This is a genomic window from Pseudomonas turukhanskensis (assembly GCF_027922365.1).
Taxonomy (GTDB): Bacteria; Pseudomonadota; Gammaproteobacteria; order Pseudomonadales; family Pseudomonadaceae; genus Aquipseudomonas; species Aquipseudomonas turukhanskensis.
Genome location: NZ_BSFN01000001.1, coordinates 530,200 through 644,290, shown reverse-complemented (window position 1 = coordinate 644,290; position 114,091 = coordinate 530,200). Strand labels below are relative to the sequence as shown.

The following is a 114,091-nucleotide window of genomic DNA, read 5'->3' as shown; positions in this document are numbered from 1 at the left end:
CAGCAGGCGTGCGCCGAGCAGGTCTTCGAGCAAGCGCACATGCTCGGACACAGTGGATTTGGGTAAGCCCAGGCTCTCACTGGCCTGGGTAAAACTCGCCAGCTCGGTGACGCGGGCAAAGGTTTTGTACAGGTCGAGCTTGTTCATGGCCGCACCCACTGTTCGGTTTATCCGCATGGTTTATGCAGATTCTTCGTCTTTATCGACTTATGCCCAAACCCTACAGTGGCCTCGACCTCACCGCTAGCCCCTTCTGGAGATGCATACCATGACTCGTAAAATTGCACTGATCACCGGCGCCAGCCGCGGCCTTGGCAAAAACGCAGCGCTGCACCTGGCGGCCCAGGGCGTCGACATCATCGGCACCTACCACAGCCGTCGCGACGAAGCGCAGGCACTGGTAAGCCAGATCGAAGAAGCCGGCGGCCGCGCCGTAATGCTGCAACTGGATGTGGCCGACAGCGCCAGCTTCGGTACCTTTGCCGAAAACGTGAAAAATGCGCTGACCAGCCATTTCGAGCGCGACACCTTCGATTTTCTGCTTAACAACGCCGGCATGGGCATTCATGCCAGTTTTGCCGAAACCAGCGAAGCGCAGTTCGACCAGTTGGTGAACGTTCACCTCAAAGGCCCATTTTTCCTGACGCAACGGCTGCTGCCGTTGCTGGCCGATGGCGGGCGCATTCTCAACGTCTCGTCCGGTCTGGCACGCTTTGCGCTGCCGGGTTATGCGGCGTACGCGGTGATGAAAGGCGGAATTGAAGTGCTTACCCGCTACCAGGCCAAGGAACTGGGAGCGCGTGGCATCAGCGTAAACACCATTGCTCCGGGCGCCATCGAAACCGATTTTGGCGGCGGTGCGGTACGTGACAACGCGGCGCTCAATACCATGGTGGCCAGCAACACCGCGTTGGGCCGCGTGGGGTTGCCGGACGATATCGGCGCGGCGATTGCCCTGCTGTTCAGCGAAGGCAGCCGCTGGATCAATGCCCAGCGTATTGAGGCTTCGGGCGGGATGTTTCTGTAACCAGCGCATCTGGGCGTAGGGCGAATACCCGCTCGCGGGTATCGGCCATTGCGATCTACGTTGTAAGTCCGTGGTATTAGCGGCGGATATCCCAACGGGATATTCGCCCTACGAATCGTATCCTTCGGCCAGGTGCTGATCTTTCAAACGCACGTAGTTTGCCGCGCTATAGGTAAAAAACGCCCGCTCCTTCTCGGTTAGCGGGCGTGCCTGTTTGGCCGGGCTGCCCACATACAAAAAGCCGCTTTCCAGCACCCGCCCCGGCGGCACCAGGCTGCCGGCGCCGATGATCACCTCATCCTCGATCACCGCGCCGTCCATCACCGTCGAGCCCATGCCGATAAGGATACGGTTGCCCACGGTGCAGCCATGCAGCATCACCTTGTGGCCGATGGTCACGTCATCGCCAATCAGCAACGGAAAACCATCGGGGTTAAACGGCCCGGTGTGGGTGATATGGAGCACGCTGCCGTCCTGCACGCTGGTGCGCTCGCCGATACGGATGCGGTGCATATCGCCACGGATCACCGTCAGCGGCCATACCGAGCTGTCATCGCCCAGCACCACATCGCCGATGACCACGGCGGTGGCGTCGACAAACACCTTGTTGCCGAGCGTCGGTGTGGTGCCTTGGTATTTACGAATTGCCACGATAGAAACCTCGAAAGCTGCGTTAAGGGTTGATTGTAATTAAGATGGCGCCATATCTGCTGAAGCGCATCCAATAAGCTTCAGCCCGAATTTCCCAGCCAGACAGGTGACCGTCGTGAGCGAGAACAACCCTCTACTGCAAGCCTTCGACCTCCCACCCTACTCCGCCATTCGTCCCGAACACGTTGAACCCGCCGTCGACACGCTGCTGCGTGAAGGCCGCGAAGCGCTGGCCAAGCTGTTGGCCGAGCAGCCGCAAACCCCGACCTGGGACGGCCTGGTGCTGGCGCTGGACGAACAGGGCGAACGCCTGGGGCGCGCCTGGAGCCCGGTCAGCCACCTCAATGCGGTGTGCAATAACGCCGAGCTGCGTCAGGCCTACGAGGCCTGCCTGCCCAAGCTGTCGGAATACTGGACAGAGCTGGGCCAGAATCGCGCGTTGTTCCAGGCCTATGAAGCCCTGGCCAACAGCCCGGCGGCGGCCAGCTTTGACGTGGCGCAAACCACCATCTTGCAAAACGCCCTGCGTGATTTCCGCCTCTCCGGTATCGACCTGCCGGCGGCCGAGCAGCAGCGTTATGGCGCCATCCAGATGAAACTCTCGGAGCTGGGCAGCCGCTTCTCGAACCAGTTGCTCGACGCCACCCAGGCCTGGAGCAAACACATCCTCGACGAAGACGCCCTGGACGGTTTGCCGGATTCGGCCAAGGCGCAAATGGCCCAGGCCGCGCAGGCCAAGGAACTGGACGGCTGGTTGATCAGCCTGGAATTCCCCAGCTACTACGCGGTAATGACCTACGCCAACGATCGCGCCCTGCGTGAAGAGCTGTACGCCGCGTACTGCACCCGCGCCTCGGACCAGGGCCCGAATGCCGGCAAGAACGACAACGGCCCGGTCATGGCCGAAATCCTCGACCTGCGCCAGGAGCTGGCCAAGCTGCTGGGCTTTGCCAACTACTCGGAACTGAGCCTGGCCACCAAGATGGCCGAGAACAACGAGCAGGTGCTGAGCTTCCTGCGCGACCTGGCCCAGCGCAGCAAGCCGTTTGCCGCGCAGGACCTGGCCGAACTCAAGGCCTACGCCGCCGAGCAGGGTTGCAACGACCTGCAAAGCTGGGACGTGGGCTACTACAGCGAAAAACTGCGTGAGCAGCGCTACAGCATTTCCCAGGAAACCCTGCGCGCCTACTTCCCCATCGACAAAGTACTGAGCGGCCTGTTCGACATCGTGCAGAAGCTCTACGGCATCGAAATCGCCGAACTCAAAGGCTTCGACACCTGGCACCCGGATGTACGCCTGTTCGAGATCAAGGAAAACGGCCAGCACGTGGGCCGCTTCTTTTTCGACCTCTATGCCCGCGCCAACAAGCGCGGCGGTGCCTGGATGGACGGCGCGCGTGACAAACGCCGTACCGCCGCTGGCAAGGTGGTCAGCCCGGTCGCCAACCTGGTGTGCAACTTCACTCCGGCCGTGGGCGACCAGCCAGCGCTGCTGACCCACGACGAAGTCACCACCCTGTTCCACGAATTTGGCCATGGCCTGCACCACCTGCTGACCCGCGTCGAGCACGCCGGCGCGTCGGGCATCAACGGCGTGGCCTGGGATGCGGTCGAGCTGCCAAGCCAATTTATGGAGAACTGGTGCTGGGAGCCCGAGGGCCTGGCACTGATTTCCGGGCACTACAAAACCGGCGAAGCGCTGCCGCAAGACCTGCTGGAAAAAATGCTCGCGGCGAAAAACTTCCAGTCCGGCCTGATGATGGCGCGGCAAGTCGAATTCTCCCTGTTCGACTTCGAACTGCACGCCACCCATGGCGACGGCCGTTCGGTGCTTGACGTGCTCGAAGGCATACGCGCCGAGGTGTCGGTCATGCGCCCACCGGCGTACAACCGCTTCCCCAACAGCTTTGCGCATATCTTTGCCGGCGGTTACGCGGCCGGTTACTACAGCTACAAGTGGGCCGAGGTGCTCTCGGCCGATGCCTTCTCCAAGTTCGAGGAAGACGGCGTGCTCAATGCCGAAACCGGCCGCGCATTCCGCGAAGCCATTCTGGCCCGGGGCGGCTCGCAGGCGCCGATGGTGCTGTTCGTCGACTTCCGCGGCCGTGAGCCAAGCATCGATGCACTGCTGCGTCACCTCGGCCTGAGTGCGGAGGCGGCGTAATGGCAATCGGCAAAAAACGCTTTATCGCCGGGGCCGTTTGCCCGGCCTGCAGCGAGAGCGACAAGATCCAGATGTGGGACGTGGACGGCACGCCGCACCGCGAATGCGTGGCCTGCGGCTACGCTGATACCTTGAATGAACAAGGCCAGTCGGTGCCCAGAGAGTTGGGCACGCGGGTCAACAAGATCGCGGTAAAACCGGCGGACCCCAAGGTTCAGGGCGTGCAGTTCTTCCCTAATCCGAAACTTAAAAAGCCAGCGGAATAACCTATGTGGCACGTGGTGTGCGGCGACAATGCGGTTGAAGGCGTCACCCAGGTGGTGGGTGAGGAGCTGTCGTTGCAGGTGCTACGCGATGACCTGGCCGTGGGGCCGCTGGTGGATGTCGATAGACCACCCTGCACCGCGCGCGCGGCGTTCTGGCAGGCGGTTTGGCCAACGGCCGTCCAACCGGCTCCCGATTTTTCTACCCTTGGCGATGACGTGACCTGGCTGCAAAGCCTGGCCACGCACACCGAACCGGTCACGCTGTGGCACGGCGACAGCTGCTCCGAACAGCTGATGCTGTGCCGCGTCGCCGCCGCGCTGCAACACAGTCACCTGCCGTTTTTCGAAGTGCCCTGCGGCACCGGCGACAGCCGCGTAGCGTGGCGCCGCGCAGTGGCCATGCATGCGCCGGATGAACTGCTGAAATTGTACGAACCCAGGCTGGTAAGCCCCGCCCGGCGCCAGCGCCTGGCCGCGCAATGGAAACAGGCGGTAGCACAAAACGCGGTGGTGAGGCGCTGGGTCAACGACGCCTTTCATGGCGAAGACTACCGCGTGATAGACAGCGCTCTGCTCGCCGCCTGCAGCGACCAATGGCAACCACTGGCGCGGGCGATGGCCGAGGTGATGGGGCGTAGCGATGGGTTTTTCGCGACGGACTTTTTTCTGTTCTGGCGGGCAAGGGAATTGGCGAAGGCGGGAAGACTGGAGCTCTCGGCGGATGCCGACGTGCATACCTATTCCGAGCTTGATGTGCGCAAACAATCCTGAACCCACCGTCGTCCCAGCGCAGGCTGGGACCCAGAATTCTGGGAGAGACATACATCTGCACAAGGCACGACATTCTGGATCCCAGCCTTCGCTGGGATGACGGTGTCAGGGCCAGGCTGATCGATCTAAACCCGCCGAAAAAACTCCCCCGGTGTGCACTCGAACTGCTGGCGAAACGCTGCAATAAACGCCGACGTCGAGTCATAGCCACAACCCAACGCCACATCGGTCACCCGCGCGCCCTGCTCCAGCGGCGATAACGCCCCCAGCAGCCGCAAACGCTGGCGCCAGGCACGAAACGTCAGCCCGGTATCACGCAAAAACAACCGGCTCAGGGTTTTCTCCGACGCCCCCAACTGCCCGCTCCACTCGCTCAGGCTGCGACCGTCTTCGGGGTGCGCTTGCAGCCGGCGGCACAGCTGCTGCAAACGCGGATCGGTGGGCAGTGGCAGCGACAGGTGCACTTCCTCGGCACTGCGCAGTTGGTCCAGCATCACCTGCACCAGGCGCCCGTCTGCACCGGCTTCGTCGTACTCCACCGGCAACGCCGAAAAACGGCTGATCAATTCGCGCGTCAGCGGGCTCACGTTGAGCACCCGGCAATGCCCCGGTGCCCAGTCGGTCGCGGCGCAATCCAGATACAGGCCGCGCAACTCGGTGTGCGGCGAGCTGATCACTTCATGCTCCAACCCGGCCGGAATCCAGATGGCCCGCTGTGGCGGCGCGACAAAGCTGCCGGCATCGGTGTGCACATGCAGCACGCCCTGAATAGCGTAGGAAAGCTGCACCCACGGGTGACTGTGGCGCGGCGTGCCCACTTGCATCGGCAGGGACTCGGCCCGCGCAAATACAGGGCGCGGCAAGGTCTGCATGTCGGGAACGCGGCGCTTACCAAGGGGCGGGGAAGAAATCTGTCCGTTTGCCGGCATATTCTGACTTTCTGGCGTTAGTCGGTAAGTACGTGCCACGGTAAAGTCCCGGCCTACTCTTGGCAACCTGCTACCCGGTACCTCACCCATGGCCCGCTCGAAGCTCCTTCCCGACAACTTCACCCTCACCCTGATCGCCGTCGTCGCCACCGCCAGCCTGTTGCCGTGCAGCGGCACGGCCGCGGTGGCCTTTGGCTGGATCACCAATATCGCCATCGCCCTGCTGTTTTTCCTGCACGGCGCCAAGCTTTCGCGGGAGGCGATCATTGCCGGGGCCGGGCACTGGCGCCTGCACCTCTTGGTGTTCAGCTGCACCTTTATTCTCTTTCCGCTGCTGGGCCTGGCACTCAAGCCGCTGCTCTCGCCGGTGGTCGGTAAAGAGCTGTATATGGGCATGCTCTACCTCTGTGCCTTGCCGGCTACGGTGCAGTCGGCGATTGCCTTTACCTCGCTGGCACGCGGCAATATTCCGGCCGCCATTTGCAGCGCAGCGGCCTCCAGCCTGTTTGGGATTTTTCTGACGCCGCTGTTGGTGGCGCTGCTGCTCAATGTGCACGGCGAAGGCGGCTCCACGGTCGATGCCATCGTGAAAATAAGCGTGCAATTGCTGCTGCCGTTTATTGCCGGGCAAATCGCGCGGCGCTGGATTGGCACCTGGGTGGCCGCCAATAAAAACTGGCTGCGCTATGTCGATCAGGGCTCGATTCTGCTGGTGGTCTACACCGCCTTTAGCGAAGCGGTCATCGAAGGGCTGTGGCACCAGGTGCCGTTGCCCAAGCTGCTGGGCCTGGTGCTGGCGTGCTGCGTGTTGCTGGCCCTGGCGCTGACCATCGTGCATTTGCTGGGCAAATGGCTGGGCTTCAACATGGAAGACCGCATCACCATTTTGTTCTGCGGCTCGAAAAAGAGCCTGGCCACCGGCGTGCCCATGGCGCAGGTGCTATTTGCCGGCGGCTCCATCGGCCTGTTGATTCTGCCGCTGATGCTGTTTCACCAGATTCAACTGATGGTCTGTGCGGTGCTGGCCCAGCGTTTTTCCGAGCGCACTGAAACCGAAGAAGTAGGCGCTGCCGAGCGCCGCTGAGCGGAAAATTCATAGCCGCGACTGGCGTGCCTCACACAAACAACTTACTGTATATATATCCAGTTATTTGTTTGCAGGTGCGCCATGTCGCAGTTTCTTCCGCCCCGCGGCCGTGGTACGGCCAGCAACCCGCACAACCGTTTCGCCGCCACCCGCTCGGAGCGCGAAGACGACGGCTGGTATCAGGAAGAAACCCCGCTGACCTTCAGCACCGAGGTGCGCGAAGAGTTCGCCAAGAGCGTGATCACCCGCAACAACTCGCCGGATGTTGGCTTCGACCGCTCGGTAAACCCCTACCGCGGTTGCGAGCACGGCTGCATCTACTGCTTCGCTCGCCCCAGCCACGCGTACTGGGATTTGTCCCCGGGTATTGATTTCGAAACCAAGCTGATCGCCAAGACCAACCTGGCCAGCCGCCTGGAAGAACAACTGCAAAAACCCGGCTATGTGCCGGCGCCGATTGCCCTGGGCATCAACACCGATGCCTACCAGCCCATCGAGCGTGAGCAGCAACTGACCCGGCGCAGCCTGGAAATTTTGCTGCGCTACCGCCACCCGGTGCACATCATCACCAAGAGCTCGCTGATTCTGCGCGACCTCGATCTGCTCAGTGAGCTGGCCAGCCGCAACCTGGTGAGCGTGGCCTTCAGCATGACCACCCTGGACGACGAGCTAAAACGCATCATGGAACCGCGCGCCGCCTCACCCAAGGCGCGGTTGCGGGCGATGAAGGAACTGCACGAGGCCGGGGTGCCGGTGAGCGCCTTGGTGGCGCCGGTAATTCCGATGATCAACGACATGGAGCTGGAGCAGATTCTCGCCGCCGCCAAAGACGCCGGCGCGCGCTCGGTGGGCTATATCCTGTTGCGCCTGCCACTGGAAATCGCCGAGCTGTTCGAGGAGTGGCTGACCAGCCATTTCCCCGACCGCGCCGCTCACGTGATGAGCCTGATTCGCCAGTCACGCGGCGGCAAGAACTACGACAGCCGCTTCGGCGTGCGCATGAAAGGCGAAGGCATTTTTGCCGAGCTGCTCAACCAGCGGTTCAAGCTGGCGATCAAACGCCTGGACCTGAACCGGCGTGGCGATTTCGAGCTGGATTGCAGCCAGTTTTGCCCGCCGGGGGCGCAGATGAATTTGCTTTAAGACTTTCAGCGGTAAACCAGCTAAAAGATCCGAAAAAAAATCCGAAATTAGTCTCTTAAAAATCGCTGTGCTACGCTGCACAAGCCGCTAAAATCCTGACAAACGGATAAAATATTTTTTGAAAAAATATCCGAATATATATCCGATAAAGGCCAAAAAATAGAGACCGATGATGCCGCAGGAATTTATCTCCGGGATTGAATGGCTTAACCCGGTTATGCCCTCACCAAACTTCCCCCAACGTATGTTGGATGCGGCCGAGCATCTGCCTATTCAAGCAGGTCGGCTAAGCGGATTGCTGCCCAAGCAAACCTCCCTGCGGCTGGCGGGGCTTATGCGCATTACCAGCAGTTACTACAGCAACCTGATCGAAGGCCAGTACACCGAACCTGCACAACTTTCACCGCGGGCGCCTCGACGCGACGTTAAAGAGCTGAACGAATTGGCCATGAGCCATATCGGCGCTCAAGAGGCGCTGGAGCGCCTCTCCCGGCAAGCCGGTGCTGCACTGGAGTGGCGGGACTTTTTCGACCCCGCGTTGCTTGGCCGCGTACACCGACGGTTATTTGAAGCGGGCAATGAGCAAGACCTGACACTGGCCGACGGTTCGCGATTGATTCCCGGACAACTGCGCGATGAGGCGCAGCGCAACGTTTTTGTCGGCAACCATGCCGCGCCCGCCTGGGACTCGGTAATGCCGATGCTTCGTCGGCTACAGGATGTTTATGGCCGCTTGGCAGATCCACGCCTGAAACTGCTGGGCAGCTTGGCTTACCACCATCGCCTGGCGTTTGTGCATCCGTTCGCCGACGGGAATGGCCGATTGGTGCGCATGGTGACGCACCTGCAACTGCACAAGCTTGGGCTGGTCACCCCGCTCTGGTCGCTGTCGCGTGGGCTGGCGCGCCATCAGGCCGAATACTACGCACGGCTGCGCGCCGCTGACCAACCCCGGCGGGGCGATCTTGATGGACGAGGGCTGCTCTCCCAATCGGCGCTTATCGAGTTTGTCGAATTTATGCTGCAGATCTGTATCGATCAGATGGCCTACGTCGAAAAGCAGATGGGCCTAGGTGCGCTGCGGACTCGCCTGGAGCGCGTTGTCGGCTTGGAGCCGACATTTGTTCAAGCGGGTATCAAGCCGGAGATGGCAAGGGCGCTGCATATTTTGCTGACCCAGGGCGAAGTCACTCGCGCCGACTTCAAGGTGTACACCGGGCTTATCGACAAAACGGCCGGTGAGCAACTCAAGAAGCTTGTGACGTTGGGAGTGGTGGAGGCCCCTTCAGCGAAGTCGAGGCAGATTTACCCGGGCCTTCCCGTATGGTTTGCCCAAATAATCTTCCCTGACCTGCACCGACGTTTTTCCGGGTAAGTATTCGAGTCGCTGGGCACGACCCACACCCCGGCGTTATGGTTAGCCGCTCCGCCTCACCTGATCTGGTAGCGCAGCATGGCCCGAACATCGCGAATTACCGACCCGTCCTACGAGTTGATGGATGACCACGAAGGCCATTCACTGATCTATCGCCAGCATGGTTTCCCCAGCCCCCTGGTGCGCTGGCATTTCCACAAGGAATACGAGCTGCACCTGATCGTGGCCAGTTCCGGCAAGGTGTTTATCGGCGACTACATCGGCAACTTCGCCCCCGACACGCTGTTTCTCACCGGCCCCAACCTGCCGCACAACTGGATCAGCCAGGTGGCCGCCGATGAGGTGTACCCCCAGCGCGACATGCTGGTGAATTTCACTGACGAAGTGCTCGACAGCGGCAGCGCGGTCTTCTCCGAATTGCAGGGCCTGGCGCCGTTGTTGGCGCGCGCGCAGTACGGCATCGAGTTCCGCTGTCCGCGGCTGATCAGCGAGGCGCGCACGCTGATGCAACGCATCGCCGACTCCACAGGCATCGCCCGTCTGGGCCATTTCCTGATCCTGATGGAGCTGCTGGCCGCCACCGAGGATTACCAGTTGCTTTCCGGCGTGCGCGCGGCCCAGCTGGCCGATGAGAGCAATGTGGAGCGCATCAACCGCGCGGTGGATTACATTTTTCAGCATTACGTTCAAGACCTGACGCAGGAGCAGGTGGCCGAACACCTGGGCATGACCCCCACTTATTTTTCCCGCTTTTTCAAACAGGCCACCGGTCGCGGTTTTGTCGAGTTCGTCAATCGCCTGAGGGTGAGCAAGTCTTGCGAATTGCTGAGCACCAGCGACAAGCCGGTGACCGATGTCTGTTTCGAGTCGGGCTTTAGCAACGTGTCGAACTTCAACCGCCGCTTCCAACAGCTAAAAGGTATGACGCCGTCCGGTTACCGCCGCCTGGTAACGCAACGGATGACCGAGCAAAACCAGTACTGATTCACACCTGAACAATCCTTTGGCGCAGCGCGAGCCACCAGGCTGAAGGGCTTGCGCTCGTTTTTGCGTGGCAAATCACCTGCATGCGCAGTGCAAAAAAGTATTGATTGCGGTGCAGGCAAGGCGTTGTTCACCGTGGCCTGCAAGCGTGTAATCGAGCCCGGTCAAACAAAAACAATAACGTCTTGCGCTGCCGACCCGGCCGCCAAGAGGAGTTCAACACCATGAACCACACGCTCAAGGCACTGGTTGCCGCTCTCTGCTTGTCTTCATCCGCCGCTACCCTGGCGGCCGAAACCCTGACCATCGCCACGGTCAACAACAGCGACATGATCCGCATGCAAAAGCTCTCGAAGACCTTCGAAGAGCAGCATCCCGATATCAAACTCAAATGGGTGGTGCTGGAAGAAAACGTCCTGCGCCAACGCCTGACCACCGACATCGCCACCCAGGGTGGCCAGTTCGACGTGCTGACTATCGGCATGTACGAAGCCTCGCTGTGGGGCGCCAAGGGTTGGCTGGAGCCAATGACCAACCTGCCGGCCACCTACGATCTGGACGACGTGTTCCCCTCGGTACGCGAAGGCCTGTCCGCCAAGGGCACGTTGTACGCCCTGCCCTTCTATGCCGAATCCTCGATCACCTATTACCGCACCGACCTGTTCAAAGACGCCGGCCTGGAAATGCCTGAGCACCCGACCTGGGAACAGATCGCCGGTTTCGCCGCCAAACTCAACAAACCCGAGCAGGGCCAGTACGGCATCTGCCTGCGCGGCAAGGCCGGCTGGGGCGAGAACATGGCGCTGGTGACCACCGTCGGCAACGCCTTTGGCGCGCGCTGGTTCGATGAAAAATGGCAGCCGGAATTCACCGGCAGCGAGTGGAAAAACGCGCTGACGTTCTACGTCGACACCATGAATAAATACGGCCCGCCCGGCGCCTCCAGCAATGGTTTCAACGAAAACCTGGCGCTGTTCAACAGCGGCAAATGCGGCATGTGGGTCGATGCCAGCGTCGCCGGCTCGTTCGTCACCGACAAATCCCAGAGCAAGGTCGCCGACAGCGTTGGCTTTACCTATGCACCCAAGCAAGTGACTGACAAAGGCGCCTCCTGGCTCTACTCCTGGGCGCTGGCCATCCCCACCAGCTCCAAAGCCAAGGACGCCGCGAAAACCTTCAGCGCCTGGGCCACCTCGAAAGAGTACGGTGCCCTGGTCGCCGAGAAAGACGGCGTTGCCAACGTGCCGCCAGGCACTCGCGCCTCGACCTACAACCAGGCGTATATGAGCGCGGCGCCGTTCGCCAAGGTGACCCTGGAATCGCTGAAAGCGGCCGACCCGACTCACCCCGGCGTGCGTCCCGTGCCTTATGTGGGCATCCAGTTGGTGACCATTCCCGAGTTTCAGGGCATTGGCACCCAGGTGGGCAAGCTCTTCGCCGCCGCCCTGACCGGGCAGATGACCGTGGACCAAGCCCTGACCGCAGCGCAAGCCAGCACCGTGCGTGAAATGAAGCGTGGCGGCTATCCCAAGTAAATTTCTCCCGTAGAGCCCCGCCGGCATGTGCTCCCCCACCTGCCGGCGTTCTACCCACGCGTTGGAGTCGCCATGAATTCCTCGGCCCTCGACACCGTCGCCGGCACACCTGCCGCGGCCCCCCGAGCAAAACCCCGCACGCTGAAACCCGGCTGGTTTCTGGTCAGCCCTTCGGTCGCCCTGCTGCTGTTGTGGATGATCGTGCCGCTGGGCATGACCGTGTATTTCTCGCTGATCCGCTACAACCTGCTGTCGCCCGGCGAGAACGAATTCGTCGGCCTTGAGAACTTTGAATTCTTCGTCACCGACCCAGGCTTTATGCCCGGCGCACTGCATACCCTGACCCTGGTGGGCAGTGTGCTGGCCATCAGCGTGATCTTCGGCGTGCTGATCAGCGCCTTGCTGGAGGCCTGCGAATTCTGGGGCCGCGGCATTGTGCGGGTGCTGCTGATCTCGCCGTTTTTCATCATGCCCACGGTCAGCGCGCTGCTGTGGAAGAACCTGATTTTCCACCCGGTGTCGGGGATTCTCGCCGCCATCTGGCGCTTCTTTGGCGCCCAGCCGGTGGACTGGCTGGCCCACCACCCGCTTATGTCGATCATCTTTATCGTGTCGTGGCAGTGGCTACCGTTCGCCATCCTGATTCTGATGACCGCCATGCAGTCGCTGGACCAGGACCAGAAGGAAGCCGCGCGCCTGGACGGTGCCGGCCCCATCGCGATTTTCTGGCACCTGACCCTGCCGCACCTGGCCCGGCCGATTGCCGTGGTGGTGATGATCGAGACCATCTTTCTGCTGTCGGTGTTCGCCGAAATCTTTACCACCACCAGCGGTGGCCCCGGCTATGAGTCCACGAACCTCGCCTACCTGATCTACAACCAGGCGCTGCTGCAATTTGACGTCGGCATGGCCTCGGCCGGCGGCTTGATCGCGGTGCTGATCGCCAATATCGCCGCCATCATCCTGGTGCGGATGATCGGCAAAAACCTCACCGACCAACAATAAAAGGAGCCTGACGATGCTGACCTTGAAGCAATCCCGGCGCCTGCAGAGCGTGGTGGTTGGCACTTTGTCCTGGGCCGTGGCGCTGCTGATTTTCTTCCCGATCTTCTGGATGATCCTCACCAGCTTCAAGACCGAGATGGACGCAATCGCCACGCCACCGCAGCTGTTCTTTGCGCCGACGCTGGAGAACTACCTGCACATCAACGAGCGCAGTGACTACTTCAGCTTTGCCTGGAACTCGGTGCTGATTTCCTTCTCCGCCACTGTGCTGAGCATGCTCATCGCCGTGCCTGCGGCCTACTCCATGGCCTTCCACGAAAGCCGCCACACCAAGCGCACGCTGCTGTGGATGCTGTCGACCAAAATGCTGCCGCCGGTGGGCGTGCTGATGCCTATTTACCTGCTGTGCAAAAGCATGGGCCTGCTCGATTCGCGCATCGCGCTGATCGTGATCTACACCCTGATCAACCTGCCGATCGTGGTGTGGATGGTCTACACGTACTTCAAGGACATTCCGGTGGATATCCTCGAAGCCGCACGCCTGGATGGCGCCACCACCTTTCAGGAAATCGGCCGCGTGCTGCTGCCGATTGCCCGTGGTGGCCTGGCCTCGACCATGTTGCTGTCGCTGATCCTGTGCTGGAACGAGGCGTTCTGGTCACTCAACCTGACCTCCTCGGCCGCCGCCCCGCTCACGGCGCTGGTGGCCTCTTACTCCAGCCCCGAAGGGCTGTTCTGGGCCAAGTTGTCCGCCGTCTCCACCCTCGCCTGCGCCCCCATTCTGATTTTCGGCTGGATCAGCCAGAAACAGCTGGTGCGTGGCCTGTCTTTTGGTGCCGTGAAATGACCGGCCTGGTTTCCAAGGAGAGCTTTTATGGCTGATCTCAGCATTCGCAATTTGCAGAAAGGCTTCGATGGCCACGCCATCATCCAGGGCATTGACCTGGATGTGCGCGACCGTGAATTCGTGGTGTTCGTCGGCCCGTCGGGGTGCGGCAAATCTACCTTGCTGCGCCTGATCGCAGGCCTGGAAGAAGTCACCAGCGGCACCATCTCGCTGGACGGCAAGGACATCACCGACCTCGCCCCGGCCAAGCGCGACCTGGCCATGGTGTTCCAGACCTACGCCCTGTACCCGCACATGACCGTGCGCAAAAACCTGTCGTTTGCCCTGGACCTGGCGCGCGTGGACAAGGCAACGGTCAAGGCCAAGGTCGATAACGCCGCGCGCATTCTCGAGCTTGAGCGCCTATTGGAGCGCAAGCCCAAGCAACTATCCGGCGGCCAGCGCCAGCGCGTGGCGATTGGCCGGGCGATTGTGCGTAACCCGAAAATCTTTCTCTTCGACGAGCCGCTGTCCAACCTCGACGCTGCCCTGCGCGTGCAAACCCGGCTGGAACTGGCGCGCCTGCACAAAGAGTTGAAGGCCACCATGATCTACGTGACCCACGACCAGGTGGAAGCCATGACCCTGGCTGACAAGGTGGTGGTGCTCAATGGCGGGCGCGTGGAGCAGGTCGGCTCGCCGCTGGACTTGTACAACCACCCGGCCAACCTGTTTGTCGCCGGTTTTCTCGGCACCCCGAAGATGGGCTTTTTGCGCGGCACCGTAGGCGCGGTCGATGGCAGTAGCTGTGAAGTGCAGCTTGAGGCCGGCGCCAAGCTAACGCTACCCCGGCAGGCCTGCGGCCAGAAGGCCGGCGCGAGCGTCACCCTCGGTGTGCGCCCGGAGCATTTCAATATTGTGCCGGCAGGCGAAGGCCAATTGCAGGTGGTGGCCGATGTGAGCGAACGCCTGGGCAGCGACACCTATTGCCATGTGCGCACGGCCAACGGCGAGCAACTGACCATTCGCGTGCGCGGCGACTTCGGCCCCGCCTATGGCCAGCCGCTGGAGCTGGCCTTCGACACCGCCCATTGCCACCTCTTCGATGCCGCAGGCGTTGCCATTGATAAACGCAGCGCTGCCGAGCAGGCCGCGTAAGGATTTTCTATGAAGCTCAACCGCTCCAACCTGTCCCGTCTGGTTCCCTACATCGCGCTGCCCGCCTATGACCTCGGCGCGCGCGCGCAAGGTATTGCCCATATCGGCGTCGGCGGCTTTCACCGCGCCCACCAGGCCATCTACACCGAGGCGTTGCAGAACCAGGGCAAGAACCTGGACTGGGGCATCTGCGGTGTGGGCCTGCGCAGCGAAGACCGCGCCATGCGCGATGCGCTGGCGAGCCAGGACTACCTCTATACCCAAGTGGAACTGGGCGATTCGCCGAACCTGGAAGTGCGCGTGGTCGGCGTGATTGGCGCCATGCTGCTGGCCGAAGACTCGGCCCAGGCGCTGATCGACAAACTCGCCGAGCCGGCCATCCGCATCGTGTCGCTGACCATCACCGAAGGCGGCTACTGCATCGATGACGCCAGCGGCGAATTTCTTGCCGACTTGCCGGCCATCCAGCACGACCTGGCCAACCCTGATTCGCCGAAAACGGTATTCGGCTTTCTCTGTGCCGCCCTGGCCAAACGCCGCGCCGCTGGCACGGCGGCGTTTACCTTGATGTCTTGCGATAACCTGCCGCACAACGGCGCGGTCACCCGCAAGGCGTTGCTCAGTTATGCACGCCTGGCCGATGCCGACCTGGCGCAGTGGATTGAAGCCCATGTGAGCTTCCCCAATGCCATGGTCGACCGTATCACGCCCATGACCAGCGACGCCCACCGCCAGCAACTGGCGCGCGAGCACGGCATCGACGACGCCTGGCCGGTGGTGTGTGAGCCGTTTCTGCAATGGGTGCTGGAGGACAAATTCGTCAACGGTCGGCCGGCCTGGGAAGAGGTCGGCGTGCAATTCACCGACGACGTGTCGCCCTACGAAGAAATGAAGATCAAGCTGCTCAACGGCAGCCATCTGGCCCTGACTTACCTGGGCTTTCTCAAGGGCTACCGGTTCGTGCATGAGACCATGAACGACGAGCTGTTCCGCCGTTACGTGCGCCGCTTTATGGACCTGGACGTGACCCCGCAATTGGCGCCTGTACCGGGCATCGAGCTGACCGAGTACAAAGACACCCTGATCGAGCGTTTCTCCAACCAGGCCATCGCCGATCAGTTGGAGCGGGTGTGTTCGGACGGAACTTCGAAGTTTCCCAAATTCATAGTACCGACGCTCAACCGCTTGATCACCGATGGTGCCGAACTGGATCGCGCGGCGCTGGTGGTGGCGGCCTGGGCGCTGTACCTGGACGGCGTGGACGAACAAGGCACCGCCTACCGCATTCCCGACCCGCGTGCGGAATGGGCGCAGGGGCTGGTGGCCGACAAGGCCAGCCTGACGGCGCGGCTGCTGGGCGCCGAGCTGGTGTTTGGCCCCGCCATTCCAGCCTCCACGGCCTTTGTCGCGGCCTTTGAGCGCCAATTGCACAACCTGCGCACCCTCGGCGTCAGCGGCACCTTGCAGCAGTTGCTCGATGGCGCGCGCCCCGACCCACTGCAACACCACCGCTGAGGGTTGGCCATGGCGCTGTACCTCGGGATCGACTGCGGCACCCAGGGCACCAAGGCCCTGGTGCTCGACGCAGCCAGCGGCCAGGTGCTGGGCGCCGGTGGCGCGCCCCATCGGCTGATCAGCGGGCCCAATGGCCACCGCGAACAACAACCGGCCGATTGGCTAAGCGCGTTCGAGCAGGCCACCCGCCAGGCGCTGGACGACGCGGGCATCAGCGGCCAGGCCATTGCCGGTATTGGCGTCTCCGGCCAACAACACGGTCTGGTCCTGCTCGATGCCCAAGGCCAGGTGCTGCGCCCGGCCAAGCTCTGGTGCGACACCGAATCGGCGGCCGAGAACGAGCGCCTGCTCGATTACCTGGGCGGCGAACAAGGCTCGCTGGCGCGTCTGGGCGTTGCCATTGCACCGGGCTATACGGTATCCAAATTGCTGTGGACCAAAGAACAGCACCCGGCTATCTACGCGCGCATCGCCCATATTCTGCTGCCACACGACTACCTGAATTTCTGGCTCACCGGGCGCTACTGCAGCGAGTACGGCGACGCATCGGGCACGGGGTACTTCAATGTGCGCACGCGCGAGTGGGACCATGACCTATTACGGCATATCGACCCGAGCGGGCGTCTCAATGAGGCGCTGCCGACCCTGATCGAGGCCAACCAAAACGTGGGCACCTTGCGGCCGGAGGTGGCGCAGCGCCTGGGTCTGAACCCGCAAGCGCAGGTGTCCAGTGGCGGCGGCGACAACATGATGGGCGCCATCGGCACCGGCAATATCAGCCCGGGCGCCATCACCATGAGCCTGGGCACCTCCGGCACCTTGTATGCGTTTGCCGACCAGGCGCAGGTCAGCCCCCATGCTGCCGTGGCCACGTTCTGTTCCTCGTCCGGCGGCTGGCTGCCGCTGATTTGCACCATGAACCTGACCAACGCCACCGGCGCCATTCAGCACTTGCTGGAGCTGGACCTGGCCAGTTTCGGCACGCTGGTAACGCAAGCGCCGATTGGTGCCGAGGGCGTGCTGATGCTGCCGTTCCTCAATGGCGAGCGGGTGCCGGCGTTGCCCCATGCCAGCGCCAGCCTGTCGGGCCTGACCACCGATAACCTGACCCGCGCCAACCTGTGCCGTGCGGTGCTGGAGGGCGTGTGCTTCGGCTTGCGCTACGGCCTCGACCTGCTGCGTGACAGCGGCATACAAAGCCGCGAAATCCGCCTGATCGGCGGTGCCGCGAAAAGCTCGGTGTGGCGACAGATCGTCGCCGATATCATGGCCACCCCGCTGGTGTGCCCACAGCACACCGAGGCGGCGGCGCTGGGCGGTGCGATTCAGGCGGCCTGGAGTGCCGGTGAAGACAGCCTGGAACAGCTCTGCCAGCGTTGCGTCAGCCTGGATGGGCGTACCCGCACCGAGCCCGATGCCGCGAACAGTTCTGCCTATGAGGCGGTCTACCAGCGTTACCGGCAGCAGGTCATGCAGCTGCAATAACCCTTTCCCCGTTTGGAGTTCGACATGTATCTGGTTTGCGGCGAAGCGTTGTTCGATTTTTTTACCCAGGCAGCGGGCGGGCGCACCAGCGAGCTTGAGTACAAGGCTATTGCCGGCGGCTCGCCCTTCAATGTGGCGGTGGGCCTGCGCCGCCTGGGCGTGGCCTCAGCGTTGTTTGGCGGGCTGTCCACAGACTTCCTCGGTGAGCGCCTGCGGCGGGTGCTGGTCGAGGAAGGCGTAAGTGAGCAGTTTCTGGTGGCGTTCGATGCGCCATCGACCATGGCCATGGTGGCGCTGGATGCCAACGGCCATCCGCGTTACTCCTTCCGTGGCGAAGGCTGCGCCGACCGCGCGCTGCGCGCTGAACACCTGCCGGCGCTGGGCGCCGATATACGCGGGCTGCACGTCGGTTCGTTCTCGCTGGTGGTGCAGCCCATTGGCGACACCCTGCTGGAACTGGTACGCCGCGAGGCAGGCAAACGCCTGATCAGCCTGGACCCCAATGTGCGCCTTAACCCGCAGCCCGATGTCGAGCTATGGCGAGCGCGGGTGGAAGCCTTGGCGCAGTTGGCCGACCTGATCAAGGTGAGCGATGAAGACCTCGACCTGCTTTATCCCGATGAGACCCCGGAAAGCGTGGCCCAGCGCTGGCTGGAAAGTGGCCGCTGCCAACTGCTGCTGATCACCCGTGGTGGCTCGGGCGCAACCGCATTCAGCCGTCAGCATGGAACCCTTTGCGTGCCGGCGCGTAGCGTGCAGGTAAAAGACACCGTCGGTGCCGGTGACACCTTTCAGGCCGCCCTGCTGGCCTGGCTGACCCGCGCCGAGCTGGACAGCCCCGAAGGCGTGGCCAGCCTCAACCGCGAGCAGATCGAAGCCCTGCTCCACTACGCAGTCGCGGCGGCAGCCCTTACCTGCTCCCGCACCGGGCCCGACCTACCCTTCCACCACGAGCTAACCCACTAAAACGCCGCTGGCAAGAATCACCGTCGTCCCCGCGCAGGCGGGGACCCAGGCGCGGTGATCCTAAAGCGAGAGGTGCACGGCGTAGGGCGAATATCGGCACAGCCGATATCCGCCGTTGCGGCGACAAACCCGCTGCCAATCAGGTGAAATTGAACCGCACCAGATGGAAGAACACCGGCGCGGCAAAACACACCGAGTCCAACCGGTCGAGCATGCCGCCATGCCCTTCGATCATATGCCCCCAGTCCTTCACCCCACGGTCGCGTTTGATCGCGGACATCACCAGCCCGCCAATAAAGCCCATCAGGCAGATGACAAAGGCAAAGCCCAGGGCCTGCAGAAAGCTGAAGGGGGTCATCCAGAACAGCGCGCCGCCGAGCAGGGTGGCCGAGGCCACGCCGCCAATCAGGCCTTCCAGGGTCTTGGACGGCGACAGATTGGGCGCCACTTTGGTCTTGCCGAACAGCTTGCCCCAGATGTACTGCAATACGTCAGAGGACTGCACCACCAGCACCAGGAAGGCGATCAGCAGCAAATTGCGGCCTTCATAGCCGGCAATATTCAGGGTCAGCAGCGCCGGTACATGGGAGATGCTGAACACGCAGATCATCAACCCCCATTGCACCTTGGCCGTGCGTTCGAGAAAGCGCGTGGTGTCACCGCCAATCGAGGCCAGGAACGGCATCAGCAGGAACACGTACACCGGGATAAAGATGCTGAACAGCCCGTACCACTCGATATAGACCAGGAAGTACTGGAACGGCAGCACGCAGTAGAACGCGGCCACCAGCGCCGGGTAGTCGCCCATGCGCGTCTGCGTCAGGGTGATGAATTCGCGCAGGGCAAAAAACGACAGCAGATAGAACAGCACCAGCACGCCGGTTTTGCCGAAAAAGAACGCGACGCCAAGAATCGCCACCATCACCCACCAGGCGTTAATCCTGGCGTTGAGGTTTTCGATGACCGGGGTGGCGCCTTTCTTCCATTTCAGGATCTGCCCCACCAAGGACGCCAGGGCCAGAAACAGGCCGACGGCGATAAATACATTCAGGGTTTGCTGATCCATCTCAGGCCTCCTCAGGCGTCAGGGCCAGCAATGCCTCGCGGCTGCGGGAGAGAAAGTCCGCCTTGGCTTCGCCCTCCAGCAACTTCAGGGGCGTGCCGAAGGTCAGGGTGCACAGCAAGGGCAACGGCAGCGTGCGGCCCTTGGGCATCACGCGCTTGAGGTTGTCGATCCACACCGGCACCAGCTCCACATCCGGGCATCGGGTGGCCAGGTGAAACAGGCCGCTCTTGAAGGGCAGCAGGCCGTCTTCAAGGTTGCGGGTGCCCTCGGGAAACAGAATCAACGACTCGCCGCCCTCCAGCACCGCGCCCATCTGCTCGATGGGGTTAGGGTCTTCGGCGGTGGGCGAACGGGCGATCAGCACGCCACGAAAGACCTTGTTGATCAGAAAGCTACGCACCCCACCCTTGCCCCAGTAGTCGGCCCCGGCCACCGGGCGGGTGCTGCCGCGCATATGGCTGGGCAGCGACGACCACAGCAACACGAAGTCGCCATGACTGTTGTGATTGGCAAAGTAGACCCGCGGTTTCGGGTCCGGCGCGCAGCCCACCCACAGCGCCCGGGCGCCGGTGACGGCGGCCGCGAAGCCAATGATCAGGCGGGCAACAAAGGCGCCGCGCCAGCTGTAATCCGATACACGTGACATAGGCCGTCCTCTAGGCAAACGCGCCAGCCGCTACAGCGGCCACCGCCAACAGCAGTTGTGCAGCGAGCGCCAGGCCCTGCTTGCGCAGCAGGCCCAGGGCGCCCTTGCAGCGCAGGGTCCAGTCGCGCCCGACATTGGCGGCCGGCATCAGGCCCAGCCCAAGCAGGCCGTCATCCAGTTGCACGGTGGCCGCGGTCAGGTCATCGGCCTCGGCCAAGCGGGCAAACAGCGCCGCATCGAAGGCCACGCGCATGGCCCAGTATTTTTCCAGGGCGCCGGCCAGCAGCACGAGCACCAGCAATAAAGCGACCAGCATCAGCTGGTACTGAATCGCCAGCAGCAAGGCGCTGGCCAGTGCCACCACACTCAGCCCTGTGGATAACTGATCCAGACGCTGCCCCTGCTCTAGCAAACGGGCGCAGCTGAGCAAACGCAGATCGCTCATGTGCCCACCGCCATGGCGGCCAGGTTGCGCCGGTGCTCTTCACGCAGTACCACGCCGGGTCGCACCTGACGCAGCATCGCTTCGGCCGCCTGCGGGTCGGCTGCACGGCCTGTATTGAGCAACCAGGCGGCTACCGCTGCGGCGCTGCGCGAGTAACCGAGGGCGCAGCACACCAGCACCGGCCCCTGCTGACGGGCTTGTTCAATAGCCTCGGCTGCCGCTTGCAGCAGCTCGGGGCTGGGCGGCAACAGGTCGAGGGTGGGCAGGCTTTGGTAAGCGCGGCCTGCGCGGGTGCAAGGCAATTCGGCGCACAGGTCGACAATTGCCCGAATCGGCGTGCCATCCAGCTCGCCTTTGTTCGGAATCCTCCCCAGCCACACGTCATCCATTACCAGCACTGGCGCTGGCTGGCGCGCGGTCCATAACCGCGAGTTAACCCAAGCGCCGACGAGGTACGGCCCGAACAGAAAATTCGATGCCCAACTGAGCGCGCCGTCAGCGTGTTTCTGGAAACCGGCGGCGCCCACCAGCAGGTAATTCAATGCCACCAACACCAGCGCCGTGGCCGGCCAGGTCAGCCACCAACCGAGGCCACCCACGCTGACGCCCAATGCGCCGAGAGCCAGACCGCCAAGCCCGTAGTAGAACGCCAGGCGCCGCCCTTTGGCCTGCGCTTGCCAGCGCAACTGCGTCAGCGGGCTGGGGCGGTCCAATGGCCACAGCCAGATGCACAACCACCCCACCAGAATGCCGGTGGGCAAGTCGATGAAGTGGTGCTGGTAGGTGGTGAGCACCGACAGACCGATCAACCCGAACCAGATATGCAGCAACCACCGCCACAACCCCTTGGGCGTATGGGCGGCGTAGCGCACCCACAGCACAATCAGCAGCACGATATGCAGCGACGGGGCCTGATTGAAGGGTTTGTCAAAACCCATCAACACCTCGAACATCCAAGCGAAAAAACCGGTCATTTCCGGGCGGGCGAAGGTGTAAGTGAGCGGGAACAACAGAAACCCGGCGATCGCCAAAACCTGCGCACTGAGCAAGCGGCGGGCATGGATATCCAGCTCGTGCCGGCTGCTGCACAGCAGCAACGACAGGCCGTAGAGCAGGTCGATGGACCAGTAGGGCACGATGGTCCAGGCCCAGAATGGCGTGTGTTGTTCCCAGGCGAAAACCAGGGTGCCAACGTCCGCGCGCTGGCTGGTAAACCAGTTGGCGAAGCTGTAGGTGGCAAAGAATAGCGGCGCCAGAACCAGCAGCCACACCAGCGCCCGCGGAAAGCGCTGGCGCACGCTCAATTGCGGATGAACTGGCGCCAGGGTGACGGCCTCGCTCATGCCTCGATCCGCTGCGCCAGACTGACGCTGAAAATGCCCCATTGGTCGATGCGCATGGTCACCTTGCGGAACCCTGCCGCTTCTACCAACTGGTCCATTTCCGCCTGGGTGCGACGGCGCATCACCCAAGCCTGACCACCACGGTGGCTGGTGAGGGCGCGGGCAATCAGTTGCAGTTGTGGGTGCCACGGCTGGCCGGTGTAGATTAGATACCCGCCCGGCTCCACGGCTTGCGCCAGACCACCGAGCGAGGCGCTGACCATATCGTTGTCGCCGAACAGCTCATACAAGCCGGAGACAATCGCCAGGGTCGGCTTAGGATCGAGGCTAGCCAGGCTCTGCGGGTCGAAGGCGTTGCCTTTGACGAAGGTGGCGACATCGCCCAGGCCCTTTTCACTGATTAGCGCCTGGCCCTGGCTGACGTTGAGGTCGCTGTAGTCGCGCAGCAGGATCGAGTCCGGACGCTCGGCAAGACCTTGCAACGCTTCGAGCACATAGCGCCCGTGGCCGGCGGCGATATCGACAATGCGCGTCGGCTTGCCCTGCGCCTGTAACGTTTGCAAGGTGGCGCGCAGCAGCTCCTCGATATGCAGCTTGCGCTGACGAATGCCGCGCCAGCCGATGGAGTTGAGGTAGTTGGTATCGATCAGTCGCCCTAGCGAGCCGGTGCCGGTCGGCGTGTTGCGGTACACGTAGTCCAGGGTGCTGCCAGAGTCGAAGCCGGTGTCGAAACCCAGCTTCACCCCGGCCGACAATTTGGCGCCCAGGCCCATCGAGGCACGGGTAGCGCGCCAGTACAGGCCGGCGGGCGACAGCGGCGGCAGGGGCGTGGCCAGGCCTTCGGCTTCGGCCTTGGTAAAGCCGATACGGTCGGCCGTGAGCAGTTCCGGCCGGCAGGGCGGCTGGCTGAACAGCAGCTCGATAAAGCCGCGCGCCTTGCCCACGGCCAGGTGGCGATCGGCCTCGCCGAGGGTGTCGTGGTAGAAGCCGGGAAGCAGATGACGCTCTTTTTGCAGCGTGCCCAGACGCTGGAAAAACAGCTCCTGGGGTTTGCGCTTGACCACGAAATCGGCGCCGGAAATCAGCAGCTGGGTCGGCACCTGAATCGCCTCGGCGTCAGCCACCACACGGTCGGCGGCCTCATACAGGCCAAGCAGCTGGTTGACCGAAATCGCCTTGGCGATCAACGGGTCGCTGGCATAGCTCTCGGCGCGCGCCTTGTCGTGGGTGAGCATGCCGGGACGTACATAGCTTTTGACGAAGAAGTTGCCTTTGAGCTTGCGCAGCAAGGTCAGGCCGGGGCGCGCCAGGGGCACGTAAAGGTTGATATCAAAAGCCGGAGAAGCCAGCACCATGCAGCGGATGCGCGGTGCATAGTCATGGGCCCAGGTGGCAGCCAATACAGCGCCAACGCTTTGCGCCACCACGGCGATGTCTTCAACCGCAATGCCGTGCTCGCGCTGGATAAAGGCGACGAAGTCCTCCACATCTCGCACGCTGGCGGCAAAGCTCGGGCTGTCGCCGCGCTCGCCCGGCGAGTGGCCATGACCACGGGCGTCCCAGGCGAAAAAGGCGAAGTCCGGCAGGTTGAGTTCATCCACCAGGTGCGCCATGCGCGCTGAATGCTCATGGCCACGGTGCAGCAGCACAATGGCTTTACGAGGGGCGTCGGCGGTGGCGTCGACGGCAGGCCAGTAGCGGTAGAAAAGGTCTACGCCGTCATGAGTTGGAAAAGTGGCGTTGTGTTGCAGGCGTTGAGTTTCCATCCGTAGAACTCCAGTAGTAAATCCAGGTTAGCTGGCAGGTTGCTCAGCCAGCCCGCGCTTGACGCGGTTATAGGTGGTGTACACCAGCAAGGCCGCCAGCACTGCCATGATGGACGTCAGCCAGGGTGCGACCGGCACACCGAGGGCCAGCAGAAAGCCCAGCAGGCCGAAGACAAAGGCGCGGTCACTCTTGCCCATCGGCCCGTCGTAACGGCGCGAGGCACCGACCATCAGGCCCAGCACGCCGGCGTATTCGCTCAGCCAGGCCAACAGCACCACGGCGCCGACGGCAGCGCCAGACACCCCGGCCAGGCAGGCAAACGGCAGGTACAGCGCAGCATCGGCAACCAGATCGGTGATTTCGTTGAGGTAGGCACCCAACCGCGATTGCTGACCAAACTCGCGCGCCAGCATGCCGTCTACCGCGTTCAGGCCCATGCGCAGCAGCATCCACAGCGGTAAGAGCGCAAACACCGCGCGGTGTTCCGCGAATATCGCCACCACCACACCGACCAGAATAGAAATGGCGCAAGCAAACAGCGTCACCTGGTTGGCGGTGACGCCGCGCGCATGCAAACGAGTGACACCGGGACGCAGCAGATTCTGAAAGCGGGGTTTAAGGTCGTAGATCGACGGCATGGGGCGCTCGCAGGGAAAGGAAGCTCGAAGGACTGTACGCAGAACAGAACGCCATTGCCGGAAATTGGTCACACGGCGCGGCTGGGTGGTGCGGTTAAGTCGATCAGTGGGTCGAAGGTGGCTGCTGGACTGCGAAGCTGGAACAATACCGACCCGGCTATAGTCATCCCGTTCCCTCGTTTCTCGCTCAGGAGTGCTTCCATGAACACGCGCGACCAACAGAACCTCGACCGCCTCGATCAAGCCCAGGGCGAAGGTGCCGATGAAGCGTTGCAGCAGATCGTTTCGGGCTTCCAGCGGTTTCGCACCGAAGTGTTCCCCGAACAGGAAGAACTGTTTCAGAAACTCGCGACGGCCCAGCGCCCACGGGCGATGTTTATCACCTGCGCCGACTCGCGCATCGTTCCGGAATTGATCACGCAAAGCTCACCAGGTGACCTGTTCGTCACCCGCAACGTGGGCAACGTGGTGCCACCGTATGGGCAGATGAACGGCGGCGTTTCCACCGCCATCGAATACGCGGTGCTGGCTCTGGGCGTGCACCACATTATCGTCTGCGGCCACTCCGATTGCGGTGCCATGCGCGCGGTAATGAACCCCGACACCCTGGAAAAAATGCCGACGGTAAAAGCCTGGCTACGCCACGCCGAGGTGGCCAAGATCATGGTGGCCGACAACTGCAGCTGCGGCACCGAGCACGAAACCCTTGGTGTGCTAACCGAAGAAAACGTAGTGGCCCAGCTCCAGCATCTGCGCACGCACCCTTCGGTCGCCTCGCGCATGGCCAGCGGGCAACTGTTCATTCACGGCTGGGTGTACAGCATCGACACCTGCGAAATTCGCGCCTACGACGCCGAGCGCGCGGAGTTTTTGCCGCTGGATGGCACCAGCCCGATTCCGATGGCGACGCCGCGGCCGCGGTATTCCCCGCAATAGTTGCTCGGCTTTCTGCGTCCCCGCCATCGCGGGGACGACGGATGCCTTGAACGAGTAAACCGTCATGCCCGCGCTGCCGTGAATTCCACATTTTGGAAATTACACCGCCCTCAAACCGCTTCCTGCAGCTGCAACTCCACCCCCAACTGCCGCGACAGACACGGCCACTGCTGCCAGGCCGCATGGGTATTGGGGCTGCTCAGGCGGCCGCGATAAGCCTGCACGGATTCCTGCTCGAAAATACTCGCCTCCAGCATGCCGTCCACGGCGTGGTGCACGGCTTCGTCCAGCTGGTTGGCAAAGGGCTCGCCTATCAACTGGTGGGCAATCAGGTTGGCCACGGTGGTATCCAGCGGAATCAACGGCTGGCCCAGGTGGGTGATGTAGCGGTCGTTCACTTCCTCGACCAGACGGTGCGCCAAGTAGGCTTCATCGAGCATACCGTCCAACCCTTCGTGACCGGCCATTAGCGCGGGCGGGTGGAGGAAAAACTCTTCGGCCACTTTCAGCACGGGCTTGATCTGCCCGTCGATACCGGCATCACGCGCCACCTGGTTGGCGGCGTCGAGGATATCCGGCACCTGGTCGATATAGGCGGCGACAAAACGCACCAGCGCGCCCTTTTCATCGTCGGCCGGCAAGCGGATGGAGCGGTGCAGATCGGCAATCTTGCCTTCGAGCTGCTGCGCCAGGTTGCCAGTGGCAGCTTCATGTTGGTGTGCGCGTTGAATCATCTCGCGCAATGCGGCGGTTTTCATGACTGCTCCCGAACAAAGGACATGGGAATGGAAAAGCCTGCTCAGCGATGAAACAGGGACGAAAGAGAGACACCTTAGCTGGCACCACGCCACTGCTCAGACCCGATCGCAATAATTACACAATCTTTACCGTTGGGGCCGTTATAACGCCAGCGTTACACCTTTGCCCAAGCCAATAGAACCGGGGGCTTTAGCACAAGGCCTGGCTGCTCGAGACGATTTTCGCTCGCACATTGCGAGGTCCAACTCGCTGTCTATACTCCGATTCGAAAGACATGACCTGATGAACCCGGACTGAGCCACGGCAAGGAATGGGTGCGGCAGCTAAGTCAGTTTTCTAGCAGACGCTCCCTTCGCCGCAGGCACAGCCGGCGGGATAACAAGAACGATAAGGGGAACCCGCAATGATGCGACATCCACGAGTTTGGATGGGCCTCCTGCTGTGGTCGGTATTCAGCCAGGCGCACGCCGCCTGGACCGTGAATATGACGCAGGGCGCAACGGCTACCAGTAATGCCGTGTTCGATCTGCACATGACCATCTTCCTGATCTGCGCCGTCATTGGCGTGCTGGTATTCGGCGCAATGTTCTGGTCGATGCTGGTCCACCGCCGCTCCACCGGCCAGGTCGCCTCGCACTTCCATGAAAGCACCACGGTGGAGATTCTCTGGACCGTGGTGCCCTTCGTGATTCTGGTGGCGATGGCGATTCCGGCGACCAAGACGCTGATCAATATCTACGACAGCAGTGAGTCGGAGCTGGATATCCAGATCACCGGCTACCAATGGAAGTGGAACTACAAATACCTCGGTCAGGAGGTGGAGTTCTTCAGCAACCTGGCCACCCCCAGCGAGCAGATCCATAACCAGGCCCCCAAGGACGAACACTACCTGCTGGAAGTCGACCAGCCGCTGGTGATTCCCGCCGGTACCAAGGTGCGCTTCCTGATTACCGCCGCCGACGTTATCCACTCCTGGTGGGTGCCGGCCTTGGCGGTAAAACGCGATGCCATTCCAGGGTTCGTTAACGAAGCCTGGACCAAGGTGGAAAAGCCCGGCATCTACCGTGGCCAGTGCGCCGAGCTGTGCGGCAAAGACCACGGCTTTATGCCGATTGTGGTCGAGGTGAAATCCAAAGAGGACTTCGCCAAGTGGCTGGATGAGCGCAAGCAGGAAGCGTTGGCGATGAAAGAGCTGACCAGCAAGGAGTGGACCCGCGAAGAACTGGTTGAGCGCGGCGACAAGATCTACCACACCACCTGCGCCGCCTGTCACCAGGCTGAAGGCCAGGGCCTGCCGCCAATGTTCCCGGCGCTCAAGGGCTCGAAGATTGCCACCGGGCCAAAAGAGGACCACCTGCACATTGTGTTCTTCGGTAAGCAGGGCACGGCGATGGCCGCGTTCGGCAAGCAACTGTCGGAGGTCGATATCGCCTCGGTGATCACCTACGAACGTAATGCATGGGGCAACAACGTCGGTGACATGGTCACCCCCAAAGACGTATTGGCCCTGAAACAGGCGCAGAAATAGGAGACCCATCATGAGTGCAGTGATTGAGCCTGGCCATGCTGGGCATACAGACCACCACCACGACCACGGGCATCACGGGCCGGCCAAGGGTCTGATGCGCTGGGTGTTGACCACCAACCACAAAGACATCGGCACCATGTACCTGTGGTTCAGCTTTGCGATGTTTCTGATTGGCGGCTCCTTCGCCATGGTGATTCGCGCCGAGCTGTTCCAGCCCGGGCTGCAAATTGTCGAGCCGGCGTTCTTCAACCAGATGACCACCATGCACGGCCTGGTGATGGTCTTCGGTGCGGTGATGCCGGCGTTTGTTGGCCTGGCCAACTGGATGATTCCGCTGATGGTCGGGGCGCCGGACATGGCCCTGCCACGGATGAACAACTTCAGCTTCTGGCTGCTGCCGGCGGCCTTCGGCCTGTTGATCAGCACCTTGTTCACCGCCGGCGGCGGGCCGAACTTTGGCTGGACGTTCTACGCGCCGCTATCTACCACTTACGCCCCGGAAAGCGTGACGTTCTTTATCTTCGCCATCCACCTGATGGGCATCAGTTCGATCATGGGCGCGATCAACGTGATCGCCACCATCCTCAACCTGCGTGCCCCCGGCATGACCTTGATGAAGATGCCGCTGTTCGTCTGGACCTGGCTGATCACCGCCTTTCTGCTGATTGCGGTGATGCCGGTACTGGCCGGCTGCGTGACCATGATGCTGATGGATATCCACTTCGGCACCAGCTTCTTCAGTGCAGCCGGCGGCGGTGACCCGGTGTTGTTCCAGCATGTGTTCTGGTTCTTCGGCCACCCCGAGGTGTACATCATGATTCTTCCGGCCTTCGGGGCGGTCAGCTCGATCATTCCTGCCTTCTCGCGCAAGCCGCTGTTTGGTTACACCTCGATGGTTTACGCCACGGCGTCCATCGCGTTTCTGTCCTTTATCGTCTGGGCTCACCACATGTTCGTGGTCGGCATACCGCTGGTGGGCGAGCTGTTCTTTATGTACGCCACCCTGCTGATCGCCGTGCCCACCGGGGTGAAGGTGTTCAACTGGGTCACCACCATGTGGCAGGGCTCGCTGACCTTCGAAACGCCGATGCTGTTTGCCGTGGCCTTCGTGATTCTGTTCACCATCGGCGGGTTCTCCGGGCTCATGCTGGCCATTGCCCCGGCGGACTTCCAGTACCACGACACCTACTTTGTGGTGGCGCACTTCCACTATGTTCTGGTGCCGGGGGCGATCTTCGGTATCTTCGCCTCGGCGTATTACTGGCTGCCTAAGTGGACCGGGCACATGTACGACGAAACCCTCGGCAAGCTGCACTTCTGGCTGTCGTTCGTGGGCATGAACATGGCCTTCTTCCCGATGCACTTTGTGGGGTTGGCCGGCATGCCGCGACGCATCCCGGACTACAACCTGCAGTTCGCCGACTTCAACATGGTGTCTTCGATTGGCGCCTTCAGCTTTGGCGCCACCCAGTTCCTGTTTCTGTTTATCGTCATCAAGTGCATCCGCGGCGGCAAACCGGCCCCGGCCAAACCGTGGGATGGCGCCGATGGCCTGGAGTGGACCATTCCGTCTCCGGCGCCTTACCACACCTTTACCACCCCACCGGAAGTGAAGTGAACACGCTATGAGTGAAGGCATCGCCACCAAAAAACTGGTTACCCGCCTGCTGCTACTGGTGGTGGTGATGTTCGCCTTCGGTTTTGCCCTGGTGCCGATCTACGACGTGATGTGCAAGGCCTTCGGCATCAATGGCAAAACGTCCGGGCAGTACCAGGGCGCTCAACAGCAGGTGGACGAAGCGCGGCAAGTGAAGGTGCAGTTCATGGCCACCAATGCGGCCGATATGGTCTGGGAGTTCCGCCCGGTATCGGCCGACCTGGTGGTGCACCCGGGGGCCGTCAACGAGATGACCTTCATTGCTCAAAACCCTACCGACAAACCCATGACGGCGCAGGCGATTCCCAGCGTGTCGCCGTCCGAGGCAGCGGCCTATTTCCACAAGACCGCCTGCTTCTGTTTCAACCAGCAAGTGCTGCAACCCGGTGAACGCGTAGAAATGAAGGTGCGCTTCATCGTCGACCGTGATCTGCCCAAGGATGTCTACCACCTGACCCTCGGTTACACGCTGTTCGACATCACCGCTCGCCATGCGCCCGTTGCGGCCCGGTAAGCGGTGTAGAACAAGGAGAACAATAAGATGGCGACGCACGACGAGGCCCTGCCAAAGAGCCCCAACTCCGACTACGAGCACTACTACGTTCCGGCCCAGAGCAAGTGGCCGATCATTGCCACCATCGGCATGCTCACCACCATGTACGGCCTGGGCACCTGGTTCAACGACCTCAAGGCCGCGCGCCCGGAATCACACGGGCCGCTGATTTTTTCCATCGGCGGGTTGCTGGTGGCGTACATGCTGTTCGGCTGGTTCAGCGCGGTGATCAAGGAGAGCCGCCAGGGCCTGTACAGCACGCAGATGGACCGCTCGTTCCGCTGGGGCATGAGCTGGTTCATCTTCTCCGAGGTGATGTTCTTTATCGCCTTCTTCGGCGCGCTGTTCTATGTGCGTGCCTGGGCCGGCCCGTGGCTGGGCGGTGAAGGCGCCAAAGGCGTGGCCCATATGCTCTGGCCTAACTTCGAGTACACCTGGCCGCTGCTGCACACCCCCGATCCCACGCTGTTTCCACCGCCAAAAGATGTGATAGACCCGTGGCACCTGCCGCTGATCAATACCATCTTGCTGGTGAGTTCCAGTGTCACCGTCACCCTCGCCCACCATGCCCTGCGCCACGGCAAACGCGGCGCACTCAAGGCCTGGCTGGGGCTGACGATTCTGCTCGGCGTGTGCTTTCTGGCCTTGCAGGTGACCGAGTACGTGGAGGCCTACCACGAGCTGGGGCTGACCCTGGGTTCGGGCATCTACGGCGCCACGTTCTTTATGCTCACCGGCTTTCACGGCGCCCACGTCACCATCGGCACGCTGATTCTGGCGGTGATGCTGCTGCGCATCATGAAAGGCCATTTCGACGAGAAACAGCACTTCGGGTTCGAGGCGGCCAGTTGGTACTGGCACTTCGTGGATGTGGTGTGGGTGGGGCTGTTTATTTTTGTGTATGTGCTGTGAACCGCTTGGTGCGCGGAGCACACCCTACGAAGGAGCGCGGTGTGCTTTTGTAGGGTGTGCTCCGCGCACCGAGCGGTACCCAGCAAAACGCATTACCACGTCGCGTGGGTGACCAACTGGCCGCTGTAGAAACCCCAGGTGACCAACGCCAAGGTCAGCGCCGCCAGCACCACACGCACGGTCAGCGCATTGACCAGCCGGGATGAGTTGCCCTGGTCCTTGACCAGAAAGAACAGGCCGCTGAACAGACTGACGATGGTGGCCAACAGCATGAACACGATTGCCGCTTTGAGCATGGTGCGAGTCTCGCCAATGGGAAGGGGAATGCAGTGGAGTATAGCCAGTCACCCAGCGCCGTTCGGGCGCAACCGTTGAGGCGCTTTCGCCCCGGCTGGTTGCCGACCCTGGTGGTGGCCGTGCTGTTGCCGGTGCTGGTGATGCTGGGGTTCTGGCAACTGGCGCGGGCCGAGGAAAAACGCCACTTGCTGGCCAGCTATGACGCTCGCCGCACTGCCGAGCCGATGCCCATCAGCCAACTGGAAAACACCGCCGACAAAGCCTACCGGCGCGTACACCTGAGCGGCCATTTCGACGCAGAGCACAGCGTGCTGCTGGATAACCGCACCCGCGATGGCCAGGCCGGCGTCGAGCTGTTGCAACCCTTCTACGACCAGGCCAGCAACCTCTGGCTGCTGGTCAACCGTGGCTGGTTGCCGTGGCCCGACCGGCGCACCGCAGCGCACTACACTACGCCGCCAACCCTGGAGAGCCTGGACGCCTGGGTGTATGTGCCGCCCGGCGCCAGCTTCCAACTGCAAGCCGATGCCCACAGCGACCAGTGGCCCCTATTGGTCAACGCCGTGCACCCGCAGGCGCTGTGGCAGCAATTGGGGCGCACAGGCCTGGCCTATGAAGTGCGCCTGGAACCCAGCCCCGCCGCCTACCAGGCTGACTGGCCGGTGGTAGCCATGGGGCCGGAGCGCCATCAGGCCTATGCCGTGCAGTGGTTCGCCCTGGCCGCGGCGCTGCTCGGTCTCTTTGTCTACTTCGGCTTTCACGCCGCACCCAAGCACGAGCCAATTCTGGGAGAACAACAATGAATCCAGCCATGCCCATGCCAAACCATCAGCTACCACCGCGCCGCCAAGGCCGCTTGCAGTTGATTCTGCTGCTCGTGCTGACCATCGGCCCGATGGTGTTGGCCACCTGTATGTACCAGTTTCGCTTCTGGGTGCCGGAAGGCCGCAATTACAGCGGCGAGTTGATCGGCAATGGCGTCAGCCGCACCGACCTCGGCATTCAGGGTGATGACGCCGCTACCTGGCAGATCGTCGTCACCGCTCCGGCCACCTGCGCTGACGACTGCCGCCAGTTGGTGTACCTGGCCCGGCAAATCCAGATCGGCCTGGGCCGTGAAGCGTCTCGCGCCACCCACGGCTTGGCCACCGCGCAACCGGTGAGCGAGGCCTACAACGCCGAACTGGCCCGCGACTACCCACGCCTGAATCGCTACGGCCTCGACACCCAGGCCTACAGCAACACTACGCCGGCCACCGGCGTGGAACCGCAGCTGTGGCTGATCGATCCGCACGGCAATCTGGTGCTGCGCTACGACGCCAAAACCAAAGGCAAGGCGATTCTCAACGACCTGCGCCTGCTACTGAAACTGTCGAACATCGGCTAAGGGGACGGACGATGGCCAAACCCGGATATCGCCTCGCGCTGCTCGCCACCCTTCTGGCAATGGTGGTGGTGTTGCTCGGTGCCTATACCCGCCTGACCCACGCCGGCCTCGGCTGCCCCGACTGGCCGGGCTGCTACGGCTTTATCAGCGTGCCGGCCAGCGAAGCCCAGCTGGCCCACGCCGAAGCCAATTTCCCCCATGCGCCGGTGGAAGCGCACAAGGGCTGGAACGAGATGATTCACCGCTATTTCGCCGGCACCCTGGGCCTGATGATCCTGGCTTTGGCGGCGGTGGCCGTGCGCAATCGCGGTACGCCCGGACAGCCGCTGAAACTGCCGCTGTTGCTGCTTGGCGTGGTGGTGGCGCAGGCCGCATTCGGGATGTGGACCGTGACCCTGAAGCTCTGGCCGCAGGTAGTGACCGCGCATTTGCTCGGTGGTTTTACCACCCTCGCCCTGCTGTTTTTGCTGACCCTGCGCTTGTCTGGCCGGTTCGCGAGCCTGCCTAGCGTACCGGTGCATTTGCGGCGTCTGGCGGCGGTGGGTTTGCTTGTGGTGATTGGACAAGTCGCCCTCGGCGGCTGGGTCAGTTCCAACTATGCGGCGGTCGCCTGCATCGACTTGCCCACCTGCCACGGCCAGTGGTGGCCGACCATGGATTTTGCCAACGGCTTTCACCTGAGCCAGCACATCGGCCCCAACTACTTAGGCGGCCAACTCGATAGCGATGCGCGCACCGCCATTCATTTCACCCATCGCCTGGGCGCCCTGCTGGTCACCCTGGTGCTGCTGGCGCTGGCCTGGCAACTGCAACGCGCCGGGCACGGCAGGTTGGCCGGTTTGCTGGTACTGGCACTGGCGGTGCAGGTCAGCCTGGGAGTGAGCAACGTGTTGCTGCACCTACCACTGGCGGTTGCGGTAGCCCATAACGCCGGTGGCGCGCTGCTGCTACTGACCACGGTTTTGTTGAATTACCGCCTGCGCATAGCCGCCAACCCGGCGCGCGCAGCGGCAAAAAATTGGGTCAGCCAGTCGGCTACCTAAACAATAAAAAGAAGGAGAGACGCCATGGCTACTCTACTCAGCGAAGGTCACAGCCAAGCGCTTTGGCGCGACTACCTGGAGCTCACCAAGCCCAAGGTAGTGGTGCTGATGCTGATCACCTCACTGGTCGGCATGTTCCTCGCCACCCGCGCCGGGGTGCCGTGGACCGTAGTGGTATTCGGCAACCTGGGCATCGCCCTGTGTGCCGGTGGCGCGGCGGCGGTGAACCATGTGGTGGACCGGCGCATCGACGCGGTGATGGCCCGCACCCATAAACGCCCGTTGGCCGAGGGGCGGGTTTCGCCGGTAGCGGCACTCACCTTCGCCATGGCCTTGTCGGTACTCGGCCTGGCGGTGTTGCTGGCCTTTACCAACGAGCTGACCGCCTGGCTGACCCTCGCCTCGCTGCTTGGCTATGCCGTGCTCTACACCGGCTTTCTCAAGCGCGCCACGCCGCAGAATATCGTTATCGGCGGCCTCGCTGGCGCCGCTCCGCCACTGCTGGGATGGGTAGCGGTCACCGGCCATATCAGCGCCGAACCGTTGCTGCTGGTACTGATCATTTTCGCCTGGACGCCGCCGCACTTCTGGGCCCTGGCCATCCACCGCAAAGCCGAATACGCCAAGGCCGATATCCCCATGCTGCCGGTCACCCATGGCGAGCATTACACCAAGGTGCATATCGTGCTCTATACCCTGGTGCTGCTGGCCGTCAGCCTGATGCCGTATGTGATTCACATGAGCGGTTTGCTCTACCTGGCCTGCGCCGTGGTGCTCGGCGCGCGCTTTTTGCAGTGGAGCTGGGTGCTGTATTTCGATAGCAAACCCCATGCGGCGATCAACACCTTCAAATACAGCATCTACTACCTGTTTTTGCTGTTTATCGCGCTGCTGGTGGATCACTACTTTCTGGTGAGCTAACGCGCGTCCGGTGAGTGCGGTCAGGCGTAAACGAAAAAACATGCTCGGCCGCATTGAGGATTTTTTCATCTGCAGCGTCTTCTAGGAGCCAGGGTTTTATCCCCTACTCACTTCGTCGAGACCTGCCATGACCGCCCAAGCCCCTGAACTCTCCCACGCCCTGCGCTCGCAGCGCCTGAATGCCCTGACCCACGAGCCCCACGCGCGCCTCGATGCCTTGGTCAAAAGCCACGACCCGTTCGGCAATCGGGAGAACTTCGCCAAGTTCGTCGCCGCCCAGTACCTGTTCCAGTACGACCTGGAAAACCTCTACACCAATGCCGAGCTGGCCGAGATCGTCGACGACTTACCGAGCCGTGCCCGTGTAGAACAGGCCCGCCTGGACCTGGCCGATCTCAACCACGCTGTACCCGAAGGCGATGAGTCGGTTCGCGGTAAGCAGCACGGCCTGGGCGCGGCGCTGGGGTGGGTATTCGTGTCCGAAGGCTCGAAGCTGGGCGCGGCGTTTCTGATCAAGCGCGCTGAAGCGCTGCAACTCAGCGACTCCTTCGGTGCCCGTCACCTCGGTGAGCCTGAAGGCGGCCGCGCGCAAGGCTGGAAGAAGTTCGTTGCCGCACTGGATGGCGTGGTACTGGACGCCGAGCAGGAACGCCAGGCCGAAGCCGCCGCCATCGCCGCCTTCAACCGTTTTGCCGACCACCTGGAACGCACTTTTGCCTGATGCCTGTGAACCGCTGCCGCCCCGCCGCCCCCTGCGCTGGCTATGGCTGGCGCTGGCTTACCTGAGCCTAGGGCTGGCGGTGCTGGGCGTGATCATCCCCGGTCTGCCGACCACCGAATTCGTGCTGCTGGCCGCCTGGGCCGCCTCGCGCAGTTCGCCGCGCTTGGCGGCCTGGCTGGAAAACCAGCGTGTTTTTGGCTCGCTGCTGCGCAACTGGCGGGACGGCGGCGTTATCACCCGGCACACCAAACTGATGGCCAGCCTGAGCATGCTGGTGGCATTGCTGATCATGGTGTTGACCGTGAACCATTTGCCGTCCGTGGCGTTTGCAGCGCTGGGCATGAGCGTCGGCGCGACGTGGATCTGGTCGCGGCCGGAGCAGAGCAAATCCTGAAACGCATGGCGGTTTCGGTCCGCCAGGCGATGGGGTACCGTTGGCCTTTCGATCTGCCGAGCTGCCCACCCTATGACCCGCAAACAGATTACCGTCGCGATTCTCGTCGCCATCGTGGCCTTGGTATTTGGCCTTACCGTCAACCGTGTGCTCAGTGGCAAAGGCCACGGCGACCCGGCGGCGATGATCGATGCCGGCATTATCCTGCTGCCACAAAGCCGAACCCTGCCGGACCTCACCCTGACCAATCAGCTCGGCCAGCCCGTGCAAGTGGACGAGTTGAAGGGCAAATGGAGCCTGCTGTTTTTTGGCTACACCTTCTGCCCGGATATCTGCCCCACTACGTTGGCACAGCTGCGTGATTTGAAAGGCAAGCTGCCCAAGGAGGCAGTGGACAACCTGCAGGTGGTGTTGGTGAGTGTGGACCCCAACCGCGATACGCCCGACCAGCTGAAAAAATACCTGGGCTACTTCGACCCGCAGTTTCAGGGGCTGACCGGTGAGCTGGGCAACATTCAGAAGCTCGCCAATGCGGTGAGCATTCCGTTTATTCCGGCGGATACCAGCAAAGAGAATTACACCGTCGACCACAGCGGCAACCTGGTGGTGATCGGGCCGGATGGCACCCAGCGCGGGTTTATTCGGGCGCCGTTGAATAACGCCAAGTTGGCGGTGCAGATTCCGGAGTTGGTGAAGCAATAATTTGGCAGTTGCGTTGGATTCGCCCTCACCCCCGGCCCCTCTCCCGCACGCGGGCGAGGGGAGACGTTTTCCCAGCAATCACCGGTCAGTCCCCTCTCCCGCTTGCGGGAGAGGGTCAGGGTGAGGGCAGCGGTCTAACCACTAACGAATCCTTACCCAGGTGCGCCCGCGCACCTCACGCCAATCACTCAGCCCACTTCCTGCCCTGCAACTCCAACAAACTCTGTGCCTGCTCCGGCCCATTACTGCCAGCCGCATACGGCCGCGGGTCTTGGTAGTTGTCCTGCCACCCCTTGAGAATCGGGTCCACCCACTTCCACGCCGCTTCCACTTCATCGCGACGCATAAACAAGGTCGAGTCACCTTCGATCACATCCAGCAGCAAGCGCTCGTAGGCGTCCCAGCGGCGTTTCTGGCGAAAAGCCTGGGCCAGGTTCAAATCCAGCTCCACCGGCGCCAGGCGCATGCCTTTGCCCGGGGTTTTGCCCATCAGTTGCAGGCTGATGCGCTCCTCCGGTTGCAGGCGAATGATCAGGCGGTTGGGCTGGGTGTTGTCGAACAGCAGGTGCGGCACCTGCTTGAAGTGGATGACGATCTCCGAAGTCTTTTTCGCCAGCCGTTTGCCGGTACGCAGGTAGAACGGCACCCCCGCCCAGCGCCAGGTATTGATGGCCACTTGCAGGGCAACGAACGTCTCGGTGTCGCTGTCGTTATCGACGTTCTTTTCGAAGTAATAGGCCGGCACTTCCTGGCCGCCGATCTTGCCGGCGGTGTATTGCCCGCGCACGGTCTTGTCGTGCACATCCATGCCCTGAATCGGTTTGAGCGCCTGAAGGATTTTCAGTTTTTCATCACGCACCGACTCGGCATTGAACTGCGCTGGCGCTTCCATGGCCACCAGACACAGCAGCTGCAACAGGTGGTTTTGCACCATGTCGCGCATGGCGCCGGAGCGGTCGTAGTAGGCGCCACGGTTTTCCACGCCCAGGGTTTCGCACACGCTGATTTGCACATGGTCGATATGCCCGCTGCGCCACAGCGGCTCGAACAACATGTTGGCAAAGCGCAGGGCCATCAGGTTCTGCACCGTTTCCTTGCCCAGGTAATGGTCGATACGAAACACCCGCGACTCATCAAATACGGCGCCGATGGCGGCGTTGATCGCCTTGGCTGACTCCAGCGAGTGGCCAATGGGTTTTTCGATCACGATGCGTGAGTTAGGCCCGGCAAGGCCCGAGGTTTTCAAATGGCGGGCGATGTCTTCGAACAGGTTCGGCGCGGTGGCCAGGTAGTACACCTGCACGCGCTCGCCGACCGGCCCGAGGTGGCGGGCCAGGCGGCTGAAGTCGGCGCTTTGCGACGCGTCGATCTGGAAGTAGTCCAGACGCTCGGCGAAGCTGGCCCAGGTAGCGGCATCGAAGTCGGCCCGCGCAACTTGTGCGCGGCAACGGCGTTGCGCCTGCGCCTGGTAGGCCGCTCGTGTAATGGGGCTGCGGGCCAGGGCCAGAATGCGCGTGCCTTCGTGCAGGCGACCGTCGCGGTGCAGGTGGTAGAGCGCAGGCAGCAATTTGTGCAGCGCCAGGTCACCGGTGCCGCCGAACACCAGCATGTCGCAAGGAATACTTATCAAGAGCCCTCCGGCCTGAGAGAACGTGAGGCTTTTTGCCCGCTACGCTTGGTTTGGCTGGGCGTCGGGAAGGTCATGTAGTATAACTACACGCGCGCTACAACCCGGCGTCGGCCGATCATAACTCATCAAAAGAGCCAAACCCTTGAACCTCTTGCAACACATTGCCCAGTCGCGTCACCTGTTACGAAAATCGGAGCTGAAAGTTGCCGATCACGTGCTGCTCGACCCTGCGGCCGTGATGCACAGCTCCATGGCAGACCTGGCCCACAGCGTTGGCATCAGCGAGCCCACCATCGTGCGCTTCTGCCGCGCCATCGGTTGCACCGGCTTTCAGGACCTCAAGCTGAAACTGGCGCAAAGCCTGGCCGCCGGCGCCAGCTTTGGCCAGTTCGCGATCCATGAAGATGACTCGGTCGCCGACTTCAGCCTGAAGATTTTCGACACCACCTTGCACACCCTTATCGAGGTGCGCGAGAAGCTCGACCCCAAAGCCCTGCAACACGCCATCGCCGCCTGCTCGCAAGCGCAGCGCGTGGAGTTCTACGGCTTTGGTGCCTCCGGTGCGGTGGCGGCCGACGCTCAGCACAAATTCTTCCGCTTGCTGCTTACCGCTGCGGCCTATTCCGACCCGCATATGCAGGCGATGTCGGCGGTTACGCTAAAGCCCACCGACGTGGCCATCTGTATCTCGCAGTCGGGACGCTCCAAGGATTTGCTGATTACCGCCAACCTGGTGCGTGAAACCGGCGCCACGCTGATTACCCTGTGCCCGAGCCAGACGCCGTTGGCTGAATTGTCCACCGTCAACCTGGCCATCGACGTGCAGGAAGACACCGAGATCTACACCCCGCTCACCTCGCGTATCGCGCATTTGGTGGTGATCGACGTATTGGCCATGGGTGTAGCGATGGCGCGCGGGCCAACGCTGGTCAATCACCTCAAGAGCGTGAAGCGCAGTTTGCGCAGCCTGCGCTTGTCGCCCAAGTCGCTGAAAGCCGCCGAAGACAGCCGCGCGGATTGACGCCGTTGGCTGCACAAAAAAGCCCGCGAAAGCGGGCTTTTTTGTGGGAGAGGCTTTGGCCTCGATGCTTTTGCGTTTCGTCATCGGATGTTCACGGTCCCGGCACACAACTGTCGTGTTTCACGCCCAGTCTGGTACTCCCGAATCCAACGATGGGAGCACGCACATGACTCGTTATCTGGATGAAGCAAAACCGTACGAAAACTCGGCCAGCAAGACCAAACGCCAGCAGGAAGACCAGCGCCGCATGGCGTACCGCCGCGCCATCGAGGACTTCACCGAAGAGCGCCGCCTGCAGCTGGAGCTGGCCGACTTCCCCGACCTGATTGCCGCCAATTTTGCCGCCGCTAGCCAGGCACCGCGCCGAAGCGGGCCGCCAAGCCACTGATCTGCGCCCGCTCAGCGCGAATAAAGGCGAAGAAGGTTTGCGCCACCGGTGACAGGTATTTGCCCCGCGGGTGCACCAGGCACCAACTACGCATCAGCGGCAACTCCTTCACCGGCAGTTCGCGCAAGGCGCCGCTTTCCAGTTCGCGGCGCACCGCATGGCGCGACAGCAAGGCAATGCCGAGCCCGGCAATCACCCCTTCACGCTGCGACTCCATCGAGCCCAGCTCGATGGTCTGCTGAAAGTGCGCGCGCTTCTGGTGGCAATAATCCTCGATGGCTTTACGCGTGCCCGAGCCCGGCTCGCGCACCAGCAAGGGCGCTGTGCAAAGGTCCTGCAGCATCAGGTTGGCCTGCCCCGCCAGCGGGTGCTCGGGTGGCGCTACGGCAATAATCGGGTTATCCAGAAACGGCAGGAATTCCAGCGACATGTCCTGCGGCACCTGGGACATGATCAGCAGGTCATCGCGGTTGGCGCTCAATCGGCGCACGGCTTGCGCATGGTTGACCACCACCAGTTGCAGGCTCACTTCCGGGTACTGGCGCTTGAACGCAGCAAACAGGTGCGGCACGAAATACTTGGCGCTGGACTCCACCGCCAGGTTGAGCTGGCCCTGCAACGAACCCTGTAAATCCGAGAGCTGCATATCCAGGCTTTCCAGGCGCCCGAAAATATCGCTGCTGGCGCGCAGCAACGCGTCAGCGGCTTCGGTGAGGTAGAGCTTTTTGCCGATGTAGTCGAACAGCGGCTGCCCAATCAGCGCTTCCAGCTGACGGATCTGCAAGGAAACGGCAGGCTGCGTCAAAGAAATTTCCTCAGCAGCACGGCTGTAAGAGCGGCTCTCACACACTGCCTGAAAAACCTGAAGCTGACGTAATGTCATACGCAGCAATGACTTACGCATCGCTAAGGGCCCCTGTGTGGCTGGTCGGTCGGCAGACTATAAGCCTTTGCTTATGTCTAACCCAATAATTAATCATTTTAGGTAATTGTTACATGGCGCTACGGTGTCAGCACGTTGACGCTTCTGGCGTTGCCCCGTTCAACCGGCTGAGGGCCAGCTTCCGTGATCAAGAAAATCCTGATCGCTAACCGTGGCGAAATTGCTGTCCGAATCGTGCGTGCATGCGCCGAGATGGGCATTCGCTCAGTGGCGATTTATTCCGATGCCGACCGCATGGCATTGCACGTAAAGCGTGCCGACGAAGCCCACAGCATTGGCGAAGAGCCGCTGGCTGGCTACCTCAACCCGCGCAAGCTGGTGAACCTGGCGGTGGAAACCGGCTGCGACGCCCTGCACCCGGGCTACGGTTTTCTCTCGGAAAACGCCGAACTGGCCGATATCTGCGCCGAGCGCGGGATCAAGTTCATTGGTCCCTCGGCAGAAGTGATTCGCCGCATGGGCGACAAGACCGAAGCCCGGCGCAGCATGATCAAGGCCGGCGTGCCGGTCACCCCGGGCACCGAAGGCAACGTCGCCGATATTCACGAAGCCCTCACCGAAGGCGACCGCATCGGTTACCCGGTGATGCTCAAGGCCACCTCGGGCGGTGGCGGACGTGGTATCCGGCGCTGCAACAGCCGTGACGAACTGGAACAGGCCTTCCCGCGGGTGATTTCCGAAGCCACCAAGGCATTCGGTTCGGCCGAAGTGTTTCTGGAAAAATGCATCGTTAACCCAAAACACATCGAAGCGCAGATTCTCGCCGACAGCTTTGGCAATACGGTGCACCTGTACGAGCGCGACTGCTCGATTCAGCGGCGCAACCAGAAGCTGATCGAAATCGCCCCCAGCCCGCAGCTGACCCCGGAGCAACGCGCCTATATCGGCGACCTGGCAGTGCGTGCCGCGCAGGCGGTGGGTTACGAGAACGCCGGCACCGTGGAGTTCCTGCTCGCCGAGGGCGAGGTGTACTTCATGGAGATGAACACCCGGGTGCAGGTGGAACACACCATCACCGAAGAAATTACCGGTATCGACATCGTTCGCGAGCAGATCCGCATTGCCTCCGGCCTGCCGCTATCGGTGAAGCAGGAAGACATTCAGTACCGCGGCTTTGCCCTGCAATTTCGCATCAACGCCGAAGACCCGAAGAACAACTTTTTGCCCTCGTTCGGCAAGATCACTCGCTACTACGCCCCCGGCGGCCCCGGTGTGCGCACCGACACGGCGATCTACACCGGCTACACCATTCCGCCGTACTACGACTCCATGTGCCTGAAGCTGGTGGTCTGGGCCCTGACCTGGGAAGAGGCCATGGACCGTGGCCTGCGCGCGCTGGACGACATGCGCCTGCAAGGGGTGAAAACCACCGCCGCGTACTACCAGGAAATTCTGCGAAACGCCGAGTTCCGTAGCGGGCAATTCAACACCAGTTTCGTTGAAGCCCACCCGGAACTGACCAACTACTCCGTCAAGCGCAAACCCGAAGAGCTGGCCCTGGCCATCGCCGCCGCCATTGCCGCCCACGCCGGCCTGTGAGGAACACGTAAATGTCCAAAAAGATCCATGTAACCGACACCATCCTGCGTGACGCTCACCAGTCGCTGCTGGCCACCCGTATGCGCACCGAAGACATGCTGCCGATCTGCGACAAGCTCGACAAAGTCGGCTACTGGTCGCTGGAAGTCTGGGGCGGCGCCACCTTCGACGCCTGTGTGCGCTTCCTCAAGGAAGACCCGTGGGAGCGCCTGCGTCAACTGCGCGCGGCCTTGCCCAACACCCGTCTGCAAATGCTGCTGCGCGGCCAGAACCTGCTGGGCTACCGCCACTACAGCGACGACGTGGTCAAAGCCTTCGTCGCCAAGGCAGCGGTTAACGGCATCGACGTGTTCCGCATCTTCGACGCCATGAACGACGTGCGTAACCTGCGCGTCGCCATCGAAGCCGTGAAGGCTGCCGGCAAACATGCCCAGGGCACCATCGCCTACACCACCAGCCCCGTGCACACCATCGAGGCCTTCGTCGCCCAGGCCAAACAGATGGAAGCCATGGGCTGCGATTCGATCGCCATCAAAGACATGGCCGGCCTGCTCACCCCGTACGCCACGGGCGAGCTGGTCAAAGCGCTGAAAGCCGAGCAATCGCTGCCGGTGTTTATCCACTCCCACGACACCGCAGGCCTGGCCGCGATGTGCCAACTCAAGGCCATCGAGAACGGCGCCGACCATATCGACACGGCCATCTCCAGCTTTGCCTGGGGCACCAGCCACCCAGGCACCGAGTCGATGGTCGCGGCACTCAAAGGCAGCGAATTCGACACCGGCCTGAACCTGGAACTGCTGCAGGAAATTGGCCTGTACTTCTACGCCGTGCGCAAGAAGTACCACCAGTTCGAAAGCGAATTCACCAGCGTCGACACCCGCGTACAGGTCAACCAGGTGCCCGGCGGCATGATTTCCAACCTGGCCAACCAGCTCAAAGAGCAAGGCGCGCTGAACCGCATGAACGAAGTGCTGGCTGAAATTCCGCGCGTGCGCAAAGACCTCGGCTACCCGCCGTTGGTAACCCCGACGTCGCAGATTGTCGGCACCCAGGCGTTCTTCAACGTACTGGCCGGCGAGCGCTACAAAACCATCACCAACGAAGTGAAGCTGTACCTGCAAGGCGGTTACGGCAAGGCGCCGGGCGTGGTGGACGAAAAACTGCGCCGTCAGGCCATCGGCAACGAAGAGTTGATCGACGTGCGCCCGGCCGACCTGCTCAAGCCGGAAATGGACAAGCTGCGTGCCGAAATCGGCGCGGTGGCCAAGTCGGCTGAAGACGTGCTGACCTACGCCATGTTCCCGGACATCGGCCGCAAGTTCCTCGAAGAGCGCGCGGCCGGCACCCTGACGCCGGAAGTGCTGCTGCCAATCCCCGAGGCCGGCCGTGTGGCCAGCGCTGGCGGCGAAGGCGTACCGACCGAATTCGTGATTGACGTGCACGGTGAAAGCTACCGCGTGGACATTACCGGCGTCGGCGTGAAAACCGACGGCAAGCGGCACTTCTACCTGTCCATCGACGGCATGCCGGAAGAAGTGGTGTTCGAGCCGCTGAACGAATTCGTCGGCGGCGCCGGTGGCAGTAAACGCAAAAACGCCAGCGCCCCGGGCGATGTCAGCACCACCATGCCGGGCAATATCGTCGATGTGCTGGTGAAGGAAGGCGATGTGGTGAAAGCCGGTCAGGCCGTGCTGATCACCGAAGCGATGAAGATGGAAACCGAAGTGCAGGCGCCGATTGCCGGTACCGTCAAAGCCATTCACGTGGCCAAGGGCGACCGCGTGAATCCGGGTGAAGTGTTGGTGGAAATCGAGGCGTAACCGGCGTAGGGCGAATATCCGCCTCGCGGATATCCGCCATTGCGATCTCGGCATTGGGTATCCGCCGTTTGGTTGAAACGGCGGATATCGCCTTTGGCGATATTCGCCCTACGAAACCCGCTCACCACACAGATCAAGCGCAAACCACCGCTCCACATCCCGCTGATTCAGCCCCGCACCGAGCAAACCAAACAGCTTGCCCAACGCCGCCTCGCGGGTCATGCCGCCGGCTGAAATCAACCCGGTGCCGAGCAACGCGCTACCGGCTGCATACACCCCGAATTCCACATGCCCCTGCGGGCATTGGCTGATGGCCGCCAACACCACGCCACGCTCGTGGGCTTGTTTCAACACCGCCAGCAACTGGGCGTTATCCGAAGGCCCAGTGCCGACGCCATAACACTCCAGCAGCAAAGCCTGTGCGCCGGTATTCAAGAGCGCTTCGGCATGGCTGGCGAGTACACCGGGGTACAGCGGCAGCACGGCGATATTTACCGGCTGACGGCGCACCCGATAACCCAAGGCCGCCGGAACGCTGTCGGCCCGCTCCCCCACGCGATGGCGCGACTGCACGGTAAAGGCATCAAACGCCTCGCTGCGCAGCTTGCTCACCCGCGCGCCATGCATGAGTTGGCCGTTGAAATACAGGTGCACGCCTGGGCTGACGCCAGCCTGCAGCGCCTGCATGGCGCCGAGCAGGTTACCCCAGGCATCGCTGCCCTCGGCGCCGGCCGGCAGCATGGAGCCAGTGAGCAGCACCGGTACTTCCAGGCCCAGCAACAGAAAACTCAGGGCCGCGGCGCTGTAGGCCAGGGTGTCGGTGCCGTGCAGCACCAGCACGCCATCGAAGGCGCCTTTGGTCACGGCCTCGACGATCACATCGCGCATCGCCAGCCAATTGGCCTGGCTCATATTGGCGCTGTCGAGCAACGGCAGCAGTTCATGGAACTGCCAGTCGATATCAATAGGTGGCGACAGGCTGCGCAGGTGTTCGCCCATACGCACATCGAAGCCGCCGGCCGGCGCCAGGCCCTGGGCGGTTTGCAGCATGCCGATGGTGCCGCCGGTATAGAGCACGAAAAGCTTCATGCCGGAATCCTTGTGTAGGTTGGGTTGAGCGCAGCGAAGCCCAACAGGGTGGCCCCAACGATACCCCAGAGACGAGAATGCCGCGCCCGCCTTCAAACGGGAGCGGCATTCATTGAAAAGTGAAGCGTGGGTTAACGGTGGCTGGTAGCCAGACGCCCATCGATCGCTTCACTGCTGGCCTGCGCTTGTGGCGCGGTAGGCCAGGCATCGCGATCCAGGTCCAGATCGGCGAATTTACGGGCATCGAACACGGGCGTGGCGATACCGGCTTTGCGTTGCTCGTCGTAGTCACGCATTACCCGCAGGCCGACCTTGATCAGCAGCGCCAGGGCCACCAGGTTGACGAAGGCCAGGCACGTCATGGTGATGTCGGCAAAGGCAAAGACGGTGGAGAGGTTTTGCATCGAGCCCCAGCAGATCAGCGCCAGTACCAAGCCACGGTAAGTCAGCAGCGCCGCGCGGCTTTTGCCCAGCAGAAATTGCAGGGCGTTTTCGCCGAGGTAGTAGTTGTAGAGGATGCAGGTGAACACGAACAGGCTCAGCGCCACGCTCACGAAGATCCGGCCCCAATCGCCCACAACAGCTGCCAGGGAGTTCTGCGTCAGCACAATGCCGTCGCCTTCAAAACCCGGAGTGTAGAAACCCGAGAGCAGAATCAGCAGCGCGGTGCAGGTGCAGATCACGAAGGTGTCGAGAAATACGCTGAACGCTTGCACCACGCCCTGCGCTACCGGGTGCTGCACGCTGGCGACGGCGGCGACGTTAGGTGCGCTGCCAAGGCCCGCTTCGTTGGCGAACACGCCACGTTTTACGCCCATTACGATGGCGCTGCCCAGCAGACCGGCGAAGGCCGGCTCAAGGCCGAAGGCGCTCTTGACGATGGTCACCAGCATGCCCGGCACCAGGTCGATCTGGGTAAAGATCACGTACAGGGTCACGCCGATATAGGCCAGGGTTTTGACCGGCACCAGCAGGTCGGACACCGAGGCAATCCGCTTGATACCGCCGATGAAAACCAGCCCCAGCAACACCGCTAGGCCGATGCCCGTGTACTGCACCGGGAAGCCGAAGGCGTTTTGCAGCGAGTGGGTGACGGTGAACGATTGCAGGCCGTTGAAGGCGAAACCGTAGGTCACCAACAGCAATACGGCGAACACCATGGCCATCCAGCGCAGCTTCAGGCCGTGTTGAATGTAGTAAGCCGGGCCGCCGCGATACAGGCCGTCACCGTCGGCGCGCTTGTACAGCTGCGCCAGCGAGCATTCGAAGAAACTGCTGCTCATGCCGACCAGCGCGGTCACCCACATCCAGAACACGGCACCGGGGCCGCCGAGGGTTACGGCAATGCCGACACCGGCGATATTGCCTGCGCCTACACGGCCGGCCAGGCTCAACATCAGTGCCTGGAACGAGCTCAGTTGCCCGCCGCTGCTGCGCAACGACTGCTTGAACACGCTGAACATGTGGCCAAAGTGGCGGAACTGAACGAAGCGCGAGCGAATGGTGAAGTAGCTGCCCAGGCCGACGATCAGCACGATCAGCAGCTTGCCGGACAGGAAGTCATTGAGCATTTCAAGCATGGGAGGTTTCCTCGACTCTTATTATTCGAATGCAGCAGTGGGTGCAGCTAACGAATTGCGGATAACAGGTACGGCAGTACAGCTGGCAGAAAAAACTGTATTGGGAAAACGTGGGGCGCATGGTTGGCCAGCCGTTGGCGTGTAGGCAATTTCGCAGGTCGATTCGATGTGATGCGAGTTGATGCTATAGTCGCGCCGCTCGCATCAGGGGAGGGCAACATTGTGTCGGACAATCTGGGCGTCAATCTCAAACTGCTGTGCAGCCACTACCGCTCTATTGCGCAGGTTTGCCGGCTGCTGTCGATCAACCGCGCGCAGTTCAACAAGTACCTGAGCGGCCAAAGCCAGCCGACGAGTTACAACCGCAAGCGCATCGGTGATTTCTTCGGTGTGGAGGAATACGAACTGAGCCTGCCGCCGGACCAGTTCGCCCGCTTGATCGGCGCCCGCATTACCGACACGCCGAGCACCCCGAACAACGACCCGCTGGCCAGCCTGCTGCAACCCTTGCGCGAGCACGCCACCAGCCTGTCGCGCTACTGCGGGTACTACTTCGAATACTCCAACTGCATGTCGGTGCCCGGCACCATCCTGCTGTCGCTGGTGCATTTGCGTGAGGAGCGCGGCACGTTTCTGTTCGAGCGCCAGGAACGCCAGGAACGCTCGGCCACCGCCAATGTGCAGGCCGAGGACTGGGTGCGCTGTCGCTACCTGGGTGCGGCGTTTCACCTGCAGGACCGGGTGTTTCTGATCGACTACGAATCGCTGACGCTCAATGAAATGAGCCAGACCATTCTGATTCCTAGCTACAAGAGCCGCATCACCCGCCTGAACGGCTTGAAGACCGGCGTCTCCAGCGGCGACCGACGCAACCCGGCCTGCACCAAGGTGGTGTGGGAATATCTGGGGGAAGAGATCAACCGGGTGAATGCGTACCGCCAGGTGATGCTGTACCGGCCTGATGATCCGCGCATTGACGACGATATTCGCCAGCGGCTGACGGTAGGGCCGATCAGCAATGGGTTGTTTGAGATCGAGTAAGTTTCGCCAATCGTGAATTAACCACCGTCGTCCCCGCGCAGGCGGGGACCCAGAATCTCGGATTGAGCGCGGAAGGGGGGCTCGGCTCGAAATTCTGGATTCCCGCCTACGCGGGAATGACGGAGGTGGGGCTGATTAAAACGCCAACTGCCACTGCGCAATCACCCATGGCTTTGCGCGGTGTCGCCCAGCTCACCGCTACCGTGGGGCCGATCAGCAATGGGTTGTTTGAGATCGAGTAGGTTTCGCCAACTGTGAATTAACCACCGTCGTCCCCGCGCAGGCGGGGACCCAGAATCTCGGATTGAGCGCGGAAGCGGGCTCGGCTCAAGATTCTGGATTCCCGCCTACGCGGGAATGACGGAGGTGGAGCTGATTAAAACGCCAACTGCCATTGCGCAATCACCCCATGGTTCTGCGCGTTGTCGCCCAGCTCACCGCCACGGTGGGGCCGATCAGCAATGGGTTGCTTGAGATCGAGTAAGTCTCGCCAACCGTGAATTAACCACCGTCGTCCCCGCGCAGGCGGGGACCCAGAATCTCGGATTGAGCGCGATAGTGGGCTCGGCTCGAAATTCTGGATTCCCGCCTACGCGGGAATGACGGCGGTGGGACTGATTAAAACGCCAGCTGCCACTGCGCAATCACACCATGGTTCTGCGCGTTGTCGCCCAGCTCACCGCCACGGTGGGGCCGATCAGCAATGGGTTGCTTGAGATCGAGTAAGTCTCGCCAACCGTGAATTAACCACCGTCGTCCCCGCGCAGGCGGGGACCCAGAATCTCGGATTGAGCGCGATAGTGGGCTCGGCTCGAAATTCTGGATTCCCGCCTACGCGGGAATGACGGCGGTGGGACTGATTAAAACGCCAGCTGCCACTGCGCAATCACACCATGGTTCTGCGCGTTGTCGCCCAGCTCACCGCTGTAGCCAAGGCCCAGCGTCTGAGTAGCGGTAACCCCCAGGTCAAACCCGGCTTCCACCAGCAAGCTGTTGCGATCCAGCGCCGTGCCTTGCGCGCTGAAGGCGCTGCCGCCGCTGATAAACGCCTGGCTGGTTTCGCTGTCCACGTCGCCGTAGGTGTGGCGCCAGCCAACACTCATGCGCGGGGTAAAACTCATGCCGTTATCGAACTGGCCAAGGTGGGCAAGGCGCAGGCCGAGCGTGCTGCTGACGTTGTGCTGGTCTTGCGCGTCCACGTGCAACGCCGAGTCGCCGCCTTTTTCGTTGTAGGCGTCGCGGTCGTACCGCTGGTAGCCCAGCGATGCGAACGGCTCGGCCAACAGACGGCCACTGGCAATCGGGTAGGCCAGTTCGGCGAAGGCTTGCTGGCTGTTGGCGTCGTAGTCGCCATGCAATTTGTCATCAACCCCTGCAAAGGTGACGCGGCGTTTGTTCTCGCCATCATGGGTGCTGTAGGCCGCGCCCAGGCGCAGGGCCAACTGGTCGATCTGGGTCAGGGCGTAGACGCCAAGGTGGTAGCTATCCACATCCCCGGATGCGCCCTGGCCGGCGTCGATATCGGTGCGCGAGTAACCGCCCACCACGCCCAGACGCCAGTCCGCATTCACAGCCCAATCAGCCCCGAACAGCGTGCCGCCCGTGTTCTGGTCGACATCGCTGGCACCATGCTCACCGTCCACCGTGCCGTGGCTGCCGAGTGCCTGTACCCACAACCGGCCGGCGGCTTTCGGGTCGTGCAGGCCGCGCGCCTCCTCAGGCACACCGACTGCCACCAGTTGCGGGCCATCGTCACGCAAAATGGACGCCTGCAGGCTGCCGCCAAAACTGCCGAGTTGGCCCATGGCGCCTTGCATGGCCGAACCCACCTGGCTGGAACCGGCCAGGGTGGCAGCGGCGGCACTGGCGTTGCTGGCGCCTGCCAGTTGCTGCAGGGCCTTGGCGGCCGTGGCTTTGTCGGTGGTGAGCAGCGCGTTGTACAGGCTGCTGTTGCTCTGCGCGGCCAGACTGTTGGCGAGGTTGCGCGCGCTGTCGGTGGTCGCCAGTTCGGCAAAGGCGGTGTCGTTACGGGTCAGTTGCAGTTCGACCGTGTTGGCGCCGTAACTGAGGGTCGGGGTCAGGAAGGCGAAGTTGCTGGTGACCGTGCCGAACTGCCCGGTGACGCCATCGGCGGCGGTCAGCAGCGTGCTGTGCGCGGCATAGCCGGTGCCGTTCACCTTGAGGTTGAGGGTGGCGTTACCCAATGCCGCCGAGCCGCTTAATTGCACCGGCGCGTTGGTGGAGGTGACGTCGAAATTGAACGTGGAGCCGCCGGCCAGTTGCAGGCTGTGCAGGCTGCCGGTGCCGCCGTAGCTGGCGCCGCTGGCCACCGTCAGCAGGCCGCCGATGCTGCCCTGGTTAATCAGACCAGCACCGCTGGCGATGCTGCCGCCGGCACTGAAGTCGTTGCTGGTCACGGTCCAGGTGCCACCGGTGATGGCCAGGTTTTCGAAGTTCTGGCTGTTGCCGAAGGTGCCGGCGCCGCTGCCGCTCAGGGTCAGCGTATCGGTGCCGGCACCACCGTCCACCAGGCCGCCAAAGGTGGCGTCGGTGAGTACGGTCAGTTGGTCATTGCCGGTGCCCATGTCTACCGCCAGGCCGTTGAGACCGACGATGGACCCGGCGTTACTCAGGGTGTCGTTGCCGGCGCCCATCTGCACGGCCGCTGCGGCGGTGGTGCTGTTCAATTGATCCACACGGACCGATTGGGCGCCGCCGCGAATCACGCCGCCGGCGAGGTTGGTGAGGCTGTCGGCGAAGTCGCCAACCAGGCCGATGGCTGTGCTGTCGGCGCCGATGATGCTGCCGGCATTGGTGATGCTGGCCACGCCGCCAACGGCGGTCGCAGTACCGCGCTGGGCAGCGATGGCGGTGCCGTTGGCGCCGTCGTCGATCAGGATGCCCTTGGACTGGCCGAAAATCTCGCCGCCGGCGTAGTTGATGATAGTGCCGCCCCCGGCCGCAATGCCGTCCGCGCCATTGGGGAAGCCGCTGGAGTCCACACCGCCAGCGCCCAGGCCTTCGATGCGGCCGTAGTTGGTGATGCTGGCGATGCCGTCGATATCCACGCCATCGCCATCACCGTTGTTGGCGGTGGTGCCGTCGCCCAGATGGTCGTAAGCGTTGCCGGCCCCGGCGTAACGGCCGCTGATAAGCCCGTGGTTGACCACGGTGCCGACGCCATCGCTGCCGACGCCCGAGCCGTTGCGGCCGATGATCTGCCCGCCTTCGTAGTTGGTCACGTTAACGCCAGCATCGGAGGTTACGCCGTGGCGTGGGCCGGAGATGGTGCCCCAGTTATTCACGGTGACGGCGAGCTTGGCGTCGATGGCGTCATTGGCGCTGGCAGCCGAGCTGCAGGCGCTGATGTAGTCCGGGCATTTGGTGTTGACCACACCCGTGCTGATGATGGTGCCGTAGTTGTTGATGGTGGTGTTGCTGCCAGGGCGCAGGGCGTCGTCGTTGCTGGAGGAGATCACGGCGTTGCGGTTGGTTGCCGAGCCGTTGTTGATCACTTTTGTGCCGCTGCCATCGGCGCCGCGCAGGTCCAGGGCCTGACCGCCGCTGGTGCCGCTGCCGGTCACCTTGATGGTGCCGTTGTTGTTGAGCACCAGGGACGAGTTGGCCTTGTTCAGGCGCAGGGCGTCGCTGCCCACCGAGGAAAGGGTGCCATCGTTGTTGATGACGATGCTGACGCCATTGGTGTTGTTGTCGATGCCACGACCCGTGCCGGTGTTGGCGATGGTGCCGCTGTTGTTCAGGGTGACGGTGCCGCTGGTGCCGGTGATATCCACCGAGGTGCCGGCGCTGGTGCTCAGGCTGGCTCCTGCACCGACGCTGCCGGTATTGCCCGTGGTCAGGGTTTTGGCGCTGCCGTCAGTGGCGCCGGGGGCCACGGTGAAATCGGCGGCCTGCACCAGGCCGATGGTCGCGGCGTGCAGGGCAATTACCAGTGGAAGCAAACGAAAACCGGAGGTGTGGAAAGACATAGCTCGCACCGCTCTTATAAGAAAAGTGCGGGGACTATGCGTGGGCCTTGTTACAAACAGTTGACGATGCGCGACGGAAAATAGCGCATCGCCATCAGGCAATTACAGCACGCCGGCCTCGCGCAGCGCGGCGATCTGTTCGGCCTGCAACCCTAGCAACCGCTGCAACACAGCCTCGGTGTGCTCGCCCAGCAGCGGCGGCGCCTGGCGGTATTCCACCGGGGTTTCAGACAGGCGAATAGGGCTGGCCACCTGCGGCAAGGTTCCGCCGAGGCTATGGGGCACATCCACGCGCAAGCCACGGGCAAGCACCTGCGGGTCGGCAAATACTTGCGCCAGATCGTTGATCGGCCCGCACGGCACACCGGCCTGCTCCAGGGCAGCCACCCACTCGGCGGTGGTCTTGAATACGGTGGCCTGACGAATCAGCGGAATCAGCACCGCACGGTTGGCCACCCGTTGCTTGTTGTTGGCAAAGCGCGGGTCATCGGCCCATTCCGCATGCCCGGCCACTTCGCAGAATTTGCGGAACTGGCCATCGTTGCCGACGGTAAGAATGAAGTCGCCATCGGCGGTGGGAAAGTCCTGGTACGGCACGATATTGGGGTGCGCATTGCCCAGGCGTTTGGGCGCGTTGCCGGTGGTCAGGTAGTTCATGGCCTGGTTGGCCAGGCATGCCACCTGCACGTCGAGCAAGGCCATGTCGATATGCTGGCCGCTACCGCCCTGCTCTCGGTGAGCGAGCGCCGCCAGCACGGCCACCGTCGAGTACAGACCGGTAAGAATATCGGTGAGTGCCACGCCCACTTTCACCGGGCCGCCGCCGGCTTCATCGTCCGGTTTGCCGGTGAGGCTCATCAGGCCGCCCAGGCCCTGAATCATAAAGTCGTAGCCGGCGCGTTTGGCGTACGGGCCGTATTGGCCAAAGCCGGTAATCGAGCAATAGATCAGGCGCGGATTGATGGCCTTGAGCGAGGCGTAATCCAGGCCATAGGCGGCCAGGCCACCGACCTTGAAATTCTCCAGCAGGATGTCCGACTGCATCGCCAGCTCGCGCACCAGACGCTGCCCTTCAGGCTGGGTGAAATCGACGGTCACCGACTGTTTGTTGCGGTTGGCCGACAGGTAATAGGCGGCCTCGCTGGTATTTTCGCCGGCGGCGTCCTTGAGAAAGGGCGGGCCCCAGGCACGGGTGTCATCGCCAACGCCAGGGCGCTCGATCTTGATTACCTCGGCGCCCAGGTCCGCGAGAATCTGCCCGGCCCAGGGGCCGGCCAGTACGCGGGAAAGATCGAGAACACGCAGGTGGGATAAAGCGCCGGCCATAAAAACCTCAGGAAATAAGGAGGTGATCTTGTAGGAGCGAGCTTGCTCGCGAAGCTTTTAGATCCAGAGCTTCGCGAGCAAGCTCGCTCCCACGGGATTGACGGCAATCAGAAGAACGCTTGGATACCGGTTTGCGCACGGCCGAGAATCAACGCGTGCACATCGTGAGTACCTTCATAGGTATTCACCACTTCCAGGTTCACCAGATGGCGTGCCACGCCGAACTCGTCGGAGATGCCGTTGCCACCCAACATATCGCGCGCCAGGCGGGCGATATCCAGGGCCTTGCCGCAGCTGTTGCGCTTCATGATCGAGGTGATTTCCACCGCCGCCGTGCCTTCATCTTTCATGCGGCCCAGGCGCAGGCAGCCTTGCAGCGCCATGGTGATTTCGGTCTGCATGTCGGCGAGCTTTTTCTGAATCAGCTGGTTGGCGGCCAGCGGGCGACCGAACTGTTTGCGGTCCAGCGTGTATTGGCGCGCGGTGTGCCAGCAGAATTCGGCGGCGCCCAAAGCGCCCCAGCTGATGCCATAACGCGCCGAGTTCAGGCAGGTGAACGGGCCCTTCAGACCGCGTACATCGGGGAAGGCGTTTTCTTCGGGGCAGAACACATTGTCCATCACGATTTCGCCGGTGATGGAGGCGCGCAGTCCGACCTTGCCGTGAATGGCCGGGGTGCTCAGACCCTGCCAGCCTTTTTCCAGCACGAAGCCGCGAATGGCGCCTTCGTCGTCTTTGGCCCAGACCACGAACACATCGGCAATCGGGCTATTGGTAATCCACATTTTCGCGCCGCTGATGCGGTAGCCGCCGTCGACCTTCTTGGCGCGGGTAATCATCGAGCCCGGGTCGGAGCCGTGGTCTGGTTCGGTCAGGCCGAAGCAGCCGATCCACTCACCACTGGCCAGTTTTGGCAGGTACTTCTGCTTGGTGGCCTCGTTGCCGAATTCGTTGATCGGCACCATCACCAGGGACGACTGCACGCTCATCATCGAGCGGTAGCCTGAGTCCACACGTTCTACTTCGCGGGCGATCAGGCCGTAGCTCACGTAGTTGAGGCCGCTGCCGCCGTAGACTTCCGGAATGGTGGCGCCAAGCAGGCCGACGTCGCCCATCTCGCGGAAAATTTTCGGGTCGGTCTGCTCATGGCGGAACGCTTCCATCACGCGCGGCGCCAGCTTGTCCTGGGCGAACTGCTGGGCGCTGTCGCGCACCATGCGTTCTTCTTCGGTGAGCTGCTGGTCCAGCATCAGCGGGTCTTCCCAGTTGAAGCGAGCATTGGAAGCCATGTGCGAAATCCTCAAGTGATGGGTGCGATCCAGCTCGTGGCTGGCGATGGGGTTAATCCTAGACAGTCGCAGGGAAGGGGCGCAAACGAGGTTTTCGCACACATCTGTGCTAATTTCTCACTCCGAAAGGTCAAAAAAGCCTGTAAAGACGCCTTTCATGTGCAACTAACGCATACGAGTGTGCCATGCGCCGTAAAATCCCCAGTACTGCCGCCTTGGTCGCCTTCGAAGCAGCCGCCCGCCACCAGAGCTTTACCAAGGCCGCCGAAGAGCTGTCGCTGACGCAAAGCGCCATCTGTCGACAGATCGCCAGCCTGGAAGAGTTTCTCGGCATCGCCCTGTTTCGGCGCTCGCGGCGCGGCGTGCAATTGACCGAGGCGGGGTTGAGTTACAGCCGGCGGGTGGCGGCGCAACTGGATGCGGTGGAGCGCGACACCTTGTCGGTTATGGGCCAGCATGGCGCCAACAGCCTGGAGCTGGCCATCGTGCCGACCTTCGGTACGCAATGGCTGTTACCGCGGCTGAAACACTTTCAGGCGCTGCACCCGGAAGTGACGGTAAACCTCACCAACCGCACGCGGCCGTTTCTGTTTGCTGATACCGAGTTCGATGCGGCGGTGTATTTCGGCGATGCCGTGTGGTCCGGCACCGAGGCGCATTTTCTGATGCCGGAAAACTCGCTGCCGGTATGCAGCCCGTCGCTGCTGCCGGCCAACGGTGCACTGGATGCCGAGCACATTGCCCACTTGCCGCTGCTGCAACAGACCACCCGGCCCTACGCCTGGCGCCAATGGTTCGGTTCGCTGGGCATGAACGTGCCGCGGGACATGACCGGGCCGCGCTATGAACTGTTTTCCATGCTCGCCCAGGCCGCCCAGCACGAAATGGGCATCGCCCTGATTCCGCCGTTTCTGATTCAACGCGAGCTGAGCGAGGGCAGCCTGGTGGTGGCCATGCAGCACGCCTGCCTGAGCGACAAGGCCTACCACCTGATGATTCCCGAGCGCAAAACCGAAACCGCCGCGCTGCGCGCATTTCGCGATTGGCTGGTGCAAACGGCGAAGCAATACAGAGAAACGACGACGTAGGGCGAATATCCGCACAGCGGATATCCGCCGATACGCATCAACTGCTCCACACGCATTTTCTGGGCGGACGATTCCGGTGTATTCACGGACAGTGCATCGGCGGATACCGCCTAGGGCGGTATTCGCCCTACGCCGCCTCCCACCGACATCGTTATCAGCCCCAATTCACCCAGGTAATCCTGGGTGGATTTACGACAAAAACCAGCCGTTTTTGGTCCCTTCGCGCCGCTTGGCGATAAAAAAAGTCGAAAACGCGACATAAGCCTGATAAAAAGCAGGCGCGGCGTCGCGTGCAAAATTGACAAAAGATCAGTAGTTACGTGGCTTACAGCGATTTATGTAGTGAACCGTTAAAATTAATTGACCCCGTAGTCAATAAACCTTCTAGCTACAGTTTTGTTGCTGAAATAACCCAGCAATAACTGATAATTACGTTAAATAACAGCTAGTTACAGATACAAAGCAGGCTAACGTATTTGCTGCGTCACTAACCCGCCTTGACCTGATGAACGGTTATTCACGTCAGGGATGCCAATGCCCCTGTAACGGGCCTGGCATCAAGCTGCAGGCCCCATCGGCTGCTGCTTTGGCGAAGATGGCAGATACAGCTGGTCACAGCGTGACTTGTAGTTATCTCCAGGTTGGCCTTCAGAACTTCTTGATGGCCTTACGGTTCACCTGCAAAATGCCGCGCCCCGCTCTTGCAAGGCTGCCCGACAGAGGTGCCAAAGTAGGGATTGTGCTGATCCACCCCAGTGCGCCACCCGCAGTGCTCTGGTTTTTTAGCAAAAACGATCACGCAGGAGATATGAAGTGCACATTGGTGTTCCTCTCGAGACCTTTACTGGCGAGACGCGGGTAGCCGCTACGCCGGAAACCATTAAGAAGCTGATCGCCCAGGGCCATCAGGTAACTGTACAGAGCGGTGCCGGCGTCAACGCCAGCGTGACCGACAGTGCCTATGAAGCCGTCGGCGCCAGTATTGGCGACGCCGCAGCAGCCCTGGGCGCCGACCTGGTGCTCAAGGTCGTGGCACCCAATGCCGCCGAGCTGGCTCAGCTCAAGTCTGGCGCGGTACTGGTCGGCATGCTTAATCCCTTCAACAGCGAGAACATCGCGCAGATGGCTGAACGCGGTGTTACCGCGTTCTCCCTCGAAGCCGCTCCGCGCACCTCGCGCGCGCAGAGCCTCGACGTGCTGAGTTCGCAAGCCAACATCGCCGGCTACAAGGCCGTGCTGCTGGCCGCTCATCACTACCCGCGCTTTATGCCGATGCTGATGACCGCTGCCGGTACCGTGAAGGCCGCTCGCGTGCTGATTCTCGGCGCCGGTGTGGCAGGCCTGCAGGCCATCGCCACGGCCAAGCGCCTGGGTGCGGTGATCGAGGCGTCCGACGTGCGTCCGGCGGTTAAAGAGCAGATCGAATCGCTCGGCGCCAAGTTCGTCGACGTGCCGTTCGAGACCGACGAAGAGCGCGAAGCCGCCGAAGGCGTTGGCGGTTACGCCCGCCCGATGCCGGCCTCGTGGATGCAGCGTCAGGCCGTGGCTGTGCACGAGCGCGCAAAGCAGGCTGACATCGTCATCACCACCGCACTGATTCCGGGCCGCAAGGCGCCGGTGCTGCTCAGCGCCGAAACCGTGGAGCAGATGAAACCCGGCTCCGTGGTCATCGACCTCGCGGCAGCCCAGGGCGGTAACTGCCCGCTGACCGAAGCCGATCAGGTGGTGGTCAAGCACGGTGTAACCATCGTCGGTCACACCAACCTGGCAGCCCTGGTGGCAGCAGACGCTTCGGCCCTGTACGCCCGCAACTTGCTGGACTTCCTGAAGCTGGTCATCGACGGCGAAGGCAAGTTCCACGTCAACCTCGAAGACGACATCGTCGCCGCGTGCCTGATGTGCCGCGACGGCCAAGTCGTACGCAAGAACGGCTGAGGACAAGAAAAATGGAAGAGCTGATCTCCCCCGGTATCTACAACCTGATCATCTTTGTGCTGGCCATCTATGTTGGCTACCACGTGGTCTGGAACGTGACCCCTGCGCTGCACACCCCGCTGATGGCCGTGACCAACGCCATCTCCGCCATCGTGATCGTCGGTGCCATGCTGGCCGCCGCCCTCACCGTGACGCCGCTGGGCAAAACCATGGGCACCCTGGCTGTGGCCCTGGCCGCCGTGAACGTGTTCGGTGGTTTTCTGGTAACCCGCCGCATGCTGGAAATGTTCAAGAAAAAAGCGCCCAAGGCCAAAGTTGAGGGTGACAAGTAATGAGCATGAATCTGGTAACGACCCTGTATCTGATCGCTTCGATCTGCTTTATCCAAGCGCTCAAGGGCCTGTCGCACCCGACCACGTCGCGTCGCGGTAACTTCTTCGGCATGCTCGGTATGGCCCTGGCCGTACTGACCACCGTGGGCTTGATCTACAAACTCGGCGCCGATATCGCCACCCAAGGCATTGGCTACGTCATCGTAGGTCTGCTGGTGGGCGGCACCGCCGGTTCCGTCATGGCCAAGCGCGTTGAAATGACCAAAATGCCGGAGCTGGTTGCCTTCATGCACAGCATGATCGGCCTGGCGGCGGTGTTTATCGCTATTGCTGCCGTGGTTGAGCCGCAGTCCTTGGGCATCGTCAAGCAACTGGGCGACGCCATTCCTGCCGGTAACCGTCTGGAACTGTTCCTGGGCGCGGCCATTGGTGCCATTACCTTCTCCGGTTCGGTCATCGCCTTCGGCAAGCTCTCGGGCAAGTACAAGTTCCGTCTGTTTCAGGGTGCGCCGGTGGTGTTCGCTGGCCAGCACAAACTCAACCTTGTGTTGGGCTTGAGCACCCTGGGTCTGGGCTTGTTCTTCATGTTCACCGGCAACTACGCCGCGTTCGCTGCGATGCTGGCGCTGGCCTTCATTCTCGGTGTGCTGATCATCATCCCGATCGGCGGCGCCGACATGCCGGTAGTGGTGTCGATGCTCAACAGCTACTCGGGCTGGGCGGCGGCCGGTATCGGTTTCTCGCTGAACAACTCGATGCTGATCATTGCCGGCTCCCTGGTGGGTTCGAGCGGTGCGATCCTCTCGTACATCATGTGCAAGGCGATGAACCGTTCGTTCTTCAACGTGATCGGCGGCGGCTTCGGCGGCGCTACTGATGCAGCGGCTACTGGCGGCGCGAAAGAAGCCCGTCCGGTTAAATCCGGTTCGGCAGACGACGCCACCTTCCTGCTCACCAACGCCGACACCGTGATCATCGTTCCCGGTTACGGCCTGGCAGTGGCCCGTGCCCAGCACGCCCTGAAAGAGCTGACCGAGAAGCTGACTCACCGTGGCGTCACCGTGAAGTATGCAATTCACCCGGTTGCCGGTCGTATGCCTGGCCACATGAACGTACTGCTGGCCGAGGCCGAAGTGCCGTACGACCAAGTGTTCGAGATGGAAGACATCAACTCCGAATTCGGCCAGGCCGATGTGGTGCTGGTGCTGGGCGCCAACGACGTGGTTAACCCCGCGGCGAAGAACGATCCCAACTCGCCAATTGCCGGTATGCCGATTCTGGAAGCGTTCAAAGCCAAGACCATCATCGTCAACAAACGCTCGATGGCCAGCGGCTATGCCGGCCTGGACAACGAACTGTTCTACCTGGACAAGACCATGATGGTGTTCGGCGACGCCAAGAAAGTGATTGAAGATATGGTTAAAGCGGTCGACTAAGAACTGCGCTGTAAGTCCCCTTGAACCCCGGCCCACGAAAGCCGGGGTTTTTCATTTTGGGGCCGATGAACATCAAAAGCCCCTCACCCCAACCCTCTCCCGTAAACGGGAGAGGGGGCTTTATCGTGGGGGCGGGGAGATCACAAATCTGTCCCCCTCGCCCGCTTGCGGGAGAGGGGCTAGGGGTGAGGGGCTTTTCTTGCTCGGTTTCGGCGGGGATTGAGCGAGCTAGAGCGATGCGACCCGAACTTCAACGCCGCAGCGCCGACGCGCAGCCAATCCCCTATTAGACGTAGGTATAAAGGCGGGAAACGCCTAAATCCTTAGACTGTCGGCCTTTCACCGTCCGTACCGTCCGAGGCTTCCCCCATGTATACCGATCGCGTGCGCTTGCCCTGCCTGCTGGGCAAAGTGATGAGTGCGGCTGACGCCGCGTTGCTGATTGAAGACGGCATGACCGTCGGCATGAGCGGGTTCACCCGCGCCGGGGAAGCCAAAGCGGTGCCCCAGGCCCTGGCCGAGCGTGCCAAGCACTCGCCACTCAAAATCAGCCTGATGACCGGCGCAAGCCTGGGTAACGATCTGGACAAACAGCTCACTGAAGCGGGTGTGTTAGCCCGTCGTATGCCGTTTCAGGTGGACAGCACCCTGCGCAAGGCGATCAACGCCGGCGAGGTAATGTTTATTGACCAGCACCTTTCCGAGACCGTGGAGCAACTGCGCAACCATCAGCTCAAGCTGCCAGATATCGCCGTCATCGAAGCGGTGGCCATCACTGAGCAGGGCCATATCGTGCCGACCACTTCGGTGGGCAACTCCGCCAGCTTCGCGATTTTCGCCAAGCAGGTGATCGTCGAGATCAACCTGGCGCACAACCCGAATCTGGAAGGTCTGCACGACATCTATATCCCCACCTACCGGCCAACCCGCACGCCCATCCCGCTGACCCGCGTGCAGGACCGTATCGGCAGCGGCGCCATTGCCATCGATCCGGCGAAAATCGTTGCCATCGTCGTCACCGACAAACCCGATTCACCGTCCACTGTGCTGCCGCCGGATGCCGACACCCAGGGCATTGCCAATCACCTGATCGACTTCTTCAAGCGTGAAGTGGCCGCCGGGCGCATGACCGACAGCCTCGGCCCGCTGCAAGCCGGTATCGGCAGCATTGCCAACGCAGTGATGTGCGGGCTGATCGACTCCCCGTTCCAGAACCTGACCATGTACTCCGAAGTGCTGCAGGACTCGACCTTCGACTTGATCGACGCCGGCAAGCTGAGCTTTGCCTCGGGCAGCTCCATCACCCTGTCGCAGCGGCGCAACGCCGATGTGTTCGGCAACTTGGAACAGTACAAAGACAAGCTGGTGCTACGGCCGCAGGAAATTTCCAACCATCCGGAGGTGGTGCGCCGTCTGGGCATTATCGGCATCAACACCGCGCTGGAGTTCGACCTGTACGGCAACGTCAACTCCACCCATGTGGGCGGCACCAAAATGATGAATGGCATCGGCGGCTCGGGGGATTTTGCCCGCAACGCTCACCTGGCCATCTTCGTGACCAAGTCGATCGCCAAAGGTGGCGCCATTTCCAGCGTGGTGCCAATGGTCAGCCATGTGGACCATACCGAGCATGACGTCGACATTCTGGTAACCGAGCAAGGCCTGGCCGACCTGCGCGGTCTGGCTCCACGTGAGCGCGCCCGGGCCGTGATCGACAACTGTGTCCACCCCGACTATCGCGATGCGTTGAATCAGTACTTCGCCGCAGCCTGTGCCAAGGGCGGTCACACCCCACATTTGTTACGTGAAGCGTTGCAGTGGCATATCAATCTCGAAGAAAACGGCCACATGCTCTGGCCTAGTGCAGAAGCTGCCAAGTTGGCTTAAAAAGCGCTGCCAGCTCAAAAGGCGCAACAGGTCACTCACCTGCTGCGCCTTTTTGCGCTCTGGTGCTTATTAAAGAAGCACTTTGGCAATACTCACCGTGCACAACCTCAGCAGCGGCACCCGAACAGTTGCGACAAAACCCGAGAAAATCTGTTTTCCCAGGAAGACAACAGGGAAAACACCTTTTATAAATCCCAAACTGTACTGGTCTTGCGAAGCATCTGCAGGAAAAGCTGTCGATTGAGACAGCTTTTCTTGGGTAAAAATGCCCCGTTTATGGGCGCACCGGTACAGTTTGCACCGTTATGGATAAAACAGTTTGGGTAAAATCTTCCCACTACCAGCACAATTTTAAAGAACTGTGACTACAAGGTCAGCTGTACGAAGCGCAACATAGCCTCCAGTTAAATAACCAATGCCGCCATAAGCGGAAGGAAGCACACCATGGAACGTACCCTCAGTTCCGACTTCGTAAGCGAAAGTTCGAAATCCCAAGCTGCACTGCCACTGCGCGTTATCTCTAACCTGCTGCTCTGGCAACGTCGTATGTCCAGCCGCCACCAATTGGCACGCCTGGATCCACGCCTGCTGGCTGATGCCGGTATCAGTGAAGCCCAGCGCTTCGCCGAGCTGAGCAAGCCGTTCTGGCGTTAAGTGTTGTATCTGGCTGAGGCACGTCGTTAGAGCATCAGCCACCGAATTGAAGAAAACGAAGCCCGCCGCAGGAAACTGCCGGCGGGCTTCGTCGTTTCAGGGCGTTGAGGTTTCTGGAGCGTGCGTACAGCTAGCCGCACAAGCAGCAGTACAGTTTCAATATAATCAAAACTGAAGCCATACAATTACAGGTAGCTGTGACTGACGGAAGGCGCTGGCGCTGGGGCACTCTGTTTCCCCATACCCAGAACTCGCGCCAAAGCGAGAAGGAACGTGCCATGGATCGCACCCTCAACCCTGCTGCTGCCAAACCGACTGCTACCGCCAAACCGACCCATTGGCCGCTGCGCATTCTCGCAATGATCACCGTATGGCGCCGCAACGCCCGCACCCGCCGCCAGTTGGCGCGCCTGGACGACCGGCAACTGGCGGATGCTGGAATCAGTTCATGTGACCGGGACATGGAGCTGGATAAGCCATTCTGGCGGGAGTGAAGGCAACGCTCTCCTCGATTTGTAGGAGCGAGGGGGCGGCCATCCGATTGCTCGCCAAGCGGTTCACCCACGTAAATTGCGTGTGCTTCATTCGCCAGCAAGCTGGCTCCTACAGAGACGATTGCGTCCACCGCGCGAACCTTCTCACCCATTCCCCCTCAAACCCACCCAAGCGCTCCCGCTGCGCTAGGCTATTGCCCGTCACGTCCCCGCCTTTTTCGGAGTTTCCGTCATGACCACCCTGCGCCTGCTCAGTGCTGCAACGTTGCTGGCCCTCGCCACCAGCGCCTCGGCCACCAGCTTCGTCTACACCACCGATGCCGTGGTCGGTGCCCTTAAAGGGACATCCGATATCACCTCGGATATCTCCTCGTCTTTCAACGACGACAAAATTGTTCTGGCCGCCCGCGAAGATGCTGCCAGCTTTGTCGCCACCAACGGCGATATCCGTGGCGTACGCCTGGAAGCAGCCCTGGCGCATATCCGCGAAAAAGCCCCGCAACTGCAGGCCCGCAGCGACCTGCAACTGGCCCAATCCATTCTGGTGCTGTAAGCCTGGGAACGGGGCCTTTTCACTGGCCCCCTGTCGCACCTTCAGCTAGCCTTGGCGCCCGCAGTGACGGGCGCTGTGTGACCGCCATCAAATAGCCACAATTGGCTTGGAACTGGCGGCACGCAATTTCGTCCAACTGTTCCAGTACCTATTTACCCCGCATTTGTTTCGGAGATTTCTCATGCGCCGTTCGCTTTCGCTCGCCGCTCTCGCGCTGCTGCTCACCACCGGCATCGCCGAAGCCCACACCCTGGTGGCCACCAGCGACATCATCGTTCGCGCCTTCGGCCGCACCATCGACTTCACCTCCGACACCACCACCTCGGTACGCGACTCCAAAGTGGTGCTCGAAGCCCGTGACGACGCTGCCAGCTTCGTCGCCAGCGAAGGAGCCATTCGTGGCGCGCAGTTGGAAGCGGCTTTCGACACCCTGCGTGTTCGCGTACCCGAAGCGCGTGATGCCAGCGACCAGACCCTGGCCGAAGCCATCCTCGCTCTGTGAGGCCACTGGCGGCCTGGCTGCTGAGTGCGGCGCTGCTCTGTGGCGCCAGCACGGCCCAGGCGCAACTGCAGCTTGAGCTCGATCGAGACGGCCTGACCGCCAGCCAGCAGCAGGCCAGCCAAGCCCTGCTGGACGAAGCACTGAGCAAACTGCCGCCTCGCTTCGTGCAGCGTCTGGACCGTCAGGTGCACGTCAGCTGGACCGATGCCCTGGAAGCCGACACCTACGGGCAGGCGCGCAGCCCCACCCGGCTGCTTCTCAATCAGAAACTGCTGCCCGCGCTCACCGACGGCACCGCCGCCCGCACCCAAACCAATCGCCCCCACGGCACCCAGCGTCAGGAACTGCTGGCCACCGTGCTGCATGAACTCACCCATATTTACGACCGCGCGCGCCTCTGGTCCCCCGCCGAACGCACCGTGCTGCAACGCTGCCAACGCCAGGCAAAAAGCCAGGGCCTGATTGGTCAGATGGACAACTGCCGCGGCCAGACCGAACGCCGCTTTACCCTGAGCGACGACCCGCGCCTACTCGACCTCGCCGGCTGGCCGCAATACGTCGGCCGCCGGGGCGAGCGCGAGGCCAAGAACGGCCAGGTCGCGCGCAGCCCGGATAGCTACGAGCTGAGCAACCCGCGCGAATTCGTGGCGGTGAACATGGAGTACTTCCTCCTCGACCCCGCCTACGCTTGCCGCCGCCCCGCGCTGTACCGCTACTACCGCGACCATTTCGACGGCTGGACGCCGGCCAACGCCGAGCCTTGCCCGAGCACCTATGCCTACCTCAACGCCGGCCGCGACTTCGCCCGCCAACCACTGGGCAAGCTCGACCCCGAACGCGTGTACGAAGTGGACTACCTGCTGGCCGAAGCCAACGACCAATGGGCCAGCCGCTGGGGCCACAGCATGTTGCGCCTGGTGATCTGCGCGCCCGGGCGCCCGCGTGGGCCCGATTGCCGGCTGGACATGGACCAGAGCCTGGTGCTGTCCTACCGCGCCTTCGTCGGCGATTTGCAGTTGTCCAGTTGGGACGGCCTGACCGGCGTCTACCCCTCGCGCCTGTTTGTGCTGCCGCTAAGCCAGGTGATTGAGGAATACACCAAAGTGGAACTGCGCGGCCTGGTGTCGGTGCCGATCAAACTTGACCGCCCCCAGCTCGAAGCGCTGGTAGAGCATGCCGCCGAGCAGCACTGGAGCTACGACGGCAACTACTACTTCCTGTCCAACAACTGCGCCGTGGAAACCCTGAAGTTGTTGCGCAGTGGCAGCGCCGAGCCGCAGCTGCAAAACCTCGACAACATCATGCCCAATGGCCTGCTGGAAGTGCTGGCCGGGCGCGGGCTGGCGGACGTCAGCGTGCTGGATGACCGCAGCGAAGCGCTGCGCCGCGGTTACCGTTTCGACTCCTTCCGCGACCGCTATCAGGCGATGTTCGACGTGCTCAAAGAGCGGATGCCGATTCAGCAGAAAGCCGTGGACGAATGGATCAGCCTGCCGGCCAGTGAGCGGCGCACTTGGGTTGATAAGGCCGACCTGCGCGCCAGCGCGGCTATGCTGCTTCTGGAGCAAGCCGCCCAACGCCGCCAGCTGTTACTGGCGCAGGACGAACTCAAGCGCCGCTACCTGAGCAGCAAAGCGCTCGAAGACGGCAGCTCCGGCCCGGCCGGCAAAACCTTGGAAAAGATCCTCGCCAACAGCGGTTTTTTAAGTCGCCCGGCGGAGCTTTTGGAGGGTGGCTACGGCCTGCCGCAAGCCAGCGAATGGCAGCACCTGCAGCAAGAGAGCGACAGCCGTCAGAAGCAACTGCGCCAGTTGAGCGACGACCTCGACGGTCAAGTCCGCGCGCTGCTCGAACCGGCGCGCCTGGCCGAGCTGGACGCCATAGACGTCAATCTCAAGCACGTCAGCGAACACCTGCGCGCGCTGCACAAAGCCTCCGGCGGACTCATCCTCCCGTAGGGTGCGATCGACTCCGCCACGGCGTTGTTTCGCCATACGGTGTATCGGCGGATACCGCCTGTGGCGGTATTCGCCCTACGCCTCGCCGTCTTCCGAGGGAAGTTGCTCATCCAAGTGCAACCACGGCAACCGCGTCGTTACCCAGATATGTCGATCCGGCTGCGCCTGTTCGGGGTGGTCGAAGGTGGCGATGGTAATGTCCAGGCTCTGTGGACTCTGCTCGCTAAAAAACGTCAGTTGCCCGCCACATTGCCCACAGAATGAACGCGTGCAGCCGGGCGAGGACACAAACCGCTGCGGCGTACCTTGCAGCCATTCAAAGCGCTCCAGCGGCACAGTGATCCAGGTGGTGACGATGCCGCCCGTGGTGCGCCGGCATATGGTGCAGTGGCAGTGGGCGATGTCGGTCAGCGGGGCGTTGAAGCGGTAGCGCAGGGCCCCGCATTGGCAGCCGCCGGTGTGGATGTCGGTCATGGGCAAACTCCTTGTTCCTTCATCATCCTAGCCTACCTCCGGGCCACCTGGCTGTTGGCGGGCCTGGCCGGCATCGAACTTGGCGACCACCAGCGCTTCACCTTGAAATGGGCAGTTGCGATTTGCCTGTGTATCCTTGTGGCCGCGCTGCTGATGGGAATTTTCCCGGTATTTGGCGGCTAACTTTCTGATCGTTCGCGTTTGTGTAAGAGGAAGCTGTAAATGGAATGGCTGACCAGCCCGGAAATCTGGATCGCATTTTTTACCCTGACGGCGCTGGAAATCGTCCTGGGGATCGACAACATCATCATGATTTCGATTCTGGTCAGCCGCATGCCCAAAGCCATGCAGCCCAAGACCCGTTTCTTCGGCCTGGCGCTGGCCATGGTCACGCGCATTCTGTTGCTGCTGTCCATCACCTGGGTGATGCGCCTCACGGCCGACCTGTTCACCGTGATGGGCCAGGGCTTCTCCGGGCGTGATCTGATTCTGTTCTTCGGCGGCCTGTTTCTGCTGTGGAAAAGCAGCACCGAGATGTATCACGGCCTGGAAGGCGAAGATGAAACCGGCGACGAACCCAAAGGCATGGGCGGCGGTTTTATCGGCACCATCATTCAGATCGCCATTATCGATATCGTGTTCTCGCTGGACTCGGTGATCACCGCAGTCGGTATGGTCTCCCACGTACCGGTGATGATCGCCGCCATCGTGGTGGCCGTGATGGTGATGATGCTGGCAGCCGGCACCATCAGCGACTTTATCGACAAGCATCCGTCGTTGAAGATGCTCGCGCTGTCCTTCCTGATCATGGTTGGTACTGTGCTGATCGCCGAAGCCTTCGACATGCACCTGCCTAAAGGCTATGTGTACTTCGCCATGGCGTTCTCGCTGGCAGTGGAAGCGGTAAACATCAAGATGCGCTCGGCGCGCGACCGCAAAAAAGGCGAGGCGGTGAAACTGCGCAAGGATATTCCGGGGGAGTAATACGGCCCTGTGGATAAAAAAACGGGATCCTTCGAGGTCCCGTTTTTTTATCCACAATCCACGGCCCCCACACCGTCATTCCCGCGCAGGCGGGAATCCAGAATGGTGCAGGAATACGTCGGATGCCGACCAATCACCGAACCTGGATTCCGAATCGCCGGCCCGCCCTACGCGGGAATGACGGCATACTTAGAACAGGCTCAACTGATCCTGATCGCCCTGGGGCGAGGCAGCTGGAGCTGGCGTGGGATCCACCGGCACCACAAGCCCCTGCACCTTCAACCGCTCTGCCAACCCCGCCGCCCGCTCGGCCCGGGTATTGACCGCCTCGGCCAAGCGCGCCGGCAAGGCCCAGATTTCCACCTTGTGCTTGGCGCGGGTAATGCCGGTGTAAAACAGCGAGCGGGTCAGCAATGGGCTCGCCGTATCCGGCAGCGCCAGCAGCACTTCGCTGAACTCCGAACCCTGGCTTTTGTGCACCGTCATGGCGAACGCGCTGTCATGGCTGGGCAGACGTGCCGGCGAAAACGGCCGGAAGGTCGGTTCGCTTTCCCCGGCACTTTCGAAGAACACCCGCAGGCCATTCTCGCTGGCCAGACAGATGCCGATATCGCCGTTGAACAGCCCCAGCGCGTAGTCATTCTGCCGCACCATGATCGCCCGGCCTGGGTACCAGCGTTCGCGGCTCGGCAAGCTGAAGCGCCGTTTGATGCGTGCTTCCAGTGCCTCGTTTATTCCCTCCACGCCCCACGCGCCTTGGCGCTGCGCGGTCAGGGCACGAAAGCCGTTGAAGGCTTTGAAGGTCGCTGCCACATCGCCACTGCGGGCCGCCGCCAAGTAAGGCGCGTAACCCTGCTCCAGCCGATCCAGCAACGCATTGGGGGTGGGCGCCGCTTGCCAGGTCAGATCCGTGCGGTCTTCTTTCAACAGGTTTAACGTGCCGGCTGCATCGCCGCCATTGATGCGCCGCGCCAATTCGCCAATGCCGCTATCCCCGGCAAAGCGGTGGCTGTGGGTGAGCAGCACCACGGCATCACCGAGGCGCGAACGGGGTGCCTGCGCCTCAACCGGCTGCCCGGTAAGGCGCTGCAACGCCGCTGCCGTTTGCGGCGTAAAGCCGCGGCCTTCACACAGCTCGGCAAACACGGCGCCGGCTTCCACGGCTGAGAGTTGGTCTTTGTCGCCCAGCAGAATCAACCGCGCGTTGGTCGGCAAGGCATCGAGCAATTTGGCCATCAGCGCCAGGTCGACCATGGACGCTTCATCCACCACCAACACATCCAGTGGCAACGGGCTGGCGGCGTGATGGCGAACCTTGGGGCTGTCGCCACGGCTGCCGAGCAAGCGGTGCAAAGTGCGAGCTTCTTCCGGCAAGGCCGCCTTGATGGCCTCGCTCACCGGTAGCTCGGCCTTGGCATTACGAATGGCCTCGGCCATCCGCGCGGCCGCTTTGCCTGTAGGTGCGGCCAAGCCGATGGCCAGCCGCTCGCCGCCGGGTTGCTCCAGCAAGGCGGCCAGCAGGCGCACCACCGTGGTGGTTTTGCCGGTGCCAGGGCCGCCGGAAATCACCGCCAGGTTACGCCGCACCGCTTGTGCGGCGGCCAGGCGCTGCCAGTCCGGCCCGGCCTGGGTGTTGCGCGCAAACAGCCGCGCCAGGCCGTCGGCAAGCAAGGTTTCATCCACCTCGGGGTTGGCACTGCCACGGGCCAGCAACTGCTCGGCCAACTGGGTTTCGTAATGGTGATAACGGGCCAGATACAGGCGCTCGCCATCGAGAATCAGCGGTGCAAACGCGCCCGGCGCGCCGACCAGCGAAGAGGCCTGCAACAGCGCGGTCCACTCCTCAAGTTTGGGCAGCACAATGCCGCCGCCGACTTCCGGCCAGGCCCGCTGCCCGGCCCAGCGCCGCAGCAGCACACACACATCGCCATTGACCAATGCCCCGCAGGTGAGCGCCGCCGCCACCAACACAGGCTCGCTGGCGCTTTCATCCAACCGCTGCAAGCTGGCGACAAACGCACGCTCCAACGGGCCGAGGGGCATATCGGCAAGGCTCATGGCTGCTCCTCGTTAAACAGGTGATCGAGGGCATCCAACAGGCTGTCGGCCGGCCGCGAGAAATAAACCCCGGCGCTCGGCATGCCGCGCAAAAACAGGTAATACGCGCCGCCCAATTGGTCGTAGGTAAAGTCGGCCAGGCGCTGGCGCAGAAAGCGCCGCAGGGCCACCAGGTAAATCAGGTATTGCAGGTAGTAATGCTCGCCGGCCAGGGCTTGCAACAGGCGCTCGCCGCTGTAGTAGCTGGCGTCCGGGCCGAGCCAGTTGGACTTGTAGTCGGCGATATACCAACGCCCTTGGTGCTCGAACGTCAGGTCGATAAAGCCCTTGAGAAAGCCTTTGAGGCTGTCGAACTCCAGGCGTTGTGCCGCCTCGCGCATGGGTGCCGCCAGGCCGTGTTGCGGGTCGGCCAGAATGGCGCGCAGGCGCTGCACATCCAGGTTGGCCACCGGAAAGGTAAAGCCCAGCTCCGGCAACCGCCGCGCCGACACCAGGCTGGCCAGGGTCAGGCCCTGGCCGTTCAGATCGCTGTCCAGCACCAGTTGCAAATGCGCGGCGGCAAGTTCCGTCCAGTCCCGTGGCAGGCCATGGTCGGTCAGTGCTTCTTCCACCAACACCGGCAACTCACCTTTACCGCGCGCCCACTCCTCCAGCACCGCGTGCAAACACGTACCGGCGCGCGCGCCACGGGGAAAGGCGAAAAAGCCCAGGCCCGGGTCACTGGCATCGGGGATGCTCAGGTTGTCGCGATCCGGCGCTTCCATATGCATGCCAGCGGACAGGCCAGAGAAGCTGCCGATGCGCCACGCGCTATGCAGACTGCGGTCAAACTGGCCCAGTTGCTGTGGCGCCGGTGCGCGTTGTTCGCCAGCCGCGTTGGCTTCGCTGTTGAGCAGCGGCACGCGCGCAAAGGTACCGCCGCTGATCGCCACCAAGGCATCGACTTCAGTCGCCAACTCGGCGCCGCTGCGTTCATTCAGGTGCTGCGCCAGCTCGGCCAGGGCGTCGGCTCCGGCCAGCTCGCGACCATGTAACAGCCACGCCAGCGCACTGCTGTGCAGCCCTTCTTCGGGCAGCAAGCCGGTCTTCTTAACTGGCGCCGGCACAGCCACCGGGCCCCAGTGCAACCACAGTCGATCACGGGCTCGGGTCAGCGCCACGTAGGCCAGGCGCAGCTGCTCGGCGAACACTTCTTCGCGGGCGCGTTGCAGGTGCGCTTCGAGGTGTTCACTGCCCATATCCAGCAACGGCTGACCATCGTCGTCATGGCAGTTGGCGCTGTCTTTGTGTTGACCGAGCAAGCGGCCGTTCCACAAGTACGGGCAGAACACCAAGGGATATTCCAGGCCCTTACTGGTGTGGATGGTGACGATCTGCACCCGCTCAGCATCGCTTTCCAGGCGCAGCAACGCGTCTTCACTGGCGCCCTCGCTGCCGCGTTGCGCATTCAGCCAGGCGAGCAGCGGCTCCAGGCCCGGACGTTGCTGACTCTCGGTTTGCAGCAACTCGGCCAGGTGCAAAAGATTAGTCAGACGGCGTTCGCCATCGGCCGCCGCCAACAGCCGCTCAGCCACTTGCTCCTGATCCAGCCAGACGCGGAAGGCGCGCATAAACCCGTGCTGTTGCCAGAGTTGGTGATACAGCTCCGCGTCTTCGCGCTCGCGGTCCCAGGCGCGTTCATCGTCCTGACAGCGCGCCAGTTGCTGCGCGTCGCGGCCAAGCAAGCGGGTGGACAACGCGTAGCGCAACACGCCCTCGCGGCCCGGTTCGGCGTAGGCCGCCAGCACCGCCGCCAGCTCGGCCGCTTCTTCGCTGTGCCACACGCTCTGGTTGCCGCGGCGCACACTCGGCACACCGCGGGCCACCAGTTGCTCGGCCACTTCCGAGGCCTGGCGGTGGTTGGACACCAGCACCGCAATATCGCCGCCCTTGAGCGCAGTGCGTTCGCCATCTTTCTCGAAATACGCCTGGCCTTGCGCACTGGCCGCCAGCAACGTAGCAATGCGTTGCGCGGTATCCAGCGCCACCAGGGTATCGGCGCGGCCCTTGTTCAAGGGCTCGTCACCCAGCCACACCAGCGCCAGCGGCGCCTCGTTGCCCGGCGGCAGCACCAGTTGCGAACGCGCCTTCACCCCGGCCTTTACCGGCGGGTAGTCCAGGCCCTCGACGGCAAATGGTTGCGGCCGGGCGAACAACAGATTTAACGCAGCAATCAGCTCGGCCGTGGAGCGGTAGTTGAACGGTAGGTCATAACGTCGCTCGGCCGCCTCGCGGGCTTTCAGGTAGGTCGCCAGATCTGCTCCGCGAAAGGCATAGATCGCCTGCTTGGGGTCGCCGACAAAACACAGGTCGCTGCCGTCCTGATACACCCGATCAAAGATCTGGTACTGCACCGGATCGGTGTCCTGGAATTCGTCGATCAGGGCCAGGGGATAACGCGTGCGCAAGGTCAGCGCCAGCGCATCACCGGCCGGGCCGTGCAGGGCTTCGTTCAGGCGATTAAGCAAGTCATCGAACGCCAGCATGCGTTGTGCGGCTTTGCGCGCGGGCAGCTCGGTGTTGAGTGTATCGAGCAGGCGCACCTGCAAGGCGATCAGCCGCTGCTCGCCGGCCGGCAGGGCATCGGCAATCGCCAGCAGCAGCGTATCAAAGGCATCGGCGATGGCGCTGCTGGGGGCGTCGTGGCCTTTTTTAGTGGCCTTGTGCAGCGCACTGGCGGTGAATTTTTCCAGGCCCGTGGGCACTTCGAACAAGGCCGCCGGGTCGGCGAAATAGCTGTCCAGCTCGGCCGACCACAACGGGAATTTCGGCAGTTTGTGGGTGCTCTGGCTGAGCCCGCCATGCTCCTGCAACTGCTCCACCCAGCCATAGCCGCTGCGGCGCCACAAGGCGGCGGCGTCGCTCCAGGCCTGGCTGGCGGCGGCCAGTTCGTCCGAGGCCTGCGTGGCTACATCAACGCGCGGTTCAATGCGCAAATACGGCTTGCCCAGGTGCGGGCGCAGGCGTTGGCGAAGCACGCCGGGGGTAATTTTCTTCTTCGCCAGAAAGCGCGCCCATGCCGGGTCTGCTGCTGCCAACTCATGGCGCCAGGCATCGGTCAGCAACGCATCCAGTACCTCACGGTCATCGCTGGCCAGCTCGCTATCAAAATCGCCGCCAGCCTCGAAGGCCGCGTCTTGCAGCGCGCGCTGGCAAAAGCCGTGAATGGTGAAAATGGCCGCCTCATCAAAACCATGCACCGCCAACAACAGGCGGCGCCGCGCCTCTTCGCCGGGGTTCTCGGCATGCAGGCGCGTGAGGAAACTGTCAGCACTGGGCGTGCCCTCATACACCGCCAACAACTCGGCCAGACGCGCACGGATACGCTCGCGCAACTCGGCGGTGGCCGCCGTGGTGTAGGTGACCACCAGAATCTGCCCGACGCTTAGCTTGCGCTCCAGCAACAGGCGCGCGTAAAGCGCGGTCAGCGTCCAGGTTTTACCTGTACCGGCGCTGGCCTCGATCAGCGAGCGGCCGGCGAAGGAGGAGGTGTGCAGATCCAAACTCATTCCTCATCCTCCGCAGCCGGCGCCAGTGCCTGCAGGGCCGGCAGAATCAGTTGCTGGGCCAGCGCTTCAAAGCGCTCGCCGAGCACTTCGCGGTCGCGAAAGGCCAGGGCGTACCAGGGGTCTTGCGACTCGCCGGGCAGCGGGCTGAAGTCGGCGCCTTCCCAGGCGACCTTGGCTTTAAAGCGAGCGGCTTCGATGGGTTCTTTGCGGCCGGGCTTGAGTAGCCCTTCGGCAAAGCCGTAGCTGCTTTTGAGCATCAGCGCCAGCGGTTCGCACAGCGCTTCGCGGTAGGCCTCAAGCCAGGGCAGCAGCAGTTCCCGTGGATTGACCAGGAGCCCGAGCTGCCAGTCTTGCGCCGGGGAAATCAGCAGGCTTTCGCGGGCGATGCCTGGGGTGGCGCTCAAGTTAAGCAGCAGATGCCGCAGCCAGAACGACGGCAAGTCCCAGGCGCTCGGTGCATTCAGGCGCCATTCGAACAAGCCGCTGCTGGTCACGCCGTCGAGCCAGCCGTGGATATGCACGCCGGCCAGTTGCACATCCACCAGCAGCGGTTGCGGCTGTTCTTCGGGACGCGCTTCGAAAAGCCGGGGTGCAAAGGCGCGCACCGGGCCGCGCAGCTTGCCCCAGAGCGCCTGGCCCAGTTCGCCGGTGGGCAGCCAGCCGGCGGCGCGGGCGATATTGCGTTCCTGCTCCAGCGACCACTCGCGCTCCACTGCTTCCAGCGCCAGCTGGCGCAAGCCACGCCAGGCCGGTCCTTCCAGGGCAAATGGCTCGTCGCTGGCCAGCGCTTCATCGCTGTCGGCCAGGCGCAGGCCCAGGCGCTGCTCCAGCAGAAAACGCGCGGGGTGGCGAAAGCATTGCAGCAGTTGCGAGGGCTCGATATGCAGCCAATCGGCATCCGGCTCCGGCAGGCGCCCGGCGAAGGCGGCCGGCGTGGTTTGCGGCGGCTCGCTGAGCCGCTGCGCCGCGCGAAACCACGAGGCGGCGTAACTGCGCTGCGCGCCGCTGGCAAAGTTGCCGGGGGCGAAGGGTTGCAGCGGGTGGGAGATGGTCAGGTGCTTGCTGGCCGATACCGAGCCATCGGGCACAACCGCGGTGAGGTCGACCGATTCCATCACCTCGCTGATCAACACCGAGGGCGGCAGTTCGGCGTTGTTGCGCGGGTCTCGGCCCACGTAGCTCAGGTACAGCGCATCACGGGCTGACAGCAGAATTTCCAGCAGCAGGTAACGGTCGTCCAGGCGCCGCGCGCGGTCGCCACGGCGCGCGTGCTGGCTGATCAAATCGAAACCGGCGGCCGGGGTCCGGCGCGGCAAAGCGCCGTCGTCCAGCCCCAGCAGACACACCAGACGGAACGGCAGGCTGCGCATGGGCACCATGGTGCAGAAGGTGACGGCGCCGGTCAGAAAACCCGAGGCCCCACTGCCCTGCTCCAGCGCCGTGCTCAGTTGCTGGCGCACCAGCGCCAGTTCCAACGGGCGTTCGATGCCGGCGGCTGTCGCCTGGTCGCGCAGCGCGGCGCAGGCCTGGCTGAGCAGCAGCAAGGTGTCGCCGGCTTCACGCTCGTCGAACAGGCTGTCGATCAAGGCTTGCAAGGTGTCCGCCCAGGCGGCCAGTGAACGGGGCCGTTGCAGGTCTTCGGCCAGGGACGCCAGGCGTTGCACAAAGCCGGCCAGGCGCCCGAGCAATTGCGCCCGCGCGCCTTCCAGCGCGTCCAGCGGCCAGGTGTCGCCCAACAGCGGCGCGGCATCACCGGCCAGTTGCGGCGGCGCGGCAAAGCCCAGCAGCAAGCGGTCCAGGCCCTGACGCCAGGTAAACGCGGCGTCACTGGGCAAGCCCAGCTGCTCGCGGTGTTCGGCATCGCGGCCCCAGCGCACACCGGCTTCACGCAGCCAATCGCGCAGCAATGGCAGGTCTTCGTTTTCAATGCCGGCGCGGCGAGCGATGGAGGGTTGCTCGAGCCAGGTGAGGATTTCTTCGGCACCAAAGCGGCTTTGTTCAAGGGTCAACAAACCGAGGAACGCTTCAATCAGCGGCAGCTCGGCGCGCAGGCTGCGGTCGGCCAGGCTAAAGGGAATACGCGGCGAACGCGGGCCACGGCCGTGGCTGTCGCGGCTGGCAAATACCGCTTCGATATAGGGCGCGTAACGCTCGATATCGGGGGTTAGCACCACCACCTGATCGGGCGTCAGCGAGGGGTCGGCGGCAAAGCGGGCGAGCAACTGGTCGTGCAGAATTTCCACTTCGCGCAGCGGCGAATGGGCGATATGCACTTCCAGCGAGCGGTCGTCTTCGCGCAGCGCCAGGCGCTCCTCGGGCTTGCGGGTACGCAGGCGCAGAATGTCGTTTTGCAGGGCGCGCAGCAGCGAGCTGTCGTGCAGGTCGGCGTCTTCGGAATACAAGCCGATTTCCTGAGCGCTAAGGCTGAACAGCGCATCAAAAAAGTCGCGGCCCTGTTTGCCAAGGCTGGCCAGCAGCGGATGGCCTACGTCGAGGTACCAATCATCGGCAGCCGTGGCACTGGCGATCACTGGCTGACGCGCCAGCTCACGTACATCGCGGATATCGCCCCAGGCTTCGCGGCATGGGTTCAGCGCGCAGATCACCACCTCCACATGCCGCGCCAAGCCTTCGAGCACACGCATATGGTGCGGCGGCAGGCTGCTAATGCCGAACACCAGCAGGCGTTCGGGCAGGCCGGCAATGGGGGTGTCGTCATGCAGGCGGCGCAGCAGATCTTCCAGCAGGCGCGCGCGGTGCGGGTGGCCGTCGCGGGTCAGCTCGCGCCACAGCAGCGCTTGCCAGGCTTCGTCGGTACCGAGCTCAAGCAGCTCGTTGCGCTCCCACGCGGCCAGCCAGTCGTCGCGGTACAGCAGGTATTGGTCGAACACGTCGCTGATACGCGCGCCCAGCGACAGGCGCCGACGCTCATCGCCGCCCTCCAGGTACTGGGCCAGACGGGGTGCTTGCTCGAGGTTGCCGGGCTCGCAGAGCCAGTCATAAAGGCGCCAGGTCAGGGTGGTGGGGGAAAAAGCCGATTGTTCCGGCAATTGCCCCAGCACCAGGCGCGAGACTTCCCAGACAAACTTGGCCGGCAGTTGCACTTCCAACTGCATGGCAATGCCTTGCTTGCGGGCGAGTTCCAACGTCAGCCAACGGCCCATGCCCTGGCTTGGCACTACCACCAACGCCGGGGCAAACGGCTCGCGCTGCGGTTGGGCCAACAGCGTGGTGGCCAACTCGCCGAGGGTTTCCAGATCGGGGGCGTGGTAGAGCGTGAGCATGGGCGCAATCACAGGCGAAAGTGGGGCGTAGGTTAACAGCTCGGCAGGGCCTTCGGGACCGGCAAATCTCGCTGCAAAAACTGGCGCCAGCGGCATTCGCCGACTAAAGCTAAGGGCATGGAGGACCAGAAAAAATCGAACGACCGGGTGCCACGCGTGTCCCATGCCCGTACTGCACGCCTGTCACATTAGTGTCACGCCAGCTTCATATACCGCTGCCAGGGAGGCCGCCTTATGCTGACCCTGCTCAACCTGCTTTCGGCCGTCGCCCTGCTGATTTGGGGCACGCATATTGTGCGTACCGGCATCCTTCGGGTGTACGGCTCGCAACTGCGCAAAATCCTCAGCCACAACATGAACACGCGAACGCTGGCCTTCGCTTCGGGCATCGGCGTGACCGCGCTGGTGCAGAGCAGTAATGCCACAGCGCTGTTGGTCACCTCATTCGTGGGCCAGGGCCTGATGGCGCTGACGCCAGCACTGACCATCATGCTCGGCGCCGATATCGGCACCGCGCTCATGGCGCGGGTGCTGACCCTGGATCTGTCGTGGCTGTCGCCGCTACTGATTTTCCTCGGCGTGATCTTCTTTCTCTCGCGCAAACAGAGCCGCGCCGGGCAACTCGGGCGGGTGGCCATCGGCCTGGGCCTGGTCGTGCTGGCGCTGGAGCTGATCGTCAGCGCCGCGCTGCCTATCACCGAAGCTCACGGCATCAAGGTGCTGTTCCAGTCACTCACCGGCGATGTGCTGCTTGATGCCCTGGTGGGCGCCCTCTTCGCCCTGATTTCCTACTCTAGCCTGGCCGCCGTACTGCTTACCGCCACCATGGCCAGCGCCGGCCTTATCAGCCTGCCGGTGGCCCTGGGCCTGGTAATCGGCGCCAATATCGGCAGCGGTATTCTGGCCCTGCTCAGCAGCAGCATGCAGACCGAAGCCGGACGCCGCGTGGCCGTCGGAAGCCTGCTCTACAAGGTTATCGGCTTGCTGCTGATCAGCCCGTTTATCCACCCGCTGGTGCACTGGCTCAGCTCCCTGAAAATCAGCCCGCAAACCTTGGTGATTGGTTTCCACCTGGCGTACAACACCAGCCGCTGCCTGCTGATGCTGCCCACCGTGAATGTGATGGCGCGCTTCTGCAATTGGCTGCTGCCTGATCGCGAACTGGACAACGGCGTAGCCAAGCCTCGCCACCTGGACATGACCGCCCTCGACACCCCAAGCCTGGCACTGAACAACGCCGTGCGCGAAACCCTGCGCGTCGGCGATATCGTCGAAACCATGCTCAACCACTTTCTGGTAATTCTGCGCGGGCCGCAACCCTTGGCCGCCAAGGAATTGCGCCGCCTGGGCGACGATGTAGACGCCCTCTACAGCGCGGTAAAACTCTACCTCGCGCAGGTACCTGGCGAAGCGCTGGGCGACCACGACCGCCGGCGCTGGGCAGAAATCATCGAGCTGAGCGTGGATCTGCAACAGGCCGCCGACCTGATCGAACGCATGCTCGGCAAAGTGCAAAACCAGAAGACCGCGCAGCAGCTTTCCTTCTCCGAAAGCGGCCTGCAGGAGCTCACCGACATGCTCCGCCAGCTGATGGCCAACCTGCGCCTGGGCCTGAGCGTTTTCCTCTCCGGCGACCCCCACAGCGCCCGCCAACTGCTGCGGGAAAAACGTCGCTTCCGTCTGCAGGAACGGCAGATGGCCCACGCCCATGTGCACCGCCTGCACCACAACGTGGTGCAAAGCATCGAAACCAGCTCGCTGCACTTGGAGCTGATTGCCGATATGAAGCGGTTGAACTCGCTGTTCTGCAGCAGCGCCTACGCCGCCCTGGAAAGCCACGAGCACGGCGCCATGGCCGACGCTGACGACGACCGCCCTGAAGTCGCCGAGCAGCAAGCCAACGATGTGCCGCTGCACGAGGTAAAACCGGCAGCGCGCTGAGCGCTGTCTTTTAACGGACGGCTTGGGCAGAATCTTGCGCCATGCCCAACGCCATCGATCCACGCCATGCCTCCGTCAGCGCCAGCCTCACTCAAGGGGTGTTGCACGCAGCCGTGCGCCTGGGCGTGCCGCGCGCTGAACTGCTGGCGGCCAGCGGCCTGAACGAAAGCCAACTGAGTGACCCCGACGGGCGCATCGCCTTTCAGGCCCACGAGCAGCTATGGCAGGAACTGCACAGCCGTATGGCGCTGAGCGAACCGGGCCTCGCCATTGGCGCCAATCTGGCCCCCGGGCCGTTCAGCGTATTGGGCTATCTGTTGCAAAGCAGCGCCACCCTGGGCGATGCCTTGGTTGCCGCCTTGCGCTATCAGCGGCTGGTGGGCGAAGGCGGCGAATTGCAGCTGCAAGAGCACGGCAATGAACTGCGTGTGCTCTACCGCCCGGTCCACCCGCACGCTGCGGTAACCCGTACGCGGGTACTGGCGCTGATGGTGTTCTGGATTCAACTGATGGCGCCGCTGGTTCACCACTACCGTTTGCTGCGCGCCGAGTTCGCCCATCCGCAGCCCGATGACCTCACGCCCTACGAGGCCGCCTTCAATTGCCCGCTGGCTTTCGGCTGCGCCGATTACGCCCTGGTGCTGCCGCTGGAACTGCGTGCCGCGCCGCTGATACAAGCCAACCCGCCGCTGCAAACCCTGCTGCGCCAACACGCCGAAGCCCTGCTGGCGCGCCTGCCCAGTGAAGGCCTGGTGGCCCGCGTAGTGACCTTGCTCGGCGCGCAGCTGGCCCACGGCGAACCGGACCGCGCAGAACTCGCGCGCACGCTGAACCTCAGCGAACGCACCTTGCAACGTCGGTTGGCCGAGGAAGGCAGCAGCTACCAACAACTGCTTAGCGATACCCGTCAACAGTTGGCCGAACGCTACCTCGACGACGGCCAGTTGCCCGCGGCGGAGATTGCATTGTTGTTGGGGTACTCAGAGCCGAGCGTGTTCTTTCGCGCGTTCAGGAATTGGACGGGGCTGACGCCCGGGGAATATCGGCAGCGGGCGGCGAAATAGGGTGCACAAACGTGTGCATAGCACCCCGGTAAAACTTATCCACAGGACGCAAAACCGATGAGTAGGAAGCTCTGTCTGGCAGTGATCGCCGTACTGGCCGCGGCGCATCTTTCTTGCGCTGCCCAGGCGGCCCCCAGCTTTCTTTGCAGCGGCAAACTCAGCCCGATAGAAACCGCCGTCTGCACCGACCCGCTGCTGGGTGAAGCCGATATGCAACTGGCCAGCCGTTATCGCGCCGCTCTCGATGCCAACCCCGGCAAGAAAGACGAATTGAGCAATGCCCAACGGGCATGGCTCAAAAGCCGCAACCAGACGTGCGTCGGCGACGCCCTTAATGCCTGCCTGCTCAAGCAGTATCAACAACGTCTGGCCGAACTGCCCGCCTCACCCGATGAAGATGGCGGCGCCAACGATTACGCCCTGCGCCTGAAAATCGGCAGCGCGGTGTATTTCAACCAGGTGCTGCTCACCTGCAATACCGACAACGTGCAACTGCAGTTCCCCGATCCCAACCTGCCCATGAGCATTCTCGCCAACACCCTGCAAGGGCGCGGCACCTTGAGCAGCGCCTGGGCCGACTGCCCGCTGGCGAGCGGCCAGACCATTCGGGTAAAAACCGGCAATGGCTCGCCGGCCCAAGCGTACGGCCGATGTGGCGGCGCGCCGGAAACGCGGTTGAGCGTATGGGTCGACCAACGCAAGGCCATCAGCGGCCTGGCCTACGCCGAAACCTGCAATGAACCGCTGCTTAAAACCATGACCGTGCGACCCGGCGGAACCGACTACTGCGTGCTGCCCAGCGCCGCTGACTCCTCGCTACTCAACGATGCGCCCGGGCAGGCCAGCGGCGAAGGTTGCAAACACATCAGCTTCAACGCCGACACGCCCATCGACACCGACGAATACCCCACCAAAGGCACTGCCCGGCCCGTGCTGGGCTCCCTCAGCCTGGTGAGCAGCAAGGCGGAAGTCAAACCGCTGTGCGAGCGCCTGGTGGCAGCCAACACCCGTTACCCGCTGAGCGTGCCGGCCGACATCAAAACCCCGGTGTGGCAGCCCACCCAGGTGACCAGGCCGAGCGAGGAAAACGATGTCACCCTGGCCACCCGTGGCGAGGTCGACCAGGCCCAGTTCGACCTCGACAACAGCGGTCAGGTCGGCACGGTGTACCGTCTGGAACAGGACAATCATTACTTCGACGGCAGCGCCCTGGCCCGCGAGCAACCCGGCATTCTGACCACACCGTTCGACCCGCATGCCCCCGAGCAAACCCTAGCCAAGGGGATTCTGGCGTTTGTTTATCAGCACGCACTGGTGCTGTTCGAGGGCGGGCATACGTACTTGCTGCTGGACCCGGCGAACCGAGCCAAAGACATCGTGCTGGTCAAGCCGACGGTTGATTCGGTGCAAGAGCTTTGCGTAATGCGGCGGGTGGGGGAAACGTTGTAAGGCAGGTGGAAAACCTACCTGCCCCAGGCGTATCAAAGATACGGCCCCCTATTACTCCGTCCGTTTGATACGCACCGGGCAAAGCTCCAGCCCAAACGGCTTGAACACGGCGTTAAGCGATTTCACTGTCTGATTGCCTTCATCGTTTTCGATGTACGCGATCATCCTCGCAGAGACTCTGCACATCCTGGCGAACTGGCTGCGGTTCAAGGTCGCTATTTCAGTTCTTAGCAGCGTGACGGCTTGGCCCATGCTGAGGCGACCGTGCAACAGTTCGGCTTCGATATGGCGAATAAACGCCTCGTTGGTCATGTCACCCTTGGTGATCTGCGGCGCATCCACGCGCCCTGCGTTGATATTCACAGTAGCCCCCAGGCAGTCAGGCGGTCTTCAAGCCTGGCCAGATGGATGCCCGGATGCCGCCACGCCTCGGCAGGCAAATCAGGTTGGAGAATGTCCGGCAGGTTCATGAAAAGCGAGGCGTCTGCTTTCAGTTGCTCAAGCAATGCATCTGGCTCGGCGTATTCACTCAAAGCCATACAGGCGCCTACCCAGTCCGTTAGGCCGCCCCTCTCGATGCTCGCGTTCCATTTAGTGGTGCGCGTGATGACTTCGCTGTCCATGGCCATCGGCGCAAGATCGTAGATAGGTGCCAGGCGGAACCGACCCTTCTCGCGTATCACCGATGTGTTGCGGCCGTGGTTGTCCGTATTGCCGAGGATTCGGTTGAGTAAGTCTCGGCGCAGATACTCCGATAAAAGCGCTGGAATCTCTTCCTGCTGACCGGCATAGGTCCACATGGCTGCCAGAATCTTCACCACCTGTTCGTGCTGCATGTGCTGGCCGGGCGTGACCACTCCCGCCAGCGAATAAACCGATTCGACAGCAAGCCGACGAACACCGTCCGCGTGGATTTCTCTATCAAAGCGCTTCATCCACAGGCTTGGGCGTTCGCTTTCAAAATACGACAAGCCTTCGGTGCTGATCGTATCCAGCCCCAGCTGGTTGATAGCCCGGTAGTACAGAAATTCGCTGCGCAAAATGGCGATGTCTTCGCGGGTCGCTTTGCCTCTAGGGAACTTGATGAACCAGTGCATCCTCGCGTCTTCATCGGGTAAGGAGGCATCGGGGTGAAGCATCCCCTCGGCATCCTGGGTCATCAAGATTTTGGGAGCAGCGCCACCTGCGCCGCTTGCACCGCCAATGGCAGCGCCCTGGTCGTAGGCGTGTTCAACGAACGCAGTGTTTAACTCGATCACCTCGGCCTGGCTAAAGCCCACAGGTGGGAACTGTTGGATGTAGGCCGCAGACTCTTTTATGCGCAGGTTGCCGATGGGTGCCGGCGTGCAGCGCCCGAGTAGAAACACGTCGGCAGACTGACCTTCGGGTTTTTCCGGGCCAAGGCGGCGCAAGAGTGATTGTCGTGCAGCGCCGGCCGGCGCTATGTCGTGCAAGAACGCGGGGGCTGGCGTCTTGGTGTCGTCGTTGAAACTGATGGGGTAGCGGTAGCTCACCGCGCCCTCGAAGCGGGACAGCGACTCATCGAGGTGATCGACTACATAGGGCGGCGCGTAGCCATAACTGGTGCTGCTCGCCAGGCCGTTTTCCGGGTAGTTGAATTTGACCCAGAACGCGTCTTTCCACTCGCCATTATCGTGTACCTGGACAGTGAGCTTCATGATGACAACCTGCAATATATTGCAAGTATCATAGTGAAACGACGTAGTTTCTGCAATGTATTGCAAAAATGGCAGCTAATCGCGGCAGTTTCAGCAATATAATGCAAATCATAGAATCGCTGACTTTACCCGTTGCTCGCTTCAAGAAACGCCATAAACGCCTCCCGACTGGTGTACCTGGGCTGATACCCAAACTCTTCCTTCAACCGCCGATTGTTCAGCACTGGCCGATAACGCAAAAAGTCCAACTGCTCAGGCCCGTATTGGCTCAACCCCAACGGTTTGAGCACGCGAAGCGCGCCGCTGATCAACCCTGCCGGCAACGGTCGATAAGGCTTGCCCAGAATGCCAGCGATCTCGCTCAGGCTCAGCGCTCCATCACCTGCCAGGTTGAAAATCCCTTGGGCGCTGCTCTCCAGTCCCTGGCGAATAATGGCGACCACGTCCTGGTCCCAGATAAAGACAAAGCGGCTATCGCTGCCTTTGATGCCCAGCACCGCACGTTTTTTAAACATGTCGGTGATCTGGTTATTCACCCGCTTGCCCAGAATGGTGCCGGGCCGCAGCACCAGCTGTTTCAACGCCGGGTGTTTGCGCCGGGTAACGGCCAGCAACTCTTCCACTTCACGCTTGTGCTTGGCATAGGCGAAGTGGTCGTGGCCGCGCAGCGGGTCGTTTTCGTCGATCCACTCGGCGTTCTCGGGAAAGTAGCCGTAGGCCGCGCCGGAACTGGTGACGATCAGCTGCTGCACGTTGTTGGCCAGCGCAGCTTCCACGATGGAGCGTGTGCCGCCGACATCAATGGCATGCAACTGGGCATCGCTCATGCCGCGCGGCGGCGTCACGACCGAGGCCAAGTGCACGATGGCCTCGGGCTTCCAGGCGGCGACGCATTCGAGCACTTGCTTGTGCTGGCTGATATCGAGCAGCACTGGCTCGACATTCATTTTCAGGCCCTGCTTGGTTTGCGGGCGAATGTCGGCGGCAATCAGCGTCCACTTGGGGTGCTGGACTGCGAGTTCGTTAAGCAGTTGCTGGCCGATAAAACCTGCAGCGCCGGTAATCAGGACGCGCATGTCAGCGGCTCCTCGGAAGTGGATGAAACAGCCAACGGCCGATTGCGCCAGAACAGCACCAGCAGCAGGCCGCTGACCAAATGCCAGGTACCCCAGAGCGCGGCCACCAGGGCCATGTTCGGCTCGCCGCCAAATTGGGAAAAAATCAGCCCCAAGGCCAGCCCGGAGTTGTGCATGGAAATCTCGATGACCATGGCCCGCAGGTTGGCGCCGCGCTGGCGGGCCAGTTTGGCCATCAGCCAACCCAGCACAATGGCGCTGGCGTTGTGCAGCACCACCAAGACCAGCACCAGGCCGAGGGAGGCGGTAAACATTTTCCAGTTGTTGGCCAGCGCGCCAATCACGAAGAAGGCAAAAGCTAACAAGGCGAAGCGTTTGAACCACGGCATGATGCGTTCGGCCACCTGCGGCCACAGGTTGCCCACCAGCATGCCGAGCGCCAGCGGCAAGCCGAGCAGCCACAGCAGGTTGAGGATGATGCTCAGGTGGTCGACGTGCAGGCTGCTCAGGCGCTCGGCCAGGTAGGCCGAGGCCTCGGGGTTGCAGGAACTGGTGAGGGCGAAGTTGAGCGGCAGCAGCACCAGCGCCAGCAGGCTCGACAGCGCGGTCATGCTCATGGACAGCGCAGTGTTGCCGCGGGCCAGGTGGGTCATCACGTTGGAAAGGTTGCCGCCGGGGCAGCAGGCCACCAAGAGCAGGCCCAGCTCCAGGCCGGGGTGAAGGTCGACCACCAGGGTCACCAGCAGCGTCAGCCAGGGCAGCAGCAGGCATTGCCCAAGCATGCCGGCCAGTACAGGTTGCGGGTGGCGCAGCACGGCACGGAATTGCTCCAGGCGCAGTTCCAGCGACACGCCGAAGATCAGCGCCGCCAGCACCAGGCCGAGGATAAGTTGCGAACTCGCATCGTAGTTCATAGAAAACGGGCCTTTTATTTTTGTTTTAGCCCGCAGCACTGTAAGGGCGCAGGCAGGGGGCAACAGTGGCAGAGCCCGACACGGGCTGTGGCCTTTTGCGCCAATAGCTATAGCGCAACGGCAAAGGCTGCGCTTTTAAGATCAACGGCAAGCAACGTAATGCCGGGCGCGCACTCCCACATTAAGCGCATGGAGCATGGACCCATCAGAGGCTCACCCGTATCCTGCGCACCTCTTCATCTACCTGCCGAACTGCCGCCGTGATGCTCACCTGGAAAACCCGCGCCCTTGCTGTTATCGCCCTGCTGCAACGCTATCCCGGCGTGGTGGCGGCGTTTGGTTTTATCTCGGGGGTGTGCAGCTTCATTCTGGTGGACCGCCAGGCCCGCCTGGCCACGCCGATTGCGGTGATGCTGCTGGTAAGTTGGCTGTGGCTGACGTTGGAAAGTGTGGTCACCCGCGTGTTTGCGCGCCTCTTCGGCCGCGAGTTGCCACAGCCGGTGGTGCGTTATCTGACCCAGATGATTCACCAGGAAAGCCTGTTCTTCGTGCTGCCATTTTTTATCATCACCACCACCTGGAACAGCGGCCAGCTAATGTTCACCGGCCTGCTGGCCTGCGCCGGGTTGGTGAGTATCATCGACCCCATCTACAACAAATGGCTGGCGCCGCGCCGCTGGCTGTACCTGGCAATGCATACACTGACACTGTTTGCCGCGTTGCTGACGGCGCTGCCGATCATCCTGCACCTGACCACCGCGCAGAGTTACAAGCTGGCGCTGGGCATTGCCGTGGCGCTGTCGTTTCCCAGCTTGCTGGTGACCTTCCCGGTGCAGCGCTGGTGGCGCGGGCTGGCGTTGATTGTGTTGACCCTGGCGCTCGGCGGCGTGGGCTGGTTGTTCCGCTCCTGGGTGCCGCCGGCTACGTTATGGCTGACCGAAGTGGCGGTGACCACCGAACTCGACGACTTCAACCGCTCGCCCGGTGAAAGCCTGAGCACCATGACTGCCACCGATCTGCGCACCAAGGGGCTGTACGCGTACACCGCGATCAACGCCCCGCGTGGGTTGGCCGAACGCATCTACCACGTGTGGCGCCATAACGGCAAAGAGATGGACCGCATCGCCCTGGATATCAACGGCGGCCGGGAAAAGGGTTATCGCTCGTGGACCCATAAACAGAACTTCCCCCAGGACGTGGCAGGGGATTGGGAAGTGCGGGTGTTGACCGAGGATGGGCAGGTGATTGGGGTGCTGCGGTTTGAGGTGACGCCGTAGGACTGTTGCGTGACCTTCTATTGACGGGGATCGCCGCTCAATTCGAGATTCTGGGTCCCCGCCTACGCGGGGACGACGGATGCTCCTGCCACAACCACCGTCATTCCCGCGTAGGCGGGAATCCAGAATCTTCAGTCGAACTCAGCGAGACGAACGGCTTCGCCAATCCATAAATGCCCTTAGCCTGTGAACACCTCTCACAGCCAGGACGGCCTTATGGCAAGGACACCCACGGTCTACATTCTCGCCAGCCACAAAAATGGCACCCTCTACACCGGCGTCACATCCAACCCCGTCCAACGCATTTGGCAACATCGCAACGACTGCTTGCCCGGCTTTAGTCAAACCTATGGAGTTCACACGCTGGTGTACTACGAGGTGCATGAGGACATGTTGAGCGCTATCACACGGGAAAAGCAGCTCAAGAAATGGCGAAGGGAGTGGAAGCTGAAATTGATAGAAATGCGCAATCCACGGTGGCTGGATTTGTGGGAGGAGTTAGTGGGTTAACGCTCAACGAACGGTCCAGAATTCTGGGTCCCAGCCTGCGCTGGAACGACGGTGGACTCAGGAAAAACTCCGTCATTCCTGCGCAGGCAGGAATCCAGAATCGTCCAGGCAATCACCGTTCGCTCTGGCTCTCGGGGCCCTGGCCTACGCCGGGATGACCTTATTTATGCCGCCCCGCCCCACCTTCCGCTACAACCGAAACCGCTGCACCATCCCATTCAAATCACTCGCCAGCTTCGCCAACTGATCACTGGCCACCGACGTCTCATGCGCCCCGGTCGCGTTCTGCTCAGCAATGTCGCGGATGGCCACCAGGTTTCTATCCACTTCACGCGCCACACTGGCTTGCTCTTCGGCGGCGCTGGCAATCACCAGGTTCATGTCGTTGATCTGGTTGACCCGTTCGGCAATCAGCACCAACGCGCTGTCGGCCTGGCTGGCCATGATCTGGCTGCGGTTGGCGTATTCGCTGCTCTGCGCCATGGCGCTTACCGATTGCTGGCTGGCGCTCTGGATGGCGCTGATCATCCGTTCAATTTCCTGGGTGCTGGTTTGCGTACGCTGCGCCAGCGCCCGCACTTCATCGGCTACCACGGCAAAACCACGCCCCTGGTCGCCGGCGCGTGCCGCTTCGATGGCGGCGTTCAGCGCCAGCAGGTTGGTTTGTTCGGCGATGGTGCGGATCACTTCCAGCACACGGCCAATGGCGATGGCTTCATCGGCCAGGGTGGCGATGGTGGTGGAGGTGATGTTCAGGCGTTCGGTCAGTTGTTCGATCGTGGTGCGGGTGCTGCTCACTTGTTCGCGGCCAGCTTGCGCGGTTTCCTGCGCCTCGCGGGAGGAGTCGGAGGTGTGGTTGGCGTTGCGCGCCACTTCGTCCACGGCGGCAGACATCTCGGTCACCGCCGTGGCGGCCATCTGGATTTCGTCGTTCTGGCGCGTGATGCCGCGCGAGGAGTCATCGGTTACCGCGTGCAGCTGTTCGGCGGCCGAGGCCAGTTGCGTGGCGGAGCTTTGAATATTTAGCAATGTCTCGCGCAGGGTGCCTTGCATACCGCCGAGTGAGCGCTGCACCTGGGTCACTTCGTCGGCGCCTTCGGCTGCCACGGGCTGGGTCAGGTCGCCCGAGGCAATGCGTTCGGCCGAGGCGGCGAGCATGGCTAACGGGCGGGTAATGCTGCGGCTCAGCAGCACGGCGGCGAACACGGTAAAAATCACCGAGGCCAGCAAAATCACACTGAAGGTGATGGTGGCGTTGTTGGCACTGGCTTCGGCGCGTTCGCCGGCATCGGCGGCGCCGCGGTTGTTGAGGGCAATCAGGGCGTCGAGCGAGGTGATCAGGGCGTCAAAGCTTTGCTCGGACTGGGCGCTCACCGCTTGTGGCACCGCGCCGCTGCTCAAGGCGGTTAGTACGGCATCGAGGCTTTTCTCGTAGGCCGCACTTTTTTCCTGATAAACGCCGAACAGGCGGCGGTCTTCATCGAGGATGATGGTGCCTTCGTATTCTTTGTCGTAGCCGCGCACGCGCTGCTCGATGGTGCGAATTTCGCTGGTCAGCGAAGCCAGTTCGTTGGGCTGGGCGACGATCTCGTTTTCATTCAGACGCATCAGTTGGCGGTCGGACTTGATCTTGGCCATCAGGTCCAGGCCGCCCATCCACACGTCTTTTACTTCCAGCAAATTGCCTTTCAAGCTGGACAGCTCGCTCAAGGCCACGCCACCGGTTATCAACAGGCACAGCGTCAGTGCGCCGAACCCGATGAGATTACGCAGGCCCACACTCACAGAACGCAAAGACATGGCGAACTCCAGAAGTACCAAGGCGGTTGGTTGAGTCTAGACAGTGCGCGCCATGCTGCACCGGGAATATAGAGATGGCACTGCACCGGGCGGTGTGCGTATAGCGCCCCCCCTCACGCGACGCGCTTAGGCGAAGAACCAGTAGCAGACGAAGATTGCAGCGATCACCCCGGCCAGTTCGGCCAGCAGTGCACACCCCACCGCATGCCGCGCCCGCTGGATGCCCACGGCACCGAAATACACCGCCAGCACGTAGAAGGTGGTTTCCGTGCTGCCCTGAATGGTGGCCGCCACCAGGGCCGCGAAGCTGTCCACGCCATGGCTTTGCATGGTCTCGATCAACATCGCCCGCGCTGCACTACCAGAGAAGGGTTTGACCAGCGCGGTGGGCAAGGCGTCTACGAACCGGTTGTCCCAACCCAACTGGTCGACCACCCAACGAATGCCGTCCAGGCCAAACTCCAAGGCGCCAGAAGCCCGCAGTACGCCGACGGCGCAGAGCATGGCGACCAGATATGGCAGCAGGCTTTTGGCGACGTCGAAGCCCTCTTTGGCGCCTTCAACGAACGTTTCATACACCGGTACTTTCCGCACCGCGCCAACCAGCAAAAAAATCAGGATCAAACCGAACAGCGTAAGGTTGCCCAATAGCGAAGACAGGCTGGCGATGGCGGTGGCCGACATACCTGCCAGCAGCGCCATAAAGCCGCCCAGCAGCAAGGCGCCGGGTATCAGATAAGCCAGCACCACCGGGTCCCACAATCGCAGGCGTTGCATCACGGCCACTGACAGCAGGCCGACAAAGGTCGAGGCGCTGGTCGCCAGTAGAATTGGCAGGAAAACAAGGGTTGGGTCGAGCGCGCCTTGCTGCGCGCGGTACATAAAGATGGTGACCGGTAGCAAGGTCAGCGACGAAGCGTTAAGCACCAGAAACAGGATTTGCGCGTTGCTGGCCGTAGTGCTGCTGGGGTTGAGTTCTTGCAAGGAGCGCATGGCCTTGAGGCCGATGGGCGTGGCGGCGTTGTCCAGGCCCAAGGCATTAGCGGCGAAGTTCATGGTGATAAGCCCGAGCGCCGGATGCCCAGGCGGCACTTCCGGCATCAGGCGGCGAAACAGCGGGCCCAGCACCTTGGCCAGCCAATCGACGATGCCGGCTTTCTCGGCAATGCGTAGAAAGCCCAGCCACAGGGTCAGGGTGCCGAACAGCAGCACCATCACTTCCACCGACAACTTGGCCATGGCAAACAAGCTTTCGACCATAGCGGCAAATACACCGGCGTTGCCGCCCACTAGCCACTGCGACAAGGCGGCGATGGCGCCGACGATAAAAAAGCTCAGCCACAAGCCGTTGAGCATGGTGTGTCCTCTTGATGTGCCGCGGATGATAGCGGCGCTGCCCGCTGCAATGCCACCAAGTGCACAGTTTTCACCACTCGTCTGCGCAGTCATTTTTATCGGCTAGGCTGAAATCGCCATGCAGTGCCCGCGGGTGCGCAACGGTCCATTTCTGCCATTGGGAGCTTCAAGGATGACTAAACAGTTGCTTGCCAGTTTTGCCGTCAGCGCCGGTCTGCTTTTGGCCGGTTGTTCCAGCGCCACCACCCAGCCGGATCAGTATTCGGGCTTTTTGCCGGATTACTCGGTTCTCAAGCCAGCCACCTCGGCCAGTGGCGCGCCCGTGATGCGCTGGGTAAAGCCGGGGTTGGACCTGAATAAATACAGCTCGGTACTGGTGGAAAAACCGCAGTTCTATCCCAAGCCAAAACCTACCGACCAGGTAAACCAGAAGACCCTCGACGACATTGCCACTTACCTGCAGCAAGCCATGCAGCGTGAGCTGGCCGGGCGCTTGCGTGTCGTTAATCAACCAGACACCGATACGCTGATTATCCGCTCGGCCATTACCGCAGTGGATACCTCGGCCGAAGGCTTGAAGGTCTACGAGGTCATTCCCATTGCCTTGGTAGTTGCCGCCGCCAGCACCGCTGCTGGCACCCGTGATGAGGCCACCGACATCTATGTGGAGATGCAGGCTCTGGATGGCGGCACCAGCAAGCCGGTGGCCGAGGTGGTGCGCAAAGGCACGGGCCTGACCCTGGAAAACGACACCACGCAGCTGACAGTAAAAGACTTGAAGCCCGTGCTGGATGTATGGGCCAAGGACGCGCGTAATTTCAAACCGTAATGCCAACCGCGCCACCTAAAATGCACGCATAAAAAAACGCCCTCTTTTGAGGGCGTTTTGCGTGGTGCTGCTCAAGCGTCAGACTCGTCCGCGACGGCCGAAGATCAGCGAAACAACGAACATCACCAAGAACACGACAAAGAGAATTTTCGCGATGCCGGTTGCGGTGCCCGCAATACCACCAAAGCCCAACACTGCTGCGACGATGGCGATGATCAGAAATGTAACGGCCCAACTCAACATGATGTCTCTCCTTACATTTGGTTAGGGTCTGAACCCTGTTTGTCAGGAACCCTTACTGGGTTGGAACCGTGCCCAGCGGGCTTGGTTCAGGTTCCTTTGCTATGCATTTCGGTTAAAAAATTGCGTACTGCTTAGGGAAAACAAAACCTGCGCGCATTGCGTCCGGCCCATGCGTCAAGCAATGGGCCAGGCGCGCAGCAGGCTTACTTCAGGGCGTGTTTCAGGTCACGCATACGGTCGTGGCAGGCGCGCACTTTCGGCATTTCCACGGCCAGTGCCGCGCGAACGTCCGGGTCCGCATCTTCCATGGCGTCTTCGAAGGCATGCAGGATGCGGTCTTCGGTGTCTTCCAGTTCGGCAACGTAGGCAGCGCCCTCATCCTTGGTCATGCTGGCCTTGGTGTCTGCGTACACCTGACGCAGTTTGCCCATCACGGTGCCGCCCTGAGCCGGGGTGTCGTGGTTGGCAGCGACTTTCACGGCCAGTGCCTGGATCACCTGGATCTTGGCCTGCGACATGTCGCGGAACAGGGCTTGCAGTTGAGGGTCTTTCACCTCGGTGATGGCGTGCTCGTAGAAGCGCTGGCCGTCACGGGTGATTTCGATCAGTTCGTTCAGTTGGCTGGTGCGACTGCTCATGATGATTTCCTCTCTTGTGGTCGTGGCCGTTCTTGGCCTGTTGAGAGGGATATCGCAAGGGCTGTGCCAGCTTTGTTTGCATTTTTTATTCGTTTAAAAACAATAGTTTAACTAAGGTGATGGCACTGCTATGCCATGCACCTTGCAGGATGGGTTTAAATCCACCGTGCAAGTTGCACGAACTTGCCTGTACTTTCCGTGACTAACGCTCACTGCAACCGATCCGAGAACGAACATGGAAGCCTCCAGCCCTAAAAGTGGCCGTATTTTGTTGGTCGACGATGAGTCGGCAATCCTGCGCACGTTCCGCTATTGCCTGGAAGATGAGGGGTACACCGTCGCGACGGCGACCAGCGCTCAGCAGGCCGATACCTTGCTGCAGCGCCAGGTATTTGACCTGTGCCTGCTGGACCTGCGCCTGGGCGAGGACAACGGCCTGGATGTGCTCGCGCAGATGCGCCTGCAAGCGCCGTGGATGCGGGTGATCATTGTTACCGCGCACTCAGCCATCGATACCGCCGTGGATGCCATGCAGGCCGGCGCCAGCGATTATCTGGTGAAGCCGTGCAGCCCCGACCAACTGCGCATGGTCGCCTCCAAGCAATTGGAAATTCGCTCCCTGGCCGCGCGCCTCGAACAGTTGGAAGGCCAGGCGCGCAAACCCGGCGATGACCTGGACTCCCACAGCCCGGCAATGATGGCCGTGCTGGAAACCGCACGGCAGGTGGCCGGTACCGATGCCAATATTCTGATTCTCGGCGAGTCCGGTACCGGCAAGGGCGAACTGGCCCGCGCCATTCATGGCTGGAGCCAGCGCTCGAAGAAGGGCTCGGTCACCATCAACTGTCCCTCGCTTACCGCCGAGCTGATGGAAAGCGAGTTGTTTGGCCATAGCCGCGGCGCGTTTACCGGCGCCAGCGAAAGCACGCTGGGCCGGGTGAGCCAGGCCGACGGCGGCACACTATTTCTCGATGAGATCGGCGACTTCCCGCTGAGCCTGCAACCCAAGTTGCTGCGCTTTATTCAGGACAAGGAATACGAAAGAGTCGGCGACCCGGTAACCCGCCGGGCCGATGTCCGCATTGTGGCCGCCACCAACCTGGACCTGGACGCCATGGTGCGCGAGGGCAAGTTCCGCGAAGACCTGTTGTACCGCCTCAACGTCATCACCCTCAAGCTGCCGCCGCTACGCGAGCGTGCCGACGATGTCCTGGTGCTGGCCGACCGTTTCCTCGCTCGCTTCGTCAAAGATTACGCCCGCCCAGCCCGCGCCTTTACCGAGGAGGCACGCAACGCGCTGATGGACTATCAATGGCCGGGCAATATTCGCGAGCTGCGCAACGTGATCGAACGCGCCAGCATTATCTGCCCACAGGAATTGGTGGATGTCAGCCACCTGGGCCTGGTGGCGCCGACCAGCAGCAACGCCCCGCGTGTGGGTGCGGACCTGAGCCTTGAGGATCTGGAAAAAGCCCATATCGCCGCGGTGCTCGCCACCAGCGACACGCTCGATCAGGCGGCGAAAACCTTGGGTATCGATGCCTCGACCCTGTACCGCAAACGCAAGCAGTACAACCTGTGAAGTGCCCCCTATGAAGCCCGCCATGACCTTGCGAACGCGGTTCTTCCTGAGCTTTTCGGCGCTTATTACCGTGGCGCTGCTGGGCTTGTTGCTGGGGGTGGTTAGCGTATTGCGCATGGCCCAGACCCAGGAAGGACTGATTCAAAACAGCTTCGCCACCATCGACCTGAGCCAACGTCTGCGCACCAGCTTTGGCGACCAGTTGACCATCATGCTCCGCGAAAAACCGGACATGAAAGCGCTGCGTGCCTCGCAGGAGAAGTTCCGTAACCTGCTCGAAGAAAGCCTGGATTTCGAAGACCGCAGCGACCGTGAAGGCTTCGAGCGCATCGAAAAGGTCTACAGCGAGTTTCTGGTCATCCTCGACAAAGCCAACCCCGCCGAAGGTGGGGTCAATAACGACAATACCGTCAGCCAGGCCTTCAACCTGGTGCGTCAGCAGATGCTCGATGTGCAGCAGGTGGCGATCAACAAGGTGAGCATGGCCGAAGCGCAAGCGCGGGATCGGGCCAAGCTGATTGCACTGTTGCTCAGCCTGTTGGGCGTGGCCGTGTTGCTGATCGGCGTGCTCACCGCGCAAAGCATTGCACGGCGTTTTGGCACACCCATCGAGGCACTGGCCAAGGCAGCCGACAAGATTGGCCAAGGCGATTTCGATGTGATCTTGCCGGTGTCGTCCGTTAGCGAAATGGCCTTGCTCAGCAGCCGCTTCGGCGTGATGGCCGATGCGTTGCGCCAGCTCAAGGAAACCGACGTGGATGCGTTGGTGGCCAGCCAGAAACGCTTGCAAGCGGTGCTCGACAGCATCGACGACGGCCTGGTCATCATTGATGAATACGGCCTGATCGAACACGCCAACCCGGTGGCCATTCGCCAACTGTTCTGGGAGCACGATCTGCTGGGCAAAAGTTTTGGCAGCGTGATCAACCGTCCCGAGCTGGATGACGCCGTGAGCCTGGTGTTGAGCGGCAAGCAGCTGGAGCAGATTCCCGAAGACCTGCTGATTGAAACCGCCGGCGAAAAACGCCTGCTGGCCTGGGCACTGACACCGGTGCACCACAACGACGGCCGCACGGTGGGCGCGGTGATGGTGCTGCGCGATGTGACCGAACAACGTGCTTTCGAGCGTATCCGCATGGAATTCGTGCTACGCGCCTCACACGAACTGCGCACGCCGGTTACCGGCATGCACATGGCCTTCAGTTTGCTTCAGGAGCGCTTGAAGTTCGGCCCGGACTCGCGCGAAGCCGATCTGATTCGTACCGTCGATGAAGAGATGGCGCGCCTGGTGCAGTTGATCACCGACCTGCTGAACTTCTCCCGCTACCAGAACGGCCTGCAGAAACTCGAACGCGCGCCGTGCGACCTGCACGAGCTGATCGGCCAGACCCAGCAACGCTTTGCCGCCAAGGCCAGCGAGCGCGAGATCGACATTGTGGTCGAGGTGTTGGAGCCGCTGACCGAGGTGAATATCGACCGCCAGCAGATCGAGCGCGTGCTCGATAACCTGATTGGTAACGCACTACGTCACAGCATCAGCGGCAGCGAGATTCAGGTGCAGGCCCGTCGGCATGGCGAGCGGCTGATTATCAGCGTGCAGGATTACGGCGAGGGCATCGACTTCAGCCAGCAGGCACGGATTTTCGAGCCGTTTGTGCAAATTGGTAAGCGCAAAGGCGGGGCGGGGTTGGGCTTGGCATTGTGCAAAGAGATCGTGCAACTGCACGGTGGGCGCATCAGCGTGTATTCGCGGCCGGGCAAGGGGTCGCAGTTTTACATGGCGCTGCCGATCTGATTCAGGTGTTTGCCGCAGCCCTTGCGCGAAAGCGGGAAGAGAGCGGCTTTTTGTAGGAGCGACCTTGGTCGCGAACCCTGGAAAAGGAATTTTGCGGGGTTCGCCAGCAACCTGGCATCTATAAGCGTTTGGCAGAAAAGCAAAAAGCTCGAAGCTGAAGCCTCTCCTACAAGGGATATCCGTATCGTTGTAGGAGAGGCTTCAGCCTCGAGCTCTTTTTTTAGTTAACGCAGGACAGGATCGAACTTGATCCGCCGTCCCAATACCAACGCCAGCGCAAACATAGCCAACAGCACACCAGTGGTCACTTTCAGCAAGCTGATTACCACCAAATCGGTCAGCGGCGCATAAAGCACCACTGCGCAACAAACAAAGGCCAAAACCAGCAAGACCATCGCGGCTTTTGACATGGCTTCCATCCTCAGGCTCAGACACACACTAACTAACCCAACCTTTGTGACAGCCAGGCACACAGAGGGCCTGACGTTCGTCGGTCAGCATTTACGAAAAAACGGAATTCAGAAGGTCCAGCGCTGATTTTCAGGCTTGGGCACATGGGCAGTTTCGACGTCGTCGCTGACGTTTTGCCATTGCGCACCACGCAGCACTTCACCGGCAGGGGCGGTATGGTTGCTGGCCATCTGTGGCTCTGGCTGCATAAACGGGCTTTCAGCCCATTGCGGCTCGGTGAGTGGCTTGTTCAGCAGCTGCTGATGGGAAACCTTGGCCACGGACTGAACCGCCACAGCGTCGGGAGCAGAGGGAGTAGCGGAGGCATAAGCACCAGCGACAACCACAGCAGCGGCGCTCAACAGGTTCAGTACAGTGTTCATGGCGGCGACTCCATCGCAAATCAGATTCTTGTGTCTGAAATTGCAGGCGTCGTGCCAAGTAAAAGACGTTTTTTATTTCTTATAAATCAATGACTTACAAACAACTTTCAGAAGCATCGGTTGCACATTGCACGACCGGGCATTTTGCAGGATTGCATTTTGCACGACCGTTTATCGCCAGCGGTCTGAGGCTTAAGCGAAACGGCGGTCAGCCGTTGTCCACGCTGCGCGATTCCAGCGGTAGATACACCCGGAACAACGAGCCCTGCCCCGGGCGGCTTTCCACCTCGATAGTGCCCTGGTGCGAGGCCACGATCTGCTCGGTGATAAACAGGCCCAGGCCCAAGCCCTGAGTGACCTCGTTAGAGGACACCCGCTCGAATTGCTGGAAGATCCGCGACAAATCCGGCACGGAAATGCCGATGCCGTGATCTTGCACCTCGATACAGGCGCCTTCGGGAGTGGCCAGTACTCGCAGGTCCACTGGCTTCTTGGCGCCATAGCGCAGGGCGTTGGTGAGCAGGTTGACCACCACCTGCTCGATACGAAATTCATCCCACAGCCCCGTGACGGGCTCGGCGGCACTCAGGCTCACCTCGCAGCCGGCGGCGGCAATCTGTGCGCTGTAGTTTTCCAGCACCCGGCTCACCAGCGCAGACAGATCAAAACGGGTAGGCCGAATAGACAGCTTGCCGGTGCGAATGCGCGAGACATCCAGCATGTCCTCAATTAGGCGCACCAGGCTGTTGATCTGCCGCTCGTCGCGCTCGGTCATGGCCTTGAGCTTGTCAGCGGTGAACGCTGCCATATCGCCTTTGCTCAGGCGCAGCTTGCGCAACTGAGTTTCCAGCACCAAGCCATTGAGCGGCGTGCGCAGCTCGTGGGAGACGATCGACATAAAGTCGTCGCGCATGCGCACGGCCTTTTGCAGGTCGTCCTGGGCGGCGCGCAATTCACTCAGGAGAATTTCCTGTTCCTTGCGGCTTCTTTCCAGCGCGATCACTTGCTCATTGATGGCCTGACGCTGGCGGAACAGTTCGACAAATACGGTGACCTTGCTCTGCACCGCCTGGATATCCAGGGGTTTTTGCAAAAAATCGACGGCACCGCTTTCGTAACCGGTAAAGGCGTAGTTCATCTCGCGGCCGGCGGCGCTGACGAAGACAATGGGAATGTGTTTGGTCTTTTCCGTGCCGCGCATCAGCTCGGCCAGTTCGAAGCCATTCATGTCCGGCATCTGCACGTCGAGAATGGCCAAGGCAAATTCGTGCTGCAACAGCAGCCCCAACGCTTCTTCGCCGGAGGAGGCCTGAAATACCTGGCGGCGCTCACCACGGATCAATGCGTCGAGCGCCAGCAGGTTTTCCGGCAGGTCGTCGACGATCAGCAGTTTGGCTTCGATGGTGCTTAGCATTGGCTTTTATTCAACTCCGCGAGCAGCGCCTGGATGCCGGGGATCGGCAGCACGAAATCGGCTGGGCCGAGCGCCAGCGCCGCTTCGGGCATGGTGGGGACCTGGGCGTCAGCCGGGTCTTGAACGACGGTGAGACCACCGAGCTGCTTGATGGTTGCTATTCCTTGTGCGCCGTCCTCGTTAGCGCCGGTGAGCAGCACGCCCATCAGCGCAGGACCGTACACATCGGCGGCCGATTCAAACAGCACATCGATTGAGGGCCGGGAAAAATGCAACGGCTCTTCGCGGCTCAGGGAAAAGCTACGGTCATTTTCGATCAGCAGGTGATACCCCGAAGCCGCAAAATACAAGGTGCCTCCTTGCAGGCTCTCTTTGTCATCCGCCTCTTTTACGCGAACGCCCAGGCGTTGCTGAAACACCTCAGCCAATTGGCTACGGCGATCGTCAGGCAGGTGCAGCACGGTAACAATCGGAAGCCGGTAGTCGGCACCCAACCCGGCAAAAATCTGCAGCAGAGCCTGCACGCCGCCAGCTGAAGCACCTATCACCACGGCTTCCAGCGCGCTGGCGCGGGAAAGCAGCAGGGAGTCGAGAGTGCCGGTATTCATGCTTTGCGAAAGATCCGTTCGGATTTGACCAGGGGTTCAAAACGCTTGGCATAACTTGAGAAGTCTAGGCTTTCCTTGCTGCCCAGGCCGAGAAAACCACGATGGCACAACGACTCGTGGAACAGGCCGAAGGCGCGGTCTTGGAGTGCCTTGTTGAAGTAAATAAGGACATTGCGGCACGACACCAGCTGGGTTTCGGAAAACACGCTGTCGGTAGCCAGGCTGTGGTCGGCGAAGGTCACGTTTTCGCGCAGCGACTTGTCGAACAACGCGCCTTCATAGGCGGCGGTGTAGTAGTCGGAAAACGCACGCTGGCCGCCGGCCTTCTGGTAGTTCTCGGTATAGGTGCGGATATTTTCCAGGGAAAAAATCCCGCGCTCGGCTTTTTCCAGCGAGCGCGGATTGATGTCGGTGGCGTAAATGATCGAGCGCTCCAGCAAGCCTTCTTCCTTAAGCAGAATCGCCAGGGAATAAACTTCCTCGCCCGTACTGCAACCGGCCACCCACACCTTCACCGACGGGTAGGTTTTAAGCAGCGGCACCACTTGCTGACGCAGCGCCAGGTAGTAGCTGGGGTCGCGAAACATCTCGCTGACCGGGATCGTCAGGTACTGCAGCAACTGCATGAACGCGCTGGGCTCATGCATGATGCGCTCCTGCAACGCCGTGATGGTGTTGCAGTTGAACTGCTGCAAGGCGTGGCGTACGCGGCGCTTGAACGACGCGCCGCTGTAGTCACGAAAATCGTAGTTGTACTTGAGGTAGATGGCCTCGATCAGCAGGCGCAGCTCTATCTCGATATCGCGGTCTGGCGCCATCAAATACGTTCCAGTTTGGGAAGCCAGACGCGGATCAGCGAGAACAGCCGATCCAGGTCAATGGGCTTGGCCAGATAGTCATTTGCGCCGGCCTGCAGGCAGCGGTCCTGGTCGTCCTTCATCGCCTTGGCAGTGACGGCAATCACCGGCAGCTTGCGCCAGCGCGGGTTCTTGCGGATTTCAGCGGTGGCTTCATAGCCATCCATTTCCGGCATCATCACGTCCATCAACACCAGGTCGATGTCTTCGACTTCTTCCAGCTTAGTCAGCGCTTCGCGGCCGTTGCGCGCCACTTCCACCACCGCGCCTTTGTGCTCCAGGGCGCTGGTGAGGGCGAAGATATTGCGCACGTCGTCATCGACCACCAGGATGCGCCGGCCTTCGAACACCTTGTCGCGGTTGCGCGCGGTTTTCAGCATGCGCTGGCGCTCACTGGAGAGCGTGGATTCCACCTTGTGCAGGAACAGTGTTACTTCATCCAGTAGGCGTTCCGGCGAGCGCGCACCTTTGATGATGATTGAGCGCGAGTACTTCATCAGCTCGATTTCTTCATCACGGGTGAGATTGCGCCCGGTATACACGATCACCGGGGGGAACGAGCAGATATCTTCTTCGGACATGCGCTTGAGCAGCTCATTGCCGCGCATATCCGGCAGCTTCAAGTCAATGATCATGCAGTCGAACACCGTGGTGCGCAGCAGGTCCAGGGCCTGGGCAGCAAACTCGACTGCGGTGATTTCGATGTCGTCGTCCCCGATCAGGCGCGAGATGCTGTCGCGTTGCAGGGCATCATCTTCCACCAGCAGCACACGTTTGACCTGTTGGGCCAGCTTGGCTTCGAGCTTGGCGAATACACCCTTGAGGTGCTCGCGGGTGGTGGGTTTTACCGCATAGCCGATGGCACCCAGTTGCAGCGCGGCTTCCATGCGGTCTTCCACGGAGATCACGTGCACGGGAATATGCCGCGTGCGGGGGTTGTCCTTGAGCCGTTGCAGGGCGGCCAGGCCGGAAATGTCGGGCAGGCGCATGTCCAGCAGGATGGCATCGGGCAGGAACTGATCGGCCAGTTGCAAGCCATCGTCCGCGCCGTGGGCCACCAGGCAGTTGTACTTCAGCTCGTGGGCCAGGTCGTAGAGGATCTGCGCAAAGTTCGGCTCGTCTTCGATCACCAGAATGCGGCGGCTGCCTTGTTGCAGGTGCTCGCGGTCGTCGTCGAACCGGGCGATGACTACAGGAGCGGAGGTCGTCGACGGGGCAGGCGAAAGGGGAGCCGTGGCCGGCATTATCGGTGGCAGCTCGGGCACCGACTCCAATATGAATCCTTCTTCATAGGCCTGTGGTAGCACCAGGGTGAAGGTACTACCCTGGCCCGGCGCACTGACGACGCCGATGGAGCCGCCGAGCAAGGTGGCCAGATCACGGGAAATCGACAGACCCAACCCGGTGCCGCCATAACGGCGGTTGGTGGTGCCATCGGCCTGGCGGAAGGCTTCGAAAATATAACCTTGCTGGTCTTCGCGAATGCCGATGCCGGAGTCTTTGACGGCGAACGCCACACGGCCATCGTCCAGGCGTGAGATCGTCAGGTTTACCTGACCCACCTCGGTGAACTTGATGGCGTTGGAGAGCAGGTTCTTGAGGATCTGCTCCACGCGCTGCTGGTCGGTAAACAGGGTGCTGGGCACATTGGGCTGCAGATCGATCGTGAAGCCAAGCTGCTTGTCAGCAGCTACTGGCTGGAACACCGTACGCAGGGATTCCACCAGGCGGTTGATCGGAATATTTTGCGGGCGCATTTCAAGCTTGCCGGCCTCGACCTTGGAAATATCCAGAATGTCGTTGATCAACAGCAGCAGGTCATTGCCGGCGGAATAGATGGAGTCAGCAAACTTCACTTGCTCGGCAGTGAGGTTGCCGTCCGGGTTGTCACCCAGCAACTTGGCCAGAATAAGCGAGCTGTTGAGCGGTGTGCGCAGCTCGTGGCTCATGTTGGCGAGGAACTCGGACTTGTACAGGCTGGCGCGCTGCAGCTCCTGGGCGCGTTCTTCCAGCTCGCGCTGAGCCGTGCTCAGGGCGTTATTCTTTTCGTCCAGAATGTCGCGCTGGTCTTCCAGGCGCTGGGCCTGGTCAGCCAGTTGTTCGTTGGTCTGTTCCAGCTCGGCCTGCTGGCTTTCCAAGTGCGCCTGCGACTCCTTGAGTACCCGCGACTGTTCTTCCAGCTCTTCGTTGGCGGTACGCAGTTCTTCCTGCTGCACTTGCAGCTCTTCGTTGAGCTGCTGGGTTTCAGCCAGCACGTCCTGCAGGCGTTTGCGGTAATGGGCGGCGTCGATGGAGGTGCCGATATTGGCAGCGATCAACTCGAGAAACTCGATGTCCAGGTCAGTGACCGGGCGCAGAAAGGCCAGCTCCAATACACCGTTGACGGTGTTCTCGTTGCTGATCGGCAGCACCAGGATATTGAGCTGCGAGGTGCTGCCCAGACCCGACGTTACACTGAGGTAGGCATGGGGCAGGTTGTCCAGGCGAATCAGACGGCGCTCCTGCACAGCCTGGCCAACCATGGTGTCATTGCCCGTGTAGCGCTGCTCGCTGTTTTCCTGCTCGGCCGGAAGGCCGAAGCAAGCAACGCGCTCGATGATGCCCAACTGATCGCGAACATAAAAGGCGGCCACACTGACGCCCAGGTAGCCGGCCAATTGACTGAGCACCGCCTTGCCCAGCTGCGGCAGGGTCTTCTGCCCCAGCACTTGTTCGGCGAGCAGGCTCTGACCGTTTCGCAGCCAGGATTTCTGTTCGATGACAGCGGCGCTGCGCTCTTGCTCGGCCAGCGAATTCGAATAACTGTTGGAAAGACCGAGCAATTCACGGCGGCCCATAAAGGCCAGAATGCCGCTAACGATCAGGCTAAAGATCAGGTAGACCGCAATCGTCAAAATGACGGTGTTATTGGCTTCGTTATTGCGCTGGAAGCGCAGCTGCTGCTCGGTGGCAATAACTTCGTCGAAACCTTTGCGGATTTCGTCAGTCAGTTCTTTGCCACGTCCGCTTGAAACGATCAGTTGATAGTTCTCGCCAGCGCGGCGGCTTTGAATGATGGCGTCGGCAAATTTGGCCCATTGCTCTTGCAGCGCTTCCATGCGGCGAAAGCGATCGACCTGGATGGGATTGTCCTTCACCAGCTCCTGCAGCGAGCGCAGCTCGGAATTGATGCGCGGGCGGGCCACATCAAACGGCGCGAGGAATTTCTCATCACCGGTAATCAGAAAACCGCGCATGCCGGTTTCCTGGTCTACGGTGAGCCGATAAGCCTCGTTGGTATTGCCGATGACGCGGTCGGTGTGTTCAACCCACTGCAACACGTTGAGGAGGTAGTACACCAGGCCGATAAAAAAGATAGCGCTGATGACGCCCACGCCCAACGGCAGCGCGACGTTGCGGCTGAGGATGCGACGGAAACTTTTTTCGTCGATGGCGGTTGAGTTGCTCATCTGCATTCCTTGCGTAAAAAGTCTGGATTCTGCCGTAAAGCCCTGGAAATGTGCATGCTTATTCCTACAGGTGCAAAAAGATTCAACCGCCGACCATAGCCCGCGTAGCCTAGCCACAGGTACTCTCCCCGGCGCCATTTGGCCGGTGAACACATGCAAGACCGAAGGGTTGGTCAGCCAATTTTCCAACCAGTTGCACTTTTATTTTTTGCCCCTAATTCGAGACCGTTTCATGCCCGACAGCCATAGCCAGAACGCCCACAAAACCATCCTGCTGGTCGAGGACGACGAGGTCGTGCGCATGCTGACCGTCGAGGTCTTGGAGGAGCTCGGTTATAACGTGCTGGAAGCCGAAAACGGCCCGGACGCGCTGGCCATTATCCAAAGCGAGCAGCCACTGGATTTGCTCATGAGCGATATCGGCCTGCCCGGCATGAGCGGCCAGCAACTGATGGCCGCTGCACACCAGAGCCGCCCCAACTTGCCGGTGCTGTTTGCCAGCGGCTATGCCGCACAGGATTACCAGACCGGCGTCAGCCAGGCGAAAATCGCCACCATCACCAAGCCGTTCAGTCTGGATTTGTTGCGCACCACCGTGGCTGGCATGTTGGCGTAGGTTGGGCGAAGCCCAACGGTACGAAGGGACATGCCCACTCGCCGTGTCCAGACGGACCGCGGTGCCACTTGCAGGTGCAGACAGGACAGCGGCGCCCTCTCAGGTCCGCCGTGGAAACGATAGTGGGGCGACTTTTTGGGTAACGTTGGGTTTCGCTGCACCCCAACCTACCGCGGTTTATTCATCCGGTTTAATACCACCAACAACGCTGCCGTTTGCGCATCCGGCTGGCCGTCGAAACGGTGCGGCCGGAAATGCATCTGGAAGGCGGCCAGCACATGGTGCGTGGCGACATCCAGCTCGCCATTCTGCGGCGTGGCGTACCCCAGATTGGCCAACTGATGCTGGTACCAACTGATGGGCGGCAGGTTCTGCTCGAATGCCATTTGCGCCTCGGCCACGGCCTTGGCTTCTGGCCATAAACCGAAACCGGCTTTTGCCAAACGCTCCCAAGGGAACAGCGGGCCCGGGTCGAGCTTGCGCAATGGGGCAATGTCGCTGTGGCCAATCACATGGCGCGGCTCGATATGGTTGCGGGCGGTGATGTCTTTGAGCAGCGCAATCAGTGCGTCGATCTGCATATCGGTAAAGGGGTACCACACCCGCCCTTGCGGAGTTTCGTCGTAGCCAGGGTTCACCAGCTCGATGCCGATGGAGGTGGAGTTGAGCCAGGTGCGCCCTTCCCACTCGCTTTCGCCGGCATGCCAGGCGCGCTTGCTCTCATCCACCAGTTGGTAAATCGTGGCCGGGCCGGCGTCGATCAGGTAATGGCTGCTCACTTCACCTGTGGTCAGCAGCTGCAACGAGCGCTGCAGGTTGGTGGAGGTGTAGTGCAGGATTACGTATTGCACCCGCTCGTCCTGATTTTTCGAGGGGTGGCTGGTGTCGATCCGCAGGCCGGTGGTGCAGCCTAGAAGCGAAGTAAGCAGAGCAGCTAAAAGCAGGTTTTTCATCGGAAATCGCAGTTGGGCTTTGGTTAAAACGGGTGGCTAGTTGCCACTTCAGCGGCGCCCTATGTATAAGGAGCGGTAGTTTAGTGCTTTACGACGGGCACTGCCGAGCGGATCCGCTCGGTGTCAGTTTCCCGGCGAAAAAAGCGCCAGACAAGCGGCGTTATGGAAAAAAAACGCACGCCTATATTTAGCTGCATGCCCTCTGGGGCACTCTTCGATGCCGCCAAGCACTGACAAGGAAATCATGCATGCGCCGCTCCTTACTGTGGTTCAAACACGACCTGCGTCTGGATGACCACCCCGCTCTGATTGCTGCCGCCAGTAGCGAGCGAATGCTGCCGGTTTACGTGTTGGACCCCAAATTATTGCAGCAAGGCCAACTGGGCGCCCGCGCGCTCGGCGTACACCGTGCGCGTTTTCTGCTGGAAAGCTTGCTGGCATTGGATGGCGCCCTGCGCGCACGGGGCTCCCACCTGCTGGTGGTGCAGGGCCAGCCGGAACATATTCTGCCGCTGCTGGCCGAGCGGCTGGATATCAGCGAAGTGGTCACCCACGAGGAAATCGCCCCACAGGCATTGAGCGAAATCGCCCGGCTGCGCGCGAAACTGGGCCAGGTGCCGCTGCGCCTAGTGCCGGGCCACGGCCTGCTGCAAGCCAGCGAACTGCCTTGCCCGGTCGAGCAGTTGCCCGCGGTGTACCGCGATTTTTGTGCCGTGATGGAAGAACGCCTGGTGGTGTTCCAGCCGCTGGCCGCACCCGAGCGGCTGCCGGCTATTCCCGAAGCGGCCGTGGAGCTGCTGATGCCGCCGCCCACCCTGTCGCACCTGGGGCTGGGCGAACCGATTCATATCGCCGACAGCGCCTTTCCGTTTTCCGGTGGCGAAGCCGCCGCCCAGGGCCGCCTGCGTGATTACCTGTGGGACAGCCAGGGCGTGCGCCAATACGCCAGCGCCCGTGACAGCCTGATTGGCACTGAATATTCCTCCAAGCTGTCGCCGTGGTTGGCCAATGGCTGCCTGTCGGTGCGCCGCGTAGTAGCCGACCTGCGCCGCCACGAAGCGCAGTACGGGCGCAATGAGTCGACCCAGGAACTGTGGCGCGCGGTGTTATGGCGCGAGTTCTTCCGCTGGACCCTGGTACGCCGGGGTGAGGCGCTGTTCCAGGCCGGCGGCCTGAAGGCGACGCAGCAAGCGCCAACGGCCGTGGACGAACGTTTTCTGCAATGGACCCAAGGCCGCACCGGTATGCCGCTGGTGGATGCGTGCATGCGCGAGCTGGCGGCCACCGGCTTTATCAGCAAGCGTGGGCGGCAAGTGGTGGCCAGTTATCTGGTCAATGAGCTGCGTCAGGACTGGCGCCACGGCGCGGCCTGGTTCGAAGAGCATTTGTTGGATTATGAAGCGGCGAGCAATTGGGGCAACTGGGCGTACCTCACCGGCATCGCCTGCGATCCGGTACGTAGCCAGACCCTCAATCCACTGCTGCAAGCGCGGCGGTTCGACCCTGAAGCGGCGTACGTGAGCCTGTGGTTAAGCGAGCTGCGGGCCTTGCCGGTGGCGATGCGGCATACGCCCTTCGTGCTGTCGCACCTGCAATTGAATGCGCTGAATTACCCGCGTCTGGAGCATGTGCCAGAGAGTTGGCAGCCGTATTTGCCGGGCGCTGCGGCTTAGAGCGCGCCGTCCCCTGTAGGAGCGAGCTCGCGAAGCTCTTGATTCAAGAACTTCGCCAGCAAGCTGGCTCCTACGGTCGCGGTTTACACCGCGACCGGCGCAGAAATATGCGGGTGCGCCTGGTAATTCTGCAGGTCGAAGTCTTCGAATTTGAAGGCAAACAGGTCTTTTACGTCCGGGTTCAACTTCATGGTCGGCAACGGCAGCGGCTCGCGGGTCAGCTGCAGGTCGGCCTGTTCCAGGTGGTTGGCGTACAGGTGGCAGTCGCCGCCGGTCCAGATGAACTCACCCGGTTGCAGGTTGCACACCTGCGCCACCATCAGGGTCAGCAGTGCGTAGCTGGCGATATTGAACGGCACGCCCAAAAAGATATCCGCCGAGCGCTGGTACAGCTGGCAGCTCAACTTGCCGTCGGCGACGTAGAACTGGAACAGCGCGTGGCAGGGTGGCAGGGCCATCTGGTCGACCAGCGCCGGGTTCCAGGCCGAAACCATCAGGCGGCGTGAGTCGGGGTTCTTCTTGATCATCTCGATCAGCTTGCTGATCTGGTCGACTGACTCGCCGTTGGGCGCCGGCCAGTTGCGCCACTGGTAGCCGTATACTGGACCGAGGTCGCCGTTTTCGTCGGCCCATTCGTCCCAGATGCGTACGCCGTGGTCCTTCAGGTACTTGATGTTGGTGTCGCCCTGCAAAAACCACAGCAACTCATGGATGATGGATTTCAGGTGGCACTTCTTGGTGGTCACCAAGGGAAAACCATCGGCCAGGTTGAAGCGCATCTGGTGGGCGAACAGGCTGTAGGTGCCCGTGCCGGTGCGGTCGGCCTTGAAGGTGCCGGTCTCGCGCACCAGGCGCATCATGTCCAGGTACTGTTTCATTGCACGACTCCTTTAGGGGCGGCAGGCTCGCGGCGGTAGGCCCAGACGATCAGGGCAACACCTGCAACGATCATTGGCACGCACAGCACCTGGCCCATGGTCAGCCAGCCCCACGCCAGGTAACCCAGCTGGGCGTCCGGCACGCGGACGAATTCGACGATAAAGCGGAAGATGCCGTAGAACAGCGCGAACATGCCGGAAATGGCCATGGTGGGCCGCGGCTTGCGCGAGTACAGCCAGAGCACGGCAAACAGGGCCACGCCTTCCAGTGCGAACTGGTACAGCTGCGAGGGGTGACGCGGCAGTTGCGCAGGGTCGGTGGGGAAGATCATTGCCCACGGCACGTCGGTGGCCTTGCCCCACAGCTCGGCGTTGATGAAGTTACCGATACGCCCGGCGCCCAGGCCGATCGGCACCAACGGGGCGATGAAGTCCATCAGCTCGAAGAAGCTTTTGCCGTTGCGCCGGCCAAACCACAGCACCGCGAGCATCACGCCGATAAAGCCGCCGTGGAAGGACATACCGCCGCGCCACACTTCGAGAATCAGCATGGGGTTGGCGATATAAGCCGGCAGATCGTAGAACAGCACATAACCCAGACGCCCACCCACGATCACGCCCATGGAGGCCCAGAACACCAGGTCGGAAAGTTTTTCCTTGGTCCAGGTGGGGTCGAAACGTGCCAGGCGGCGAGAAGCCAGCAACCAGGCGCCGCCGATGCCGACCAGGTACATCAGGCCGTACCAGTGGATCTTCAGCGGGCCGAGGGCCAGGGCCACCGGGTCGATGTTCGGATAAGCCAGCATGTGGACTCCTTAAATCAAGAAACTGGTACCCACGCAAACCAGCAGCAGGGCAAATAAACGTTTAAGCAACACGGGGGACAAGCGGTGCGCCAGACGCACGCCGAATTTGGCAAAAAACATACTGGTCAGGGCAATGCCCAGCAGCGCGGGCAGGTACACAAAGCCTAGGCTCCAGACCGGCAGACGCGGGTCGTGCCAACCCACCCAGATAAAACTCAGGGCGCCGGCCAGGGCAATTGGAAACCCGCAAGCCGAGGACGTCGCCACCGCCTGCTGCATGGGCACACTGCGCCAGCTCAGGAACGGTACGGTCATCGAACCGCCACCCACGCCAAACAGCGCCGAGGCCCACCCGATGATCACGCCTGCCACGCTGAGCCCGGGCTTGCCTGGGACACCACGGCTGGCTTTGGGTTTCAGGGCGAAGGCCATTTGAATGGCCACGGCGATGGCAAACACGCCGATGATTTTTTGCAGGTACTCACCGTGGATGGCCTTGGCCGTCAGCGCGCCGAGGCCGGCTCCCACTACGATGCCCAGGCTCATCCACACCACGATCTCCCAGCGCACCGCGCCTTTGCGGTGGTGCTCACGCACGGCATTGATCGAGGTGAAGATGATAGTTGCCAAGGAGGTGCCAACCGCCATCTGGGTGAGAATCGCCGGGTCAAACCCCTGTGCGGTAAAGCTGAACACCAGCACGGGCACGATGATAATGCCGCCACCCACACCGAACAGCCCGGCCAGCACACCGGCCCCGGCACCGAGTAGCAAATAGAGCAAAAATTCCATCCGCACCCCCAAAACAATGCGGCATGGTAACGGAAGCGCCCGGCCCTCTCCAGAGATGACGATCGGCGTGACGGACGAGTAAAGTGAGCGGGCCCCCGGCACGGGAGTGCCTGTACGCAGTCGATCACTGCGCCAGAAGCCTGTCATAAGGAATTGGAAATGTGTCTGATCGTTTTCGCCTGGCGCCCCAACCACGCTCAACCGCTGGTGTTGGCCGCCAACCGTGATGAATTCTACGACCGTCCCGCACTCCCTCTGGCGCCTTGGGAAGACGCTCCGCAGGTGCTCGCTGGCCGCGATCTGGAAGCCGGCGGCGCCTGGCTCGGCATCGCCGCCGGCCAGCGTTTTGCGGCCCTGACCAATATCCGCGACCCACGCCAACCGCCGTTTGGCCGCTCCCGCGGCGAATTGGTGGCCGAGTTTCTACGCAGCGACCTGTCACCGGCGACTTACCTCGACGACCTGCTACCACGCGCCGGCAACTACGCCGGCTTCAACCTGCTGCTGGCAGATGCGCAGCAGATGTGGTTCTTCAACTCCCGCGAAGGGCAGCCGCGGCTGCTGGAGCCTGGCGTGTATGGATTGTCCAACGCCACCCTCGATACGCCCTGGCCAAAGGTAGACAAGGCCAAGGCGGCCCTCAGCGAAGTACTGGGTGCGCCCGAACCCGAAGCGCTCTTCGCCATTCTTACCGACCCGCAGCGCCCGCCCGATGCCAGCTTGCCCGATACCGGCATTGGCCTGGCCAGCGAGCAGTTGCTTTCCAGCGTGTTTATCGCCAGCCGCACTTACGGCACCCGCGCCTGCAGCGCGCTAATTACCCAGGCCGATGGCCTACGCTTGTTGGTGGAGCGCAGTTTCGGGCCTTACGGCGGGCATTTGGGCGAGGTGCGGTTGGAGGGGTAACACTTAAGACATGGCGGTGTAGGGCGAATACCGCACCCGGCGGTATCCGCCGACTCATTTTATGGCACGGCGGATATCCGCAAACGGATATTCGCCCTACGTTTATCCAGCGTCAGGACTGGATAGTGGCGGCCGGATTGAGCACCCGGCTCAACCCAAGGTTACGCAGCGCCAGGTGCAGGCTGCTGTGGATAACCTGTGGATTATCGATGGTCATCAACTGCGCCAGCAGCTCCTTGGCTTTGCTCAGGCTGATCTGGCGCAGCAGCCATTTTACCTTCGGCAGGTTGGTGGCGTTCATCGACAGGCCGTCAAAGCCCATGGCCATCAGTAGCACCGCTGCCGAGGGGTCACCGGCCATTTCGCCGCAGATGCTCACCGGCTTGCCTTCGGCATGGGCGCCATCGACCACCAGCTTCAGGGCGTGCAGCACGGCGGGGTGGAGGAAGTCGTAGAGGTCGGCAACCCGCGGGTTGTTACGGTCCACCGCCAGCAAGTATTGGGTCAGGTCGTTGGAGCCGACGGACAGAAAATCCACCTGCCGCGCCAATTCACGCACCTGATACACCGCCGCCGGCACTTCGATCATCACGCCCACCGGCGGCAACGGCACGTCGGTGCCTTCGTCGCGCACTTCGCCCCAGGCCCTGTGGATAAGATGCAGCGCTTCCTCCAGTTCAGCGACACCGGAAATCATCGGCAGCAGAATGCGCAGGTTATCCAGGCCCTCGCTGGCTTTGAGCATGGCGCGGGTTTGCACCAGGAAGATTTCAGGGTGGTCGAGCGTGACGCGAATGCCGCGCCAGCCGAGGAACGGGTTGTCTTCCTTGATCGGGAAGTAGGACAACGCCTTGTCGCCACCGATATCCAGGCTTCGCATGGTCACCGGCAGCGGATGGAAGGCGGCCAGTTGCTCGCGGTAGATGGCCAGTTGTTCTTTTTCGCTGGGGAAGCGCTCTTTCATGATAAACGGCACTTCAGTGCGGTACAGGCCCACCCCTTCGGCGCCGCGCTCCTGAGCGCGTACCACGTCGGCCAGGAGGCCGGTGTTTACCCACAGCGGCATGCGGTGGCCGTCGAGGGTTTCGCACGGCAGCTCGCGCAAGGCGCTGAGGCCCTGGGTGAGTTGGCGTTCTTCTTCCACCACTTCGACGTATTGCTTGCGCAGCACGTCGCTAGGGTTGGTGAAGACTTCACCGTGGTAGCCGTCGACAATCAGTTGAATGCCGTCGATTTTCGAGTACGGCAAATCGACCGCACCCATCACCGTGGGAATGCCCATGGCGCGGGCGAAGATCGCCACATGGGAGTTACCCGAACCCAGTACCGACACCAACCCAACCAGCTTGCCTTCGGGCACTTCGCCAAGCATGGCCGGGGTCAGCTCTTCACTGACCAGAATGGTGTTGTCGGGATAAACCAGGTTTTGCTGGCGCGCCTGCTGCAGGTAGCTGAGCAGGCGGCGGCCGAGGTCTTTGACGTCCGAGGCGCGTTCGCGCAGGTAGGCGTCGTCCATCAGGCCGAAGCGGTTGACGTGCTCGCCCACCACCTGGCGCAGGGCGCCCTGGGCCCACTGGCCGGTCTTGATCACGGTGGTGACTTCACCACCCAGGGCGGCATCGTCGAGCATCATCAGGTACACATCGAACAGCGCACGTTCTTCCGGGCGCAGTTGGGTGGCGAGCTTGGCGGACAGCGCGCGCATGTCGGCGCGTACGCGCTCCAACGCCTGATTGAACAGCAAGAGCTCGGCAGCAATGTCGGTAACGGTTTTGTCCGGTACCACTTCCAGGTCGGCAGGCGGCAGCACCACCACGGCGGTACCCACGGCCGCGCCCGGCGAGCCGGCCACACCGGTGAATTTGGCTTCTTGAATGCCTTTGCCCTGACGGCCCAGGCCGCGGATGGAGCCGGTGGCCTCAGCGTGCGCAATAACACCGGCGAGCTGCGCGCTCATGGTCACCAGGAAGGCTTCTTCGCCCTCGTCGAACTGGCGACGCTCCTTTTGCTGAATAACCAGAACACCCATCACCCGACGGTGGTGGATGATCGGCGCGCCAAGGAACGAGGCATAACGCTCTTCACCGGTTTCGGCAAAGTAGCGATAGCGCGGGTGATCGGCAGCGTTTTCCAGATTCAGGGGTTCTTCGCGGGTACCGACCAAACCCACCAGACCTTCGCTGGGGGACATGCTGACCTTGCCGATGGAACGCTTGTTCAAGCCCTCGGTGGCCATCAGCACAAAACGGTTGGTTTCCGGGTCGAGCAGGTAAACCGAGCAGACCTGGCTGCCCATGGCCTCTTTTACCCGCTGCACAATAATCGTCAGCGCCGACTTGAGGTCTTTGGCGCTGTTCACTTCCTGGACGATCTTGCGCAGCGTGTTGAGCATGGCTCGAATGTGACTCCTTCGTAGGACCCCGTAAAAACTACTGCGCTCGATTAAGCTGCGTTGAAAACAGGCTCAACATGCTCATTGGCTACCGCCAACTCCGCTTTTTCGCCCCTTTTCGCCTTGCCTATCCTTCGCTCGCTGCGTTTTTACGCGGCCCGCAAACATGTTGAGTTTTCAGTCTCGTGCTAACAGACGCGGGGCCAGTTCCTTCAAGGCGCGGCGATACACTTCGCGCTTGAATGTCACGACCTGCCCCAGCGGGTACCAGTAACTCACCCACTTCCAGCCATCGAATTCCGGTTTGTTGGTCAAATCCATGCGCACCCGCTCTTCAGCGGACTTCAGGCGCAGCAGAAACCACTTCTGTTTCTGCCCGATGCACAGCGGTTGGCTGTGGGTACGCACCAGACGCTGCGGCAGACGATACCGCAACCAGCCACGGGTACAGGCAAGAATCTGCACATCTTCTTGCTCCAGCCCCACTTCTTCGTTCAATTCGCGGTACAGCGCTTCTTCCGGCGACTCATGGTCATTGATGCCGCCCTGGGGAAACTGCCAGGCATCCTGATTGATACGACGTGCCCACAGCACTTGCCCAACATCATTGGTCAGAATGATGCCGACATTAGGGCGAAAACCATCAGAATCGATCACGGCACAACCTCGTAAACGCATGTTTCGGCATTCTTTCACAAAGGTCGTGATGCCAGCAAACCGGCAGTTGTAGGAATGGGAAATGCCGTGTAAAGGCCGTATTCTGTGCCCCCCGTGTGATCCCCATAGTGACCTGTAAAGCGAGATTACCCATGCGCCTGGCTTTGTTCGACCTCGATAACACCCTTCTGGCTGGCGACAGCGATCATGCCTGGGGTGATTACCTGTGTGAACGCGGCATCCTTGACGGCGTGGCATACAAGGCGCGCAACGATGCCTTTTATCAGGACTACCTGGCCGGCAAGCTGAATATCACCGACTACCTCAATTTCAGCCTGGAAATTCTCGGCCGCACCGAGATGGCCCAACTGGACCAATGGCACCGCGAGTTCATGCGCGATTGCGTCGAGCCAATCATCACGCCCAAGGCAGTCGCCCTGCTGCAGCAGCACCGCGAAGCCGGCGACAAGCTGCTGATCATCACCGCCACCAACCGCTTCGTCACCGGGCCGATTGCCGCCCGTCTGGGCGTGGATACCTTGCTGGCCACCGAATGCGAGATGGTCGACGGCCGCTATACCGGGCGCACCACCGACGTGCCGTGCTTTAAAGAAGGGAAAGTGACGCGGTTGAACCGCTGGCTGGCAGAAACCGGGCTAAGCCTGGAAGACAGCTACTTCTATAGCGACTCGATGAACGACCTGCCGCTGCTGGAAAAAGTCGCCCACCCGTTTGCGGTAGACCCGGACCCGACGCTGCGCGCCGAGGCCGAGCGTCGCGGCTGGCCGGTGATCAGTCTGCGTGACTGATTACGCTTGGTAGGGTGTGGGGTACCGTCGCGTGCACCACACTATCGCTCGGTGCGCGGAGCACACCCTACGCGATCAACAGCGGCTTAGGCCGGCTTGGCGCCCATCAACCCCATGATGGCCACCAGCAGCACCAGAATCAGCACGCCATATACCAGGGCAAAGCGCTGCAGCCGCTGCGGCGCGGCGACCGGGCCTAACGCCTCCCAGGTAGCCAGGCGACCGGACAGCAGCAGCCCGACAATAAACAGCACAATAAACAGTACCGTGCTAAGCAGCAGCCACAGCTGGCTCAGCGGCCAACCGGCGACATGAACCAGGTAAAAGCCGCTTACCGGCAAGGTCGCCGCCAACACCGCAAAGACCGGCAGACTAATCAGGCGCGTGCGGCGCACTTTGCGTTGCAGCACCGCCATGTCGCCGCGCTTCTGGGCTTTGTACAGCATAAAAATATGAGCGATCACGCCCAGCGGCAGCAGCACTGCCACGGCACTGTGGATGATCTTGAACAGCAGGTAGTGTTCCATTCTTGCGTCCCTGTCAGGCGGTGTGCGCCTACCACCGGCGGTGGCGGCGCATCTGATCGTTAATTAACCCAGAAACAGTTTGTAGGCCGGGTTGTCGCTTTCATCCCAGTAGGGATAACCGATTTCTTCCAGTGCGGCCGGCACCAGATGGCGCTCATCTTCGGGCACCTGCAGGGCGGCGAGTACGCGGCCATCCGCCGCACCGTGGTTGCGGTAGTGAAACATGGTGATGTTCCAGCGCCCGCCCAGCTTGGTGAGGAAGTTGAACAGCGCGCCCGGTCGCTCCGGGAATTCGAAACGGAAGACGCTTTCATCCGGCACCGCCGCCGCATGGCCGCCGACGGCGTGGCGAATGTGCAGCTTGGCCAGTTCGTTGTCTGTCAGGTCGAGCACCGGGAAGCCCTGAGCGCGCAGCCCGTCCACCAGCGCCGCTCGCGGGTCGGTTTCGGGGTGGGTCTGCACGCCGACAAAAATGTGCGCTTCTTTTTCGGTGTGGTAGCGGTAGTTGAATTCGGTGATCTGCCGTTTGCCGATGGCCTCGCAGAAGGCCCTGAAGCTGCCGGGTTTCTCGGGGATGGTCACGGCGATGATGGCCTCTCGGCCCTCGCCCAACTCGGCACGCTCGGCCACGTGGCGCAGGCGGTCGAAGTTGACGTTGGCACCCGAATCGATGCCCACCAGCACCTGGCCGGTGATGCCTTCGCGCTCGACATACCGCTTGATCCCGGCCACGGCCAGGGCACCGGCCGGCTCGGTGATGGAACGGGTGTCATCGTAGATGTCTTTGATCGCCGCGCAGATTTCATCGGTGCTGACGGTGATGACTTCGTCCACGTAGTGCTGGCAGATATCGAAGTTGTTCTTGCCGATCTGCGCCACCGCCACGCCATCGGCAAACAGGCCCACCTGGCTCAGCACCACCCGCTCACCCGCCGCCATGGCCGCTTGCAGGCAGTTGGAGTCTTCCGGCTCGACGCCGATGATCTTGATTTCCGGGCGCAGGTATTTGACGAACGCCGCAATACCGGCGATCAGCCCGCCGCCGCCCACCGGTACGAAAATGGCGTTCAGTTGGCCCTGCTGCTGGCGCAGGATTTCCATGGCGATGGTGCCTTGCCCGGCAATCACGTATTCATCGTCGTAGGGGTGGATATAGACGTAGCCCTTCTCCTCCACCAGCTTCAGCGAATGGGCCAAGGCCTCGGGAAAGCTGTCGCCATGCAAGACGACCTTGCCACCGCGGCTGCGCACGCCCTGCACTTTCAGCTCAGGTGTGGTGCGCGGCATGACGATGGTGGCTTTCACGCCCAGGTGTTTGGCGGCCAGCGCCAGGCCCTGGGCATGGTTGCCGGCCGAGGCGGTAACCATGCCGCGGGCGAGTTCTTCCGGGCTCAGTTGCGCCAGCTTGTTATAGGCGCCACGAATCTTGAACGAGTACACCGGCTGCAGATCTTCGCGCTTGAGCAAAATCTGGTTGCCCGTGCGCTCGGAAAGCTGGCGGGCGGGCTGCAACGGGGTTTCCACCGCAACGTCATAAACGCGCGAGGTGAGGGTTTTCTTCACGTACTGTTCAAGCATGGCGGCATTCTTGGCTGTCAGGCGGGGGTGGGCCAGTCTACTCCAGCGCTCAGGCGTGCGGCCACCCGCTATCCGGCCAGCGAGGCTATAATCCGCGCCTCCCCGTTTACCTCAGGCGCAGAACCCGCGATGACTCAGGATCAACTCAAACAGGCCGTGGCTCAGGCGGCCGTCGACTTCATCCTTCCCAAACTGAATGACAAGAGCATCGTCGGCGTCGGCACCGGCTCCACGGCCAACTGCTTTATCGACGCCCTGGCCCAGCACAAAGGTGCTTTCGACGGCGCCGTGGCCAGCTCCGAAGCCACCGCTGCGCGCCTCAAGGGCCACGGCATTCCCGTGTATGAACTCAATAGCGTCAGCGACCTGGAGTTCTATATCGACGGTGCCGACGAAAGCGACGAGCACCTGAACCTGATCAAAGGCGGCGGTGCCGCGCTCACCCGTGAGAAAATCGTGGCCGCTGTGGCGCAAACCTTTATCTGCATCGCCGACGGCAGCAAGCTGGTGCCGGTGCTGGGCAACTTTCCGCTGCCGGTAGAGGTGATCCCCATGGCCCGCAGCCATGTGGCGCGTGAGCTGGTGAAACTGGGCGGCGACCCGGTGTACCGCGAAGGCGTGATCACCGACAACGGCAACATCATCCTCGACGTGATGAATATGCAGATCACCAATCCGGCCGAGTTGGAAACTCAGATCAACGCCATTGTCGGCGTGGTCACCAACGGGTTGTTTGCGGCGCG

General features: G+C 61.8%; 100 protein-coding genes and 1 pseudogene (2 of these 101 running past the window's edge). 57 read left to right on the top strand and 44 right to left on the bottom strand.

Features of this window, described 5'->3' with window-relative positions:
* Positions 1-147, bottom strand: partial view of a LysR family transcriptional regulator gene (locus tag PKE98_RS02855; RefSeq protein WP_271193756.1) — the start only. The gene continues 756 nt to the left of window position 1, outside the view; the window shows 147 of its 903 coding nt (coding positions 1-147); the start codon lies at positions 145-147; its stop codon lies beyond the left edge, outside the window.
* 121 nt (positions 148-268) lie between these two features.
* Between PKE98_RS02855 and PKE98_RS02850 the strand changes: the two genes are divergently transcribed.
* Positions 269-1,027, top strand: a complete 759-nt coding sequence (locus tag PKE98_RS02850) for an SDR family NAD(P)-dependent oxidoreductase (protein WP_271193755.1) — start codon at positions 269-271, stop codon at positions 1,025-1,027.
* 108 nt (positions 1,028-1,135) lie between these two features.
* On the opposite strand, the gene PKE98_RS02845 is transcribed toward PKE98_RS02850, so the two are convergent.
* Positions 1,136-1,678, bottom strand: a complete 543-nt coding sequence (locus PKE98_RS02845; protein WP_271193754.1) for a gamma carbonic anhydrase family protein — start codon at positions 1,676-1,678, stop codon at positions 1,136-1,138.
* Between the two features lie 115 nt (positions 1,679-1,793).
* On the opposite strand from PKE98_RS02845, the gene prlC reads away from it, so the two are divergent.
* The 3 genes from prlC to PKE98_RS02830 are packed head-to-tail and all read left to right on the top strand — an operon-like array spanning position 1,794 to position 4,879.
* Positions 1,794-3,842 (top strand): oligopeptidase A, encoded by a 2,049-nt coding sequence (prlC, locus tag PKE98_RS02840; protein WP_271193753.1) that lies wholly within the window; start codon positions 1,794-1,796, stop codon positions 3,840-3,842.
* A complete protein-coding gene (locus tag PKE98_RS02835) occupies positions 3,842-4,108 on the top strand; it encodes a YheV family putative zinc ribbon protein (RefSeq protein WP_271193752.1) in 267 nt (88 codons plus the stop codon). The genes prlC and PKE98_RS02835 overlap by 1 nt, the downstream gene beginning before the upstream one ends.
* Before the next feature lie 3 nt (positions 4,109-4,111).
* Positions 4,112-4,879, top strand: coding sequence for a DUF1835 domain-containing protein (locus PKE98_RS02830; protein WP_271193751.1), 768 nt, complete (start codon positions 4,112-4,114; stop codon positions 4,877-4,879).
* Positions 4,880-5,004: 125 nt separating this feature from the next.
* Here the strand turns inward: PKE98_RS02830 and PKE98_RS02825 are convergent, their stop codons facing one another.
* Positions 5,005-5,808 carry an AraC family transcriptional regulator gene (locus PKE98_RS02825; protein ID WP_271193750.1) on the bottom strand — a complete coding sequence of 268 codons (804 nt, stop codon included), beginning with the start codon at positions 5,806-5,808 and terminating at the stop codon, positions 5,005-5,007.
* Positions 5,809-5,896: 88 nt separating this feature from the next.
* Between PKE98_RS02825 and PKE98_RS02820 the strand changes: the two genes are divergently transcribed.
* The 11 genes from PKE98_RS02820 (at position 5,897) to PKE98_RS02770 (ending at position 18,887) form a co-directional block, all read left to right on the top strand.
* Positions 5,897-6,892 carry a bile acid:sodium symporter family protein gene (locus PKE98_RS02820; RefSeq protein WP_271193749.1) on the top strand — a complete coding sequence of 332 codons (996 nt, stop codon included), beginning with the start codon at positions 5,897-5,899 and terminating at the stop codon, positions 6,890-6,892.
* An 84-nt stretch (positions 6,893-6,976) separates the two neighbouring features.
* Entirely contained in the window at positions 6,977-8,038 is a 1,062-nt protein-coding gene (locus tag PKE98_RS02815; protein ID WP_271193748.1) for a PA0069 family radical SAM protein, read from the top strand.
* Between the two features lie 448 nt (positions 8,039-8,486).
* Positions 8,487-9,413, top strand: a complete 927-nt coding sequence (locus PKE98_RS02810) for a Fic family protein (protein ID WP_271193747.1) — start codon at positions 8,487-8,489, stop codon at positions 9,411-9,413.
* Positions 9,414-9,491: 78 nt separating this feature from the next.
* The gene (locus PKE98_RS02805; RefSeq protein ID WP_271193746.1) at positions 9,492-10,397 is read left to right on the top strand and encodes an AraC family transcriptional regulator; all 906 of its coding nucleotides are present in this window, start codon (positions 9,492-9,494) and stop codon (positions 10,395-10,397) included.
* 224 nt (positions 10,398-10,621) lie between these two features.
* The gene (locus PKE98_RS02800) at positions 10,622-11,932 is read left to right on the top strand and encodes an ABC transporter substrate-binding protein (RefSeq protein WP_271193745.1); all 1,311 of its coding nucleotides are present in this window, start codon (positions 10,622-10,624) and stop codon (positions 11,930-11,932) included.
* Between the two features lie 72 nt (positions 11,933-12,004).
* Positions 12,005-12,937: a carbohydrate ABC transporter permease gene (locus PKE98_RS02795; protein WP_271193744.1), complete on the top strand. Its 933-nt coding sequence runs from the start codon at positions 12,005-12,007 to the stop codon at positions 12,935-12,937.
* A 13-nt stretch (positions 12,938-12,950) separates the two neighbouring features.
* Positions 12,951-13,784, top strand: coding sequence for a carbohydrate ABC transporter permease (locus PKE98_RS02790; protein ID WP_271193743.1), 834 nt, complete (start codon positions 12,951-12,953; stop codon positions 13,782-13,784).
* Positions 13,785-13,811: 27 nt separating this feature from the next.
* Positions 13,812-14,921, top strand: coding sequence for an ABC transporter ATP-binding protein (locus PKE98_RS02785; RefSeq protein WP_271193742.1), 1,110 nt, complete (start codon positions 13,812-13,814; stop codon positions 14,919-14,921).
* A 9-nt stretch (positions 14,922-14,930) separates the two neighbouring features.
* Positions 14,931-16,436 carry a mannitol dehydrogenase family protein gene (locus PKE98_RS02780; RefSeq protein WP_271193741.1) on the top strand — a complete coding sequence of 502 codons (1,506 nt, stop codon included), beginning with the start codon at positions 14,931-14,933 and terminating at the stop codon, positions 16,434-16,436.
* Between the two features lie 9 nt (positions 16,437-16,445).
* Complete coding sequence (gene xylB / locus PKE98_RS02775) at positions 16,446-17,921, top strand: xylulokinase (RefSeq protein ID WP_271193740.1); 1,476 nt, start codon at positions 16,446-16,448, stop codon at positions 17,919-17,921.
* A gap of 24 nt (positions 17,922-17,945) precedes the next feature.
* Positions 17,946-18,887, top strand: a complete 942-nt coding sequence (locus PKE98_RS02770) for a carbohydrate kinase family protein (RefSeq protein WP_271193739.1) — start codon at positions 17,946-17,948, stop codon at positions 18,885-18,887.
* A gap of 139 nt (positions 18,888-19,026) precedes the next feature.
* Here the strand turns inward: PKE98_RS02770 and PKE98_RS02765 are convergent, their stop codons facing one another.
* Genes PKE98_RS02765 through PKE98_RS02740 form a run of 6 tightly spaced genes read right to left on the bottom strand, consistent with a single transcriptional unit; the run spans position 19,027 to position 24,792 of the window.
* Positions 19,027-19,953 (bottom strand): phosphatidate cytidylyltransferase, encoded by a 927-nt coding sequence (locus PKE98_RS02765; RefSeq protein ID WP_271193738.1) that lies wholly within the window; start codon positions 19,951-19,953, stop codon positions 19,027-19,029.
* Between the two features lies 1 nt (position 19,954).
* Positions 19,955-20,599, bottom strand: coding sequence for a lysophospholipid acyltransferase family protein (locus PKE98_RS02760; protein ID WP_271193737.1), 645 nt, complete (start codon positions 20,597-20,599; stop codon positions 19,955-19,957).
* A 10-nt stretch (positions 20,600-20,609) separates the two neighbouring features.
* Entirely contained in the window at positions 20,610-21,044 is a 435-nt protein-coding gene (locus PKE98_RS02755; protein ID WP_271193736.1) for a hypothetical protein, read from the bottom strand.
* Entirely contained in the window at positions 21,041-22,387 is a 1,347-nt protein-coding gene (locus PKE98_RS02750; RefSeq protein WP_271193735.1) for a phosphatase PAP2/dual specificity phosphatase family protein, read from the bottom strand. The genes PKE98_RS02755 and PKE98_RS02750 overlap by 4 nt, the downstream gene beginning before the upstream one ends.
* Positions 22,384-24,153, bottom strand: a complete 1,770-nt coding sequence (locus PKE98_RS02745) for a bifunctional alpha/beta hydrolase/class I SAM-dependent methyltransferase (RefSeq protein ID WP_271193734.1) — start codon at positions 24,151-24,153, stop codon at positions 22,384-22,386. Before PKE98_RS02745 ends, PKE98_RS02750 begins: the two co-directional genes overlap by 4 nt.
* 27 nt (positions 24,154-24,180) lie before the next feature.
* A complete protein-coding gene (locus PKE98_RS02740; RefSeq protein ID WP_271193733.1) occupies positions 24,181-24,792 on the bottom strand; it encodes a CDP-alcohol phosphatidyltransferase family protein in 612 nt (203 codons plus the stop codon).
* A gap of 201 nt (positions 24,793-24,993) precedes the next feature.
* On the opposite strand from PKE98_RS02740, the gene PKE98_RS02735 reads away from it, so the two are divergent.
* A complete protein-coding gene (locus tag PKE98_RS02735; RefSeq protein WP_271193732.1) occupies positions 24,994-25,728 on the top strand; it encodes a carbonic anhydrase in 735 nt (244 codons plus the stop codon).
* Between the two features lie 110 nt (positions 25,729-25,838).
* Here PKE98_RS02735 and PKE98_RS02730 read toward each other — a convergent pair whose 3' ends face one another.
* Entirely contained in the window at positions 25,839-26,486 is a 648-nt protein-coding gene (locus tag PKE98_RS02730; protein WP_271193731.1) for a hypothetical protein, read from the bottom strand.
* Between the two features lie 404 nt (positions 26,487-26,890).
* Here PKE98_RS02730 and coxB point away from each other — a divergent pair, with 404 nt between their 5' ends.
* The 4 genes from coxB to PKE98_RS02710 are packed head-to-tail and all read left to right on the top strand — an operon-like array spanning position 26,891 to position 31,137.
* Positions 26,891-28,015: a cytochrome c oxidase subunit II gene (coxB, locus tag PKE98_RS02725; RefSeq protein WP_271193730.1), complete on the top strand. Its 1,125-nt coding sequence runs from the start codon at positions 26,891-26,893 to the stop codon at positions 28,013-28,015.
* Positions 28,016-28,025: 10 nt separating this feature from the next.
* Positions 28,026-29,633, top strand: coding sequence for a cytochrome c oxidase subunit I (gene ctaD, locus PKE98_RS02720; protein ID WP_271193729.1), 1,608 nt, complete (start codon positions 28,026-28,028; stop codon positions 29,631-29,633).
* 7 nt (positions 29,634-29,640) lie between these two features.
* Positions 29,641-30,186, top strand: a complete 546-nt coding sequence (locus PKE98_RS02715; protein WP_271193728.1) for a cytochrome c oxidase assembly protein — start codon at positions 29,641-29,643, stop codon at positions 30,184-30,186.
* 27 nt (positions 30,187-30,213) lie between these two features.
* The gene (locus PKE98_RS02710) at positions 30,214-31,137 is read left to right on the top strand and encodes a cytochrome c oxidase subunit 3 (RefSeq protein ID WP_271193727.1); all 924 of its coding nucleotides are present in this window, start codon (positions 30,214-30,216) and stop codon (positions 31,135-31,137) included.
* Positions 31,138-31,229: 92 nt separating this feature from the next.
* Here the strand turns inward: PKE98_RS02710 and PKE98_RS02705 are convergent, their stop codons facing one another.
* On the bottom strand, positions 31,230-31,433 hold the full coding sequence (locus tag PKE98_RS02705) for a twin transmembrane helix small protein (RefSeq protein ID WP_108095132.1): 204 nt from the start codon (positions 31,431-31,433) through the stop codon (positions 31,230-31,232).
* Positions 31,434-31,508: 75 nt separating this feature from the next.
* Between PKE98_RS02705 and PKE98_RS02700 the strand changes: the two genes are divergently transcribed.
* The 7 genes from PKE98_RS02700 to PKE98_RS02670 all read left to right on the top strand — a co-directional run bounded on the left by PKE98_RS02700 (position 31,509) and on the right by PKE98_RS02670 (position 36,602).
* Positions 31,509-32,237: an SURF1 family protein gene (locus PKE98_RS02700; protein ID WP_271193944.1), complete on the top strand. Its 729-nt coding sequence runs from the start codon at positions 31,509-31,511 to the stop codon at positions 32,235-32,237.
* Positions 32,238-32,245: 8 nt separating this feature from the next.
* The gene (locus PKE98_RS02695) at positions 32,246-32,821 is read left to right on the top strand and encodes a PA_0111/PP_0108 family redox-active disulfide protein (RefSeq protein ID WP_271193726.1); all 576 of its coding nucleotides are present in this window, start codon (positions 32,246-32,248) and stop codon (positions 32,819-32,821) included.
* Positions 32,822-32,832: 11 nt separating this feature from the next.
* On the top strand, positions 32,833-33,864 hold the full coding sequence (locus tag PKE98_RS02690) for a COX15/CtaA family protein (RefSeq protein WP_271193725.1): 1,032 nt from the start codon (positions 32,833-32,835) through the stop codon (positions 33,862-33,864).
* A gap of 24 nt (positions 33,865-33,888) precedes the next feature.
* Positions 33,889-34,785, top strand: a complete 897-nt coding sequence (cyoE, locus tag PKE98_RS02685) for a heme o synthase (protein WP_271193724.1) — start codon at positions 33,889-33,891, stop codon at positions 34,783-34,785.
* A gap of 127 nt (positions 34,786-34,912) precedes the next feature.
* A complete protein-coding gene (locus tag PKE98_RS02680) occupies positions 34,913-35,506 on the top strand; it encodes a biliverdin-producing heme oxygenase (RefSeq protein ID WP_271193723.1) in 594 nt (197 codons plus the stop codon).
* Complete coding sequence (locus PKE98_RS02675) at positions 35,499-35,900, top strand: YbaN family protein (RefSeq protein WP_271193722.1); 402 nt, start codon at positions 35,499-35,501, stop codon at positions 35,898-35,900. The genes PKE98_RS02680 and PKE98_RS02675 overlap by 8 nt, the downstream gene beginning before the upstream one ends.
* 72 nt (positions 35,901-35,972) lie before the next feature.
* A complete protein-coding gene (locus tag PKE98_RS02670) occupies positions 35,973-36,602 on the top strand; it encodes an SCO family protein (protein WP_271193721.1) in 630 nt (209 codons plus the stop codon).
* Positions 36,603-36,786: 184 nt separating this feature from the next.
* On the opposite strand, the gene zwf is transcribed toward PKE98_RS02670, so the two are convergent.
* A complete protein-coding gene (gene zwf, locus PKE98_RS02665) occupies positions 36,787-38,211 on the bottom strand; it encodes a glucose-6-phosphate dehydrogenase (protein ID WP_271193943.1) in 1,425 nt (474 codons plus the stop codon).
* A 163-nt stretch (positions 38,212-38,374) separates the two neighbouring features.
* On the opposite strand from zwf, the gene hexR reads away from it, so the two are divergent.
* A complete protein-coding gene (gene hexR, locus PKE98_RS02660; protein ID WP_271193720.1) occupies positions 38,375-39,253 on the top strand; it encodes a transcriptional regulator HexR in 879 nt (292 codons plus the stop codon).
* 166 nt (positions 39,254-39,419) lie between these two features.
* On the top strand, positions 39,420-39,641 hold the full coding sequence (locus PKE98_RS02655) for a PA3496 family putative envelope integrity protein (protein WP_271193719.1): 222 nt from the start codon (positions 39,420-39,422) through the stop codon (positions 39,639-39,641).
* On the opposite strand, the gene PKE98_RS02650 is transcribed toward PKE98_RS02655, so the two are convergent.
* Positions 39,601-40,545 carry a LysR family transcriptional regulator gene (locus PKE98_RS02650; RefSeq protein WP_271193718.1) on the bottom strand — a complete coding sequence of 315 codons (945 nt, stop codon included), beginning with the start codon at positions 40,543-40,545 and terminating at the stop codon, positions 39,601-39,603. The genes PKE98_RS02655 and PKE98_RS02650 overlap by 41 nt on opposite strands.
* Before the next feature lie 162 nt (positions 40,546-40,707).
* On the opposite strand from PKE98_RS02650, the gene PKE98_RS02645 reads away from it, so the two are divergent.
* Positions 40,708-42,123 carry an acetyl-CoA carboxylase biotin carboxylase subunit gene (locus PKE98_RS02645; protein WP_271193717.1) on the top strand — a complete coding sequence of 472 codons (1,416 nt, stop codon included), beginning with the start codon at positions 40,708-40,710 and terminating at the stop codon, positions 42,121-42,123.
* 11 nt (positions 42,124-42,134) lie between these two features.
* A complete protein-coding gene (gene oadA / locus PKE98_RS02640) occupies positions 42,135-43,946 on the top strand; it encodes a sodium-extruding oxaloacetate decarboxylase subunit alpha (protein ID WP_271193716.1) in 1,812 nt (603 codons plus the stop codon).
* A 108-nt stretch (positions 43,947-44,054) separates the two neighbouring features.
* Here oadA and PKE98_RS02635 read toward each other — a convergent pair whose 3' ends face one another.
* Both PKE98_RS02635 and PKE98_RS02630 read right to left on the bottom strand, forming a co-directional pair.
* Complete coding sequence (locus tag PKE98_RS02635; protein ID WP_271193715.1) at positions 44,055-45,035, bottom strand: asparaginase; 981 nt, start codon at positions 45,033-45,035, stop codon at positions 44,055-44,057.
* A 131-nt stretch (positions 45,036-45,166) separates the two neighbouring features.
* Positions 45,167-46,615 carry an alanine/glycine:cation symporter family protein gene (locus PKE98_RS02630; protein WP_271193714.1) on the bottom strand — a complete coding sequence of 483 codons (1,449 nt, stop codon included), beginning with the start codon at positions 46,613-46,615 and terminating at the stop codon, positions 45,167-45,169.
* A gap of 222 nt (positions 46,616-46,837) precedes the next feature.
* Between PKE98_RS02630 and PKE98_RS02625 the strand changes: the two genes are divergently transcribed.
* The gene (locus PKE98_RS02625) at positions 46,838-47,656 is read left to right on the top strand and encodes an XRE family transcriptional regulator (protein WP_271193713.1); all 819 of its coding nucleotides are present in this window, start codon (positions 46,838-46,840) and stop codon (positions 47,654-47,656) included.
* Positions 47,657-48,516: 860 nt separating this feature from the next.
* On the opposite strand, the gene PKE98_RS02620 is transcribed toward PKE98_RS02625, so the two are convergent.
* The 3 genes from PKE98_RS02620 to PKE98_RS02610 all read right to left on the bottom strand — a co-directional run bounded on the left by PKE98_RS02620 (position 48,517) and on the right by PKE98_RS02610 (position 54,260).
* Positions 48,517-51,645, bottom strand: a complete 3,129-nt coding sequence (locus PKE98_RS02620; protein WP_271193712.1) for an autotransporter outer membrane beta-barrel domain-containing protein — start codon at positions 51,643-51,645, stop codon at positions 48,517-48,519.
* A 102-nt stretch (positions 51,646-51,747) separates the two neighbouring features.
* Entirely contained in the window at positions 51,748-52,971 is a 1,224-nt protein-coding gene (locus tag PKE98_RS02615; RefSeq protein ID WP_271193711.1) for a CaiB/BaiF CoA transferase family protein, read from the bottom strand.
* Positions 52,972-53,078: 107 nt separating this feature from the next.
* On the bottom strand, positions 53,079-54,260 hold the full coding sequence (locus PKE98_RS02610; RefSeq protein ID WP_271193710.1) for an acyl-CoA dehydrogenase: 1,182 nt from the start codon (positions 54,258-54,260) through the stop codon (positions 53,079-53,081).
* 185 nt (positions 54,261-54,445) lie between these two features.
* Here PKE98_RS02610 and PKE98_RS02605 point away from each other — a divergent pair, with 185 nt between their 5' ends.
* From PKE98_RS02605 to PKE98_RS02560, 10 genes are all read left to right on the top strand, one after another.
* Entirely contained in the window at positions 54,446-55,348 is a 903-nt protein-coding gene (locus PKE98_RS02605; protein WP_271193709.1) for a LysR family transcriptional regulator, read from the top strand.
* Positions 55,349-56,161: 813 nt separating this feature from the next.
* A complete protein-coding gene (locus tag PKE98_RS02600) occupies positions 56,162-57,283 on the top strand; it encodes a Re/Si-specific NAD(P)(+) transhydrogenase subunit alpha (RefSeq protein WP_271193708.1) in 1,122 nt (373 codons plus the stop codon).
* Positions 57,284-57,294: 11 nt separating this feature from the next.
* Positions 57,295-57,615 (top strand): NAD(P) transhydrogenase subunit alpha part 2, encoded by a 321-nt coding sequence (locus tag PKE98_RS02595; RefSeq protein WP_271193707.1) that lies wholly within the window; start codon positions 57,295-57,297, stop codon positions 57,613-57,615.
* Entirely contained in the window at positions 57,615-59,051 is a 1,437-nt protein-coding gene (locus PKE98_RS02590) for an NAD(P)(+) transhydrogenase (Re/Si-specific) subunit beta (RefSeq protein WP_271193706.1), read from the top strand. The genes PKE98_RS02595 and PKE98_RS02590 overlap by 1 nt, the downstream gene beginning before the upstream one ends.
* A 369-nt stretch (positions 59,052-59,420) precedes the next feature.
* Positions 59,421-60,938 carry a succinyl-CoA:acetate CoA-transferase ScpC gene (scpC, locus tag PKE98_RS02585; protein WP_271193705.1) on the top strand — a complete coding sequence of 506 codons (1,518 nt, stop codon included), beginning with the start codon at positions 59,421-59,423 and terminating at the stop codon, positions 60,936-60,938.
* A gap of 444 nt (positions 60,939-61,382) precedes the next feature.
* Positions 61,383-61,592: a DUF1127 domain-containing protein gene (locus PKE98_RS02580; RefSeq protein ID WP_271193704.1), complete on the top strand. Its 210-nt coding sequence runs from the start codon at positions 61,383-61,385 to the stop codon at positions 61,590-61,592.
* A gap of 278 nt (positions 61,593-61,870) precedes the next feature.
* Entirely contained in the window at positions 61,871-62,086 is a 216-nt protein-coding gene (locus PKE98_RS02575) for a DUF1127 domain-containing protein (RefSeq protein ID WP_271193703.1), read from the top strand.
* Positions 62,087-62,318: 232 nt separating this feature from the next.
* Complete coding sequence (locus PKE98_RS02570; protein WP_271193702.1) at positions 62,319-62,639, top strand: DUF2388 domain-containing protein; 321 nt, start codon at positions 62,319-62,321, stop codon at positions 62,637-62,639.
* Positions 62,640-62,820: 181 nt separating this feature from the next.
* Entirely contained in the window at positions 62,821-63,141 is a 321-nt protein-coding gene (locus PKE98_RS02565; RefSeq protein ID WP_271193701.1) for a DUF2388 domain-containing protein, read from the top strand.
* Positions 63,138-65,099, top strand: a complete 1,962-nt coding sequence (locus PKE98_RS02560; RefSeq protein WP_271193700.1) for a DUF7844 domain-containing protein — start codon at positions 63,138-63,140, stop codon at positions 65,097-65,099. Before PKE98_RS02565 ends, PKE98_RS02560 begins: the two co-directional genes overlap by 4 nt.
* A gap of 75 nt (positions 65,100-65,174) precedes the next feature.
* Here the strand turns inward: PKE98_RS02560 and PKE98_RS02555 are convergent, their stop codons facing one another.
* Entirely contained in the window at positions 65,175-65,573 is a 399-nt protein-coding gene (locus PKE98_RS02555; protein ID WP_271193699.1) for a GFA family protein, read from the bottom strand.
* Between the two features lie 42 nt (positions 65,574-65,615).
* On the opposite strand from PKE98_RS02555, the pseudogene PKE98_RS02550 reads away from it, so the two are divergent.
* Positions 65,616-65,756: pseudogene (locus PKE98_RS02550) on the top strand (citrate transporter); the annotation flags it as partial.
* A 39-nt stretch (positions 65,757-65,795) separates the two neighbouring features.
* Positions 65,796-66,557: a TerC family protein gene (locus PKE98_RS02545; RefSeq protein ID WP_271193698.1), complete on the top strand. Its 762-nt coding sequence runs from the start codon at positions 65,796-65,798 to the stop codon at positions 66,555-66,557.
* A gap of 189 nt (positions 66,558-66,746) precedes the next feature.
* On the opposite strand, the gene recD is transcribed toward PKE98_RS02545, so the two are convergent.
* Genes recD through recC form a run of 3 tightly spaced genes read right to left on the bottom strand, consistent with a single transcriptional unit; the run spans position 66,747 to position 75,447 of the window.
* Positions 66,747-68,615 (bottom strand): exodeoxyribonuclease V subunit alpha, encoded by a 1,869-nt coding sequence (recD, locus tag PKE98_RS02540; RefSeq protein WP_271193697.1) that lies wholly within the window; start codon positions 68,613-68,615, stop codon positions 66,747-66,749.
* Positions 68,612-72,163 carry an exodeoxyribonuclease V subunit beta gene (recB, locus tag PKE98_RS02535; RefSeq protein ID WP_271193696.1) on the bottom strand — a complete coding sequence of 1,184 codons (3,552 nt, stop codon included), beginning with the start codon at positions 72,161-72,163 and terminating at the stop codon, positions 68,612-68,614. The genes recD and recB overlap by 4 nt, the downstream gene beginning before the upstream one ends.
* Entirely contained in the window at positions 72,160-75,447 is a 3,288-nt protein-coding gene (recC, locus tag PKE98_RS02530) for an exodeoxyribonuclease V subunit gamma (RefSeq protein WP_271193695.1), read from the bottom strand. The genes recB and recC overlap by 4 nt, the downstream gene beginning before the upstream one ends.
* Positions 75,448-75,681: 234 nt before the next feature.
* Between recC and PKE98_RS02525 the strand changes: the two genes are divergently transcribed.
* From PKE98_RS02525 to PKE98_RS02515, 3 genes are read left to right on the top strand one after another with little or no spacing between them, the layout of a single operon-like run.
* Entirely contained in the window at positions 75,682-77,388 is a 1,707-nt protein-coding gene (locus tag PKE98_RS02525; RefSeq protein WP_271193694.1) for a Na/Pi cotransporter family protein, read from the top strand.
* Positions 77,389-77,429: 41 nt separating this feature from the next.
* Positions 77,430-78,452: an AraC family transcriptional regulator gene (locus tag PKE98_RS02520; RefSeq protein WP_271193693.1), complete on the top strand. Its 1,023-nt coding sequence runs from the start codon at positions 77,430-77,432 to the stop codon at positions 78,450-78,452.
* A 57-nt stretch (positions 78,453-78,509) separates the two neighbouring features.
* Positions 78,510-79,901, top strand: a complete 1,392-nt coding sequence (locus PKE98_RS02515) for a lysozyme inhibitor LprI family protein (RefSeq protein WP_271193692.1) — start codon at positions 78,510-78,512, stop codon at positions 79,899-79,901.
* A gap of 51 nt (positions 79,902-79,952) precedes the next feature.
* On the opposite strand, the gene PKE98_RS02510 is transcribed toward PKE98_RS02515, so the two are convergent.
* The 4 genes from PKE98_RS02510 to PKE98_RS02495 form a co-directional block, all read right to left on the bottom strand.
* Positions 79,953-80,264, bottom strand: a complete 312-nt coding sequence (locus tag PKE98_RS02510; protein ID WP_271193691.1) for a helix-turn-helix domain-containing protein — start codon at positions 80,262-80,264, stop codon at positions 79,953-79,955.
* Positions 80,261-81,580, bottom strand: coding sequence for a type II toxin-antitoxin system HipA family toxin (locus PKE98_RS02505; protein ID WP_309298738.1), 1,320 nt, complete (start codon positions 81,578-81,580; stop codon positions 80,261-80,263). The genes PKE98_RS02510 and PKE98_RS02505 overlap by 4 nt, the downstream gene beginning before the upstream one ends.
* Before the next feature lie 125 nt (positions 81,581-81,705).
* Positions 81,706-82,656, bottom strand: a complete 951-nt coding sequence (locus PKE98_RS02500; RefSeq protein WP_271193690.1) for an SDR family oxidoreductase — start codon at positions 82,654-82,656, stop codon at positions 81,706-81,708.
* Positions 82,644-83,570, bottom strand: a complete 927-nt coding sequence (locus PKE98_RS02495; RefSeq protein ID WP_271193689.1) for a bile acid:sodium symporter family protein — start codon at positions 83,568-83,570, stop codon at positions 82,644-82,646. Before PKE98_RS02495 ends, PKE98_RS02500 begins: the two co-directional genes overlap by 13 nt.
* 263 nt (positions 83,571-83,833) lie before the next feature.
* Here PKE98_RS02495 and PKE98_RS02490 point away from each other — a divergent pair, with 263 nt between their 5' ends.
* Together PKE98_RS02490 and PKE98_RS02485 are read left to right on the top strand one after the other, a co-directional pair.
* On the top strand, positions 83,834-84,847 hold the full coding sequence (locus PKE98_RS02490) for a DUF5924 family protein (RefSeq protein ID WP_271193688.1): 1,014 nt from the start codon (positions 83,834-83,836) through the stop codon (positions 84,845-84,847).
* A 216-nt stretch (positions 84,848-85,063) separates the two neighbouring features.
* Positions 85,064-85,357: a GIY-YIG nuclease family protein gene (locus PKE98_RS02485; RefSeq protein WP_271193687.1), complete on the top strand. Its 294-nt coding sequence runs from the start codon at positions 85,064-85,066 to the stop codon at positions 85,355-85,357.
* A 189-nt stretch (positions 85,358-85,546) separates the two neighbouring features.
* Here PKE98_RS02485 and PKE98_RS27300 read toward each other — a convergent pair whose 3' ends face one another.
* Positions 85,547-87,157 carry a methyl-accepting chemotaxis protein gene (locus PKE98_RS27300; RefSeq protein WP_271193686.1) on the bottom strand — a complete coding sequence of 537 codons (1,611 nt, stop codon included), beginning with the start codon at positions 87,155-87,157 and terminating at the stop codon, positions 85,547-85,549.
* Between the two features lie 126 nt (positions 87,158-87,283).
* Entirely contained in the window at positions 87,284-88,513 is a 1,230-nt protein-coding gene (locus tag PKE98_RS02475) for a spore maturation protein (RefSeq protein ID WP_271193685.1), read from the bottom strand.
* Positions 88,514-88,685: 172 nt separating this feature from the next.
* On the opposite strand from PKE98_RS02475, the gene PKE98_RS02470 reads away from it, so the two are divergent.
* Positions 88,686-89,342, top strand: a complete 657-nt coding sequence (locus PKE98_RS02470) for a DUF3313 domain-containing protein (RefSeq protein WP_271193684.1) — start codon at positions 88,686-88,688, stop codon at positions 89,340-89,342.
* Between the two features lie 78 nt (positions 89,343-89,420).
* On the opposite strand, the gene PKE98_RS02465 is transcribed toward PKE98_RS02470, so the two are convergent.
* Both PKE98_RS02465 and PKE98_RS02460 read right to left on the bottom strand, forming a co-directional pair.
* Positions 89,421-89,585, bottom strand: a complete 165-nt coding sequence (locus PKE98_RS02465) for a DUF1328 domain-containing protein (RefSeq protein WP_271193683.1) — start codon at positions 89,583-89,585, stop codon at positions 89,421-89,423.
* A gap of 203 nt (positions 89,586-89,788) precedes the next feature.
* A complete protein-coding gene (locus tag PKE98_RS02460; protein ID WP_271193682.1) occupies positions 89,789-90,223 on the bottom strand; it encodes a PA2169 family four-helix-bundle protein in 435 nt (144 codons plus the stop codon).
* Between the two features lie 235 nt (positions 90,224-90,458).
* Here PKE98_RS02460 and algB point away from each other — a divergent pair, with 235 nt between their 5' ends.
* Positions 90,459-91,805: a sigma-54-dependent response regulator transcription factor AlgB gene (gene algB / locus PKE98_RS02455; RefSeq protein WP_271193681.1), complete on the top strand. Its 1,347-nt coding sequence runs from the start codon at positions 90,459-90,461 to the stop codon at positions 91,803-91,805.
* 10 nt (positions 91,806-91,815) lie between these two features.
* Complete coding sequence (locus PKE98_RS02450; RefSeq protein ID WP_271193680.1) at positions 91,816-93,600, top strand: KinB sensor domain-containing domain; 1,785 nt, start codon at positions 91,816-91,818, stop codon at positions 93,598-93,600.
* Positions 93,601-93,824: 224 nt separating this feature from the next.
* Here PKE98_RS02450 and PKE98_RS02445 read toward each other — a convergent pair whose 3' ends face one another.
* The 6 genes from PKE98_RS02445 to PKE98_RS02420 form a co-directional block, all read right to left on the bottom strand.
* A complete protein-coding gene (locus tag PKE98_RS02445) occupies positions 93,825-94,010 on the bottom strand; it encodes a PA3371 family protein (RefSeq protein ID WP_271193679.1) in 186 nt (61 codons plus the stop codon).
* 108 nt (positions 94,011-94,118) lie between these two features.
* Positions 94,119-94,433: a hypothetical protein gene (locus tag PKE98_RS02440; protein ID WP_271193678.1), complete on the bottom strand. Its 315-nt coding sequence runs from the start codon at positions 94,431-94,433 to the stop codon at positions 94,119-94,121.
* Between the two features lie 208 nt (positions 94,434-94,641).
* A complete protein-coding gene (locus PKE98_RS02435; protein WP_271193677.1) occupies positions 94,642-95,847 on the bottom strand; it encodes a hybrid sensor histidine kinase/response regulator in 1,206 nt (401 codons plus the stop codon).
* Positions 95,841-96,455, bottom strand: coding sequence for a chemotaxis protein CheB (locus PKE98_RS02430; protein WP_271193676.1), 615 nt, complete (start codon positions 96,453-96,455; stop codon positions 95,841-95,843). Before PKE98_RS02430 ends, PKE98_RS02435 begins: the two co-directional genes overlap by 7 nt.
* Entirely contained in the window at positions 96,452-97,273 is an 822-nt protein-coding gene (locus tag PKE98_RS02425; RefSeq protein ID WP_271193675.1) for a CheR family methyltransferase, read from the bottom strand. The genes PKE98_RS02430 and PKE98_RS02425 overlap by 4 nt, the downstream gene beginning before the upstream one ends.
* A complete protein-coding gene (locus tag PKE98_RS02420) occupies positions 97,273-100,761 on the bottom strand; it encodes a response regulator (protein WP_271193674.1) in 3,489 nt (1,162 codons plus the stop codon). Before PKE98_RS02420 ends, PKE98_RS02425 begins: the two co-directional genes overlap by 1 nt.
* A 232-nt stretch (positions 100,762-100,993) precedes the next feature.
* Here PKE98_RS02420 and PKE98_RS02415 point away from each other — a divergent pair, with 232 nt between their 5' ends.
* Entirely contained in the window at positions 100,994-101,377 is a 384-nt protein-coding gene (locus PKE98_RS02415) for a response regulator (RefSeq protein ID WP_271193673.1), read from the top strand.
* 167 nt (positions 101,378-101,544) lie between these two features.
* Here the strand turns inward: PKE98_RS02415 and PKE98_RS02410 are convergent, their stop codons facing one another.
* Positions 101,545-102,342, bottom strand: coding sequence for an N-acetylmuramoyl-L-alanine amidase (locus PKE98_RS02410; RefSeq protein ID WP_271193941.1), 798 nt, complete (start codon positions 102,340-102,342; stop codon positions 101,545-101,547).
* A gap of 236 nt (positions 102,343-102,578) precedes the next feature.
* On the opposite strand from PKE98_RS02410, the gene PKE98_RS02405 reads away from it, so the two are divergent.
* Positions 102,579-104,003 (top strand): DASH family cryptochrome, encoded by a 1,425-nt coding sequence (locus PKE98_RS02405; RefSeq protein WP_271193672.1) that lies wholly within the window; start codon positions 102,579-102,581, stop codon positions 104,001-104,003.
* An 83-nt stretch (positions 104,004-104,086) separates the two neighbouring features.
* On the opposite strand, the gene PKE98_RS02400 is transcribed toward PKE98_RS02405, so the two are convergent.
* Genes PKE98_RS02400 through PKE98_RS02390 form a run of 3 tightly spaced genes read right to left on the bottom strand, consistent with a single transcriptional unit; the run spans position 104,087 to position 106,479 of the window.
* The gene (locus PKE98_RS02400) at positions 104,087-104,881 is read right to left on the bottom strand and encodes a thymidylate synthase (RefSeq protein ID WP_271193671.1); all 795 of its coding nucleotides are present in this window, start codon (positions 104,879-104,881) and stop codon (positions 104,087-104,089) included.
* A complete protein-coding gene (lgt, locus tag PKE98_RS02395; RefSeq protein ID WP_271193670.1) occupies positions 104,878-105,687 on the bottom strand; it encodes a prolipoprotein diacylglyceryl transferase in 810 nt (269 codons plus the stop codon). Before lgt ends, PKE98_RS02400 begins: the two co-directional genes overlap by 4 nt.
* Positions 105,688-105,696: 9 nt before the next feature.
* Positions 105,697-106,479 (bottom strand): sulfite exporter TauE/SafE family protein, encoded by a 783-nt coding sequence (locus PKE98_RS02390; RefSeq protein WP_271193669.1) that lies wholly within the window; start codon positions 106,477-106,479, stop codon positions 105,697-105,699.
* A 159-nt stretch (positions 106,480-106,638) separates the two neighbouring features.
* Here PKE98_RS02390 and PKE98_RS02385 point away from each other — a divergent pair, with 159 nt between their 5' ends.
* Complete coding sequence (locus PKE98_RS02385; RefSeq protein WP_271193668.1) at positions 106,639-107,385, top strand: NRDE family protein; 747 nt, start codon at positions 106,639-106,641, stop codon at positions 107,383-107,385.
* 112 nt (positions 107,386-107,497) lie between these two features.
* Here the strand turns inward: PKE98_RS02385 and ptsP are convergent, their stop codons facing one another.
* Together ptsP and PKE98_RS02375 are read right to left on the bottom strand one after the other, a co-directional pair.
* Positions 107,498-109,777, bottom strand: coding sequence for a phosphoenolpyruvate--protein phosphotransferase (gene ptsP / locus PKE98_RS02380; protein ID WP_271193667.1), 2,280 nt, complete (start codon positions 109,775-109,777; stop codon positions 107,498-107,500).
* Positions 109,778-109,954: 177 nt separating this feature from the next.
* Positions 109,955-110,434, bottom strand: coding sequence for an RNA pyrophosphohydrolase (locus PKE98_RS02375; protein WP_271193666.1), 480 nt, complete (start codon positions 110,432-110,434; stop codon positions 109,955-109,957).
* Between the two features lie 152 nt (positions 110,435-110,586).
* Here PKE98_RS02375 and PKE98_RS02370 point away from each other — a divergent pair, with 152 nt between their 5' ends.
* Positions 110,587-111,243 carry a histidinol-phosphatase gene (locus tag PKE98_RS02370; protein WP_271193665.1) on the top strand — a complete coding sequence of 219 codons (657 nt, stop codon included), beginning with the start codon at positions 110,587-110,589 and terminating at the stop codon, positions 111,241-111,243.
* An 86-nt stretch (positions 111,244-111,329) separates the two neighbouring features.
* Here PKE98_RS02370 and PKE98_RS02365 read toward each other — a convergent pair whose 3' ends face one another.
* The gene (locus tag PKE98_RS02365; RefSeq protein ID WP_271193664.1) at positions 111,330-111,770 is read right to left on the bottom strand and encodes a DUF2269 family protein; all 441 of its coding nucleotides are present in this window, start codon (positions 111,768-111,770) and stop codon (positions 111,330-111,332) included.
* Positions 111,771-111,833: 63 nt separating this feature from the next.
* Positions 111,834-113,348, bottom strand: coding sequence for a threonine ammonia-lyase, biosynthetic (gene ilvA, locus PKE98_RS02360; RefSeq protein WP_373877795.1), 1,515 nt, complete (start codon positions 113,346-113,348; stop codon positions 111,834-111,836).
* 129 nt (positions 113,349-113,477) lie between these two features.
* On the opposite strand from ilvA, the gene rpiA reads away from it, so the two are divergent.
* Positions 113,478-114,091, top strand: the 5' portion of a protein-coding gene (rpiA, locus tag PKE98_RS02355; protein ID WP_271193663.1) for a ribose-5-phosphate isomerase RpiA. The gene runs 61 nt beyond the window's last position; the window shows 614 of its 675 coding nt (coding positions 1-614); its start codon is at positions 113,478-113,480; its stop codon lies beyond the right edge, outside the window.

What these genes read in the sequence shown, in the direction of transcription:
- PKE98_RS02850 (WP_271193755.1), top strand. Translation starts at nt 269, where the DNA reads ATGACTCGTAAAATTGCACTGATCACCGGCGCCAGCCGCGGCCTTGGC.
- PKE98_RS02835 (WP_271193752.1), top strand. Translation starts at nt 3,842, where the DNA reads ATGGCAATCGGCAAAAAACGCTTTATCGCCGGGGCCGTTTGCCCGGCC.
- PKE98_RS02830 (WP_271193751.1), top strand. Translation starts at nt 4,112, where the DNA reads ATGTGGCACGTGGTGTGCGGCGACAATGCGGTTGAAGGCGTCACCCAG.
- PKE98_RS02825 (WP_271193750.1), bottom strand. Translation starts at nt 5,808, where the DNA reads ATGCCGGCAAACGGACAGATTTCTTCCCCGCCCCTTGGTAAGCGCCGC.
- PKE98_RS02820 (WP_271193749.1), top strand. Translation starts at nt 5,897, where the DNA reads ATGGCCCGCTCGAAGCTCCTTCCCGACAACTTCACCCTCACCCTGATC.
- PKE98_RS02815 (WP_271193748.1), top strand. Translation starts at nt 6,977, where the DNA reads ATGTCGCAGTTTCTTCCGCCCCGCGGCCGTGGTACGGCCAGCAACCCG.
- PKE98_RS02810 (WP_271193747.1), top strand. Translation starts at nt 8,487, where the DNA reads ATGAGCCATATCGGCGCTCAAGAGGCGCTGGAGCGCCTCTCCCGGCAA.
- PKE98_RS02805 (WP_271193746.1), top strand. Translation starts at nt 9,492, where the DNA reads ATGGCCCGAACATCGCGAATTACCGACCCGTCCTACGAGTTGATGGAT.
- PKE98_RS02800 (WP_271193745.1), top strand. Translation starts at nt 10,622, where the DNA reads ATGAACCACACGCTCAAGGCACTGGTTGCCGCTCTCTGCTTGTCTTCA.
- PKE98_RS02795 (WP_271193744.1), top strand. Translation starts at nt 12,005, where the DNA reads ATGAATTCCTCGGCCCTCGACACCGTCGCCGGCACACCTGCCGCGGCC.
- PKE98_RS02790 (WP_271193743.1), top strand. Translation starts at nt 12,951, where the DNA reads ATGCTGACCTTGAAGCAATCCCGGCGCCTGCAGAGCGTGGTGGTTGGC.
- PKE98_RS02785 (WP_271193742.1), top strand. Translation starts at nt 13,812, where the DNA reads ATGGCTGATCTCAGCATTCGCAATTTGCAGAAAGGCTTCGATGGCCAC.
- PKE98_RS02780 (WP_271193741.1), top strand. Translation starts at nt 14,931, where the DNA reads ATGAAGCTCAACCGCTCCAACCTGTCCCGTCTGGTTCCCTACATCGCG.
- xylB (WP_271193740.1), top strand. Translation starts at nt 16,446, where the DNA reads ATGGCGCTGTACCTCGGGATCGACTGCGGCACCCAGGGCACCAAGGCC.
- PKE98_RS02770 (WP_271193739.1), top strand. Translation starts at nt 17,946, where the DNA reads ATGTATCTGGTTTGCGGCGAAGCGTTGTTCGATTTTTTTACCCAGGCA.
- PKE98_RS02765 (WP_271193738.1), bottom strand. Translation starts at nt 19,953, where the DNA reads ATGGATCAGCAAACCCTGAATGTATTTATCGCCGTCGGCCTGTTTCTG.
- PKE98_RS02760 (WP_271193737.1), bottom strand. Translation starts at nt 20,599, where the DNA reads ATGTCACGTGTATCGGATTACAGCTGGCGCGGCGCCTTTGTTGCCCGC.
- PKE98_RS02755 (WP_271193736.1), bottom strand. Translation starts at nt 21,044, where the DNA reads ATGAGCGATCTGCGTTTGCTCAGCTGCGCCCGTTTGCTAGAGCAGGGG.
- PKE98_RS02750 (WP_271193735.1), bottom strand. Translation starts at nt 22,387, where the DNA reads ATGAGCGAGGCCGTCACCCTGGCGCCAGTTCATCCGCAATTGAGCGTG.
- PKE98_RS02745 (WP_271193734.1), bottom strand. Translation starts at nt 24,153, where the DNA reads ATGGAAACTCAACGCCTGCAACACAACGCCACTTTTCCAACTCATGAC.
- PKE98_RS02740 (WP_271193733.1), bottom strand. Translation starts at nt 24,792, where the DNA reads ATGCCGTCGATCTACGACCTTAAACCCCGCTTTCAGAATCTGCTGCGT.
- PKE98_RS02735 (WP_271193732.1), top strand. Translation starts at nt 24,994, where the DNA reads ATGAACACGCGCGACCAACAGAACCTCGACCGCCTCGATCAAGCCCAG.
- PKE98_RS02730 (WP_271193731.1), bottom strand. Translation starts at nt 26,486, where the DNA reads ATGAAAACCGCCGCATTGCGCGAGATGATTCAACGCGCACACCAACAT.
- coxB (WP_271193730.1), top strand. Translation starts at nt 26,891, where the DNA reads ATGATGCGACATCCACGAGTTTGGATGGGCCTCCTGCTGTGGTCGGTA.
- ctaD (WP_271193729.1), top strand. Translation starts at nt 28,026, where the DNA reads ATGAGTGCAGTGATTGAGCCTGGCCATGCTGGGCATACAGACCACCAC.
- PKE98_RS02715 (WP_271193728.1), top strand. Translation starts at nt 29,641, where the DNA reads ATGAGTGAAGGCATCGCCACCAAAAAACTGGTTACCCGCCTGCTGCTA.
- PKE98_RS02710 (WP_271193727.1), top strand. Translation starts at nt 30,214, where the DNA reads ATGGCGACGCACGACGAGGCCCTGCCAAAGAGCCCCAACTCCGACTAC.
- PKE98_RS02705 (WP_108095132.1), bottom strand. Translation starts at nt 31,433, where the DNA reads ATGCTCAAAGCGGCAATCGTGTTCATGCTGTTGGCCACCATCGTCAGT.
- PKE98_RS02695 (WP_271193726.1), top strand. Translation starts at nt 32,246, where the DNA reads ATGCCCATGCCAAACCATCAGCTACCACCGCGCCGCCAAGGCCGCTTG.
- PKE98_RS02690 (WP_271193725.1), top strand. Translation starts at nt 32,833, where the DNA reads ATGGCCAAACCCGGATATCGCCTCGCGCTGCTCGCCACCCTTCTGGCA.
- cyoE (WP_271193724.1), top strand. Translation starts at nt 33,889, where the DNA reads ATGGCTACTCTACTCAGCGAAGGTCACAGCCAAGCGCTTTGGCGCGAC.
- PKE98_RS02680 (WP_271193723.1), top strand. Translation starts at nt 34,913, where the DNA reads ATGACCGCCCAAGCCCCTGAACTCTCCCACGCCCTGCGCTCGCAGCGC.
- PKE98_RS02670 (WP_271193721.1), top strand. Translation starts at nt 35,973, where the DNA reads ATGACCCGCAAACAGATTACCGTCGCGATTCTCGTCGCCATCGTGGCC.
- zwf (WP_271193943.1), bottom strand. Translation starts at nt 38,211, where the DNA reads ATGCTGGTGTTCGGCGGCACCGGTGACCTGGCGCTGCACAAATTGCTG.
- PKE98_RS02655 (WP_271193719.1), top strand. Translation starts at nt 39,420, where the DNA reads ATGACTCGTTATCTGGATGAAGCAAAACCGTACGAAAACTCGGCCAGC.
- PKE98_RS02650 (WP_271193718.1), bottom strand. Translation starts at nt 40,545, where the DNA reads ATGCGTAAGTCATTGCTGCGTATGACATTACGTCAGCTTCAGGTTTTT.
- oadA (WP_271193716.1), top strand. Translation starts at nt 42,135, where the DNA reads ATGTCCAAAAAGATCCATGTAACCGACACCATCCTGCGTGACGCTCAC.
- PKE98_RS02635 (WP_271193715.1), bottom strand. Translation starts at nt 45,035, where the DNA reads ATGAAGCTTTTCGTGCTCTATACCGGCGGCACCATCGGCATGCTGCAA.
- PKE98_RS02630 (WP_271193714.1), bottom strand. Translation starts at nt 46,615, where the DNA reads ATGCTTGAAATGCTCAATGACTTCCTGTCCGGCAAGCTGCTGATCGTG.
- PKE98_RS02620 (WP_271193712.1), bottom strand. Translation starts at nt 51,645, where the DNA reads ATGTCTTTCCACACCTCCGGTTTTCGTTTGCTTCCACTGGTAATTGCC.
- PKE98_RS02615 (WP_271193711.1), bottom strand. Translation starts at nt 52,971, where the DNA reads ATGGCCGGCGCTTTATCCCACCTGCGTGTTCTCGATCTTTCCCGCGTA.
- PKE98_RS02610 (WP_271193710.1), bottom strand. Translation starts at nt 54,260, where the DNA reads ATGGCTTCCAATGCTCGCTTCAACTGGGAAGACCCGCTGATGCTGGAC.
- PKE98_RS02605 (WP_271193709.1), top strand. Translation starts at nt 54,446, where the DNA reads ATGCGCCGTAAAATCCCCAGTACTGCCGCCTTGGTCGCCTTCGAAGCA.
- PKE98_RS02595 (WP_271193707.1), top strand. Translation starts at nt 57,295, where the DNA reads ATGGAAGAGCTGATCTCCCCCGGTATCTACAACCTGATCATCTTTGTG.
- PKE98_RS02590 (WP_271193706.1), top strand. Translation starts at nt 57,615, where the DNA reads ATGAGCATGAATCTGGTAACGACCCTGTATCTGATCGCTTCGATCTGC.
- scpC (WP_271193705.1), top strand. Translation starts at nt 59,421, where the DNA reads ATGTATACCGATCGCGTGCGCTTGCCCTGCCTGCTGGGCAAAGTGATG.
- PKE98_RS02580 (WP_271193704.1), top strand. Translation starts at nt 61,383, where the DNA reads ATGGAACGTACCCTCAGTTCCGACTTCGTAAGCGAAAGTTCGAAATCC.
- PKE98_RS02575 (WP_271193703.1), top strand. Translation starts at nt 61,871, where the DNA reads ATGGATCGCACCCTCAACCCTGCTGCTGCCAAACCGACTGCTACCGCC.
- PKE98_RS02570 (WP_271193702.1), top strand. Translation starts at nt 62,319, where the DNA reads ATGACCACCCTGCGCCTGCTCAGTGCTGCAACGTTGCTGGCCCTCGCC.
- PKE98_RS02565 (WP_271193701.1), top strand. Translation starts at nt 62,821, where the DNA reads ATGCGCCGTTCGCTTTCGCTCGCCGCTCTCGCGCTGCTGCTCACCACC.
- PKE98_RS02555 (WP_271193699.1), bottom strand. Translation starts at nt 65,573, where the DNA reads ATGACCGACATCCACACCGGCGGCTGCCAATGCGGGGCCCTGCGCTAC.
- PKE98_RS02545 (WP_271193698.1), top strand. Translation starts at nt 65,796, where the DNA reads ATGGAATGGCTGACCAGCCCGGAAATCTGGATCGCATTTTTTACCCTG.
- recD (WP_271193697.1), bottom strand. Translation starts at nt 68,615, where the DNA reads ATGAGCCTTGCCGATATGCCCCTCGGCCCGTTGGAGCGTGCGTTTGTC.
- recB (WP_271193696.1), bottom strand. Translation starts at nt 72,163, where the DNA reads ATGAGTTTGGATCTGCACACCTCCTCCTTCGCCGGCCGCTCGCTGATC.
- recC (WP_271193695.1), bottom strand. Translation starts at nt 75,447, where the DNA reads ATGCTCACGCTCTACCACGCCCCCGATCTGGAAACCCTCGGCGAGTTG.
- PKE98_RS02525 (WP_271193694.1), top strand. Translation starts at nt 75,682, where the DNA reads ATGCTGACCCTGCTCAACCTGCTTTCGGCCGTCGCCCTGCTGATTTGG.
- PKE98_RS02520 (WP_271193693.1), top strand. Translation starts at nt 77,430, where the DNA reads ATGCCCAACGCCATCGATCCACGCCATGCCTCCGTCAGCGCCAGCCTC.
- PKE98_RS02515 (WP_271193692.1), top strand. Translation starts at nt 78,510, where the DNA reads ATGAGTAGGAAGCTCTGTCTGGCAGTGATCGCCGTACTGGCCGCGGCG.
- PKE98_RS02505 (WP_309298738.1), bottom strand. Translation starts at nt 81,580, where the DNA reads ATGAAGCTCACTGTCCAGGTACACGATAATGGCGAGTGGAAAGACGCG.
- PKE98_RS02500 (WP_271193690.1), bottom strand. Translation starts at nt 82,656, where the DNA reads ATGCGCGTCCTGATTACCGGCGCTGCAGGTTTTATCGGCCAGCAACTG.
- PKE98_RS02495 (WP_271193689.1), bottom strand. Translation starts at nt 83,570, where the DNA reads ATGAACTACGATGCGAGTTCGCAACTTATCCTCGGCCTGGTGCTGGCG.
- PKE98_RS02490 (WP_271193688.1), top strand. Translation starts at nt 83,834, where the DNA reads ATGCTCACCTGGAAAACCCGCGCCCTTGCTGTTATCGCCCTGCTGCAA.
- PKE98_RS02485 (WP_271193687.1), top strand. Translation starts at nt 85,064, where the DNA reads ATGGCAAGGACACCCACGGTCTACATTCTCGCCAGCCACAAAAATGGC.
- PKE98_RS27300 (WP_271193686.1), bottom strand. Translation starts at nt 87,157, where the DNA reads ATGTCTTTGCGTTCTGTGAGTGTGGGCCTGCGTAATCTCATCGGGTTC.
- PKE98_RS02475 (WP_271193685.1), bottom strand. Translation starts at nt 88,513, where the DNA reads ATGCTCAACGGCTTGTGGCTGAGCTTTTTTATCGTCGGCGCCATCGCC.
- PKE98_RS02470 (WP_271193684.1), top strand. Translation starts at nt 88,686, where the DNA reads ATGACTAAACAGTTGCTTGCCAGTTTTGCCGTCAGCGCCGGTCTGCTT.
- PKE98_RS02465 (WP_271193683.1), bottom strand. Translation starts at nt 89,585, where the DNA reads ATGTTGAGTTGGGCCGTTACATTTCTGATCATCGCCATCGTCGCAGCA.
- PKE98_RS02460 (WP_271193682.1), bottom strand. Translation starts at nt 90,223, where the DNA reads ATGAGCAGTCGCACCAGCCAACTGAACGAACTGATCGAAATCACCCGT.
- algB (WP_271193681.1), top strand. Translation starts at nt 90,459, where the DNA reads ATGGAAGCCTCCAGCCCTAAAAGTGGCCGTATTTTGTTGGTCGACGAT.
- PKE98_RS02450 (WP_271193680.1), top strand. Translation starts at nt 91,816, where the DNA reads ATGAAGCCCGCCATGACCTTGCGAACGCGGTTCTTCCTGAGCTTTTCG.
- PKE98_RS02445 (WP_271193679.1), bottom strand. Translation starts at nt 94,010, where the DNA reads ATGTCAAAAGCCGCGATGGTCTTGCTGGTTTTGGCCTTTGTTTGTTGC.
- PKE98_RS02440 (WP_271193678.1), bottom strand. Translation starts at nt 94,433, where the DNA reads ATGAACACTGTACTGAACCTGTTGAGCGCCGCTGCTGTGGTTGTCGCT.
- PKE98_RS02435 (WP_271193677.1), bottom strand. Translation starts at nt 95,847, where the DNA reads ATGCTAAGCACCATCGAAGCCAAACTGCTGATCGTCGACGACCTGCCG.
- PKE98_RS02430 (WP_271193676.1), bottom strand. Translation starts at nt 96,455, where the DNA reads ATGAATACCGGCACTCTCGACTCCCTGCTGCTTTCCCGCGCCAGCGCG.
- PKE98_RS02425 (WP_271193675.1), bottom strand. Translation starts at nt 97,273, where the DNA reads ATGGCGCCAGACCGCGATATCGAGATAGAGCTGCGCCTGCTGATCGAG.
- PKE98_RS02420 (WP_271193674.1), bottom strand. Translation starts at nt 100,761, where the DNA reads ATGAGCAACTCAACCGCCATCGACGAAAAAAGTTTCCGTCGCATCCTC.
- PKE98_RS02415 (WP_271193673.1), top strand. Translation starts at nt 100,994, where the DNA reads ATGCCCGACAGCCATAGCCAGAACGCCCACAAAACCATCCTGCTGGTC.
- PKE98_RS02405 (WP_271193672.1), top strand. Translation starts at nt 102,579, where the DNA reads ATGCGCCGCTCCTTACTGTGGTTCAAACACGACCTGCGTCTGGATGAC.
- PKE98_RS02400 (WP_271193671.1), bottom strand. Translation starts at nt 104,881, where the DNA reads ATGAAACAGTACCTGGACATGATGCGCCTGGTGCGCGAGACCGGCACC.
- lgt (WP_271193670.1), bottom strand. Translation starts at nt 105,687, where the DNA reads ATGCTGGCTTATCCGAACATCGACCCGGTGGCCCTGGCCCTCGGCCCG.
- PKE98_RS02390 (WP_271193669.1), bottom strand. Translation starts at nt 106,479, where the DNA reads ATGGAATTTTTGCTCTATTTGCTACTCGGTGCCGGGGCCGGTGTGCTG.
- PKE98_RS02385 (WP_271193668.1), top strand. Translation starts at nt 106,639, where the DNA reads ATGTGTCTGATCGTTTTCGCCTGGCGCCCCAACCACGCTCAACCGCTG.
- ptsP (WP_271193667.1), bottom strand. Translation starts at nt 109,777, where the DNA reads ATGCTCAACACGCTGCGCAAGATCGTCCAGGAAGTGAACAGCGCCAAA.
- PKE98_RS02370 (WP_271193665.1), top strand. Translation starts at nt 110,587, where the DNA reads ATGCGCCTGGCTTTGTTCGACCTCGATAACACCCTTCTGGCTGGCGAC.
- PKE98_RS02365 (WP_271193664.1), bottom strand. Translation starts at nt 111,770, where the DNA reads ATGGAACACTACCTGCTGTTCAAGATCATCCACAGTGCCGTGGCAGTG.
- ilvA (WP_373877795.1), bottom strand. Translation starts at nt 113,348, where the DNA reads ATGCTTGAACAGTACGTGAAGAAAACCCTCACCTCGCGCGTTTATGAC.